General features: G+C 37.0%; 74 protein-coding genes, 1 tRNA gene and 5 pseudogenes (1 of these 80 running past the window's edge). 31 read left to right on the plus strand and 49 right to left on the minus strand.

Features of this window, described 5'->3' with window-relative positions:
- Positions 1-40 carry the end of a leucine-rich repeat domain-containing protein gene (locus EJF25_RS07495; protein ID WP_125040727.1) on the plus strand. 1,010 nt of this gene lie to the left of the window's left edge, so the window shows 40 of its 1,050 coding nt (coding positions 1,011-1,050); the start codon falls outside the window, past its left edge; its stop codon occupies positions 38-40.
- A 96-nt stretch (positions 41-136) separates the two neighbouring features.
- Here the strand turns inward: EJF25_RS07495 and EJF25_RS07500 are convergent, their stop codons facing one another.
- Positions 137-1,753, minus strand: coding sequence for an ABC-F family ATP-binding cassette domain-containing protein (locus EJF25_RS07500; RefSeq protein ID WP_125040728.1), 1,617 nt, complete (start codon positions 1,751-1,753; stop codon positions 137-139).
- 201 nt (positions 1,754-1,954) lie between these two features.
- Here EJF25_RS07500 and EJF25_RS07505 point away from each other — a divergent pair, with 201 nt between their 5' ends.
- From EJF25_RS07505 to EJF25_RS07520, 4 genes are all read left to right on the plus strand, one after another.
- Complete coding sequence (locus tag EJF25_RS07505; RefSeq protein ID WP_125040729.1) at positions 1,955-2,533, plus strand: nucleotide exchange factor GrpE; 579 nt, start codon at positions 1,955-1,957, stop codon at positions 2,531-2,533.
- 53 nt (positions 2,534-2,586) lie between these two features.
- Positions 2,587-3,774, plus strand: a complete 1,188-nt coding sequence (dnaJ, locus tag EJF25_RS07510; protein ID WP_125040730.1) for a molecular chaperone DnaJ — start codon at positions 2,587-2,589, stop codon at positions 3,772-3,774.
- 148 nt (positions 3,775-3,922) lie between these two features.
- Positions 3,923-5,857, plus strand: coding sequence for a hypothetical protein (locus EJF25_RS07515; protein WP_125040731.1), 1,935 nt, complete (start codon positions 3,923-3,925; stop codon positions 5,855-5,857).
- Between the two features lie 32 nt (positions 5,858-5,889).
- Positions 5,890-6,972, plus strand: a complete 1,083-nt coding sequence (locus EJF25_RS07520) for a glycoside hydrolase family 5 protein (protein ID WP_235016747.1) — start codon at positions 5,890-5,892, stop codon at positions 6,970-6,972.
- Between the two features lie 12 nt (positions 6,973-6,984).
- On the opposite strand, the gene EJF25_RS07525 is transcribed toward EJF25_RS07520, so the two are convergent.
- Positions 6,985-7,149: a hypothetical protein gene (locus EJF25_RS07525; protein ID WP_370685706.1), complete on the minus strand. Its 165-nt coding sequence runs from the start codon at positions 7,147-7,149 to the stop codon at positions 6,985-6,987.
- Between the two features lie 314 nt (positions 7,150-7,463).
- Here EJF25_RS07525 and EJF25_RS07530 point away from each other — a divergent pair, with 314 nt between their 5' ends.
- Positions 7,464-9,365: a GxGYxYP domain-containing protein gene (locus EJF25_RS07530; RefSeq protein ID WP_125040732.1), complete on the plus strand. Its 1,902-nt coding sequence runs from the start codon at positions 7,464-7,466 to the stop codon at positions 9,363-9,365.
- A gap of 135 nt (positions 9,366-9,500) precedes the next feature.
- On the opposite strand, the gene EJF25_RS07535 is transcribed toward EJF25_RS07530, so the two are convergent.
- From EJF25_RS07535 to EJF25_RS07640, 22 genes are all read right to left on the minus strand, one after another.
- Positions 9,501-10,304 (minus strand): tyrosine-type recombinase/integrase, encoded by an 804-nt coding sequence (locus EJF25_RS07535; protein ID WP_125040733.1) that lies wholly within the window; start codon positions 10,302-10,304, stop codon positions 9,501-9,503.
- A gap of 883 nt (positions 10,305-11,187) precedes the next feature.
- Positions 11,188-11,964, minus strand: a complete 777-nt coding sequence (locus EJF25_RS07540) for a S1/P1 nuclease (RefSeq protein WP_125040734.1) — start codon at positions 11,962-11,964, stop codon at positions 11,188-11,190.
- A gap of 589 nt (positions 11,965-12,553) precedes the next feature.
- The gene (gene rfbC / locus EJF25_RS07545; RefSeq protein ID WP_125040735.1) at positions 12,554-13,096 is read right to left on the minus strand and encodes a dTDP-4-dehydrorhamnose 3,5-epimerase; all 543 of its coding nucleotides are present in this window, start codon (positions 13,094-13,096) and stop codon (positions 12,554-12,556) included.
- Positions 13,097-13,100: 4 nt separating this feature from the next.
- Positions 13,101-14,195 (minus strand): MraY family glycosyltransferase, encoded by a 1,095-nt coding sequence (locus tag EJF25_RS07550; protein WP_125040736.1) that lies wholly within the window; start codon positions 14,193-14,195, stop codon positions 13,101-13,103.
- Between the two features lie 20 nt (positions 14,196-14,215).
- Positions 14,216-15,295: a DUF1972 domain-containing protein gene (locus EJF25_RS07555; protein WP_125040737.1), complete on the minus strand. Its 1,080-nt coding sequence runs from the start codon at positions 15,293-15,295 to the stop codon at positions 14,216-14,218.
- 132 nt (positions 15,296-15,427) lie between these two features.
- Positions 15,428-16,393 (minus strand): glycosyltransferase family 4 protein, encoded by a 966-nt coding sequence (locus tag EJF25_RS07560; RefSeq protein WP_200832884.1) that lies wholly within the window; start codon positions 16,391-16,393, stop codon positions 15,428-15,430.
- 2 nt (positions 16,394-16,395) lie between these two features.
- Positions 16,396-17,526 carry a polysaccharide pyruvyl transferase family protein gene (locus EJF25_RS07565; RefSeq protein ID WP_125040738.1) on the minus strand — a complete coding sequence of 377 codons (1,131 nt, stop codon included), beginning with the start codon at positions 17,524-17,526 and terminating at the stop codon, positions 16,396-16,398.
- A gap of 229 nt (positions 17,527-17,755) precedes the next feature.
- Complete coding sequence (locus EJF25_RS07570) at positions 17,756-19,210, minus strand: O-antigen ligase family protein (protein WP_125040739.1); 1,455 nt, start codon at positions 19,208-19,210, stop codon at positions 17,756-17,758.
- Between the two features lie 47 nt (positions 19,211-19,257).
- A complete protein-coding gene (locus tag EJF25_RS07575) occupies positions 19,258-20,091 on the minus strand; it encodes a glycosyltransferase (RefSeq protein ID WP_125040740.1) in 834 nt (277 codons plus the stop codon).
- Complete coding sequence (gene wecB, locus EJF25_RS07580) at positions 20,088-21,245, minus strand: non-hydrolyzing UDP-N-acetylglucosamine 2-epimerase (RefSeq protein WP_125040741.1); 1,158 nt, start codon at positions 21,243-21,245, stop codon at positions 20,088-20,090. The genes EJF25_RS07575 and wecB overlap by 4 nt, the downstream gene beginning before the upstream one ends.
- A gap of 73 nt (positions 21,246-21,318) precedes the next feature.
- A complete protein-coding gene (locus tag EJF25_RS07585) occupies positions 21,319-23,058 on the minus strand; it encodes a thiamine pyrophosphate-binding protein (RefSeq protein WP_125040742.1) in 1,740 nt (579 codons plus the stop codon).
- A gap of 68 nt (positions 23,059-23,126) precedes the next feature.
- Complete coding sequence (locus EJF25_RS07590; protein ID WP_125040743.1) at positions 23,127-24,167, minus strand: NAD-dependent epimerase/dehydratase family protein; 1,041 nt, start codon at positions 24,165-24,167, stop codon at positions 23,127-23,129.
- Between the two features lie 12 nt (positions 24,168-24,179).
- Positions 24,180-25,730 (minus strand): lipopolysaccharide biosynthesis protein, encoded by a 1,551-nt coding sequence (locus EJF25_RS07595; protein WP_125040744.1) that lies wholly within the window; start codon positions 25,728-25,730, stop codon positions 24,180-24,182.
- A gap of 32 nt (positions 25,731-25,762) precedes the next feature.
- Entirely contained in the window at positions 25,763-26,896 is a 1,134-nt protein-coding gene (locus tag EJF25_RS07600; protein ID WP_125040804.1) for a Wzz/FepE/Etk N-terminal domain-containing protein, read from the minus strand.
- Positions 26,897-26,907: 11 nt separating this feature from the next.
- Positions 26,908-29,322: an SLBB domain-containing protein gene (locus EJF25_RS07605; RefSeq protein WP_200832885.1), complete on the minus strand. Its 2,415-nt coding sequence runs from the start codon at positions 29,320-29,322 to the stop codon at positions 26,908-26,910.
- 122 nt (positions 29,323-29,444) lie between these two features.
- Positions 29,445-29,999, minus strand: coding sequence for a UpxY family transcription antiterminator (locus EJF25_RS07610; RefSeq protein WP_125040745.1), 555 nt, complete (start codon positions 29,997-29,999; stop codon positions 29,445-29,447).
- Positions 30,000-30,338: 339 nt separating this feature from the next.
- A complete protein-coding gene (galB, locus tag EJF25_RS07615; protein WP_125040746.1) occupies positions 30,339-32,858 on the minus strand; it encodes a beta-galactosidase GalB in 2,520 nt (839 codons plus the stop codon).
- A 181-nt stretch (positions 32,859-33,039) separates the two neighbouring features.
- Positions 33,040-35,367 carry a glycoside hydrolase family 20 protein gene (locus EJF25_RS07620; RefSeq protein ID WP_125040747.1) on the minus strand — a complete coding sequence of 776 codons (2,328 nt, stop codon included), beginning with the start codon at positions 35,365-35,367 and terminating at the stop codon, positions 33,040-33,042.
- Between the two features lie 52 nt (positions 35,368-35,419).
- Positions 35,420-38,011 (minus strand): beta-mannosidase, encoded by a 2,592-nt coding sequence (locus EJF25_RS07625; RefSeq protein WP_125040748.1) that lies wholly within the window; start codon positions 38,009-38,011, stop codon positions 35,420-35,422.
- Between the two features lie 77 nt (positions 38,012-38,088).
- Positions 38,089-40,161 carry a GDSL-type esterase/lipase family protein gene (locus EJF25_RS07630; RefSeq protein WP_125040749.1) on the minus strand — a complete coding sequence of 691 codons (2,073 nt, stop codon included), beginning with the start codon at positions 40,159-40,161 and terminating at the stop codon, positions 38,089-38,091.
- A gap of 53 nt (positions 40,162-40,214) precedes the next feature.
- Complete coding sequence (locus tag EJF25_RS07635) at positions 40,215-42,233, minus strand: family 20 glycosylhydrolase (RefSeq protein ID WP_125040750.1); 2,019 nt, start codon at positions 42,231-42,233, stop codon at positions 40,215-40,217.
- 45 nt (positions 42,234-42,278) lie between these two features.
- Complete coding sequence (locus tag EJF25_RS07640; RefSeq protein ID WP_125040751.1) at positions 42,279-43,910, minus strand: sialidase family protein; 1,632 nt, start codon at positions 43,908-43,910, stop codon at positions 42,279-42,281.
- An 83-nt stretch (positions 43,911-43,993) separates the two neighbouring features.
- Between EJF25_RS07640 and EJF25_RS07645 the strand changes: the two are divergent.
- The 13 genes and pseudogenes from EJF25_RS07645 to EJF25_RS07700 form a co-directional block, all read left to right on the plus strand.
- Positions 43,994-44,509: pseudogene (locus EJF25_RS07645) on the plus strand (MFS transporter); the annotation flags it as partial.
- 21 nt (positions 44,510-44,530) lie between these two features.
- Complete coding sequence (locus tag EJF25_RS07650) at positions 44,531-45,739, plus strand: n-acyl-d-glucosamine 2-epimerase (protein ID WP_125040752.1); 1,209 nt, start codon at positions 44,531-44,533, stop codon at positions 45,737-45,739.
- Positions 45,733-46,206 carry a glycoside hydrolase family protein gene (locus EJF25_RS07655; RefSeq protein WP_235016748.1) on the plus strand — a complete coding sequence of 158 codons (474 nt, stop codon included), beginning with the start codon at positions 45,733-45,735 and terminating at the stop codon, positions 46,204-46,206. Before EJF25_RS07650 ends, EJF25_RS07655 begins: the two co-directional genes overlap by 7 nt.
- Position 46,207: 1 nt before the next feature.
- Positions 46,208-46,495 (plus strand): peptidase associated/transthyretin-like domain-containing protein, encoded by a 288-nt coding sequence (locus EJF25_RS07660; RefSeq protein WP_125040753.1) that lies wholly within the window; start codon positions 46,208-46,210, stop codon positions 46,493-46,495.
- A gap of 533 nt (positions 46,496-47,028) precedes the next feature.
- On the plus strand, positions 47,029-50,145 hold the full coding sequence (locus EJF25_RS07665; protein ID WP_125040754.1) for a SusC/RagA family TonB-linked outer membrane protein: 3,117 nt from the start codon (positions 47,029-47,031) through the stop codon (positions 50,143-50,145).
- A gap of 11 nt (positions 50,146-50,156) precedes the next feature.
- A complete protein-coding gene (locus EJF25_RS07670) occupies positions 50,157-52,046 on the plus strand; it encodes a RagB/SusD family nutrient uptake outer membrane protein (protein WP_125040755.1) in 1,890 nt (629 codons plus the stop codon).
- 20 nt (positions 52,047-52,066) lie between these two features.
- Complete coding sequence (locus EJF25_RS07675) at positions 52,067-53,440, plus strand: BT_3987 domain-containing protein (RefSeq protein ID WP_160119386.1); 1,374 nt, start codon at positions 52,067-52,069, stop codon at positions 53,438-53,440.
- Between the two features lie 81 nt (positions 53,441-53,521).
- Positions 53,522-54,502, plus strand: a pseudogene (locus EJF25_RS26540) (DUF4855 domain-containing protein); the annotation flags it as partial.
- Positions 54,497-55,252 (plus strand): glycerophosphodiester phosphodiesterase family protein, encoded by a 756-nt coding sequence (locus EJF25_RS26545; protein ID WP_370685707.1) that lies wholly within the window; start codon positions 54,497-54,499, stop codon positions 55,250-55,252. The pseudogene EJF25_RS26540 and the gene EJF25_RS26545, both read left to right, overlap by 6 nt.
- A gap of 110 nt (positions 55,253-55,362) precedes the next feature.
- Positions 55,363-56,613, plus strand: coding sequence for a hypothetical protein (locus EJF25_RS07685; RefSeq protein ID WP_125040757.1), 1,251 nt, complete (start codon positions 55,363-55,365; stop codon positions 56,611-56,613).
- Positions 56,614-56,810: 197 nt separating this feature from the next.
- Positions 56,811-57,215, plus strand: a pseudogene (locus tag EJF25_RS07690) (DUF5009 domain-containing protein); the annotation flags it as partial.
- A gap of 20 nt (positions 57,216-57,235) precedes the next feature.
- Complete coding sequence (locus tag EJF25_RS07695; RefSeq protein WP_125040758.1) at positions 57,236-58,312, plus strand: SGNH/GDSL hydrolase family protein; 1,077 nt, start codon at positions 57,236-57,238, stop codon at positions 58,310-58,312.
- Positions 58,313-58,359: 47 nt separating this feature from the next.
- Positions 58,360-59,415 carry an SGNH/GDSL hydrolase family protein gene (locus EJF25_RS07700; protein ID WP_370685708.1) on the plus strand — a complete coding sequence of 352 codons (1,056 nt, stop codon included), beginning with the start codon at positions 58,360-58,362 and terminating at the stop codon, positions 59,413-59,415.
- 646 nt (positions 59,416-60,061) lie between these two features.
- On the opposite strand, the gene EJF25_RS07705 is transcribed toward EJF25_RS07700, so the two are convergent.
- From EJF25_RS07705 to EJF25_RS07740, 7 genes are all read right to left on the minus strand, one after another.
- Entirely contained in the window at positions 60,062-61,138 is a 1,077-nt protein-coding gene (locus EJF25_RS07705) for a DUF4855 domain-containing protein (RefSeq protein ID WP_125040760.1), read from the minus strand.
- Positions 61,138-62,613, minus strand: coding sequence for a 3-keto-alpha-glucoside-1,2-lyase-like domain-containing protein (locus EJF25_RS25540; RefSeq protein ID WP_235016751.1), 1,476 nt, complete (start codon positions 62,611-62,613; stop codon positions 61,138-61,140). The genes EJF25_RS07705 and EJF25_RS25540 overlap by 1 nt, the downstream gene beginning before the upstream one ends.
- A 143-nt stretch (positions 62,614-62,756) precedes the next feature.
- Positions 62,757-64,760 carry a retaining alpha-galactosidase gene (locus tag EJF25_RS07715; RefSeq protein ID WP_235016752.1) on the minus strand — a complete coding sequence of 668 codons (2,004 nt, stop codon included), beginning with the start codon at positions 64,758-64,760 and terminating at the stop codon, positions 62,757-62,759.
- Positions 64,761-65,378: 618 nt separating this feature from the next.
- Complete coding sequence (locus EJF25_RS07725) at positions 65,379-66,602, minus strand: DUF4998 domain-containing protein (protein ID WP_125040762.1); 1,224 nt, start codon at positions 66,600-66,602, stop codon at positions 65,379-65,381.
- Positions 66,603-66,622: 20 nt separating this feature from the next.
- On the minus strand, positions 66,623-67,849 hold the full coding sequence (locus EJF25_RS07730) for a DUF5126 domain-containing protein (protein WP_235016753.1): 1,227 nt from the start codon (positions 67,847-67,849) through the stop codon (positions 66,623-66,625).
- A 41-nt stretch (positions 67,850-67,890) separates the two neighbouring features.
- Positions 67,891-69,822, minus strand: coding sequence for a RagB/SusD family nutrient uptake outer membrane protein (locus EJF25_RS07735; RefSeq protein ID WP_125040764.1), 1,932 nt, complete (start codon positions 69,820-69,822; stop codon positions 67,891-67,893).
- Positions 69,823-69,840: 18 nt separating this feature from the next.
- Positions 69,841-70,674 carry a SusC/RagA family TonB-linked outer membrane protein gene (locus tag EJF25_RS07740; protein WP_125040765.1) on the minus strand — a complete coding sequence of 278 codons (834 nt, stop codon included), beginning with the start codon at positions 70,672-70,674 and terminating at the stop codon, positions 69,841-69,843.
- A 140-nt stretch (positions 70,675-70,814) separates the two neighbouring features.
- Here EJF25_RS07740 and EJF25_RS07745 point away from each other — a divergent pair, with 140 nt between their 5' ends.
- Together EJF25_RS07745 and EJF25_RS25545 are read left to right on the plus strand one after the other, a co-directional pair.
- Entirely contained in the window at positions 70,815-72,101 is a 1,287-nt protein-coding gene (locus EJF25_RS07745) for an IS1380-like element ISBf12 family transposase (protein WP_009040242.1), read from the plus strand.
- Between the two features lie 12 nt (positions 72,102-72,113).
- Positions 72,114-72,305 (plus strand): annotated as a pseudogene (locus tag EJF25_RS25545) (hypothetical protein).
- On the opposite strand, the gene EJF25_RS07755 reads toward EJF25_RS25545, so the two are convergent.
- Positions 72,255-72,530, minus strand: coding sequence for a TonB-dependent receptor (locus EJF25_RS07755; protein ID WP_160119388.1), 276 nt, complete (start codon positions 72,528-72,530; stop codon positions 72,255-72,257). The pseudogene EJF25_RS25545 and the gene EJF25_RS07755 sit on opposite strands and share 51 nt — an antisense overlap.
- A gap of 153 nt (positions 72,531-72,683) precedes the next feature.
- Here EJF25_RS07755 and EJF25_RS07760 point away from each other — a divergent pair, with 153 nt between their 5' ends.
- Positions 72,684-73,970, plus strand: a complete 1,287-nt coding sequence (locus EJF25_RS07760) for an IS1380-like element ISBf12 family transposase (RefSeq protein WP_009040242.1) — start codon at positions 72,684-72,686, stop codon at positions 73,968-73,970.
- 215 nt (positions 73,971-74,185) lie between these two features.
- Here the strand turns inward: EJF25_RS07760 and EJF25_RS07765 are convergent.
- The 5 genes and pseudogenes from EJF25_RS07765 to EJF25_RS07785 all read right to left on the minus strand — a co-directional run.
- Positions 74,186-76,186, minus strand: a pseudogene (locus EJF25_RS07765) (SusC/RagA family TonB-linked outer membrane protein); the annotation flags it as partial.
- Between the two features lie 31 nt (positions 76,187-76,217).
- The gene (locus tag EJF25_RS07770) at positions 76,218-77,390 is read right to left on the minus strand and encodes a n-acyl-d-glucosamine 2-epimerase (RefSeq protein ID WP_125040767.1); all 1,173 of its coding nucleotides are present in this window, start codon (positions 77,388-77,390) and stop codon (positions 76,218-76,220) included.
- 21 nt (positions 77,391-77,411) lie between these two features.
- Positions 77,412-78,830 (minus strand): sugar porter family MFS transporter, encoded by a 1,419-nt coding sequence (locus EJF25_RS07775; RefSeq protein WP_125040768.1) that lies wholly within the window; start codon positions 78,828-78,830, stop codon positions 77,412-77,414.
- A gap of 9 nt (positions 78,831-78,839) precedes the next feature.
- Positions 78,840-79,940 carry a DUF4434 domain-containing protein gene (locus tag EJF25_RS07780; RefSeq protein ID WP_125040769.1) on the minus strand — a complete coding sequence of 367 codons (1,101 nt, stop codon included), beginning with the start codon at positions 79,938-79,940 and terminating at the stop codon, positions 78,840-78,842.
- Positions 79,941-79,973: 33 nt separating this feature from the next.
- Positions 79,974-81,854 carry an FAD-dependent oxidoreductase gene (locus EJF25_RS07785; protein ID WP_125040770.1) on the minus strand — a complete coding sequence of 627 codons (1,881 nt, stop codon included), beginning with the start codon at positions 81,852-81,854 and terminating at the stop codon, positions 79,974-79,976.
- Between the two features lie 346 nt (positions 81,855-82,200).
- On the opposite strand from EJF25_RS07785, the gene EJF25_RS07790 reads away from it, so the two are divergent.
- Complete coding sequence (locus EJF25_RS07790; RefSeq protein ID WP_125040771.1) at positions 82,201-83,409, plus strand: ROK family transcriptional regulator; 1,209 nt, start codon at positions 82,201-82,203, stop codon at positions 83,407-83,409.
- A 224-nt stretch (positions 83,410-83,633) separates the two neighbouring features.
- A tRNA-Thr gene (locus tag EJF25_RS07795) sits at positions 83,634-83,706 on the plus strand.
- Between the two features lie 252 nt (positions 83,707-83,958).
- Here the strand turns inward: EJF25_RS07795 and EJF25_RS24850 are convergent.
- Positions 83,959-84,180 (minus strand): hypothetical protein, encoded by a 222-nt coding sequence (locus tag EJF25_RS24850; RefSeq protein WP_160119390.1) that lies wholly within the window; start codon positions 84,178-84,180, stop codon positions 83,959-83,961.
- 6 nt (positions 84,181-84,186) lie between these two features.
- Positions 84,187-84,414, minus strand: a complete 228-nt coding sequence (locus EJF25_RS07805; protein WP_125040772.1) for a hypothetical protein — start codon at positions 84,412-84,414, stop codon at positions 84,187-84,189.
- Positions 84,415-84,474: 60 nt separating this feature from the next.
- Between EJF25_RS07805 and EJF25_RS07810 the strand changes: the two genes are divergently transcribed.
- From EJF25_RS07810 to xpt, 7 genes are all read left to right on the plus strand, one after another.
- Positions 84,475-85,344 carry an IS982 family transposase gene (locus EJF25_RS07810; protein ID WP_125040773.1) on the plus strand — a complete coding sequence of 290 codons (870 nt, stop codon included), beginning with the start codon at positions 84,475-84,477 and terminating at the stop codon, positions 85,342-85,344.
- 333 nt (positions 85,345-85,677) lie between these two features.
- Positions 85,678-86,556, plus strand: coding sequence for a DNA/RNA non-specific endonuclease (locus EJF25_RS07815; protein WP_125040774.1), 879 nt, complete (start codon positions 85,678-85,680; stop codon positions 86,554-86,556).
- Positions 86,557-86,609: 53 nt separating this feature from the next.
- On the plus strand, positions 86,610-87,638 hold the full coding sequence (gene mltG / locus EJF25_RS07820) for an endolytic transglycosylase MltG (protein ID WP_125040775.1): 1,029 nt from the start codon (positions 86,610-86,612) through the stop codon (positions 87,636-87,638).
- An 83-nt stretch (positions 87,639-87,721) separates the two neighbouring features.
- Complete coding sequence (locus EJF25_RS07825) at positions 87,722-89,314, plus strand: thiamine pyrophosphate-dependent enzyme (protein WP_125040776.1); 1,593 nt, start codon at positions 87,722-87,724, stop codon at positions 89,312-89,314.
- 3 nt (positions 89,315-89,317) lie between these two features.
- Positions 89,318-89,902, plus strand: a complete 585-nt coding sequence (locus EJF25_RS07830; protein WP_125040777.1) for an indolepyruvate oxidoreductase subunit beta — start codon at positions 89,318-89,320, stop codon at positions 89,900-89,902.
- Between the two features lie 11 nt (positions 89,903-89,913).
- Positions 89,914-91,221, plus strand: coding sequence for a phenylacetate--CoA ligase (locus tag EJF25_RS07835; RefSeq protein ID WP_125040778.1), 1,308 nt, complete (start codon positions 89,914-89,916; stop codon positions 91,219-91,221).
- A gap of 85 nt (positions 91,222-91,306) precedes the next feature.
- Positions 91,307-91,876, plus strand: a complete 570-nt coding sequence (gene xpt, locus EJF25_RS07840; RefSeq protein ID WP_125040779.1) for a xanthine phosphoribosyltransferase — start codon at positions 91,307-91,309, stop codon at positions 91,874-91,876.
- Here the strand turns inward: xpt and EJF25_RS07845 are convergent.
- The 10 genes from EJF25_RS07845 to EJF25_RS07890 all read right to left on the minus strand — a co-directional run.
- On the minus strand, positions 91,873-92,640 hold the full coding sequence (locus EJF25_RS07845; protein WP_125040780.1) for an EFR1 family ferrodoxin: 768 nt from the start codon (positions 92,638-92,640) through the stop codon (positions 91,873-91,875). The genes xpt and EJF25_RS07845 overlap by 4 nt on opposite strands.
- Before the next feature lie 358 nt (positions 92,641-92,998).
- A complete protein-coding gene (gene rplT / locus EJF25_RS07850; protein ID WP_125040781.1) occupies positions 92,999-93,349 on the minus strand; it encodes a 50S ribosomal protein L20 in 351 nt (116 codons plus the stop codon).
- A gap of 99 nt (positions 93,350-93,448) precedes the next feature.
- On the minus strand, positions 93,449-93,646 hold the full coding sequence (gene rpmI, locus EJF25_RS07855) for a 50S ribosomal protein L35 (RefSeq protein ID WP_002561639.1): 198 nt from the start codon (positions 93,644-93,646) through the stop codon (positions 93,449-93,451).
- Positions 93,647-93,717: 71 nt separating this feature from the next.
- A complete protein-coding gene (gene infC, locus EJF25_RS07860; protein ID WP_125040782.1) occupies positions 93,718-94,317 on the minus strand; it encodes a translation initiation factor IF-3 in 600 nt (199 codons plus the stop codon).
- A 70-nt stretch (positions 94,318-94,387) separates the two neighbouring features.
- A complete protein-coding gene (gene thrS / locus EJF25_RS07865) occupies positions 94,388-96,328 on the minus strand; it encodes a threonine--tRNA ligase (protein ID WP_125040783.1) in 1,941 nt (646 codons plus the stop codon).
- Between the two features lie 82 nt (positions 96,329-96,410).
- The gene (locus EJF25_RS07870; RefSeq protein ID WP_125040784.1) at positions 96,411-98,435 is read right to left on the minus strand and encodes a tetratricopeptide repeat protein; all 2,025 of its coding nucleotides are present in this window, start codon (positions 98,433-98,435) and stop codon (positions 96,411-96,413) included.
- A 76-nt stretch (positions 98,436-98,511) separates the two neighbouring features.
- Entirely contained in the window at positions 98,512-99,066 is a 555-nt protein-coding gene (def, locus tag EJF25_RS07875; protein ID WP_125040785.1) for a peptide deformylase, read from the minus strand.
- Positions 99,067-99,104: 38 nt separating this feature from the next.
- Positions 99,105-99,521, minus strand: coding sequence for a Holliday junction resolvase RuvX (gene ruvX, locus EJF25_RS07880; RefSeq protein WP_125040786.1), 417 nt, complete (start codon positions 99,519-99,521; stop codon positions 99,105-99,107).
- Between the two features lie 125 nt (positions 99,522-99,646).
- Positions 99,647-100,786 carry an OmpA family protein gene (locus EJF25_RS07885; protein ID WP_025075622.1) on the minus strand — a complete coding sequence of 380 codons (1,140 nt, stop codon included), beginning with the start codon at positions 100,784-100,786 and terminating at the stop codon, positions 99,647-99,649.
- A 54-nt stretch (positions 100,787-100,840) separates the two neighbouring features.
- Positions 100,841-101,409: YjbH domain-containing protein (locus EJF25_RS07890; RefSeq protein ID WP_125040787.1), on the minus strand; the 569-nt coding region annotated here is incomplete at its 5' end.

Genomic DNA, 101,409 nt, shown 5'->3' on the forward strand with positions numbered 1-101,409 from the left:
TGGAGCAAATGCCCCCAGCAAACTGATTTACAAGAAATAACTCCAGAATACAACTCGGGCTGAAAGCCAAACTAAACAACCACTCGGATTGCAATTAGTTAAGCTTTCAGCCCGTTTTTATTTATAGGCAATTCTATCAATCACCGTACATCTTCGCTCTCAATTCTTTGATATGATCAGAAGTGATATATTCATCATATTCCATCATCTTATCAATAATACCATTCGGAGTCAATTCAATGATACGGTTCGCAACCGTTTGAATAAATTCGTGGTCATGAGATGAAAAAAGGATATTTCCCTTATATGATTTCAGGTTATTATTAAATGCCTGAATAGATTCCAAATCCAAGTGATTGGTCGGAGTATCCAGAATCAAACAATTCGCATTCCGAAGTTGCATACGTGCAATCATACAACGCATCTTCTCACCACCGGAAAGTACACTTGCCTTTTTCAATACTTCTTCACCTGAAAACAACATACGTCCCAAGAAACTCTTCATATATACCTCGTTACCTTCACCAAACTGGCTCAACCAGTCTACCAAATTCAGATCAGTATCAAAGAAACTAGTATTATCCACAGGCAAATAAGCCGTTGTAATAGTCACCCCCCAATTGAAGTGTCCGGCATCCTGCTTCATATTTCCATTAATGATTTCGAAAAATGCTGTCATCGCACGCGGATTACGTGAAAGGAATACAATCTTATCTCCCTTTTCCACGTTAAAGTTTACGTCATTGAACAATACAACACCTTCTTCTGTTTTTTTGCTCAGCCCCGATACTTCCAGAATTTGATTACCCGGTTCGCGTTCAGGTGTAAAAATGATACCCGGATACTTACGTGAAGAAGGTTTAATTTCTTCCACATTTAGTTTTTCCAACATCTTCTTACGACTTGTAGTCTGCTTACTCTTCGCTACATTAGCACTGAATCGACGAATAAACTCTTCCAACTCTTTCTTCTTCTCTTCCGCCTTTGCCTTCTGATTCTGTTGCTGACGAAGAGCCAACTGACTGGATTCATACCAGAAACTATAGTTACCTGCAAATAGATTAATCTTTCCATAATCAATATCCACAGTATGTGTACAAACAGAGTCAAGGAAGTGACGATCATGGCTCACAACCAGTACCGTATGCTCGAAATTTGAAAGATACTCTTCCAACCAGGTTACCGTTTCCATATCCAGATCATTGGTAGGCTCATCCAATAACAGGTTATCCGGGTTACCATACAATGCCTGTGCCAACATCACACGCACCTTTTCTTTACCACTCAGTTCACCCATCAATGCATAGTGTTTATCCTCCTTCACACCCAACCCACTCAACAACATGGCAGCGTCACTCTCCGCATTCCATCCATCAAGTTCAGCAAATCTTTCTTCCAGTTCAGATACCTTCAATCCATCCTCATCTGTAAAGTCTTCTTTGGCATACAACACTTCACGTTGTTTCATGATATCCCACAAAACAGTATGCCCCATCATTACGGTTTCCATTACTGTAAAAGCATCCCACTTAAAGTGGTCCTGACTCAAAACTGAGAGTCGTTCTCCCGGTCCCAATGCAATCGTACCGGTTGTAGGATCCAAATCTCCATAAATCGCACGAAGAAATGTAGACTTTCCTGCACCGTTAGCACCGATAATACCATAGCAGTTACCACTCGTAAACTTCAAGTTTACATCATTAAACAACACCCTTTTACCAAACTGTACCGAAACGTTTGAAACTGTAATCATCTTCTATTATTTACTATTTTACTAGTTACTATTGACTTTTTGAGTGTGCAAAGGTAGACATTTAAAATGAATAATGAACTATTAGAAATGTGTCAATCTGACATAAATGTATTACCTTTGCAGCGTTTTTTGGCAAAACCGCCATATTGGCAAAGTTTTTGCTCGGTATTTTGATATTATGAACAAAAAATAGATTAAGATATGGACCCTAAAGAAAAAAAAGTAAAAGAAGAAGAACTGAACGTTGAAGAAACTCAGAATACAGCGGATCAACCGCAGAATGAACAAGCGGAAGATACAACTCCTCTGACTCCGGAAGAAAAGTTAGAGAAAGAACTCGATGAAGCTAATGCTACCATCGAAGAACAGAAAGACAAATATCTGCGTCTCTCTGCTGAGTTCGATAACTATCGTAAACGTACAATAAAGGAAAAAGCAGAACTTATACTGAACGGTGGCGAAAAAAGTATCAGCAGTATTTTACCTGTAATTGACGACTTCGAACGTGCAATTAAGACTATGGAAACAGCTAAAGATGTCAATGCTGTTAAAGAGGGTGTCGAACTAATCTACAACAAATTCATGGCAGTTCTGGGACAAAACGGAGTAAAAGTAATCGAGACTATCAACCAACCATTGGATACCGATTATCATGAAGCAATCGCCGTTATCCCTGCACCTACTAAGGAACAAAAAGGAAAAATCCTGGATTGTGTACAAACCGGATATACATTAAATGACAAAGTAATCCGCCATGCAAAAGTGGTAGTCGGAGAATAGTTATTTAATGAACGATGGATAATGAATAATGATTGGCTGAAAACAAAATAAAGATGGCAGAAAAAAGAGATTATTATGAAGTGCTGGAAGTATCGAAGACAGCCACAGTAGAAGAAATAAAAAAAGCTTACCGCAAGAAAGCAATCCAATATCACCCGGATAAAAATCCGGGTGATAAAACGGCGGAAGAGAAATTTAAAGAGGCCGCCGAAGCATATGATGTATTAAGCAATCCGGATAAACGTTCGCGTTATGATCAGTTCGGACACGCGGGAGTAAGCGGCGCGGCAGGCAATGGTGGGCCATTCGGAGGTTTCGGTGGCGAAGGTATGTCTATGGATGACATCTTCTCCATGTTTGGTGATATCTTCGGAGGTCGTGGCAGTGGATTTGGCGGAGGCTTTGGTGGTTTCAGTGGATTTGGCGGTGGTGGTAGCACACAGCAAAGACGCTATCGCGGTAGCGATCTTCGTGTAAAGGTGAAACTGACTTTAAAAGAAATCTCAACAGGAGTAGAAAAGAAATTCAAACTCAAAAAATATGTCCCATGTAATCACTGTCATGGTACAGGTGCCGAAAATGACGGAGACACAGAAACTTGTCCGACTTGTAAAGGCAGTGGTACAGTAATCCGTAACCAGCAGACTATCTTAGGGACCATGCAAACTCGTGCTACTTGCCCAACTTGCAATGGTGAAGGTAAAATCATCAAGAACAAGTGTAACGAGTGTGGAGGAGACGGAGTTATTTATGGCGAAGAAGTAGTAACCGTACAGATTCCTGCCGGAGTAGCAGATGGTATGCAGCTTTCCATGAGTGGAAAAGGAAATGCCGGAAAGCACAACGGTGTACCGGGAGACTTACTAATTCTTGTGGAAGAAGAAGCACATCCGGACTTGATTCGTGACGATAATGATTTGATCTATAATCTATTATTAAGCTTTCCAACAGCCGCACTAGGTGGTGCAGTAGAAATTCCTACAATTGACGGAAAAGTAAAAGTAAAAATCGATTCAGGTACACAACCTGGAAAGGTTCTTCGCTTACGTGGCAAAGGGCTTCCAAATGTCAATGGTTACGGAACAGGAGATTTATTGGTAAACATCAGCATTTATGTACCGGAAGCTCTGAACAAAGAAGAAAAGAGTATGCTTGAAAAAATGGACGATTCCGATAATTTTAAGCCTAGTACTTCCGTAAAAGAGAAAATATTTAAGAAATTCAAGAGTTTCTTCGATTAAAGATTTTATACTAATTCTTTCAGACCGAAAGCTTTATATGAGATAGGCTGTCTTGCAATAAATTGTAAAACAGCCTATTTTTTTAAGTATAAAATAAAATAAAAACCTTACCTTTGTTTTTAGCTATCAAACTAAACTGCTATACATTATGAAATTACACATTATTTGTACTTTACTGTCATTCTGGGCAGTAACAACAGTAGCCAATCCGCCAAGTAACCACAGCATTCGCTTTTATTCCTCACGAGAGATGTCTGGTGGTAAAATCGCTATTCACGACATTAACCCCAAAATGCCTACAGATTGGAATGGCTATAATTATGTGATCATCGAAATGAAAGTATCAACCTCGCAACGCTTTTACATGGGATTTACCACTTCACATGGTTACGATGAAGTGCGTGTTCATTCTTATACTCCCGGACAATGGAATCGTCTAGCTATTCCCATACGTTTTTTTAGCGAACCCCCGGCTTCTGCGGTTGATATGGCTGCCACTTACAATCAGCCACGTTACACAGGTTGGATAAATATTGGCGGCAATGTAGGCCCTATGACAGGAGTTGATTCAATTGGAGCACGTATGCGAGCACCGATTGGCGATCAAACTTTCGAAATTCGTAACATTGAACTTGCTGTCAATGATCCGGGTGATACCTATTGGGGAGAAATACCTGCACTAGATGAATTCGGACAATCCAACTTAGTCGATTATCCGGATAAGATACACTCTTTGAATCAACTTCAAAAAGCATGGCGTGCTGAGAAACAAGAAAAAGTATCAGCAGAAAAACTTTACGGTTACTCTAAATACGGCGGTTATAAAGCTCATCGTATCAAAGGTACCGGATTTTTCCGTACCGAATGTATTGACGGACGTTGGTGGTTCATCGATCCTGAAGGATATCTGTTTCTTTCGGTAGGCGTCGACTGTGTATACAATTCAGGAGGAGGTTCGGTACGTAATGTTGAACATCGCGAAAAAATGCTAAAACAACTCCCACCTGAAAAATTCATTCACAAGACTGATTCACGCAATGGTACCATAGCATACTATGATGCTTGGAATCTCGAACGGCGTTATGGTGAAGATAATTTCACTAAAGCTGCCGAAACCACAATTAAACGCATGGACAAATGGGGGGTGAATACAATTGGTAACTGGTCCGACAAACGTTTAGAGCAACTGAATCGAAAAGCTTTTATGTGCACACTCTATCCTGCCGGCGCTGATGCTTCTCTTATGGGTTTAGGTAATATTTATGAAGAGAACTTTCGTGAAAAGTTAGAACATTCAATGCGCCATACCATTGACCCTAATCGCGATAATCCATGGCTGATAGGTTATTTTATGGGGAACGAACCTGTTTGGATAGGACAAGAGCAGCGTGTATGTAAACTGATCATCGATGGTCCTGAAAGAGGAATTAAAACTGCTTTAATAAAATACCTAACTCAAAATGGCGATACCCCTGAAACACGTAAAGCATTCGTATATGATACATTCCGCCGGTATATTGAAGAATTGAAAGCGATGCAAATGAAACTTGACCCCAATCATCTCAATCTCGGTTACCGCTTTGGAGATATACATGCTGTAAATGGTAAACTATTGGATATTTGTAGTAAGGTATTTGATGTCATCAGTTTCAACTGCTATGCACTTGCACCTGATAATAAAATGATGGACCGCGTATTAGCAGAGTCCGGCCGCCCAATGATCATTGGTGAATTTCATTTTGGTACGGTTGATCGTGGACAAGGACAATCTCTCTGGCAAGTTGATTCACAAAAAGAACGTGGAATGGCATATCGTTATTATGTAGAGAATGGATATGCCCACCCGGGACTTATTGGCACCGCCTATTTCACATGGTATGATCAGGATATATTAGGACGTATGGATGGTGAAAATTATAACTGTGGTTGCATAGACGTCACTGACCGTCCATATAAAGAGCAAACTAAAGCAATGATGGATTCAGCTAAAAGACTTTATGCGGTCCACTCAGGCAAAGAATTACCTTATTCAGAAAAGCCAGTTCGCCCACGTGGTCACGACCACGGTCCTGACGAGTGGTAAACAGCTAATCAACCATTAAACATACAAATACCATGAAAAAGATTTTTCTGCTATTTATTATGACAGTTACAACGATGCTATGTACTTGCAATGCCAAGTCATTCACTATTCATCGAGGTATAAATATCAGTCATTGGTTGTCACAGAGCGATAGCCGAGGTGAAGAACGTATAAAGTGGTTTACACGCGACGATGTAAAATTCTTGGCAGAGTCCGGGTTCGATCATCTGAGAATTCCCATCGATGAAGAGCAAATGTTCAACGAAGATTTAACTCCTGACACAGAAGCTTTCGGACTTTTACATAAAGCATTAGGATGGTGCAAAGAGTTTGACTTGCGTGCTGTAGTCGATCTGCATATCATTCGAACCCATCATTTTAACGCACAAGACAAACCACTATTCACAGAAAAGAAAGCACAAGAACGATTCTATGAATGTTGGCGCAAAATATCTGCTGAGTTAGCAAAATATCCTCGTTCGATGGTAGCATACGAACTTATGAATGAACCTGTGGCAGATGATCCGGAGGCATGGAATACTATAGTCAATCATTGTTTGGCTGTTGTAAGAGAATTAGAACCCAAACGCACCATCATCATCGGTTCAAACCGTTGGCAGTCATTTGACACAGTAAAACAACTACGTGTTCCTAAGGATGATAAAAATATTATTATTAGTTTTCATTTCTACAATCCGTTCATGTTTACCCACTATCGTGCATCATGGACAGACATGAAAGATCTTCCATGCACTATACATTATCCCGGTAATCTTATATCCGATAATGATTTTGCAGCAATGGAACAATCCATGAAAAACCGTTATGGCTATGCAGCCGGCAAAAATGGCTACAATGACATCAACACTTTGGAGAGTCAAATCAAACAAGCCTTTGATGCAGCAACCCAGCTTGGTAAGAAAGCCTATCTTGGAGAGTTTGGCGCTATCCATGGAGCACCCGAAAAAGATCGTATACAATGGTATAAAGACATCGTATCCATCTGCGAAAAATATGGTATCGGATACGCCAATTGGGACTACAAAGGAGGATTTGGAATTATCCGAAACAACGAGAAACAACAACAGATGATTGATGTGCTGACAGGAAAATGATTTTTCAAAACATCAATAGCCGGAATTATGTTTCATACTTGTCATCAACCGTATTTTCTCAGGAATAGGAAATACGGTTGTATAGCCGTTCTCTTCATCCGATATATCCAAAGTTACCTCCCATGACAGATATTCCAAAACTATACCATTATCCAGGCGAACTACATTTCCTTTCAAATCATAGACAATTCCTGCAAAATAACAAAAGTCAAAACGAGGATCCAGTTTTTCAGGTTTCCTATGGCATATCCTACAGTTACCAATGAGTCTATAGGAAGAATCTTTTTTTCTTGCGCATATATGTTTTCATTTAAAAGGAATCCTAAAAACAATCATAGTAGTAGCCTACTGCGTTTTGCCATAATAAACAGTTTTTAAGATGTTATATCAATATAACAAAAAATGTATCAGGTTGTCCTAATATGCGTTTTTTTAACAATCTGATTCACATAAATTCTTTATATTTGCAAAACACCCAATCTTTTTTAACTATGACACGAAAACTTCTACTTACAATTATCGCAATGACTTTCAATACGCTGCTATCTGCCGCAAATCAACATAAGACTACCGAACCAATAGCATATCTGGATTTATCATATATGTGGAATTACTCACCGGACAGCCAAACACAAGTAAACGAGATATGGGATATACTACACTGTGTTGCAACTTTACAGGGTGTTGTCAATCGCAATGCACCGCACATTTACATCAATTACGTGAAAAATGAATTCATGGAAGTTGATCGATATTGGTGGGACCTATATAGACAAAAAGGTAAATGGCTTAACAGACGTGATACAGTGTACTACAATGACATTGTTAAGCTTACCGAGGATTATAAAGAGAAAATTCGTGGTGCTGTAGTTTATGATACAAATGTTGCTTCCACATCGTGTGTAGCCTCGGCTGTAGCTGGAATAGAGGACCTCATAGCTATTCGCTATGATACTTCGGAAGGAAGTTTATACCACCGCCTAATTATGAATGGTCCCAAAATGGAAGTCAAGGTGTGGCTTATAAATCGTGACGGTACATCTATGTTCACAGGACGAGGGCAAATTCCTCAAACTGACCGTCCATCAACCGGATCCACAAAAAACGATCCATATATTTGGTTTATAAGCAATTATATGAAACGTAATCGTTGTAGCGGTGAATATGGAGCTTACTATCTGGATCAATACTGGAAACAAAGCCCCCAATCAGCGCCCATGAATGCTCACTGCCTTACCAATCATGACTTTTTTGTCAGCCACCGCGCATTCTTTTTCGATCTCTCCCCATGGTCTGATGAATCAGCAACAGATGAAAAAGCACAACCTGTCGGTAGTGACTTCTCCACTCTCACCGAAATGCTTAGTGAAGCCTACCGCATAAATCGTGGCAAGAAGATATGTCATATAGGTGGTTTTCCCGCTTGGGCATATAAATATACCCGTCATGCAGGAGGTTCACATGAGGATGTAGATACAGAATGGGAATTCAGCCGTATCATAAGTGCCTACAATACCTTTAAAGACGCTGACGCTATTGGTTATGGAGCTTTGGCAAACGCCTCATTCTGGCAACATTATCCTACGGCAAAACAATATCCACAAAAGTGGATCACAGATGAAGAATTACAACATCTTGGTTATCTGGATGATAAAGGTCATGTACGCATTGAAGGACGTAAATTCATTATCTTCTATGTCGGTGATTATGACTCTTCAGCATGGATTACAAGCGTACTGCCTCACCTATGGAAAGACCCCGAACGTGGGAAATTACCTCTAATGTGGTGCATAAGCCCTGTCCTCGAACGTCGTGTACCAATGGTAATGGATTATATACGTCGCACAGCTTCACCAAACGATTATTTTGCAGCGGCTGACAACGGCGCAGGTTATCTCATGCCGGGTATGTTGCAAGCACCACGGAAATTATCAGGTTTACCCGACGGTTTGAATGCTTGGGCAAAACACTGCCGTCCTTATTATAAGAAATGGGGACTGACAATAACCGGATTCGTCATCGACGGTCAAGCACCTGGTCTGACAGACAAAGGATTAGAATGTTATGCATCATTTAGCCCCAACGGAATAGTACCACAAAAAACTCCACGCACACGACTTTTCGGTAATATGCCCATACTACGTGCAGGTTCGGATTTAGTTCAGACACCTGAGCAAAATGCTGACTTCATCGTGCAGGATATGCAACACAGCCCTATTCCCTTCGGATGGTATCGTGATATACTCAAATCACCTTCTTGGCATAAACAAATGATGAATAAAATTGCAGAAATTGATCCTTCTATAGAGTTGCTTGATGCTCCCACATTTTTTGAATTATATCGCCGATGGTTACGCGAACATCCGGAAGCAGCTAATGGAAAGATTGAATAATCAAAACATCACATTATAAATTGCCAATCAGAACCCATTCATCTCAATCAATCAGAATATTCTTCTATTCTTGGTGAGATTGAAACATCTCTGAAAAATGTAGGTTTTATCCACACTTTCAAAGAATTATCAGATTTACCAGTTTACAATTTTATCTACAATTTGTTGCTGTTCACTTGCCGTACGACGGAGATAAATACGAGTTGTTTCTATACTTTCATGTCCCATTAAGTCGGCAAGTAAAGCTATATCATTAAAACGCTCCAAGAAGTTCTTTGCAAAACGGTGACGAAAAGAGTGTGGATAAACGACTTTAGGATTTAGATTATATTTCATAGCAAAATGTTTCAATTGTTGTGCAATTCCACGAGTTGTTAAACGTTCTCCGAAGCGATTCACAAACAAGTATCCAGATTGAACCTGCTTCTCTGCAATCCATTTAATAGCTTCTACTCGCAGACCTTTAGGAATATAGATTCTACGTATCTTACCACCTTTTGTGTACATATCCAAGTAACCAGCCAATACATGTTCTACTTTGATTTGTTGTAGTTCACTAACACGTGCCCCAGTTGCAGCCATAAACCACACAATGAAATACCATCCATCATACCCATCTGCCTTTAATTTTGATTTTAAGAATTTATAATCAGCATCGCTAATTACATTCTCCAGAAAATTTCTTTGCTGTACCTTTACAAATTTAAGTTTCAGCTTTTCTTGTTTAATAAATTCCAGGTACTTATTTATAGCTTGTAAGCGAAGATTAACTGTTTGCAACTTAAAATTTTCAATCAAGAAGCATTTATAGGCCAGAAGGTTCTCTTTATTTACATCTCCATAATTTTCCAAGAAATGATTTACTGTCCAAACATAAGAGCTGACAGTATTCTTTGCCAAGTCTGACTTAGCTAGAAATGATTCAAATTTTGTTACCACAATTTTTAATTTATTAATGAATATGGCAACAAGATAGTAAAAACGGTCTAATCCCGATTATAAAAAAAGACCTAAGAATGAAGTATTTTACAGATTATTATCAATCGGAAATCGGAAGTATAGCCCTACGCTAAATTGATCGTAAATAGATTATGATTATAGAACAATTCTCTGATTTAGAAACGCTTATTTAGTCAACAATCATCTAAATTTGAAAATACGGATTTCTTATTGTAATTTATCTTCTCTTCCTAAATCAATTGCTCTCTTTTAGAGAGTTTCCATGATAGAAAAATTGTCTTTTTATAGCTACTTTATTTCTATCCGTTCATACAACAAAATGGTGACGCTATCCAGATCATATAGTGACGTTATAATATAATTATACCGTTACTATACTTATAGAATAGCGTCACTATATTTTAAGTATCCTAAATCGGATTAGTATCAAATAAAGATTTTCAGTGTCTTAAGATATCCGATTAAAAGAAAATTAAGGAGCAATCGAGATAAGTCATTAATTTCCAGACACATATAATAAAATAGCACTTATAACTATGTTTTGGGGAGTATATAAAGAGGAAATAAATTAATTATAAAGATAAAAATAAATAATATTAATTATTTACCTATATACAAATAATATATCAGAGTAAAAAAACGTCATAAGTGTCATAACTTTGAATTTGAATATTAAAAAAAGACCATATATTCGAGTTCAATTGACCGTAAAATTGAACCAAATTAAGCGGTCTATTTGGTTCAAATTACCGTATCTTTATGGAGAAATGACCGCATCTTTATACCCAAAGAAGCGGTCATTTTTCTATATTTACTATTACTCAACTTAGTTCTTTAAAACTGAGCTAAAACGGATAGGTCATTACCCAAACAGTTCATTCAGAAGTGCCGCTAACCTGTATCCGGCTTTCAAGACCTGCTTTTCAGCAAGACCATGAGAGAAATTAATGAAATCGCGCGATTCTTCATACGAAAGTTTCTGACCGGGTTTGGTCCAGTCATAAATTACATTACAGTTACGGGCATTATCTGTCAGCCAATCACGTGGTGTACCTTTACCTATTTCACGCTTTTCTTTTTTCGAACAACGGTCGAGCTGGTGTTGATATTCCACATAATACCATTTGTTACTCAATGAAAGTGCCCACTCATCCCAATAATTATGCAAGCCATACTCTTTGTCATTAAGTGTAAATTTGAAATTCTTATACCATGGGAACTTCACATGTCCCGGGCAATGCATATCACCTACCAAATGTACAATAAATCGGATTGAAACTGTGATAGTCGAATCGTTTTGATTGCGGTAATCCTTCATCTTGGCAATGCATTCCTCCAAAAAAGACATGGCATCACCTTTGGGATTCGGGACATAATTGCCATCAGCATCAACACTGTTAGTATGCCATGATGTAGTGTGTTTATAAGCGGGCGTATGCCGAATCTGGTCCATCCAGGACGCATAATAGACGATTGAATGCCCTCCAAGATGTTTTTCGATGTTTTTCTTCGCTTTTGGCGTTAAGTTACACTCGGCAATGTATGCGATTGCGTCATGCCCTACTTTACCCCAACCAAACGCTGTACTGCACCAACAACAAAGTACAGCAATCAATAAACAAGTTGCTAATTTTTTCATTTCATAGTAGTTTTATTATTAATCATACTACAAATTAAAATAATATAATCGAAATTAGCAATAAAAAGAAAGAATAAAATACTTTTAGTTTATAATAACGATCCAAATTCTAATTAAAGATTCAGCCGCCTTAATTGTTTTCATTTATAAAAATATACTCCTCTCTTACTTCCAGTTCTATACCGACCTGACTATCGGTAAATATGTGAATTATCTCTATATACCAACTACCTCCACAAATACAAAATAGATTTTTTAAAAGACTTTAGAGTTTGAGTATATATATTTTTACCAGCCCCTTCTATGTAAAAAATAATCATTTATAAAAGCCAAATTTTGAGTATATATACAAATAAGGCGGTCAATTGACCGCCTTATTCCATTTGAAAATATATGATTAACTTATTCAATCATCATAAAAGAAATCACAACAACCTATTCTTTTATACACCAAATATAAATTATATAATTACTCTTTAAATACAGCATCTTATTATGCATTAAAATACTCCAACAATGAAGGAAATTACCTTTTTATCCCTACTATTTTTATTCTTTTCAAACAATAAATAATAATTATGATATGGATTCAAAGGTATAACTCCTTTAACCTCGGATGTATCTTATCTTTTTCTGAAAGTATCACTTTACTAGTAGGAATATGCCAATCTATATTCAAATCTGGATCATTCCAAGCAATCGCTCCTTCATTTTCTGGTGAATAAAAATTATCGCATTTATATTGAAAAATAACATCTTCACTTAATACGACAAATCCATGTGCAAACCCCTTTGATATAAAGAACTGACGATGATTCTCCCCAGTCAATTCTACTGAGACATATTGTCCAAAAGTTGGAGAACCTTTTCGAATATCTACAGCTACATCAAGTACTGCACCATTTATTACACGAACCAATTTACTTTGCGCAAAAGGGTGTTTCTGGAAATGGAGTCCTCTTAAAACTCCGTAACACGATCTACTTTCATTATCTTGAACAAATGTTGTTTTGCAAACTTTCTCTTCAAATTCTCTTTGAGAAAAAGACTCGAAAAAATAGCCACGTGCATCTTTAAAGATACGTGGCTCAAGAATTACTGCCCCTTCTATAGCAGTCTTAATAACTTCCATTTTCTTATTTGCTTTTTTTCTTTTTCACTTTACACCACCATAAATTAAGTCCAATCCATGCCAAAATATCCCCAACTAACATTAATGTATTATCTACATAAGGCATCAATAATATATTTACTCCACTAAATACACATGAGATTAGAAGAATCAAAAGCATTGCTTGTCGTACTGTAAATCCCATAGCCAAGAATTGATGATGGATGTGATTCTTATCTGGTTCAAACGGGCTTTTACTATTACAAATGCGAACTATAATAACACGAACGACATCGAAAGCAGGAACGATAAGGGTACTGAATGCTATCACAAAAGCCCCTTGAGTCACAGGAATGAACTCAGTATTCTGACTGTATTTAATAGCAAGAAAACTCAATATATATCCCAATGTCAAACTGCCAGTATCGCCCATAAAAATTTTTCGAGCATGTTCCGCACTACCAAATACATTATAATAAAAGAAAGGAACAAGTACACCGATAGTGCTGAAAGCAAGCATACTATAAATCCATAAACCTTTCTCCATAAACAAGAATCCAAAAACTAATAACGAAACACTACTTAATCCAGATGCAAGACCATCTATCCCATCTATTAAATTGATTGCATTCGTTATGAAAACAACAGTTAATATTGTAAAAGGAATTCCTACCCAATGAGGTAATGACCCAATACCAAATAAACCATATAAATCATTCACCCAAAGACCTGCAATTGGAAAAAAGCTAGCACATATAATTTGAATCACAAATTTCTGACGATATCGAACCCCTACCAAATCATCAGCAATGCCAGTTAAATACAATAAAACCATTCCGCACACTAATATCAGAAATTCTGGTAAGACATAGGATGCCGGTAAACTAGATATACCATAACCCGTCAAAGTACGAATTACGAGAACAGAACAACAAGATAATAATATCGTTGGAAAAAATGAAACTCCACCTAAGCGAGGAACAGCACGTTTGTGTACTTTCCGATCATCTGGAATATCAAATAGTTTTTTACGGAATGATATTAATAAGATACGTGGAATAATAAGCCAAGCAACATAGGCTGAAATAACAAAGGCTATTAAAATAAACAGAATATTCATTTTTTATTAGATATTTTTTGTCAATACAAACTCTCATATTGCGAAGCTATCGTTTTCCATTTATATCTTCTACACGCAATATCGTACATTATTCTTCCACATTCATGAACCTCATTTGTTGAACCAGTAATCATACTATTAAGCTCATCAGCATTTGCAAAATAATAAGCCTCATTTTCTGTTGTTTCACGATTATAAGAGCAATCAAACGCCAAAATAGGCTTTGCGAAAAACATAGCTTCAACCAAAGAGGGATTAGTACCACCAGCACTATGTCCATGTATGTACAATTCACAATTACTACGTAAAACATTCAATATTAGTAAGTCATAAATAGGTGACGCTAAAGTCATGTTATCATATTTACCATATTTTTCTAGTAACTCCTTACCGTAATTACTATTATTCCAGTTTCCAACAAATACTAATCTCTTATCGGTTCTAGAGTAAGCCTCAAGAATCAAATGGACATTATTCTCTGGTTCAATTCGACACAAAGCAAAGCTATACCTTGTAGAACTGAGATTAAACTTACTTAGTATTTTATCATCTTCATTCTGGGTATCGCATATCACATGATCTCCACCATAAGCAATCAATTCAGACTTCACCCCATATTCTGTCCAAACATAATCTTGAATCGCTTTATTATCAGCTATGATAACATCCGCATGACGTACAGCTATACTTTCTGAAAATTTCAAGAAACGTCGAATCCATTTGCTCCATTTATCACGTTTGTGCTCCAGACCATCGATATTTACTATGATTTTTTTACGACTTGCAATTCGAATAAGAGGTAATATCATGCAACCAGATACACCTAATATTAATAATACATCCGCTTTCCCTATTGCTTTAAAAATTGAGATGATATCGTATAATATACTTTGAGTACCATTAGCTTTGAGAGCTATATATTTCAGTTTTGCACCTTTATATTCACTCTGTTTATTTGAATAACTTTTTGCACTACAATATACTGTATACTCAACACTATCAGAACAATTTTCGCCTATTATATTCTCTACCAAAGTCTCAAATCCTCCGTAATTAGCAGGTACACCAACCGTTCCAATTACAGTTACTTTTTTATTCATTCAATATTATTTTATATCCTTTTAAAGTTGCTTCTGCTGTATTTTCCCACTTAAAATTTTCACAAATATGCTTCTCAAAAGAAATATCATAAGGAGTTTCAAAAGCTTGTATAATAGCATTCCTTATCGAATCTAGATTATCTGGTTCGCAATAAAAGGCATAATCTTTAAAGTAATCAAAGGTATCTCCTTTTTAGTTACAACTATATTAGTTTTCATCACTCCAGCCTCTAATGAAGAAAGTCCAGGCGTTTCCATCCAGGATGCCAATACATGAACTTTTGCTACTTTATAAAATTGAGGTAATTGTTCATGTTCTATTTGGCCTAAGAAAAAAACATTATCCCCCGATATTTTCTTACATTTTTCATAATACTTTTTAAAATTCGCTCCAGCCTGACCTATAAATACAAATTTATAAGGAAGACCTTTTATAGCTTTTATTACATTCAATTGATTTTTACGTCCTTCTATTCTAGATACGCACAAAACACAATCTTTAAAACGATTTATATCATTATTTACTGCAACCGAATTATAGTCAAATTTATCAATATCAACAGCATTAGGAACCGATATATAATTACATTTTTTTATATTAAAATCAAAAATAACTCTTTCCATTTCTGATTCAGAGTTTGGTAAAAACACATCTACCATTCGAATTATTTTTTGTTGCAATTTTTTATGACCATGTAGCAAATACAATAGAGTACCTTTACTAAACTCTTGATTCAATACAGCTCTAGCCAACACTTTCAAATATTCTATTTGAGTTATTGATAAGAATTTATTTATAAATTGTAAAAATCCACCACGAGCCTTCTTCTCATACTCAGTATAAGGACCATAAATTGTCGATAAAGCTACTTTTTTCCCGTATTTTTTTGCATTTTCAACCTGCAAATACAAATCTTGAGGCCTCATTAGGTTAAAAACATGTATAATATCATAACCAGATACATCAGGTTGCAGTTCAATACTAACATCTACAGATACCCCTAGTTTCTCTAAAAATTCTCTTGTTTTTAAAACTTGTGTTGTATCTCCTCCAGGAGCAGTAAATAGAGTTTTACGTGATTGAAATAATACTTTCATAATTATATATTAATATGAGAATTTAATAAATCCAACATTTCTTTTCTACGCTCTGACAAGATACTATTTACTGACTCCCAATTAATATTCATCTGCAATTGATTATAGAAATCTTCTGTAGTTGAATAAATCCGATCTTCCAATCGAAATATCTTTAACAAAGTAAAAATTCGATCATTCATGCTTTGAAATTCTCCGCATAAAGGAATTACTAAAAACGAGACATTAAATATTATAGAAAAGACTGTACCATGAAAAGAATTTGTGATAACAAATTTGGCCGAACTAACCAATGATAGAAATTCTTCGATAGATGGAGTAATAGCATCATATGTAGCCTTTTGTCCTTGACTAGCTATATATTTTATATTCCAATCATATTTTAATGAAAAATTATATATTTCATCAAAAGAAATAGCACACTGATTACCTAGCAAATAGCATAGTAACATATTACTAGGATATGATATATCTAATGCCAAACTTTTCCATTGATTAGTAGTTAATAATAAAGTAGGATCAAGAGCCAGTAAAGGAGACTTAACCAAACATTTCTCACAAATTGGAATTCCAGATGTTTCCCTCACTGTAACCAACGAAAAGCGTTTCAGTAACGGAGTAATAAATTTACAAAAATCAGTTGAAATATCATTTAAAGAAAAAGAAGCAGCATATGACATCCGTTTTATACTTTCTGAACCAAAATTAAGAAAATAAACATTTGCCCAATTTTTTAATTTATAAAACGATTTTGATGGAAAATGCCATACCTGATCACTACCAACTATATATACATCAGCTAAAGGAGGATCCGTTTTTAGTTCTTCATATGTGGTATATAATTTAGAAAAGTTTAAATATCGATCACGAAACATTGAAAAGTTGCGTAAATCATTTTCTGCAAATTCATTTTTTCGATTAATAATTTTCTTTATACTACATCGCAATAGTAATATATCTTTTAAAATATGTATTCTCGCTTTCAATGAATGGTCTACATCACTTCTTCTATCATACTTTATTATAAAAGGCTCATGTCCCATTTCTCTCAACACCATCTGCAAGCCATATGCTTGTAACAACTGCCCATAATTATCATCAGTCCACCAAAATGTAACGACTCCAATCCTCATTTACAATATTTATTAATGTATTATTATTAAGAAAATGTTTATCTATCCCCAATTACCGTTACTATAAAATGTAAAGACATGACTGCTAACAACCTTAATTTGACACTAATTAAGGATAGAATAATAGTTATACTAACGACTATTTCATATACAAAGCACCTGTTATGAAAAATGATATACTATCATAAAATTTGATATAAAATTTATTATAGAATAGAATGGATATTTTTTAGCACAATCCTTTTAATCTATCTGTTTTAGGAAGAACAGGAAGAGTCGGTTTTATAGTATGTAGCACATACATCAAAAAAGGAAATATAATAGCATAAGCTCCTCTAAAAAATAAATCAAAAACTAAAGGAATTGCTATATATATACTAAAATAAACAAGATAAATATATTTAAAATCTAAGTTACACTTACGATATTTTAAACCTTTTCTGAATAAACTCCAAATTGCCCCAAGATAACAAAATAGACCAACTAAACCATATTTCAGAATTAAGTGGTTCACAAAAACATGAGGATGATAATATTTACCACTCGATAACTCAAATTCTTGATATGATTTTAAATCCAAATCATAACTAAATGGTAACGGATACGAATCAAAAGTAAAATACCCACATAATCCTCTTCCCATAACAAGTTCCCATGGATTTTCTTTCAATTGATCAAATATATTCAAAAACTCAAAAAATCTTACTAATCCAGAATCTGACACACCGACATCATCTCCCCCAAATGTAAAATCCTCTAATTTCCACAAAAAAAAGTCATATAGTCTTTCATTTAATAATGCCATTATAAAGAATAAAAATAATACTGCAATAACGCTTTTTATAATGTTAAAGAATAAATTTTTAGTAACTCCAGCAAGGATAACATACAAAACAAAACAACAAATAAACATAGCTATATGTGTTCGGCTAGGAGTAAGTATAGACATAAAAAAGATAGGGACTAAAAACACATTAAAAACAAATCGATTTCTAAGTGAAATTAAAGAAAAAATAATTGCAAAACAAAGCGTAGCTAATATCCCCAAATCCAATGAAGGTGTTTTTTCATATAAACTCATAATTAAAAAAAACGGGATACGACAACACATTATTAATCCTGATATTAAAAAAATATCTTTTAAAAAATCACATAAAAAATCTCGACCCTTAACCCCTATAATATATGCTAAAGAAAAACATCCTAATAATATATATAGAGGGAAACGCATGGTGGTAATTACCTCTCTAAAAAGAAAAGAAGCAGGATTTAATAGTGTATAAACTAGTGTTGTTATAAAAGGATAAAGAAAAAGTAAAAAGGATATATTGAATAATCTCGTAGATATTAATATTCTCTTTTTTATTATTAAAATGAAAAAGGATAAAAGAAAAAACATAGTTAGCCACTGTATCATACTTATTCCCAAAAAAGGCATCGATGATATAGTATTATAAACTGTTAGCTGATTTGCTAGAGCATCATAAGCATCTAATATATTTCTAGGAAGAGTTGGTATGGTAAAAAAAATAATTATAAACCATTTAAAAGAGAATATTATATCTTTTAAAATCCCAATAGATAACGCAAAAAAAATAAAATAAGAAAACAGTACACCGATATAATTTAAAGAAAAAAAATCTATATACAGTGCAGTAAATAAAGAGAGTAATAATAGTTTCAAAAATTTATATTTCCCGAAACTGTGCAGTATATCTATTTTAATCACAATTATCTTTTACATGAATATAATAATCCAGCCAAATAACCTCGTACTTGATAAAAATAAAATTTATAGCACAAAGCTAATCCTTGTGAATGTATCAATGGATAAATAGGAATAACCAAACTAAATAGTCTAAATAGATAACGCAATTTATACAAATGTAACATTCCCTCTCCATAACCATATGCATATATTTTCTTTCTAAGATCATTTTCGTCTTTTGCTATTTTCCAATAAACAATAGCTTTAGGCGCTCTAAGCATTTTATATTTCTTATCAATCAATTTCAAATCAAAAAAAGTATCTTCAGCTGTATACGTTTCTTCTGGATATCCCCCAACTGCTTCCCAACATTCTTTTTTAAAGGCAAAGCTTCTAGACGATGGCAAAAAGTTATCATTTTTAGGAAGAAATATTTTTGAATATTTCCGATCAAAATCATTCTCGACTAATATAGAATAATAGCCACAAACTAATTCAGCTCCTTTATAAAACGGTTTTATTATTTCTTCAAACCATCTTTTTTCCAACAAACACCCAGCATCTGTAACAACTATATAATCACTTGATTTAGATGTATTTGATATCGCAATATTCCTTCCTTTAGCAATAGCTCCTTTAGATACTTTTTTAGAACATCTCTCATCTACAATAATATTTATATTTAGAAATGGATATGCCTTGGAAAATTCCTTTAGTATAAATACAGTATTGTCAGTGGATCCTCCATCTAATATTACAAATTCGTCAGCATAAACTGTCTGATTCAAATATGAAGATAAAAAATTTCTAATATTTGATTCTTCATTATAAACTGTTGTTACTAAAGCAAATTTCATTTACTATTAAGAAAAGAGATTATACGTTCACAAGATTTTCCATCACCATAAGGATTTATAGCTCTACTCATCTTCTCATAAGATGATTGATTCTCTATCAATTCTGACAATTCACAAACTATTTTATCATAATCAGTTCCTACAAGTTTAACTGTACCAGCTTCAAGTGCCTCTGGACGTTCTGTTGTATCACGCATTACCAAAACCGGTTTACCCAATCCCGGAGCTTCTTCCTGTACCCCTCCACTATCCGTCAAAATAATAGTAGATTTTTCCATTAAATAAACAAAAGAAAGATATTCTAAAGGTTCAATAAAAAACATATTTCCCAAATTAGACAAATCTTCTCCAAATACATCATGAATAGGACGACGAACATTAGGATTTAAATGCATTGGATAAACGTAATCAATATTTGGATATTTTTTAGTTAATGTCTTTATTGCCTTACATATAGAAATAAAACCATCTCCAAAGTTTTCCCGACGATGCCCCGTAATTAAAATCAGCTTCCTACCATTATCCAATCGACTGGCATCATATCCTGATTCAGTCAGCCTTTTTTGAAGTTTAGTATCCAACTCTTTATCTTTCTTGATTTTATCAACTATCATATAAAGAGCATCAATCACAGTATTTCCTGTAACAGTAATAAAATTATCTTTTATCCCCTCATCCAATAAATTTTGTTTACTCAACAAAGTTGGAGCAAAATGATAAGTTGTAATACGTCCAGTTAGTTGTCGATTCATTTCTTCAGGCCAAGGACTATAAATATTATGAGTTCGTAATCCAGCTTCTATATGCCCTACTGGAATTTGTTGATAATAGGCAGCTAAAGCCGCAGTTACTGAAGTAGTTGTATCACCATGTACCAATACAATATCAGGACAACAATCTTTTAAGACATCACGCATACCAACCAAAACACGTGCCGTTACATCATACAAATCTTGCCCTTGCTTCATTATATTCAAATCATAATCTGGTTTTATGTCAAATAATAGAAGTACCTGGTCGAGCATTTCACGATGCTGCCCTGTTACACATACAAGCACTTCAAAATCATTTGATTGTTTTTGAAATTCTTTTACCAAAGGTGCCATTTTTATTGCTTCAGGACGAGTGCCAAAAACCAAAAGAATTTTCTTCATTTTTCCAATATTTTTAACTAATAGAAACTTAAATATTTAAACTACATTTTGCATATATAATGTTTACGTTACATTATTTGTACATTATATTTTTTACTATTTTCCTACAACTATCGTTCAAGATTGTTTTTGCTGCATTTCTCAGTATTCCTACTGCTGATACTGTGAGATTATTAATTATCTTAATTGCATCACTTTCATCTTCACTATTTGTAAAAACTTCAAAAATCATTGGTCGTTCTGTAATCTCAGGAACTAGAAAACGTTCTACCTCTTTCAGATATTCTTCTTTATTATTAGCACTCAGATACTCATAGCCTAAATCTTCTGCATAGTGTTTAATTAATACACGCGACTTATTACCATAGTGACCACCAGCTGCAATAAAATTGTCCGCATCATCTCCAAAAGCTGCGCCTGGATGTGTATAATTACGAAACTCTGTACCTTTACCATTATTCACAAGTAAAATACGAATATTATTACCAACATGCCGATTACCCACAGCATTCATATCATAGAAGAAAGCTAAATCACCTAACACACCAAAATACAAATGATTTGGATGGACTAACGACGCTCCGATAAGCGACGAAACATTTCCATCTATACCAAATCCACCAGTATTAGAATACCCATAAACGTTACTAGGAGTAATAAAAAAATTCCATGTACGCAGACTGTTTAGAATTCCTAAATGAATTACACTTCCTTCAGGAAGACGATGAGCTGTTTGTTGAGCAATCCAGACATTAGAAAATGGAAGTTCGGGGATCTCCATATGTATTGCTCCCAATTCTTTCAAACAATTATCAAGAAAAGTTGTACGAGGTGCAACAGAGTCATCAGAATAATACTCAAAGAACTGTTGCTCTCTCATTTCGAACACGTGTGTTAATCGTTGATATATATCTCTCAATTCTCCATCTGGGCATACGCGCCATACAGCTTTAGGACGCATGGTAATATATCCTCCAGAAACCTCACCAATATGTATCAATAAATCAGTATTTACAAGATGGCACATATCTTTTTCTTGTGAGGTAAGAATAGATACTGGAACACCATATTTTCCTTTATACCCACTCGTATGGTCACAAAAGACAACCGCATCATGTGTTGCACAAAATCTATCAATAGCTGCATTTTCCGATGCCGTAAATTTTAAATGTGAACCAATGAAAACAGCAATACGTCCTTGGGGAAAAGAAGGAAATTCCTCTCCCAAACAAGTGCGCCGAATAAGACGTGCTTGAGGAAGTTCTTTCACAGAAAAGTCACGACTATAAGTAGTCGTCAAATTTAGATGTACCGGCCCCCCCCCCCGATGACGAAGTTCAAGCAAAGCTCGATTTATTTTAATTGTATTACTCCATTCATCTGTATCATTATGGGTAACAGAAATATGCTCACTTAACATAGCAATATCATTCTGAATAACTCGACGATCAATAACCTGAGGAATTAAATGTCCAATGCGTATTATATCTTGCGTACTTGTTACTGCTAATATTGGTAACTTACGATAATAAGCTTCTGTCAATCCAGACACATAATTTCGTGATGCAGTCGCTCCAGTACAACTTAACACGACAACCTCACCAGATTCTGCTGCCATACCACAAGCTATATAAGCAGCACTACGTTCATCCACACTAGAATACATTTCAAACCATGGGTCCTGCATTATACTCGCCACAAACGTTATATTTGTAGTACCCGGAGAAGCAACAATTTTTCTTATATTGTGTTGCTTAAGTAACGAAATAAGTATCTGAACACTTCGCTCTGAGCTATAATATTTTTTTTCCATAAATAATCTTTCTATTTTTACAACTTACTATTTAAAGCGATATTTAATTACTTGAAACGGAGCACGCCTTAAAAAAAATATTTTATCCATTGCCTAATAGTTGAAAATTCTTTTTTATCAGCATATTCTTTAGTGATTTTATCCCTTAAAGCTTCCATTGATATTTCATAATAAAGAAATCTAGGATCACAGAGAAACACTTCCAAACAACTACGCAATCTCTGCAATGAGTTACTAAACTGAATATCAGGCACAACAGATAGTATCTTTTTATTATCAAAGCGACGATCGAAAAGACGACAATATTTTACTTGATATTTCATGCGTTGAAACTGTAAATTCAAAGATTCTTCTGTATATTTTACATTTGGACGATATCCGAAGTAGTTTTCCAATACACCAAGATAAACTTCCAGTATTTCTTGCCATGTATGTGATTCATCAGTAGCAATATTGAAGTCTTCACCAATAGCTTTTGAATTACCAACTAATCCTGCGATACCATATGCTACATCAAATCCATAGGTCAATGTAGTATAATGAAGGGCAATATCATTTGAAAATACAATTGTACGTCCATGCAAAGCTCTATACAGCCACGCTTCTTTTTCATAAACTCCAAGCTGCAAACGTTCTTCACTAAAAGTTATATAAGGACGTACAATAGTATAATTAGTTTTACCAGACTCTCGTAACATATTTTCCTGTCGTGCTTTCGACAAAGCATATTCATCAGTCGCTAAATATTCCATATCTATTGAAACATCCAATAATCGAGGCGAACATTCAGTGATATAAGTATCCGTATTGGCAAATACTCTTGCAGAACTTAAATATATATATTGTTTACATGAACTCAATAATAAATGAACACGTTCTTGGAACTCTACTGTAGTATATACCATAAAGTCAATAATAGTATCCCATTCCATATACAGTAAACTATTTAAGAAACTTACATCATGTGCATTACCTTGTAGATAATGCACCAATTCTTTACTCTCACATTTCTGTCTTGTTGTCACAAATATCTCATTTCCTTGCTCAGAAAGAATTTTTGTTAGATGCAATCCCATTGCACCAGTCCCTCCCAATAGAAGAATTTTCATTTAATTACAATTTTATTGTCTTAAAATTATTGTAAACTTAGATAGTTTACTACTCAATGTAGAAAGGATAAGAAATCTTTCATATTTACTCAATGCTATAATCCATATTACTATTACTGTAACCAGTACAATTAATAAAGATGTAATAGCAAAGTTCCAAAAAGCATTTTCTAATGGTAAGCTAATCCAATAAGTAATTCCTCCTGCTATCGCAGCAGTAGCGATAGATTTACCACAAACTTCCATACAATAAGTTCTAACTGAAAGTCCATATGCCTTGCTTGATAAATATATCCTTACCCACATAATGCCAACTTCAATAAGTATAGAAACAACATATACACTTCCTGGTGCAAAACCTTGTTTCAGTGCAAAATAAGAAAGAATGACATTACCCACATTTAAAACGACTAATGCAATTTCATACGTCCGTATATTACCTTCCGCAAGTAAACCTGTCATTAATGGTTGTACTAAGCAATCCATAAGACAAAATACAAGGAGCAACTGAATAAATAGACATGCATATTCTGGCACTGACACAAGCCACAAACTAAGAATGTAATTTGTATTCTTCATTAATGGTAATCCCAGTAACAACAACAAAAAAAATGAAAAGCGAGAGCTATTAAAAATGAGGCGACGCATATTTTCTAAATTACCGGAAGAATATGATTTTGTTATTTGAGGATTGACTGCTTGCATAAAATTGGATACAAACATAGTAACAGCAGTAGTCACCTGCGTCGTTATAGCTCGAGCAGCATTGACAGCTGGACCACAAAACATATTAAGCAATATATTTACACCTTGTTCTTTCATGACAAAAGAGCCATTACCCAAAAATGCCCAACCAGAAAACGCAAACATTCGAGATAATAACTTTTTATCAAATTCCAAGATAAAACGACATTCCCCAAAATGACGTTTACAGTAAAAAACATAAGACAAACAAATAATACAAGAAACGACTACCATGCAAAAGCCATACAATACAAGTTTGTCCATAGGTAACACTATAAGCAAAAAAGCTACAAGTAATTTTAGCACAGCTTCTACAATACTAATATACGCAAATGCCCTCATCTGTTCATGTGCTATAATCAATGCATTATAGGGCACACTTAATAAATTAACAAAAAAGCTTACAGTAGAAAATAATAATACATAAACTGCGGCATCAAGCCGATTTTGAGGAATCACCAATTGTTCTCTTACAAACCAAACGCCAAATGTAACAAGCAACAACACAATGAAAATCCCCATACCAATTTGTATAATAACAGATGAGGAATATATTTTTTGTAAGAATCGTTTGCTTTTCCCCTGCCCCATTTCGAAAGTCATAAATCGACTAATAGCTACTGAAAGAGCTCCAGATAATATACTAAACATAGCAACAAACCCACCCACAACATTATAAATACCATAATCTTCTACTCCCAAAGCAACAAGCACAACACGTACAGTATATAAGCTTACTACAATAACCAATATCTGGCGAAAGTATAAGAACAAGGTATTTTTGGCAATACGACGATTATCTGAAACGGGGATTGACATATGTTATATTTCCCAATATCATTAAAAAAACATTAGAACTTCCCTTTTTTTAAATTCTTCATTAGATCTCTTCCTAGCAACATCCATCCCATTGTGCCAAATATCGTTAAGAAAGCAAATAATAGCATATACATCATTTTTCCCATACCCGATGAAATCAATGGTACTACTGCTGGTTCTACTATAGCAAAAACAGGTTTCTCTTCTTGAACTTTAGCCCTAGCTACCTGTAGCTGATTGGCTACTTGGCTATACACCTGATATGCTAAACTCATATCATTTTGGAGACGTTCTTGTTCTGCACGTACACTTTGAAGAATCAAATTATCATGAGTATCTACATAATTAGCATACTTTTGTTGAGCTGCATAATACTCTTGTTGCCGCTCTTTAAATAGTTTCTCGAGATAAGCACAATCTTCTATCGCTTTTGAGATACGGTAATTAATTATGTATTCCTGTAATTTATGAATGACAGAATCTGCCACAGTAGCAGCTACCTTAGGATTGTGTAATGTAACAGATATACTAGTAATTGCTGTTTTTTTATCCATAGCAGCAAATATATTCTTCCTTAAGAATTGTATTTTCTCGCTTTCTTTTTTAGATAATTCAATAACACCTTTTTGTTGATTCTTGTAATTGATAAGAGTATTATTTTCCTCTGTAAACAAGTTTTTAATTCCTCCAATAACCATACTAGGAAAACCAATGAGATAACTCCACCAAGGAGAAGATTGCTCATCTAAATAAGTTTCAAAAGTTAAGGTATCTTTCTCTGATACTGGAACTTTCATATTAAATAGTTCCAGCAAAAACGGAGTAGAAGAAACGATATCCGTAGATAAAGAAGCATTCAAGGCATCCGCACCTTCACTCATGGTTGCATTACTCCCCAAAAAAGAGGCCGCAAGTCCGGCTAAACCATTATTACTCTTCGCACTACCCATTTCAGGAGAAAGAGTTACATTAACTGTATATTTTTTAGGAATACTAAAAGCTACAATAATCCCAATAACCAACCCTATGATTGCAGCTTTATACAAGGTCTTGCGAATAGATATTATCCTATAAAAAATTTCTCTCAAATCGATTTCCATCCCTTCAACGCTATTTTGAGTTGTCATTGTAGAAATCTCACTATTCATTTGCTGTGGTTCTGACATCATGATATAAGTTATTTCTTAATCAAGTTAGCAACAGAGGCAATCATCATTCCTAATGAACTGAAAGAGGTAGCATAACCTAATATTTCACCTACATTCACATTCTTCTTCACTTTACTAGGTACAATAATCTCACAACCTGGTTCTATCTGTTTCTTGCCATTGCCTTTCACTTTAGTAACTTGACCGTTCATATAAACAATAAACTTCTTACTCTTTTTCGCATTATCAGAATAACCACCTGACTGGTTTATATAATAATCAATGTCTTGACCAGCAAGATAAGACACAGTATTCGGAACCATTACAGCCCCGTCAATCGATACAGTATTTGTATTCTTTGGTATAGAAATGATATCGCCTTCACGCAAAACAAGATCGGCATTACTCTTTGGGTTCTTTAATGCTTTCTCCAAATCGATCCCTACAGTAAAAGTATTCTCCACTGCAATACCCAAAGAATCAATCATCGCTTCTCCTAATTGACGACGCATCAACCGAATGACATCACTCATACGCTTCTTCTCGCTAGCATTGGCAACACGAGTCAGTTTAGCTCCACGCAGATAAGCATAATTAGTAGCCCCTCCTGCTTTGTTAATCAAATCTGACAAACGTTCTTCACGACTAGTCAAGGCATAAGTACCATCAAATAAAATTTCTCCTTCAATGCTGACATTTTGCTGTGCTTGATAACCTGGACTACGACGTACATAAACTTCATCATAAGGCTGAAGGACAAAACCAGGCTGGCCATCTATTACAAAGCCATCTTTTAAAGCAAAAGAAAACATTTGACCAATAGTATCATTATCTACTGTACTACGGGGATTCTTTATTCTACGTGAAACATCTACACGAACTGTAGAAGCAGCTTCACGTAAGCCACCTGCTTGAATAATCAAATCCTCCAAAGTCATGTTATCTGCATAAGGATATGAATCAGGTTTAGCAATTTCCCCATGCACTCTTACATTGCCTCTATCTTCAAGATCATGAATACTTGGAATATAAAGAATATCATTTTTCAATAAAGCAATATTGGGAGCAGTTCCTTCCATAATAGGCTTGATATCCACTGAAAGAACTTCTGTTGTCAAGTCCTCACGTTGCCGATAAAGTACGGCACGATTCAGAAAAGCATCTCCTGTCAAGCCTTGAGCTTCATTGACCAGTTCGCGAACAGTGTTCAATTTGCCACTTAATTGATAGATACCCGGACGATAAACAGCTCCGCGAATCTCCAACTTGTTAGTAAAACGATTAAGGATAGCCTCAGCAGTTACAACATCACCATTACGCATCTGGTAAACACTATAGTCTATGTCTTTCACCGTATTTACTTCGTATTCCTGACCATTCTGACGTACTACACGTAAAGAACGGGTAAAAGCATCAGCCTCAAAACCTCCGGCATACTTTATCAAAGTAGAAAGTGGTTCATCCTTTTTCATTTCAAAACGCATCGGACGTTTCACTTTACCGCTAATCTTTACCAGAACGTCATAAGCAGGAACTATGACAACATCTCCTTCCTGTAAACGGATATCATCTTGGGCATTGCCCTTCATGATAAATTCATATACATCAATCGTTGCTAACTTCTTACCGTTCCTTACTAGTTGAACATTACGCAAACTTCCGATATCACTCACTCCACCTGCACGATAAAGAGCATGAAAGACGGTTGAGAAAGAAGAAAGTGCATATGTACCGGGCTGGACAACCTCACCCATGACATTAATCTGAATAGTACGAATATTACCTAAAGTAAGACGAATGTCCGAACTGGGGTCAGTCGCATTGTTCAGACCGTTATATATCTTGTTCAGAGATTTTTTTAGATAATCATTAGCCTCAGAAACAGTCAGTCCACTCAGATACACAGGACCAATCTTTTGAATATTAATGGTTCCATCAGGAGAGATCTGCTGACGAATAGTATTCTGGCTGGCACCCCAGATATCAATGATTACTTCATCGCCAGGACCTAAACGATAATTAGGAGGAGTAGCAAGATTAGAACTAGGTTCGAACGTCAGGTTCTTTGTATTGAAAATATTTCTGCCAAATACTTGATCTTCACGAACCAGATCTTGCGTAGTAGGCTGATCTTCCAACATATCGGAAGTGTTTTCCTTCATTTCTTCACGCAAACGGGATTCATTAGCATCCGTACCAGTGGATTTAGCTGTATCCACATTGTTCTGTTTTTCATACAGCTCTTTTACACGCATCGCCTGTTCTTTTGTCACCCCTTTGCGTGCCAGTTCAGCAGCCATTTGCTTCTGTTCTTTGCCTTGCTTGATACCTTCCTTCACATACTCAAGCACTTGCTGATCACTCATGGTTTGAGCCATAAGTAAAGAAGTACTTCCTAGCATCAAAGCAAATAGAAATACACTAAAAAGTTTCTGTATTTTCATCGATAACTAAAATTTTCAATAAATATGAAAAATACTTTTTGTATGGATGTAAAAAAGCAGGACTATTGGGAAATAGTCTTCAAATATATCACATGCCGTACAGAAAAATTAAAAAGATATGATTAGTTGATTTTCTCGCAATACCATTTGGGAATGTGCAGCATAACACCAATAGTAGCCAAAGTAACGACTACATAGTAGCTTTTTTTGTATTGCGTAAGTTTACCTTCGAGTCCGGCAAACGGGCCACGGATTACCCGGACTGCTTGTCCTGGGCGGGCTTCAGCTGTTGTTGTATCAACATAGAGAGTTCCTTTGTAATTCGGATCACAAATAGCACGCAATTCCAACATTTCTCTATCTGGAATTTCATAACTCTGGCGTGTACTACGATCTCGTATAATTAGAAAAGGGATAGGACACCCTTCAATTTTCTCTAAGAACTCTTTCTCCGTAAATGTTTTCTCAACAAACAATAAATTATGAACAGCAGGAGTGAGTCTACGATGCTTTTTGCCATCCAAAGTCTCTTGCTCTGTATAGCGCATCGGAATAAAATAGCTTATTCCCCTTTCTTCAAAATATTTCCCCAAATGTTCTTCTTTACAATAGAAAGTTTGTATGGCGTACCATACGCGCCGTTTTTCTATTTGCTGGTCGTTGCCCCGCTCATTCATTATCTACACCATCCCCTAGTTTTTTATTAGATTTTATAGCATCTTAAAAGACAAAAGCGCCCTGACTTCCATAAACGAAATTCATTTATGAATCAGTAGCGCATCTCTTAAGGATTTAGCCTTTTTATCTTACCTCCATATAAGAACTAAGGTTCATAGAGGAACGGATACAGTACTAAAACGCTGCAAAAGTAATACAATTTAATCAAAGAACATACTTTTATCACTTTAATTTTATTGACTAGGATGTTAATCTACTTTCAAGCGTCAAAGAAAATCCCTCTAAGTACATCTCAATGAAACACTTAGAGGGAATCTTAATTCATAAAAATATTTTTCTTATTTTACATTTATCGAAGAACTTTCAAGGGTTAGGACACCTTTTTTCAAACCTTTACCTGTAGCTTCAAGTATTATCTTACCCGGTTGTTCTGTTGAAGAAACGATAGCAGTCATCATACCATTAAAGACTTTCATCTTCGGAGATTGGAAAGATTCCAAAGAGGCTGCATTTCCATTGGCTCCAGCACGATATGTTCCCGCTCCTTTCACTTTAAAGCTAATCTCATGAGATGATGTCGGACAAAGATTTCCTTCTTTGTCTACCACTTTCACTGTAACAAATGAAAGATCTTTTCCATCAGCTTCTATCCTATCGCGATCGGGTACCAACTCAATATGATCCGGTTTTCCTGCTGTATGAATTTCTTTTTCAGCCACAGCTTTTCCATCTGTATCATAGGCAACCACTTTGACAGTTCCCGGCTCATACTTTGTATCCATCCACATCAATCGATAACGAGTTTGACGTTTTAAATTCATAATAGAAACGGAATCGGAACTATTATCTATTGTCACTGAAAGGTCTTTCGTACGTTTTCCCTGACTCTTGCCGTTAATGAATAATTCCGCCGAAGGATAGTTGGTATAAACAAAAACCGGAGTTACTTCGCCTTCACGACCTTCCCAATTCCAATGTGGAAGGATATGCAAGGTTTCTTTTCCTTTGTTCCAATGACTGCGATAAAGGTAATAACGGTCTTTAGGTAAACCGGCCAGATCGATTATACCAAACAATGAAGAATGACTGGGCCAATCTGTATAATAAGGTGTTGGTTCACCCAGATAGTCGAAACCTGTCCACACAAATTCTCCAATACAATAAGGTAAGTCTTCGTGCTGAATAAAATCATCTTCAGGAAGATTGGACCAAGAACATGATTCTACATCGTAGGAAGAGGATTGATGATCGTCGTATTTCTTCATCCATTGACGGGTAACAGGAAATTTGTATACACCACGGGCACTGACTGTAGAGGCCGTTTCGCTACCCAATACAATCCGTTGAGGTAGTTTCTTATAATTCTCCTGATATTTATGAGGACGATAGTTGAATCCGGGAACATCCATCACAGCTGCCATATTATTATTGACCACAGCATCCGGTGCATCCATACCTTGTGTAACAGGGCGATTCGGATCTTCACGATGACAAATATCTTGTAAGAAAAGAGACATTTTAGCTCCTGTTCCACTTTGCCATTGTTCGGGGACTTCATTTCCGACACACCACATTACTACACTCGGGTTATTACGATAGTGACGTATCAAGTTAGTCAGGTCTTTTTCCACCCATTCATCAAACACATGATGATAACCATTCGCTACTTTGGTTGCTTTCCATTCGTCAAAAGTTTCAGCCATTACCATAATTCCCATTTCGTCACAGGCTTTAATCAATTCCGGTGCCGGCATATTATGAGAGGTACGAATAGCATTACAACCCATATCTTTCAGAATACGGATTTGACGACGAATAGCCGCATCATTAACGGCAGTTCCCAAAGGACCAAGATCATGATGATTACAAACTCCTTTAAAAACCGTTCTTTTCCCATTCAGATAGAAGCCTTTATCAGGAATAATTTCAATAGTGCGTATACCGAAAGTTGTGGTATATTCATCTTTCAGCACGTCTCCTTCGTAAACTTTAGAGTTTGCCTGATAAAGATTTGGAGTTTCCGGACTCCACAAAGCCGGAGAGGTAACTATTAGTTCTTGACTAAATGTATTGTCATCAAAGCGAGTACCTTGTTTCTCATTAGTAGCTACTACTTTGCCATTCTTATCCAACAGAGCAGTGACTATACGGTACTTATCAAAGTTCTTATCAGTAGGTACTACAAGTGTTGTCTTTAAATTTACTTTTGCATAGTCGTCCTTTACCACCGGAGTAGTCAGTTGTGTACCCCATGTCGGAATATAAGCATCCTCTGTAACTACCAGATGAACATTTCTATAAAGCCCGGCACCGGGATACCAACGGGAAGATTCCGGTTTATTCTCTAAACGGACAGCTAATGTATTGGAGACTCCTTGCTTTAAATAAGGAGTGACATCCAAATAGAAAGTATTATAACCATAGGGCCAATAACCGGCTTCTTGTCCATTCACGTAAACACGAGCATAACTCATGGCACCGTCGAAAATAAGCGTGGCTTTTTTTCCTTTCGTAAAAGAAGGAGCTTCAAACTGTAACCGATACCAACCAACTCCTACAAAAGGAAGACCTCCGGTACGTCCGGCATGTTCCATTGCTTCTTTTTGTCCATCTTGTGAGATAGCTGTTATTTGCTTATCATTATCTATGCCAAATGGCCCGTAAATAGCCCAATCATGAGGTACTACCACTGATTGCCATTTAGCGTCATTATAGTCAGGCTGAAAAGCATCTGTATTGTCCTCACGTGTAAACTTCCATCCTTTTTCAAAAGTGTATGAAGTACGTATTTGCGCATTCAACACTGAAAAGAAAGAGAGAACAACCAATCCCAATAGTACTTTAGTTTTTATTATCATAAATATCTGTTTTCAATTTTATTTCACGATTATTTCATCTGTAAAATCTATTAATCAAATTCCTTACTGACAGGTGCCTGATCTTATATCTTGACTATTCTTGTATACAAAGGGGTATGTCTCCAGACATACCCCCACACAGGAAAAAACAAGCCTTAATGTGTCTTTTCCATCTGGTTCATTAATCAATTGTGATTTCATCTACAAACAAGAAACCCGGATTTCCTTTTCCACCGTGCCATTCAGGAATCTGTCTTTCAGACAGAGCAATAACTTTTACGTATTTAGCTCTTACCGGAGTGAATGTCAGTTTATGTTCATAGATACCATTTTTGTCTGTTTCCTTCATAGCCGGATACTCTTCGGAAGCTACTTTTGTGAAGTTTAAACCGTCTTCTGATACTTCTACAGAGAATCCTCTTGCATCAAATACCCAATCCCCCTTTTCTACACAAGTAGATATAGCAACACTTGAAATCTCTGTCAGTTGCTGCAGGTCAATAGTCACATCCATATCATTTTTGTAGAATGCAATCCAACGTCCGGTCTTGTAGTTGCCATTTCCTTTCAAGCCATCGACTAAAGTAGTTACACCTTTGAATTCGTATTGCTTATTAACAGGTTGATTAGCAACGATCGGCTTCATGCTGGATTTACTAAAATTAATTTTTTCTGAAACAGTACGGCTGTTTCCGTTTCTACGAACTGCAATCGCTGTTAATGTTCCATTCTCTTTTATTTTTAATATACCTTCATATAATGGAGATGTTGCAGTAGGTTCTGTACCATCCAAAGTATAATGAATAGGGGCATCATCAATAGTAGTCAGCGTAACATCCAATGTACCGTCTGTAGGATTCGGAGTAAATTCAGCTGTTACATCAAATACAAATTTTGCATAATTGTATCCTTCGGCATCATACCATTTAATCAATCGGGGAAGACGAGATAAGAAATCTGCATAATTCTTTTTATCAGACATGGTCCATTGAACTTCACTCAATGCAGCCCAACGTGGTAATACCATGTACTGAGCATGAGAGAAAGTAGGAATATACTCGGTCCAAAGATTAGCCTGTACACCTATAATATGTTTCTGTTCTTCCGGAGTAAGTGAAGAAGGCGTAGGTTCATACCCATATACCTTTTCGATAGGCACATAACCACCAATACCCAGAGGTTCATTTTCTACATCTTTGGTCTGGTAATAATCAAAATAAAGATAAGTATTAGGGGTCATGATTACATCGTGTTTTTGCTTGGCTGCTTCAATACCGCCAGCTTCACCACGCCATGACATCACTGTTGCATTAGGAGCAAGTCCACCTTCCAAAATTTCATCCCAGCCGATGATCTGACGACCATGGTCATTCAAGAATTTCTCTGCATGATTGATTACAAAGCTTTGTAAACGTTCTTCTTTACTATGTTTTTCATCAGAGTGTATACCTAACGCTTTGATACGTGCCTGACATTTCGGACATTTTTCCCATTGTGTCTTCGGACATTCGTCACCACCGACATGGATATACTCTGAAGGGAAGATTTCCATTACTTCAGTCAGCACATCATCAATAAATTGCAAAGTCTTATCATTTCCGGCACAAAGCACATTGTCTGATACTCCCCATATTTTCCATACTTCATAAGGACCACCTGTACATCCCAATTCCGGATAAGCAGCCAGAGCAGCCTGCATATGTCCTGGAAGGTCGATTTCCGGAATAACTGTAATATAACGGTCGGCAGCATAAGCTACAATTTCTTTAGCCTGTTCTTGAGTAAAGAATCCACCATAAGGTTTACCATCATACTCACCGGAATTACGTCCGATTACAGTTTCTGCACGTTTAGAACCTATTTCTGTCAATTTCGGATATTTCTTAATTTCCAAACGCCATCCCTGATCTTCAGTAAGGTGCCAATGCAGACGGTTCATGTTATGTAATGTCATCATATCGATATAGGTTTTCACCTCATCTACTGTAAAGAAGTGACGTCCTACATCAAAATGAGCACCACGATAGCTAAAGCGCGGATAATCTTTGATATCCACAGCCGGTAATACAATATCTCCCTCTATTACGATAGGCAATGACTTACGCAAGGATTGAATTCCATAAAAAACGCCAGCTTCTGTAGGACCTGTAATCGCTATTCCATTACTTTCAACCTTTAATTGATAAGCTTCCGGATTTTCTGATTCTAGTCCTAATGATAATACAATTGCATTCTTCCCTTCCGTACCTGTTTCAATAGCAAAATCTTTTCCGGTAGAGGCTTTCAGATACTCAGCCAGAAACTCTGCATTGCGCTGCATCTTCTCATTTCCTTCCGGATAGAGAATCTTAACACCACTCTTTAAGACAAAAGGATATCCATGAGTCTCAACTACTTCCTGTGGCAATGGAATAATCTGGTAATTGGCTTCTTGCTGCACCGATGACTTACAGGAGACAACAAGTCCAGCAATTGCGAGCCAACCGGTTAATTTTAAAAACTGTTTCATAAAATAAAAATTAGGGGTTAGTTAATAAATTTGTTAGTTAATAAATTTGTCTTTAATTATATGTTTCACGAATATGCTTAATGGTCAAGGGCAGCTTCTCCCCTTTCTTTATTGAAGTAGAAGTGATGACAACCGTCTTATGTTCTCCCGGCAAAAGATCAAAGAAATTATCACTGAAACGAGCACCCTGCAAAGGAACTTCAATGAAAACATCTTTTGCCAATTTAGAGGAAGTAATGGTTAATTCACACTTTCCATCCGTCTGTTTCATCTTATAGCTGACTGTTGTTTGAGGCAGGAGTAATTCTTTCGTCTTTTTGAAATAATGAACCGATTCTGCCAGAGTATGACCTGATATATCTTTAAGTGTCAATTGCAAGAAACAACGTTGAAGTTCTTCCTGAGTTAATTTCGTACTGAAATCTTCTTTGTAAACACATAAAGATGTATTGGCCGGAATAGTCAATGAGTTTATCTGATTTTTCTTTCCTATCGGCTTTCCATCAAAATCGATCACCTTCATTTCCAACTTCACTTGTTCCATGTTGTCTAACCGATCAGAAAGCACATAGATACACAGGCTGTCATTCTGCTGTATAGGATCAATCAAAAGTGGTTCAAAAGCACGTTTTGCCTCATAATGCAAAGCTTTCCAATTACCGTAATAGTCAATGCTTGACCAAGATACAACCGGCCAACTGTCATTCAATTGCCAATACATAGTACCCATACAGTAAGGACGATTACGACGATGAGCTTCCAGTCCATGGCGTATCCCCTTTCCCTGCAGGACTAATCCGACATAGACAAAATCTTCAAATCTATCGGGAACAATATAGTCGCGTTCCATATAAGTACGAATCAATGCATTACCGATACTGCTTTTTTGATGAGCATTCATTACTTTTGATTCAATCTGATAATCTTCAGGAGCTGCAAAAGTTGCTATGGTCTTCATTTCCGGGAAGGACTGGAACCCAAATTCGCTCATGAAACGAGGAATATCCGTATCGGACGATTCAAACGGTTTCTTACCATACCAGACTCCCCAATTATGGCTATCTCCTACTCCCCAAGATTCAGGTCTCCCCCAATTCGCAAAATATGGAGAAGTATGCACGTAAAAGCGTTCGCCATCATGTTCTTTCACTTTAGCAGGAAGAAGTTCACGAAATAGTTTATCATAACCTTGCAACATTCCCTGATAGATTTCCGGGGTAAAATTCTTCTGGTATCCCCAATACTTCAAAGCTTCCAATATTTCATTATTGCCACACCACATTGCCAGAGAGGCATGATTACGTAGACGACGAATATTAAAATCAGCTTCCGCTTCTACTCTTTTCATAAAAGTAGGGTCCGAAGGATAAGGAGTGCAAGCAAACATAAAGTCCTGCCACACCAAAATACCATTCTCATCTGCCAAATTATAAAAATAGTCGTCTTCATAAACTCCTCCTCCCCATACACGCACAATATTCATATTTGCTTCGCGAATATCACGAAACAGAGTCTGATAACGCTCCGGAGTAACAAAGGGTAACATAGCATCCTGAGGAATATAATTGGCTCCTTTGGCAAACATGGGAATGCCATTCACTTCAAAATAAAAGGATTCACCATCTTTATCTTTTTCATTTACTACACGAATAGTACGCAAACCTATTCGATGGGACTGTGCGGCAACCACATTCCCATTAACAAGAATCTGAGCGGAGAAATTATATAACGTAGGTTTACCCCAGCCATTGGGCATCCAACGAACAGGTTGGAATATTTCTACAGGAATAGCAATATGATTGATTCCGGGCTGTAGTATTACTGATTGCTTCTCTTCTGTAACATCGGTTCCTTCCAGAGAAACTTTAATTTCAATTTCTGCTGTTGTTTCCTTAGAAATATTATCGATAATCAATTTATTGGATAAACTTGCAACATCATCCGTCAATGAAATCTGTTTTACATGATAATCAGATATAGTTGCAACATCGTAAAAACGAAGTGTCACCGGACGCCAGACACCACTGGTCACCATCCGTATTCCCCAATCCCAACCATAACTATATGGAGCTTTGCGAGTGAAAACACTTAGGTGTTTTTCATGATGGTCGTTGTCTGCAGGATAGTTGAACCCATTGGAATCATATTGGGGTAAAGTCTGGCAAATAGGGGAATGAAAATAAATCTGTAGGTGATTTTCCCCTTTTCGTAAAACAGATTTTACCGGAAGGGTGTAGCCTACGAACATATTATCTGCTTTTAATAACAAAGCTCCATTAAGATATACATCGGCATAAGTATCGAGTCCTTCAAAAATAAGTTGAGCCCCATCCCGCTTTAATTGATCTTCAGATACTATAAAAGAAGTTTTATATTCCCAGTCTTCATTTTCTACCCATTGAATTTTTTCCTCATTAGTCCCATAAAAAGGGTTAGGCAGTAAATTATGATGAAGTAAATCCTGATGGACCGTACCAGGTACAGTAGCCGACATCCATTTATCTGTTCCTGCTTGAGAAAATTCCCAGCCAGCATCCAAAATAACAACATCCGAAGCATCGTTATTCTGAGCATAAGCCATAGTGCAACAACATAGTAGTCCGCATGCTATTTGGGTCACTTTTCCTGTTAAATTTAAAATCATAGTGGGGGCTTTAGATATTTAACGGAGTAAAGATACTGTTTTCTTGTCAAATCTTTACTATAAAACATACAAAATTCTTATTTCACCAGAATTTCAACCATAAAGGTCGAAGCTGGAAGAGATGCTTGATTAACTAAATTAGCCCGAGTAAAAGGCTGCCATCCATAGCGTACGTATCGTGGTTTCGATACATTCTTGCTATAGACTTTCACTTGTTCCCCAATGATTTCTGCTGTTGCCGGGTAATAAAGACCATCTATTTCCGCTACTTCAAACGTACGTAATGATTTTCCATCCGAACTCTTCATTCCCTGTCCATAATCAAAAGATAAGAACACAGCATTGCCTCGACTGCTGACACTGCGAACTAAAGGTCCGGAAGGAATTATCTTTTTCGAATATGTTTTATTCAAAGCCCAACGTGCCAAACGTTCGCCAATAGGTTTCTTACAATTGGGATGAACATCTAATGAGTCACCGTAATCAATGGATACAGCCATACCGGTATATGGAATTTCTTTCATCAATTTTCGTTGGCTATCACGAAACCATGGCCAAGAAGGACGATCTATACTGGGTAATTGTACAAAATAAAAAGGCAAACGATCCTCATTCCAGTTCTTTCGCCAACTCTGAACCAATAATTTGAAGAGTTTCTCATGAGCGTCTTTATTATGTGCATTTGATTCTCCCTGATACCAAATGACTCCTTTGATAGGATATTGTTCTAAAGGAGCGATACCTGCTTCATACAAGTAACAAGGTTCATAAGGGTGACGCTGAAACGAATCTGTTGATTTCTTAATATTTAGAGCAGCTCGTTCCCTTGCCCATCCTTGAATAAAATCATTATTTAACCAATCTTTCAGAATAGCAGGGAATTCATATTCCAGTGATGATCTATCAACCCAAGACTCCGTAGGCGAACCGCCAATTGCATTACAAATCAGTCCTATCGGTACTTGCAAACTATCCCGTAATGCTTTTCCAAAATAATAAGCTACTGCAGAAAAGTCAGATGCAGTTTCAGTAGTACAAGTGGTCCATTCAGTATCCCGATAATATTGAAGATGATTTAGAGAACCTAGTACCGTTGAATCCCACTCTACCGCACTAGTATTCCAACGTGCTTTCATATCAAACAGACGAATCTGTTGGTCAGTAGCTTGCGGTATATCATTCTTTGCAGTTGAACTATGTTTCAACATAAATGCCATATTCGACTGTCCTGAGCAAAGCCATACTTCTCCGGCTAATACATTATTATATTGCAATTTTCGATTAGCTGTCGCAATTTTCAAAGTATAGGGTCCACCGGTTTTCAGAGGAAGAAGTTTAATAGACCACTTTCCATCCAGTCCTGTTTTAGTCTTCAAGTGTTGATTAGAAATACTAATTGTCACTTGTTCTCCGGCATTAGCTTTGCCTTGAATTGTCAATGGAATATCTCGTTGTAACACCATATTATCAGTATAAAGCATCGACATTTTCAATCCTCCATAGTTACCTGTAATAGCAGAATAAACAGTCTGAGCCATGATAGATGCGCCCTCCTGATTAGGATGGACAGCATCAGGCAACATAAAAGGATACGAATGTAAAGGAGTATAAAAGTCTATCAGTTGTACTCCGGTATAGCGGGCTACATTCTCAATAGCTAGCTGAATGTCTCCATGCCAATCGCGGGTTCCTGACAAAAAACGAGGATGTCTGTCGTTAATCGGAGTCATCAAAGCAATCAGAATCCGAGCTTTCGGATTTGCGTTTTGGAAAGAATTAATTAACGTAACATAGTCTTTTACAAAATCATCGCGATAATCAGGCCAATTACGCGGATCTGTATCATTAATCCCCAAATGAATAATGACTATATCTCCTGCGAAATCGATAGCTTCCCGATATTCTTCCTGTCTGGTATATGGGAGATGTCCCTTATTTAATAAAGTAGCACCGGGTTTTCCAAAATTCCTAACCTCATAAGATTCACCAAGCATTTTCTGCAACTGTGCTGGATAAGACTGTGTGTTCCGATCGGTTAAACCATAACCATACGTTATACTATTTCCTATACATGCTATCTTTTTATGCTGCTGAGCATTGACTATAGCACTTAGAATCAAACATATATAAATAACTACAAACTTTTTCATCTTCTACTATTATAACTTTTATTACTCCTATCTATTTTATGTCTATCAACACATTATAACTTTCTCTCCGGAGAATAAATCAACCCTTCCACAGCTTTCTCACCATCAAGAGTCACAAATACAGTAGTAAACATCCATTTCACCAGACGAACTTCATCAATTGTAAATTTACCCACCGGAAGTTTGAGAAATACTTTATTCCAACCTTTATTCAAATGAACCTGTAAAGGGGGACGAACTACACAGTTCTCATTTCCTAATGCTATTTCCGAACTTTTCTTACGATGAATAGCGGTCCATACTGGCGGTACTATTTCCTGATCATTTATCCAGATACGGCTTTCTTTATAATCCCATTTCCCTTGCAACGGAGGCAGATCATTTTCTGAGCGCCCATAATTCTGGAATTCTGCCCACAATCCGACAATCTGTTTTGCAGGAGAATAGACATAAGTATAGGCATAGGCCGTATGATCTTCTTGCGGATCTTTATAAAAAGCCGGTACAAGATTTCCCCAAACATGTCGAAGATAAATACCGGCTCCTATTGCCGGACGTACCTTATATTGTTTACCTTCATAAATATACGAATCGTTGAGTTCTTCTTCCGGAGGAAACACTTTTCTCAAATCACCTTCGTTCGGAAAAGCGTCTGTAATATTCCACTTCACATTTGTCTGTTTGACATAAGCAAATGGATAACCACCAAAGAGGTGTTCTTTATACCATAACATGCGATGTTCAAAATCTGCAAAGTCACGAAACACATCAGAATTTTCATCTGTAGGAAGAATAGTACCTTGTTTGTCAAAATATTCAGTCCCTCCTCCTTTCCATGCACGTTCTGCAATAGCCAGCATATTCGGATAGAAATTATTCTCTAGAATTATGTTTTGTTCCTTACTCAACATGCGATCATTCCAAACTCCTAAAATGACTCCGGCAAGATCTTCACTTCCCATTTCTTCATTATAAATCCGACTATTATATAGTGCTACGATATCACCAAACGTATCATAATGATTTAAATAATGAAATCGGGAATCAATAGCCGGAATGCCTTTCTGAGCTTTACCACGATAACTCCAAAGCTGCATCATATCGATCTCGCCCGGATTATATTTCCATCCCGGATTCCATGAAATCACCTTTTTTCCTTTAGAACGTACATATGCTACCATTTGAGGTACAAATTGTGGATTGGTGAATCCTACTTCATCTGTTCCAATATGAATATAAGGGACATCGAAAGTATCACAAATTTCATCCAATAATAATTTCAAAATTTTCATGCCTTCCGGTGTCTGCATATCGTGACGGAAAGTACGTACAAAAGCTGCACTATGTCCCGGCATATCTATCTCCGGAATTAACAAGACTTGATGAGCTTTACAGAAAGCGACCAATTCTTTAGCTTCCTCTAATGTATAATAGCTACCAGGAAAACGAGTCATGTTCGTACTATCATTCAGCATTGGAAATATTTTACTCTGTAAGCGCCATGCCTGATTTTCTGTTAAATGCCAATGAAACACATTGATTTTAAATTTGGAAAGAATAGCAATCTCACGTTTTAATTCCTCCAAAGGCAAATAGCTTCGTCCAACATCCTGCATAAATCCTCGAATTCGAAAAGCAGGCCAATCTAAAATTTCACAACCTTGAAAGCTAGTTATTTTCTTTGATTTATCAGCCAATTGAGCTAAAGTTTGCATAGCCCAATATACTCCACGTTCTGTTACGGCTTCAATCTCTATTTTTTGTTTATTCACTGTCATATGATAAGCCTCTTCTTGATTGATGAGTACACCATTTAAAAAAGGAACCATTATGACCTCTATTACAGAACTTGCATGAGTATCCACATATCCTCCATGTTCTATCACAAAATCAGTCCATCCCTGTTGAAGGACCGGAGTTATCAGATTAATTCTATTCAGTACAAAGTCAGAACTTTTAGAAATAAACTGTTGCGGTTTGGGCAATAGAAGATTATCAGCTTCTGTAACAGTTGAAATTAGACAAAAAATAGACCAAAGGAAAATTGTAAATAAACTATAATAGTTCTTCATTCTTTCTATCTCTATTAATTAAAAGAAATTATTTGAAAGACAAACCTACTTTATAATATCAGCTAATTTCACAGACTGAAACGTCATATGTGCCACACTACTTTCATACAAAATTCCAATTGTTTCTTTATCCACCATAGTCAAACAGGTGTATCCCCACCCTTCAGCTTCGTCTAATAATAATTGATGTTCCGGAAGCCAGGTAAGTCCTCTATCCAAACTTGCTTTAATCGTTATATGATTCCTGCCTTTTGTGGTATTGGGGTTAGAAAAAAGAAGGATATCTCTATTTAGTATATTATCTTTAGCACTGACGTGAATGATACTTGCCATACACACTGGTTCTTGCAATGCTTTACGCGAAGAGGGGTGTTCTTTCCAAGTTTTACCTAAATCTTTGGTTATAGCAACGGCTCTGCTTCCTCCACGATTATCACGCATATTCAGCATCAGCACTCCCGGTTCTACTTCAACAACTTGTGCCTCAGTTGTATTCGTTCGTGCAAGATTGTGCATTTTCCATGTTTTTCCCCGATCTTTACTATACATAATGCCAGCATTTGGAATACGAGTAGAATCTATAAATTGAGTTGGAAACACTAATGTACCGTCACTCATTGTTATTCCACGTCCGGGACCTTGAAGTAAAAAATACCAGGATGGATCTTTCACCTGTTCTGTTATGTTCATAGGTTTCGACCAAGTTTTACCATCATCCGTACTTTTTACCATCACTAGTTGCGCTGTATGGTTCAAATCCATACCCGGATGAGAGCTCCACCATGCGCGTTGATTTCCCATCCCATGAGTCCATGCAGCAACAATCCATACGGTATTTGTTTTTGTATCTACCAAAATAGAGGGGTCCCCTACTCCATTTTGTGCAGCCGGTAGTCCACCAAATTCGCCAAACGACAGAGGAAGACGCATTTTTTCCCATGTCTTTCCTCCATCCGTACTACGACTCAAACCTATATCTACATATTCCTGCAAATCTACACTACTATTGTACCGGACATCATATACGCCTAATAACGTTCCCTTGTTTGTGGTAACTAGTCCCGGAATACGGAAAGATGCAGAATTGTCATCACCTGCGTGACGCACTCCGACTCCCATACGATGAATAATATTTATAGACGAAACAAATTGACAAACAGCAGTCTTATCATCTATCTTTATTGACTGTAGTGAAGACTCTATTTTTGTTTGCAAAGAAGTACCAGGTTTCATCTGTAAACTAATCCAAAAGAAATTTACACCGGGAAACAGTTGATAGTCACTCTTCAGTATCACCTTTCCCGAAGGTTGCGATACTTCCGCACATTTTATCGAATAAGAAGGAATAGCTGCTAAGGTATTCCCCGGACGATGACTGGATATATATTCAACAGGAGCAAATCTTTTCTTATCTCTATCCTGCAAAGCCTCAGTTCCTCCATAATAAAGTTTGATTGCCTGAATATCTGATACATTGATACTTTTACTTAAGTCTAAGACTACTTCATTCAATATCTTACTCTCTTTAGCATCCAAACGAAGATAAAACAACACATTATCTTGACGTTCAATCAAAATAGGGATCTGTGTCTCACGTACATAAACCGTATCCGAAGCCCTTAAAGAAAAGGCAAATCCTAATAAAATCAGGAAAAGTAAACAACGACTTGTTTTCATAAATTGGGGGTATTAGTTAGTTTTTAACGGCGTAAAGATATAACTTTTTGAACATTTTTTAAACAAAAAGCAACAACTCTTTCATTTTTTACCAAGTTCTCGTAGGACTAGTCAATACCCTTACCACCGTCCTGGCCGTCATCATCATCGACAAAGTGGGTCGTAAAAACCTTGTTTACTACGGCGTTTCCGGCATGATCATCAGCCTGCTCCTGATCGGCCTCTACTTCCTCTATGGCGAATCCCTGGGAATCTCCAGCCTGTTGCTGCTGTCCTTCTTCTTGTCCTACGTATTCTGCTGCGCCGTCTCCATCTGCGCCGTAGTCTTCGTGCTCCTCTCTGAGATGTACCCCACCAAAGTGCGCGGGCTGGCCATGTCCATAGCCGGTTTCGCCCTGTGGATCGGAACGTACCTGATCGGACAACTCACCCCCTGGATGCTCCAAAACCTCACCCCCGCCGGAACATTCTTCCTGTTCGCCATCATGTGCGTACCCTATATGCTCATCGTCTGGAGACTCGTGCCGGAAACCACCGGCAAGTCCCTGGAAGAAATAGAAAGATACTGGACCCGTTCGGGACAGTCATACAGACCTTAATCATTTAACAATAAAAGAAATATGGATTTTAAGAAACTAGCAAATCAATACAGGGACGAACTGCTCGAGAATGTTCTTCCCTTCTGGCTCGACCACTCCCAAGACCGGGAACATGGCGGATACTTCACCTGCCTGGATCGTGAAGGAAACGTATTCGACACCGACAAGTTCATCTGGCTTCAAGGGCGTGAAGTCTGGATGTTCTCAATGCTCTACAATAAAGTGGAAAAACGGCAGGAATGGCTCGACTGCGCCATCCAAGGCGGTGAATTCTTAAAGAAATACGGACATGACGGGAATTATAACTGGTACTTCTCTCTCGAGCGTTCGGGTAGCCCATTGGTAGAACCATACAACATCTTCTCCTACACCTTCGCCACCATGGCCTTCGGACAACTGAGTCTGGCCACAGGCAACCAAGAGTATGCGGAAATAGCGAAGAAGACATTTGAAATCGTCCTTTCCAAAGTCGATAATCCGAAAGGGAAATGGAACAAGCTCCATCCGGGCACCCGTAATCTGAAGAACTTCGCCTTACCGATGATTCTCTGTAATCTGGCTTTGGAAATCGAACATTTATTGGATGAAGAGTACCTCCGACAAACCATGGAAACATGTATCCATGAAGTAATGGAAGTATTCTACCGTCCGGAACTGGGAGGCATCATTGTTGAGAATGTAAACGCGGACGGTAGTCTTGCCGACTGTTTCGAAGGTCGCCAGATCACCCCCGGGCATGCTATTGAAGCCATGTGGTTCATCATGGATCTGGGCAAACGCCTGAACCGTCCCGAATTGATCGAAAAGGCGAAGAATGTGACTCTTACCATGCTCGATTACGGTTGGGATAAGGAATACGGTGGTATATACTACTTCATGGACCGTAATGGCTGTCCTCCCCAACAGTTGGAATGGGACCAGAAACTTTGGTGGGTGCATATCGAAACACTAATCTCGCTATTGAAAGGATACCAGCTGACTGGGGATAAAAACTGTCTGGAATGGTTTGAGAAGGTACACGATTATACATGGAACCATTTTAAGGATACTCAATATCCCGAATGGTTTGGGTATCTGGATCGCAGAGGGGAAGTGCTACTACCACTCAAAGGGGGAAAGTGGAAGGGATGTTTTCATGTGCCGAGGGGATTATATCAGTGCTGGAAAACATTAGAAAATTTGAATAAAGAAGAAGTCATAAAAAACTATGTAACTCTTGAACAATGTTGAACAGATCCATTATAGCATTTTTTATATTATTATTTACTGCAACTTATTCATCTGCAATAACTTCCAGTAAAGAAAAGCCAAAATATCTTTGGTTTGACGCAGAAGCCAATTTTAAACGTTTTGCTTCCAAAGACTCCATTTCTTATTATTTAGAGAAAGCAAAGTCTGTAGGATTCAATCAGGTAGTAGTAGATGTTAAACCAATATATGGAGAAGTGTTATACAAAAGCAAAATTCTTCCTCCACTTACCACCGTCAATGGTAAAGTCATTCACAGAGATTGGGATTATCTGCAATATTTTATAGATGAGGCTCATCGTCTTGAATTGAAAGTAACTGTTTCTACAGCCATGTTTCCTGCAGGACATCCCGGAACAAGTGAGGGGGTGGTTTACGAAGATAAATACTGGGATGGAAAAACACACAATGAAATAATTAATTTTTATTTTATTAATACTAATATTTAATATGAAAAAACAAGTCAAATGGAGTAGAAGGTTTATAGCCTTATTGATCTGTCCATTTTCAGTTTTAGGCATTCATGATCAGAAAGCCATAAATATGAAAGGAACAGTGTATGACTCTAACAATGGACCGTTGATGGATGCCAATGTTAGCCTAAAGGGGAACTTGTCCAATGGTACTATTATCAATATGGGCAGACAGTTTAATTTTAATGTGTCAAGATTGAATTCAACGTTGATAGTTACTTTCATTAAATATCATACACAGGTAAAACAGATATTGATGGAATGACTCAATATACAAATAAAATAAACACTCTATTATTAGGTATAGATCGTGCCAGTTCGCAGATCAAACTTTTCAATTGCAAAATGACTGATATACGTGCTGTCAAAGAAACCAAAATGACTATTATGAGGAAAATGCACGTTACATTCTTACTATATGGGAACCAAAAAGCTACTAAATTAAATTACTGTGCTAACAGAGATTGGAAATGATTAACTAGTAATTACTATCGCAAAAGATAGAAGTGCTTTACAAACAGTGGGATCTCAACTTTATTGGCTGGTAAGAAATATGACAAAAAGAATTTCGATCAATCTATTACTAATATTTCGGGTGAAAATCCAGTTCCTTTGATAAGATAATTGATTACTAAATGGAGTAAATATTTAATAATTTATTATTTCCTACGAGTTAAATAAAAGAACAACATTAAAAACCCAAAAGCTTATGGGGTAATCTGAATATATTCAAAGAGTGGAAAAGGATTAAAAAAGAAAATAAAAATTCGGAATTACTTAACTTTAAATTATATATTTATGATGTCTAACTTACGAAAAAACATTTCTTTACTTAAGATCTGGACTATTATTACGGTATTTATTTTATTGCCGGTATTGAGCATAAATGCCGTTAATTTTCCAGCAAATTATTTACATAGTAATAATATCAAAGAGGTAAAGGATAACAAAAAAGTCACAGGAAAAGTGTTAGATGAATTTGGAGAACCAATTCCAAGTGCATCTATATTGGTAGAAGGACGTTCTAAAGGTGTCATCACAGATTTGGATGGAACTTTTGAGATTGAAGTAACTCCTACGGATAAACTGGTTGTTTCTTTCCTGGGAATGGAAACACAAACCATTCTGGTTGGTAATCAAACGAATATCGTTGTGAAAATGAAACCTAAGACAGCAGAGCTGGATGAAGTAACGATTGTTGCCTATGGTAAACAACGAAAAGTAAGTGTTATCGGTGCTATCAACACTATTTCCACAGATGAATTAAAATCTCCGGTAGGAAAATTGAGTAACAGTCTGGCAGGCCAATTGGCTGGTATTGTCGTTATGCAACGCTCAGGTGAGCCAGGTGCTGGAGCCGATTTCTGGATTCGTGGTATTAATACTTTTGGTGCAAATAACAAACCTTTAGTATTAGTCGATGGTGTTGAACGTGAATTGGACTTAGTTGATGCAGAAGATATCGCTTCTTTTTCTATTTTGAAGGATGCTACGGCGACAGCTTTATATGGAGTACGTGGTGCTAATGGCATTGTGTTGATTACAACTAAGAGAGGAGTGGAATCAGTACCAAGAATTAGTGCCAAAGTAGAATACGGTTTAGCTAATCCTGTACGTTTATCAAAATTGGCTAATGCGAGTCAATGGATTGACTATTACAACGATATTTCTCTGGAATCCTCTGGTCGTCTGGCAATAGAATCAGCAGAGAGAGCAATGTACCTGAATGGTACTGACCCCGATTTATATCCGAATGTAGATTGGATAAAGACTATTTTTAAAGATCATTCCAATATGACACGTGCGAATATAAACGTAACTGGCGGATCACCTAAAGTACGTTATTATGTTGGCGGTTCTTTCTATACAGAAGGAAGTATTATGAATGTAGTGGACACGAAACGATATGATGCGTCTATGAGATATGATAAATTTAATTTTCGTTCTAACATTGATATTAATATTACTTCTTCAACGGAACTGGGGTTATCTTTGTCTAATCAGTATGAAATAAAAAATCGTCCTGCAGCCTCATTGTCTAATTTATATGCTTTTACAATTCTTACTCCACCGATTTCAACTCCTACTATTTATTCGGATGGTACTATTGCTCTGCCGACAGTAGGTTACAATCCATACAATTATTTGAATACGAGTGGTTATTCCCAAGATTTCTCCAATAATGCGCAATCATTAATTTCGGTGACACAAGACTTTTCAAAATTTGTTACTCCCGGATTAAAAGCTAATATTAAGTTCTCTTGGGACGCTTTTAATGGTTCTACTTTGAATCGTGTCATTAACCCTACTACGTATCACGCCATTGGAAGAGATGAGAATGGAGATCTTATCTTCATTAACAATAATAATGGAAGTAATTATATGACTCTAAATAGAACTAACTCTGGTTCTAGAACTATTAATTTTGAGGCTTCTGCCAACTACGACCGTTTGTTTCTTAAAAAGCATAGAGTTGGAGCCATGTTTTTGTTTAATATGAGAAACTATACAGATAATTTTCCCGGTAACTATATTGCAGCCTTCGCTCATAAGAATATAGGTATTGCAGGACGTATCACTTATTCATATGAAGATAAATACTTTACAGAATTTAATTTTGGTTATAATGGATCAGAGAACTTTTCTCCTCAAAAACGCTTTGGTTTCTTCCCTTCCGTTGCAGCCGGATATATGATTAGCAATGAGTCATTTTGGGATAATCTAAGATCTATTATTCATATATTGAAGATTAAAGGATCATATGGAGAAATCGGAAATGATCAAATTGGAGGTAATCGTCGTTTTGCTTTTAATTCAGAAATGAATGGTTATACCGATGGTTATACATTTGGTACTAACCCCGGTAATGGTTATATCTCAGGTATTGCAACCGGAGTTCCCGGTAATGAAAATGTGTCATGGGAAAAAGCTAAAAAAGCGAATATTGGTGTTGAAATAGGCTTTATTGATAAATTAAAATTCCAACTCGATTATTTTTATGAAAAACGCTCAGGCATTTATATTCAACAAGAGAGCGTACCTTCTATTGTTGGATTGAATGTCACTCAATATGTTAATCTTGGAGAAATGAGAAATCAGGGATTTGACGGTTCTATGGAATATGAACAACGTTTTAATGATTGGTATGTATCAGCTCGTGCAAATCTGACATATAACAGGAATAAAAAATTGTATGATGATAAACCGACTCCTATATGGCCGTATCAGAGTGAAGCAGGTTTTGCTTACAGGCAACAAAGAGGACTGGTTGCATTAGGACTGTTTGAATCAGAAGAAGATATCGCCAATAACCCCAAACAAACCTTTGGCAATGTACGTCCGGGAGATATCAAGTATAAAGATATTAATGGTGATAATGTCATTGATGCTTATGATAAAGTAGCTATTGGATATACAGATGTTCCGGAAATTAGCTACGGTTTCGGACTTAGTGTCGGTTGGAAAGGGTTCGATGCTTCGGTATTTTTCCAGGGAGTAGGTCATGTGACACGCATTATCGGCGGAGCTGCTTTTTACGGTTCATCTGATAATATTAAAAATACGGGACAGATTTACAGTGAGGTAGCAGATCAACGTTGGAGTGAAAGAAATCCGAATCCAAATGCAAAATATCCAAGATTGTCGATGAGTAAAGTAGAAAACAATTTGCAACCTTCTACTTTTTGGCAAAGAGACATGAGTTTTATAAGACTGAAAAATGCGGAATTAGGATATACAGTACCTAAACACCTTTATAAACAATTGGGAATATCTACTATACGACTATATGCGCAAGGAGTTAACCTACTTACGTTTAGCAAGTTCAAATTATGGGATCCAGAGTTAGCTTCTGACTATGGGAATGTTTACCCACAAATGCGAACCATTAATTTTGGATTGAATATTAACTTCTAAAAAGAATAACTATGAATAAAATAAAATTATTAGGAACATTATTATTGTTATCCATCATATTGTTCTTCTCTTCATGTAACGATTATCTGGAAGTAACTTTGCTTGATCAGATGACGCGTGAAGAAGTATTTAGCAAACGCCCTTCAACGGAAGCCTATTTGTCTCATATATATAGTTACTTACCTCGTGAATTTGAATATTTGGATGAGGGAAGTGCCGTTCCGCGTAGCGACGAAGCTTTATTTTCCTGGTATCAATGGGTAGATTATCTTGTATTTAATACAGGTTCTTGGGGACCTACTACTAGCGCTTTTAATATTTGGAAGAGGAAGTACGAAGGTATTAACCAAGCTACCATTTTCATGAATCATGTCGATGAATGTAAAGAAATCGATGCTCAAACACGAGCAGCAATGAAAGCGGAAGCCCGTTTCTTGAGAGCTTATTTTTACTTTGAGTTATTCCGTCAATATGGTCCTGTATATATTTGGGGAGATCAAGATCCTGATGAATTGATTAAAGCTGAAACCATTGATAGACACACGGTGGATGAAAATGTCACATTTATGGTTGAAGAGTTCAATAAAGTTATAGCCGATCCTGATCTTCCTTCAACTATTGGTGATATGACAAAATGGGCAGGTAGAATCACGAAGGGAGCAGCAATGGCAGCTAAAGCTCGTTTACTTCTTTATGCAGCTAGTCCATTATATAATGGATGTGATTTATATAAAGGACAGATGAAAAATATGTATGGGAATTATTTATTTCCTCAACAGCAGGATTTGAATAAATGGAGTGAAGCGGCCAAAGCAGCAAAAGATGTAATAGACTTGAACCTTTATGAGTTATATGAAAACAAAACGGAGACTGATCCGTTTCAAAAAGCTATAAAATCTTATCAGGGAATTCTTTTTGATGAATGGAATGAGGAAATTATCTGGGGAGCCTGGGCACGTAATCCTGCAAAAACAGAATTTGGAAGTGCCGGTCAATATTTATACTCCAGGTGTTTACCTCCTATTGTATGTAAAACCGCATACGGTGGTTTTTGCCCTTCTTTGAAATTAGTCGATACTTATCCAATGGCTGAATCCGGTAGATATCCGGTAGACGGATATGATGCTAATGGAAATCCTATTGTAGATCCAAAGTCCGGCTATACTAATGTAGGGTTTACCGAAGGATATGCTCATCCTATTGAGAAAAAGTTCGGAACAGTGAAGGCGCATAATAGCTGTGTTGGACGTGATGCCCGTTTCTACGCTTCGGTATTGGCAAATGGTTTTTACTGGATCAATGAATATAGCGGACGTAAGATTGTTACTTTCTACACAGGTGGTACTTCTCCTTTTGTAGGTAATGGTGGCGACTGCGTTAAAGTGGGATATTTATGGCGGCGAGCGTTGAATCCGGCATTGAATACGGATGCTAAGAGTTGGGGAAATGTATTCTGGCCTTACTACCGTTTGGCAGAAATCTATCTGGATTATGCGGAAGCCTGCAATGAAAAACCGGAAAGAGATGAAGTGGAATCCCTAAAGTATATCAATAAAGTACGGAATAGAGCTGGCTTAAATAATTTAGAAAAAGCTTATCCGGAAGTGGTTGGAGATAAGGTCTTGTTGCGTAAGCTTATTCAAAAAGAACGAATGGTGGAACTTGCTTTTGAAGGACATCGCTACTATGACGTAAGGCGTTGGATGATTGGTGAAGATGAATTTAATAGCCCCAATTATACTTTGAATTTATTGGCAACTAAATATGATGACTCATGGAGTCGGACGAAAGAAGTATGGATTGGCGGAGATCGGGTATTTGAACCAAAGCATTATTTCTTCCCAATCAATCAGGTTCAGTTAAGTGAAATGAAGAATATTACACAAAATTATGGATGGTAACCTTGAAAAATAATATGATTATGAGAAAAAATATATATTGGTTGTTATTGGCAACATTAACTCTATTCATATCTGCCTGTGATAATGATCGTGATAATTACATGGTAGATGATAGTATCGGATTGTTGAATCCCAACTATGTGAATGCAGACGTTTATACTGGAATGTCTGATCCCTTTCAACTATTTGCTATAAAAAGTGGGAAAGGTAATAAAAGTGCTCAAGTTTCGATATCAGTAGACGAAGCTGTTTTGGAAAATTACAATGCAACGAACGGTACTTCTTATATTTTATTACCTAGCAACTGCTATTCAATTACAGTAAACAGTTTGAATTTTGATGATTCTGATTATCGTAAAGCATTCGAGATAACTTGGAACCAGACAGAATTGTCATCTGTTTTGGGTTTATCAAGTGAATATGTGATTCCCTTACAAATGGAAGTAGATAACGCTTCAATCAAACCAGACGAAACTCGTCTGGTTACTGTGGTAAAACCACAAATAAAGCAACCGTACATTGCAATGGAAAACAAAGGCTTATATACAGGTATCATGCCTACTACCACTGATCTCGATGAAAGAGATATCTACATGAAAGTAGAGACTAATTATTTCAATCGTTCGGAGCTGACATATGAAATAGAAGTTGATCAGAAATTACTGACGGATTACAATACTGCAAATGGAACCAATTATAAATTGTTACCTGAAACGGCCTACCAGTTATCGCAAACCACTTGGACAATACCTGCTAATATGAACAGTGCTTATTTTAAACTCTTATTTAAGAAAAAGGCATTGATGCTGGATGAAACCAGCATTCTATTCGGTGATTATGTACTTCCGATTCGTATTGCATCTGTTTCCAGTCATGAAATAGATCCGGTCGCTTCATCCATTCTTTATATGATTTCTTTCCAACCGGATAAGATTGACAAAACAGGCTGGAGTGTAATTGACTACAATACATCTTCCAAAGAAGATGAAATTGCTTATATTGCAGCCCTTGATTGGGGACCGGAGAAACTGATAGATAATAATAATGCTACTTTCTGGGGATCGAAATGGACTACCCCTAAACCGCTTCCTTATTATTTTGTATTTGATATGGGAAAAGAACATAAACTCTTTAAGATGGGATTTGAAAATCCTATAGGTGCTGATGCTTGGCGAGGGGATGCAAAAGCCGGTTATATTGAATATAGTTCGGATAATCAGACTTGGACTCATCTAGTCGATTGGACTACTCCAAATAGAACTACCCGCTCAATATCTTTTGGGGTGAATATAGTAACAGCCCGTTATATTAAATTTGTAATAGATGAAGTTTACACTCCGTATTTAGGCGGTTCCCAGATGAATATTGCAGAATTCAATGTATGGGGTGAATAATAATTCTAACTTATATTATACAATATCATGTTTGCATATTATAGAAATGTATTAAAAGTAATCAGTTGTATTTGTTTAAGCATGGTCTCCTTCAGTGTATATGCACAGTTCATAGATCAGGGATACAGACAAGATAAAATTAAAGACCTCGCTCTTATCTATCAAGGAGGGGTACATCGTATTGACTGGACTTCCGATCAGTTTGTTCCTTACGTTGTACATCAGTTTGCAAACGGGCATAAAGATTGGTTGTTTGACGGTTTTCTATTTTTGGAGTTTACGGATGGAAAAGGATTAAGTTTCGCTACTCGTTATTCCGATAAGAATGCTAAAAAAAACGACTGGATCTGGTTACTGGATCGTCTTTTCGAGCAAGGGAAAGCTTTATCTGCTCTCGATCAATGCATTGATACCCAAAAACAAGAAATAGGAAAACCCAAGTTCACTCATCAGATTGTACTTGGGCTTCCAGAAATGCTCCCCGGTCAGAAAGACTGGGGAGACCTGAACGGTGAACAGATGGATTTTTCTAAGCAAAAACATCAGATAAAGGCTACTTGCTGGTATATTGATGAATTGATGAGACGTTTTGAAGGTGCTGATTATAAGCATCTCAAACTTTCCGGTTTTTATTGGACGGCAGAGGATATTGACTTTTGCAAAGACTTGTCAGTTCCGTTAAGTAAATATATCCATTCAAAGAAAAAAACATTTTGCTGGATTCCATACTGGCAAGCGGTAGGTTTCAATAAATGGAGAGAATTGGGGTTTGATATTGCTTATCAGCAGCCGAATCATTTCTTTAAGGCATCGATCCCAGATAAAAGACTGGAAGAAGCATGTCAATCTGCTGCTGAACTGAATATGGGAATGGAGTTGGAGTTTGACGAGAATGCTCTGTTTGATGCTAAAGATTCTTTTTATAATCGATTAGTGGCATATATTGATCATTTTGAACGGCAACAAGCATTTCGCAGATCTTCTATAGCTTATTATAGTGGTAATCATGGATTTCTTGATATGTACCGATCCACTAATCCCAAAGATCATGAAATAATGGATCGGTTAGCAAAGCTAATAATCGACAGACGTACACATCTGAAGGCAAAACCTGAAGCTAAGCATACAAAAGTAATCGCCCACCGGGGATTTTGGAATACAGCGGGTTCGGCTCAAAATTCGATAGCAGGATTAGTTAAAGCAGATTCTATAGGCTGTTATGGTACGGAATTCGATGTATGGTTGACTGCCGATAACCAACTCATGCTTAATCACGACGGATGGCACGAAGGCCATTCTTTAGAGAAAACGTCTTCATCCATTTTACGTTCTTTGAAGTTGAATAATGGAGAAAATATGCCGACATTGGAGGAATTCCTTGATAGGGCTAAAAAGCTAAAGATTCGTTTGATATTGGAGATGAAACCTCACAGTACTCCGGAGCGAGAAACTAAGGCAGTGGAGTTAGTCTTGAAAATGGTAAAAGAAAAGAAATTGACCCGGAGAGTGGAATATATCACTTTTTCCCGTCATGCTTTATGTGAATTTATACGTTTGGCTCCTTCCAAAACTCCTATTTTATATTTGGGGCAGGATATTTCTCCTAAAGAATTAAAACAGTTGGGAGCTACCGGAGCTGACTATAATTATTGGGCTTTTCATAAGAATCCGGGATGGCTTCAGAACCTCAAGGATTTAAAAATGATTTCCAATGTATGGACCGTGAATAGTCCTGACGAAATGCAGTGGTGTATTGATAATGGCATTGATTTATTGACAACAGATTCTCCGACCATGTTTATAGGGTTATAAATCTGTCCTGATCTTTTAGAATATAATGTGTCGAAAGCTATAGTCACCATAGTATGATTACGTGGAAAATATAGCTTTTGACACATTTCAACTTATAAAATATAGAAATAATGACTTTACGTACTCTATTTGTGATTTTAACGATGTCTTGGAGTTTAACTGCCTGTGCTAATGATGACAGCCCGGCAGGAAGACAACCGGAAAATGCTCCTTCGGAAGAGGAAACACCTGACCCGAAAATGATTTCCGGGAAAATGAGGGTAAAAATTGCCGGAGAAGATTTATATATATCGGCTAAACTTAATGCAAAGAATGATATTCTTTATTGGTTTAAAAAATGTATGTTCAATCAGTTGTATACGTTCTATCGGGTAGGAACGATTGCAAATAATATGCCCCAACCGACCAATATACCCGACGCAACACCTTCTTATGTATTAAATTTATCTTATAGTGATAATATAGGACCTTTTAATATTACCGGTCATGGATGGTGTGGCGGCAATCACCCCTACATTGATGAGGAAACTCAAACTGCTCATAATGTAAATTATCAGATCTCGTTGGATGGAAAGATTACAACGGAGAATACATTGACGCTGGTGGATAATATACAAATACGGGCTATTAATCATATCATGAACCCGGCAGAGCCTGAAACAATAAATGAAAAAACGGTTTTGAACAATGTACTGTGTATTGAAACCGTTGATTATAACATTCAAAGAAATAATATACAGGTAACTGTCAGTCATGAATTTCAGAATGAAAAGCCTGTAATAGTACAAATGTATTACGGAATGCAATCTATGTTTGAAAAGGAAACACATACTCTGACAGTCAATGGAAAATATGCAGATTGGACATTACAGGAAGGTGTTTCGACATTCAATAAAAAAGAATTCCCATTGATGCGTTGTTTTATTGAGAAAAATGCAGATGCATATCAATCGTCCTATCTGTTTGATGAAGGATTAGGAAAACATACAGATATTACAGATGACGATATCATCTTTATTGGAAACTCGAATGGAAAAACTTATCACAAGATTATTGCAAACAAGAGTTATAAAAAAGGAGACATTATTCATTGGAGCGGAGTTTATACATGGTTTAAATCTCCCATTATAGATGATGTTGACCTTTTATGTTACGAAGGCATGATTAACAATCAGAGAGTTTTATTTATTGATTGTAAAAAGAAAATTGATAAGCAAGTGATTTTATCTGATTATGTTAATCTCACTTTTAAGATTAAAGAGAAAAGTGCATCGATCACAATTCCTAATAGTAAAATAATGCCTTCAGGCATTAAAGTTATTGCAGAAGGACCAGGAAGCTGTATTCTTATTTTGGATTAATCGGTGGTTGGGGAATTTTTAATAAACTATATTTCTATTGAATAGGTATAAAAAACGAATTAATTATTATTTTTGTAATTCTTTAATATATATACCATAAATGGCATATTCCTTTAATGGATGGAGAAGTTAGGTTTCCGAAACTCTAGCTGACAAGTGGGATCTTTATACTACGAAAAGAAACCGGTTTTATAGAACTATGGAGGAGACTCTTTATAGCCGGAGCTTTCTTAATCATACTCGGCCTGTGTTTTGAACCGTTTCAGGGGGGTATAAAAAAAGATCCGGCTACATTCAGTTATTTGTTCCTTACTTCGGGTTTAGCTTTCATGGGATTGTTGTTACTGAATATAGTATGTGACTACTTTCGTTGTGTAAAAAGTACCCGATTTCTGGTGATGCCCGGACAGAATCCGATGATGGCATACGTGGTAGTTGATCTATTGGTGATACCCGTAGCTAATCTGACAGGAATAGCTTCGCTATTGGTTTATTTTAACTCCAACGCTTGGATGGGATTCTTGCGGGGAGTGATTCTGACAACGTTAGCAGTAGTAATAACCATATTCTTTACCAGAATCAAATGTTTTTGGAGAACTTAAATTTATAATACCATATCAAAATGAAAAGAAGAATCTGCATTTTTGCAATGTTATTGATGATGTGCCATGCATATACTCAGATCGTATATCATGATGCTGCCCGTTTCCCTCTATTAGGTAAAGCAACCGAAGCAACCGGAACCCGGTACGAACGGTTCCCGGATTCTTTAAAGAATATTTCCCGTGCTCCTTTGTGGAACTTAAGCCGTAATTCTGCGGGAATGGCGATCCGTTTTCGTAGTAACTCAACCAAAATTGCTGCTAAATGGGAAACTCTTGGCAATAACCACATGAATCACATGACGGATGTGGGTGTAAAAGGACTCGATCTGTACTGCCTGCAAAAAGATGGCAAGTGGCGTTTTGTCAATAGCGGTCGCCCTACCGGAAAAACAACCCAAGCTACAATTATAGCCAATATGCAACCCGAAGAAAGAGAGTATATGCTCTATCTGCCACTTTATGACGGACTTGTTTCGTTATCTATAGGAGTGGATTCGCTTTCAACTATTACGCAACCCGCTGTAGAATCTCCGGTCCGTACAAAACCTGTTGTTTTTTACGGAACCAGTATCTTACAAGGTGGCTGTGCCAATCGACCCGGCATGGCACATACTAATATCATTTCACGAAGACTGAATCGCGAATGTATCAATCTCGGCTTTAGTGGAAATGCTTTGCTTGATCTGGAAGTTGCCAGGATCATGGCAGAAGTGGACGCCGGTGTTTTTGTGCTGGATTTTGTACCCAATGCTTCTGTTAAACAAATGCAAGAACGAATGGAGACATTCTATAACATTATCCGTAAGAAGCATCCTGATACGCCTATTGTTTTTATAGAAGATCCTATTTTTACTCATTCGCTGTTCGACCAGAATATTGCGCGTGAAGTGCAAAGGAAAAATCAGACTTTGAATGAGATTTTTACCCTTCTGAAGAAGAAAGGAGAGAAGAATATATATCTGATACATTCCGACAAGATGTTGGGTGACGACGGGGAAGCGACAGTCGATGGCATTCATTTCACAGATTTGGGAATGATGCGATATGCAGATTTAGTATGTCCTTTCATTCAGAAACTTATAAAAAAGAAGTAAGTTCAATGAAGAAAGTAATTCTGACTGTTTTATCAGTTGCTTTTTGTATGCTTCAGGAAACGAATGCACAAGGTAAAGTTTGTCTAAAGGGGAATGACTCAAACATCTCATACGTCGGTCGTACGGAAATACAAGGAGACGGGGCAGTATCATTCGATTGGACCGGAACTTATCTTCGTACCAAGCTTTCGGGAGGAGAATTGTCTATCCGGCTTTCAGATACAGGGATCAATTACTATAATGTATTTGTGGATGGTCTTTTGCATAAGGTGGTAAAAGTATTCGGCAAAGATACATTGATTAATTTTGTATCTGGTATTGATAAAGGATTTCACCGTATTCTCATTCAGAAACGTACGGAAGGTGAATGGGGGCAAACGACTATTCACCAGTTTGTATTGCCTCAGGGAGGTCAATTGAAGAGAGAAATGAATATTCCGCTCAGACATATCGAGTTTATAGGTAATTCCCTGACTTGTGGCTTCGGAACGGAAGGTAAGGATCGCAGTGAACCTTATAAAGCGGAAACTGAAAATTGTAATTTGTCATACGCTGCTATTATATCCCGCTATTTTAATGCGGATTATACTTTCATTGCACATTCAGGAAGAGGAGTCGTACGAAATTATGGCGATTCAGTGAGAGTATCGGCGGTGACAATGAAAGATCGAATGCTGAATACTTTTGATATTAACTTAGAGAAGAAGTGGAATTTTAAAGCATATAAGCCGGACTTAGTTGTTATTAATTTAGGAAGCAACGACTTTTCTACGGATCTGTATCCGTTGGAGGAAGAGTTTATCCATGCTTATAAGCTATTGATTAGTAGATTACGCACTTATTACGGCAATGTCCCCATTCTTTGTATCAGTCCGTCTATAGCGCAAAGACAAATTATAGGATATATGGAACTCTTGCGTCAAGACTTGAATGATCCGCAAGTATATTTGTTTGTTTTCCCGGAAGGACTCTATAATAATACGACGGATTTAGGTGCTGTGTGGCATCCTAATTACAAGGGGCAAATGAAAATGGCAATGTCACTCGTACCGTATATTTCTACGATTATGAATTGGCCGTTAAAAGACTTATTCACCAAATAAGGCTAAAAAGATGTACTAGAGTTACTCGAAGGAAGTACTAGAGTGATCCGAATAATGTATTAGAGTTACTCGGAAGATGTACAAGGATTGGGCAAGTCATGTACATGAATTGGATAGGTCTAGTACAAGAAGCACTTGAAAGATGTATTTGAAAAACAGCGGATGCTTGGATAAAATCATACGGTAAAGTTGTAGCAATTGTACGGTTGTTTTTTATAAAATGACCGCACAGTTTCAGTAAAAGATGCGGTTCGTTTACCTAAAATCTATGGGAAGTTTGTTTTTGTTTATTCCAATGTTTTTTTCAATCATTGGGATAGTTGAAAACAAACATTAGTATCTTTTTTCGTATTAACACCGGTCTGTTTGATAAATGAAAACCCTTTTGAGTCATCGTCATATTTCTCTCTATCTCGCTATCATTCAGGATGATAAAATGCGTCATCTTTTTTAAGACTATTTTCCTTTGTAAAGTTGCGTATGCAAATAAAAAATCATATCCGCAAGTCTTATAAAAAAGATGACGCAATACAATATGCTGTATTTTAGAGGTTTATGCAAAAATATGACGATGACTCAAAATGGTTTTCAATTACTAAAGACTCACCCAAAACACTCTAAATATAAAAAATATAGCCCAAACAATTTATCGACGTGCTTTTTGCCTTTTAATGATAATATTTGCCAATCGATAATAGAGCGCTATATCTTTTTCCGAACCATTTTTTAATGCATAAAAAGCACTTCCTCCTTGATAATAGGCAACATCCGTATTTTCGAAAACATGATTGCGTTCAAATCCATCTATATATGCATGCATACGGGGAGCTTTATCATTCAACGCCCTTTCATCGAATTCACACTCCATCGACATTCCATATTGACGTGCTAACTTGCATGCATCATCTATGCGAGAATCCGGAATGTTTGAATTGAAAAAATGATTCGGTTGCAAATATGCCTTGTCGAAGCCTAACTCTTTCCATGTAGTATATCCATCAGATTTGAAGTAAGGAATCCAATAAAAAGACTGTTTGTCTTCATGAATATAGTCGGCGATATGTTTCACAAACGTCCGCGTATGAGTCGCTTCCTCTGCTAACCAATAAAATCCTGCCAATTCAACATTTTTAAGATGAGCCTTTTTAAATCGTTCTGTAATAAAATCAATATACCATTTACAGGCAGATATGCGGTCTTCATCTTTTGAAAAATCAAGCTTTTTCCCATCTAGTTCACCCCAATTCTTTTGATTTGGAATAGGTTCCGGTAGCGATAAAACTATTTTTCTCTTTTTAGGAAGCTTGCCGCAGACTGACTTTGCCTTCTCTATGCAATCATTTAATGCACAAATACTTCTTCCAGGAGTAAAATATTTGTCGATTAACATGATCCAATCCTCTTTTGTAGCAGGGGTTGGACGATAACCGGAAGCAAATCCGCAACGATTGCCATCATAGATTTCCAAAAAAAGAAAACCATCAAACAGCCAATCACCTCCTTTAGCATTTTGACGGGAAGCATAAACATATGGCTGAAATAGTTCCTCATTCCATACTTCTCTTCGGTGAGTTCCCCCATCATAAATCAACACCATATCCCGGATACTTCCTTTGGGAGCATAGCCTTCAGTTACTGCCTGTCCCGTCGTTGCCTTTTGAGATGACGAACAGGATGACAGGCAGAACAAGATTATTGTAAATACAAAAATACGATTCATCATTAATCCAGTACTTTTATTTTGATATTACGCAGCCATACATCGTTGCCATGATCTTGGAATCCAATGTAACCTTCACGCTTGATGCCACCGAAATTACTCATCAGGTAATAAGCATCTGTCCATCCGGTCACACTAAATTTGCTATTATCCAGCATTTTAATCCATTCCGGAGTTCCCACTGTATATTCCACGACTTTCTCACCGTTTTGATAGTGAGTGACTTGTCCGTTGTTCACTACTATTCTAGTCTTATTCCATTCACCAAAAGGTTTGGCATTTTGAGGATTGGCGGGAATCATGTCATACAAAGAGCCGGCTTTCCGATTACCATCTTTACCTGCTTTGGCATCGGGGTGATTCTCGTTATCCAGCAACTGATATTCGGGAGAAGAAGCTACCGCAAATTGACCGGGGATTTCCTGAATCATATACATAATACCGGAATTTCCTCCCTCAGATATTTTCCATTCCAACTCCAGTTCAAAATTTTTAAATCGATGGGCAAAGATGATTTCTCCACCTTTTCCTTGTTTCTTGCTGTCGAATTTCATCGCGCCATCATCCAACACCCATTTGTCTGCCAAAGTTTCGGAAGCATAACTTCTCCATCCATTAAAGGAAGTACCGTCGAATATCGTAATGTATCCTTTCTTGTCTTTTTTGAAAGTGGACAAATCTACTTGAGGATAGTCTATAGGAGTATATTTATCCGCATACTCTTTAATCATTTGCTTTAGCAGTAAAGGCTTGTCTGTTGTGATATAATCCACTCCCATACCAATCAAGCGTTTCATCATTACAGGGTCATCCACTGTCCATACATTTACCTGAAGTCCCTGGTTGTGCATATCATTAACTAAATTCAGATTATTGGTAAATCCGGTGAAGTAATAGTCAGCTCCTGTCATTCCCCATTCTTTTAATTGAGCAGGAGAAGCATCTCCATTCAAGTAATACACCTTTGCACTTGGACGTATTCTCACCAATTCCTGACATACTTCTTTACTGAAAGCAATATAATCCGTTCGATTGGCCAACTTATGTTTTTCTACAGTTTTAACTATTTCATCAACCAACACTTTTATCCATTCGGGGGCAGATTTTTTCGTTTTTATTTCAAGAATTAATTGCAGTTCCGGACAATTCTTAGCATGAACCAAATATTGTTCAAGAGTAGGCAATACTTCTCCATTAGATAATTTACAATTCTTAATCTTTTCATAAGGAGACTGTTCGATAGTTGTAGAATTTATCTCACTATCGTGATGGACTACCAAAACACCATCCTGTGTTCTCCAAACATCAAATTCAGAACCATAACATCCTATTTCATTAGCTTTATACAATGAACTTAGGGAATTCTGAGCAGAATTTTCCGTTTCCCAAAAACCTCGGTGTGCAATAATCTTTGTTTGCGCTGTTGCTGACAAAGAAAGAATGGTACATAAAATACTCAATAATACTTTTCTTTTCATAATATAAATGTTTTAAATATTGTATTGATGCAGCTTTGTTTAATACTGTCATCAAAGAATTACAAAAATAATAATAAATCTGTTTTTAGTATATCCAACCCTAACTTTATTGAATGCTAGTCTTTAATAAATTCAATATAGTATCACTTTCTATACTGTTTCTTTTCAATTCGCATAACACAACCTCCTCCCGGCATAAGCGTTACCTTCATTTTTTTCTCGACAGACACATCTTTTACCACCCTGACATAATCGGATGCAACACGATCTGCATTGATACCATCACAAAAGACTTCTGCTGTATACATACCATCTCCTAAGAAAGAAAGATCGAGTTCAAGATCTCTTTTATTCCAATTAGTCATTACACCTAAATACCATACATTATCTTTCCTGCGAGCCATGGCTATATATTGGGCTATTTTCCCTTCTAATGCAATAGTTTCATCCCACACTGTTGGTATACGGGATATAAATTGAGTACATTCCTGTTCTTTTTGATAATTAGAAGGTGAATCCGCAAGCATACATAAAGGCGAATCAAAAATAATATATTGCGCTAATTGCCTACATCTTGTTCCCTGACTCATAGGTTGAGAATGTACCGGACGATAGTTTTCTTTGTTTGCATTACACATAGCCCCCGGAGTATAGTCAGCTGGTCCCGCTAGAAGACGAATAAATGGAAGGGTTACATCATAAGTAACCATATCATGCTCGATGCCACTCCATTTCATATTTTCCAAACCAAATACTCCCTCAAAATTTAACACATTCGGAAAGGTTCGTTGTAATCCTGTAGGTTTGTAAGTACCATGGAAATCAACTAGTAAATGATATTTTGCTGCAATTTTAGCAGCTTGGTAATGAAAGTATACCATTGGCTGATCATCGCGATTCATGAAATCAATCTTAAAGCCTTTTATTCCCATTTCAGAATAATACTTGCATATATTTTCCATATCTTTTGCAAAACCATAATATGGCAGCCAAAGTATTATTCCAACATTTTTAGTTGCAGAATAAGCAATCAAATTTTTCAGATCTATTTCTGGTACTACCTGATAAAGATTATTCAGATCTGACCAGCCTTCATCCATGATAATGTATTCCAATCCATTTTGGGAAGCAAAGTCTATATAATATTTGTATGTGTCAGTGTTGATACCTGTCTTAAAATCGACCCCAAATAAATTTAATGCGTTCCACCAGTCCCATGTTACTTTTCCAGGTTTTACCCAAGAAAAGTCACCTTTTGCCGGTGTTGATAATTTATATACCATATCATTTCCAAGTAATTCCACATCCGATTTAGCTACTATAATAATGCGCCAAGGGAAACAGGTGTTTGGGGAGCATTTAGCAATATAGTTTTTTCTGGATAAAATGATTTCTTCGCGAATATCCTTACTGTTTTGTTGTACAACATCTGGATAAGGTGCAAAGAATCCATATAATGTTTTTCCCTTGTTTTTATTGTGCAAATACATTCCAGGATAATTGATCAGATCGGCCTCAGTAATAACTACTTTTCGTCCTTTGTCACATTCTACCATAATAGGTGCAAAAGCTAATCGTTTATCATCCCATTCGGATAAATGGATATATTCATATAGGCTTTCGAATGAGGTCATCAACTGTCCTTGTAAGTTCTCATATCCTGCTGAAGATTTTACGTAAGGTATATAAGCCTTAAAGTTTCTTGGAAAATTGAAGGTTGCTTGTTCTTCATTCACAATGAAATCTGTCTTCATCTCAGATTCAAAACGCCAGGCCATTCCTTCATTATACGCCCGAAATATAAGGTTATAGTTGTCATGGAATTTCAGTATTAACTCATTATATTCATTTTGTATCTCTGATTTCTTATAAATGCATGTGGATATTTTCTCATTTTTATAAAACATCTTTTTACTCCGTAATCGCGGTTTTATTCCCCAATGTTTTCCATTGGCCAGTTTCATAGAAATTTGAGAATTCTCTACAATAATATCGTCATCAAAAGAAAGTGCGTAATTTACGACATCGCTTATTTGTACACTAATGGATAGTTTTTCATTAGGAGATTTTAATTTGATGTTTTCTTGTGAAAACAAACTCCCGGAGAAAAATAAAATCGAAATCCATGTACTTATTTTCTTTGTCATATTCATAACAGTGCAATTATTAGATGGTTGTACCAAAATATTCTTTATGGGAATATTATTGAGCACAACTATGTTGGTAGTTTATATAAATTATGCAAATCAGCAGTTAAAATCATGAACTGATTCAGTTAATTATCTTATTTCTTAAAATCCTCCTGAAAAATCAGTATATTAGAAGAATAAAGCCATTCATTAGTATAATTATGATTTCCAAGGAGAAAGAATTAAAACTTATAAAAAAATATATATGCGATGTTTATGAGTTTTCACTCAAATTCTACTGCCAGCGGTTCAGGAATAAGAATAATAATCCGGCCTTTACCGATCAGGAATTTCTGACTATATTTCTGTGAAGCTACCTTTTCCTGAAATATTCATACTTTCTACGATTGATGAAAATGCTACAGGAGACTTGTTTTCAACTGCAGTCTCAGAAGTCAGACAATCTATTGAATCATTATTCAATTGGCTGAATGAAAAAACAAATATTTAAAGAGCAATGAAAGTCAGATCTAAGTTTGAACGTTTAGTACATGCGATGGAAAAAATTACCATCGCATGCATTTGTCTAATTCCCTAACCAAGAATTGGAATTCAACTACTGATTCGCATAAATTATTAATTTGTATATCGCCAGAATGTTACTTCGGAAATACTGAAACAACTTGCACCAGGTTTCCACGTTTCCAGAACCTTAACTCTATAGTATTGAGCAGAAGGAACAGAATTGTAATCAGGATAAATATTATCTCCCAAAGAATATGCACTTACCATTTCTTCCAGAGTAAGTGCTGAATTATCTGCCGATCCGATTTTTACCCAATTATTCCATCCTTCTTCTGCTGTTGGAACTCCCTCTCCAGTGTATGCCCATAGTTCCGTTTTTTTAGGACATCCATTCATGTAAGGCCAATAAAATCCACTACGATACCTTGCTATTTTTACGGATTTAGATAAATCTATTGTAAACCAGGCAGGTATCGTTTTAGGTTCAAATACGCCCCAACCAGCTTCGTTTCCCCAAGGATTTCCACTGCCGTCTTGATTGAAAGTTTTTCCCCATTTTCCGTCCCATAATTTATCAGGATTACCTCCGTACGCACTATCAAAACCACCAACATGATTTAATGCATAAGGTTTCTTCAACTCTAATATAAGTTTTGTCGGATCAAGTCGCATAATCTTTTTTGACTCAAAAATATCTATAGCATTGGGCTCAGGAGCAAATAAAGTGGAAATTTCAATTTCTTTGTTTATATCTACTTGTTCTAAAATCGTCTCATTGACTATATTGGGAATCTCTACAACTTTTTTATTTTGTTCAATATCCGTATATTCCATCCTTACTCCTGCTGAGTAAATGATAGAATCACCCCATATTATTTTCACGCCTCCATTATCAACAGCCTCATAGGTTGCTATTGGACGATTGTTAAGGATGCTTAAATAACGATTTCCATAGGTACGTCCCACCAAATAAGTTGGGATTGATTTGTTTTCAAATTTATCATAAGTATATATTTCAAAGTTATATATATTTTCCGGTAAATTCTCAATCAGTACATCTACAGTATTGTCTTTTAAAGAACTTCGATCAATATCCACAATTAAATGTTCTTTCGATAGATTCCAGTAGATAATTACTTTATTCACATTAGGATCCGGACCTAATGTGAGTTGAATTTGCAACCGTTCTTTTCCAGCCAAATATGTAGCACTACTTACTTTCCCCGGATAACGTAATTCTCCACCTTGTGCAAATTGTAATGGATCAATTTCGCCCTCACATGCAATGTTTAAGAATAAGGGTATAAAACAAAATAGTAAAATTATCTTTTTCATAAAATAGTCGTGTTAAAAAATTATTGAATTTCTTGTCCATATACAGTCACTTCTGCAAAATCAAGATTGCGTTTACCATTCCAACTTTCTATTGCTTTAATACGAATGTAGCGTACACCGGCGACCGGTGGAGAAAATGTCACAATATTTCCAGCTTCCCAACTTTCAGCATCTTCATTACTATTTCCTCCTATACTTGAAGGCTTCACATTTTCTACTGTAGCCAGCAATTCCCAATTATGCCAAGCTCCGTCAGTATATTGTATATAGTCTCCGCCATAATCCATAAATCCATATACTTCATACTTTTTGGGCGAATCATTTTCGAATCTCCAGTAATGGTTAAAACGTATTCTACTAATACAACACAACTGACCAAGGTCAATAGTAAAGGCTGCTGGTTTGCCCAATTCACTATCTTCTAGAAATTTACCGTGAGACCAGTTCGTACCACCATCGGTATATGGATTATTGTAATCTTCCGACCATCTTCCATCCCACATGTTTTGTGGAAGGTCATATTTGCCGGTCAAAAATTTTGAGTCGTTCTCTAAACGGATGGCTTTAAAATTACTTTTATCAAACATAATTTCCAATGTAGGAGTTATATTTGCGTAAAGCGTATCCGAATAATGATCCCAGCGATCACGAATATATACCCCAAATTGTTGAGGTATAGGTTCATATCCCCAGAATAAATAACGTCCATCTTTTTTATTCGAATAGTAGGTATCATCTTCTATAAATTCTCCATCAATAATGCGACCGATAGAAACTGCTAAAATATCACCAGTCTCATTTTTATATTTTACGTCGACTCCTCCTAAACCATTTTCAAGAGTCAGTGTCTGAAAAACTTTCATATATGGAGGTGTAAGTGGATTTATATCTACTAATAGTGGCTGAGATTTAAGTCCGCTCTTACTTACACTATAAAGTAAAACCTCTTGTACGTTTTCCGTAGCTAATCCTGTTATGGAAATAGTATCTCTATAAGTTGATGATTTAAAATTCAAAGTATTACCTTCCGGTGTATTAACAATTGCCTCAATATAAGAAAGATCTTTACTATTGGGGAGCGTATAAACTAAATCAGCTCCTCCAGGCGTAGAGATTACTTTTACATTCGTGACTTGTTCCGGCAAATCTCCTCCTTTGTTGATAGGACTGTGCTGTTCTTCTTCACAACTAAAAATAGTCGAAGCTATAAAAATACTCAATATGTAAAATAGATTAAGTCTACTCATTATATATGAATTAACAGTTATTCTTTTCATGATTATAAAATTTAATTCCATCCTGGATTTTGTACTAAATTTGTATTCCTTAATATTGCTCTCAAGGAAATAGGAAATAAATAATCTCTGGGTGCAACAAACTCCTGTTCAAACACTTTATTTACCTGATAATACTCTGTAGACGTTTTTCCGAAAATATTCCATCCTTTCACGTCTTTATTGAGAAATTCTGCAGATTTTTTCCACCTTTTCAGATCCCACAGACGATGTCCTTCAAATGCTAATTCTATTTCTCTTTCTTGATGTATGATTTCTCTTAATCCGTCTTTTGTATTTGGCTTATCGGGATTTATAGAATATTCGCTCCACGATTCTTTCACCCCTTTCAAACCTACTCTTGCCCTGATATCATCCAGTTGAGCAATGGCTTCATTGCCACGTCCAACCTCATTTAACGCTTCTGCATAAAGTAGCTTTAAATCAGCCAATCGCATTTCCGGCCAAGAATAGAAGCGGGTGGCGGCACCATTTGCACTATGAGTGTATTCCCAATTTATAATTTTTCTGATCCAGTAACCAGTTTGGTTTGCTCTATTCCAGTCTGCAGTTATTCCATTCCTATCACTATATAGTGCTCTTATTTGATGTGCATTTTCTTCATTTGGTGTATTTTTCATGTAAACGACACTGCCATCAAACATAAGACTTGCATAAAAACGATTCTCTCTATCTTGATTTAATAACGCAGTAGGATATCCCACAATGAGGTTATATTTTTGATCTTCCTTTGTAGTAGACACTTGATATCTTTCATTATAAGGCCAAGTCTTATCTTCTTCAATAGGTACTCCGTTCTTTGTATAAAAACGTTCGACCATATTGAATGTAACTGAAAAACATGAAGCTTGAAAACTGTTTTTAACCCCTTCTATCATTTGAGGCACAGAAGCTTCTGCTTGCATGACAATGTTTTGATAATCATCCATAAATCGTCCCCAAATCAATTCATTGTTAAAACGGTCTGTTATCGCACCACGGAAATTCATTTGGTATTGTGTAGGTTCGTGCAGAGTAGCTACTTCTCGGAAATGGTACAATTCTAATCCCGGAATGTTATCCATCGCACTTTCACACGCTTCGACTGCTTTATCCCATTTCGTAGCATCATATTCCTGAGGAAATAAAATGACCCCATCTTTGTCAGCATATCCTTCGTAATCTATGTTACCGTTAAATAACGGACTTGCAGCAGTTATCCAAAGTTTAGCCTTTAACATATAAGCAGCACTTTTAGTAACACGTCCGGCTTCTTCTGCAGTATTTTCGATAATCAACGGCAGATCTTCTGCTGATTTATCTAGTAAATCGGAAATGTAATTCACAACATCGTCTACAGGAGCTCGTTTAACGGATACTGCATCACCATCCATTCCTATGGATAGATTTTTATCGGTAATAGGTATAGGACCATACATTCTAAACAAAATGAAATGATAATACGCTTTGAGAAAATTGGCTTCTGCTATCCAACGCACTCTCGTCACAGTACTTAATTCGGGGACTCTTTCCGGTTTACTTATCTCTTCTAAGAATGTATTACAATCTCTAATTGCTTGAAACATTCCTCCATCCCAATAGTTTTCATATGGATTATTTACGTTTTGTTCGCCTCTAGAGATTCTGATTCCCGGACAATGGTCATAATGGTCGTTTGTTTCATATGTCCAAATGTCATCACCACCGAAAAATGTTAGAGTTGCTTTTGAATCTCTGTGAATCTCAGGAGCATAGGAGTATAAAGTCGCGAGATACCTTTCTGCTTCTTTTTGGTTGGCAAAAACGTTATCCATATTTGCAATATTATCTGGTGCGACATCCAGAAAATTATTACAGCCACATAATTGTGTTGCCAATAAATATATAATTGCGACTTTAGAACTATTCTTTAAGCTCTTTTTGATACTTGATATATTGATTTTCATTTCTGTATATTTTTTATGTTAGAAACTTAACTGAAGACCAAGATTAAAAACTCTTTGGAGCGGATATCCCATACCTTCTCCTTTCATTTCAGCATCCCACATTTTAAACTTACTTATTTTAAACAAGTTGGAACCACTTGCATAAAGTCTGAAACCTTCTATAAGAAGTTTTTGTTTCACCCATTTTCCTTTTGGTTCATATCCTATTTCAAGGCTGCTGAGTTTAAAGAAGGAACCATTACGGAGCCACCAAGTTGAATTTCTATTGTTGTTGCTTATTTGGCTTGTTGAAAGACGAGGGAAAAATGCGTAAGGATTACGATTCTCTTCCGACCAGTGATCCTTCGCAACAACATCCAACAGACCAGATACTTTATTTCCATTTGTTATAAAAGGGGTAATATTGGCGGGATTAATCATGAAAGAAGTCCGTGCAATACCAGAGAAAAAAGCACTTATGTCAAAGTCTTTATAGCCAACGGTAAATCCAAAGCCATAATTGACTTCTGGTTCTGTAGGGTATCCCATGGGCACTAAATCATTGTCATTAATTACACCGTCATTATTGATATCACGATATTTGATATCTCCAGCCATATAATCTCCGAATTGTTTGGGAGAATTGAGTACATCATCCTCATCAATAAATAAACGCTCTGCCAACAATCCCCACATTGTATTCCATGGATAACCTATCCTTGATCTGTAATAAGTGTCTTTCGGATAATTTGGCTCTTCATATACTGTTGCCTTGTTCTTTGCAAAAGTAAATGTTCCTCTGATGGTTGCCCAAAAATCTTTATTGAAATACTTATTATAGTCAGCAGCAAGTTCAAATCCATGAGATTTCATTTCTCCCTTAATTCCGCAACACTATTATAAATTAAACTTTTTAAGTACCTGAGCAACAAAAAGTTGCTCAGGATTTTGCCATGTCAGAATTTTCACTTATCTTAGTGTTGCAAAAAAAACAAGAGAATCCGACGATAGACATGGCGAAGATACAAATTAAATCTGAGAGACTCACTCCTTTTGGGGGATTATTTTCAATCATGGAGCAATTTGACTCCACATTATCATCTGTAATCGACTCAACCCTCGGTCTAAGGTGTAGATCGTTCGGTTATCAGTACAGCGAAATCATCCGTTCTCTCATGAGTATCTACTTCTGTAGCGGTTCATGTATTGAGGATGTCACTACTCATTTGATGAACCACCTCTCGCTTCATCCGACACTTCGCACTTGTAGCTCTGATACTATCCTCAGGGCGATAAAGGAGTTGACGCAAGAAAACATTTCATACACATCAGATATGGGCAAGACCTACGATTTCAATACGGCTGACACTCTCAATACTTTATTGCTCAATTGTATATTTGCATCTGGCCAACTGAAAGAGGGTGAGATGTATGATGTTGATTTCGACCATCAGTTCATAGAGACAGAGAAGTATGATGCAAAGCCTACATACAAGAAGTTCCTTGGTTATCGCCCTGGCGTGGCGGTTATTGGCGATTTGATAGTCGGTATAGAGAATAGCGATGGTAACACAAATGTTCGTTTCCATCAGAAGGACACGCTGAAGAGGTTCTTTGCGAGATTTGAACAGAATGGGCTCACTATCAATCGCTTCAGAGCTGATTGTGGATCATGTTCCGAGGAAATCGTGGAGGAAATAGAAAAACACTGCAAGTCCTTCTATATCCGTGCTAACCGCTGCAGTTCGATCTACAATGACACCTTTGCTCTCAAAGGCTGGAAAACTGAGGAAATCAATGGCATTGAGTTTGAATTGAACTCTATCCTTGTTGAGAAGTGGAAAGGTAAGGCATATCGACTTGTGATTCAAAGACAGAAACGGATGGATGGTGTGCAGGATTTTTGGGAAGGAGAATACACATACCGTTGTATCCTGACTAACGACTATGATTCTTCCGTAAGAGAAATTGTCGAGTTCTATAACCTTCGTGGAGGAAAGGAACGTATCTTCGATGATATGAACAATGGTTTCGGGTGGGACAGATTGCCCAAATCCTTCATGGCAGAGAACACAGTGTTCCTTCTTCTTACAGCACTTATCCGTAACTTTTACAAGGCCATTATTCAAAGACTTGACGTAAAGAAGTTCGGGCTCAATGCAACAAGTCGCATAAAAGCGTTTGTCTTCAGGTTTATCTCTGTACCAGCCAAGTGGATCAGGACATCAAGGCGGTATGTGCTGAACATCTATACCTGTAATAATGCTTACGCAGATGTTTTCCAGACTGATTTTGGATAATGCCTACAACTTATGGGAATGATATTGTGTATTGCCTCAAGTCACATTGTGGGGTAAGGGGATATTGTAGGCAGAAGTGGGTGCTTCAAGTTCAAATTATCTGCAAATTCAGTAATGAGAGGACGTGTAAACGCAATAAGGACGTTCAAGGGCTTAGTTGCGGATTTGAGGTTCTCCAATATTAGCGCGTACTGTTGTGCGTAATCCCATTGTTGAGGGAATATCGCCTCTTGACATCAAAATGTTAGTGCGATGGTCTTTGAACATATCCAGCTCAACACTCAACGAGTTAAACAGAGCTATTTCCCATGCAAGATTGGATTTATAGGCTTTCTCCCAAGTTATGTCGGAATTAGCATAGCGTGATACTGCAACAGTTTGGAATTTTTTTCCGTAATCGGTACCGAATTTAATGGTACCGGCATTCATATTCATCATATTCAAATACCTTAATTCCGCAACACTATTATAAATTAAACTTTTTAAGTACCTGAGCAACAAAAAGTTGCTCAGGATTTTGCCATGTCAGAATTTTCACTTATCTTAGTGTTGCAAAAAAAACAAGAGAATCCGACGATAGACATGGCGAAGATACAAATTAAATCTGAGAGACTCACTCCTTTTGGGGGATTATTTTCAATCATGGAGCAATTTGACTCCACATTATCATCTGTAATCGACTCAACCCTCGGTCTAAGGTGTAGATCGTTCGGTTATCAGTACAGCGAAATCATCCGTTCTCTCATGAGTATCTACTTCTGTAGCGGTTCATGTATTGAGGATGTCACTACTCATTTGATGAACCACCTCTCGCTTCATCCGACACTTCGCACTTGTAGCTCTGATACTATCCTCAGGGCGATAAAGGAGTTGACGCAAGAAAACATTTCATACACATCAGATATGGGCAAGACCTACGATTTCAATACGGCTGACACTCTCAATACTTTATTGCTCAATTGTATATTTGCATCTGGCCAACTGAAAGAGGGTGAGATGTATGATGTTGATTTCGACCATCAGTTCATAGAGACAGAGAAGTATGATGCAAAGCCTACATACAAGAAGTTCCTTGGTTATCGCCCTGGCGTGGCGGTTATTGGCGATTTGATAGTCGGTATAGAGAATAGCGATGGTAACACAAATGTTCGTTTCCATCAGAAGGACACGCTGAAGAGGTTCTTTGCGAGATTTGAACAGAATGGGCTCACTATCAATCGCTTCAGAGCTGATTGTGGATCATGTTCCGAGGAAATCGTGGAGGAAATAGAAAAACACTGCAAGTCCTTCTATATCCGTGCTAACCGCTGCAGTTCGATCTACAATGACACCTTTGCTCTCAAAGGCTGGAAAACTGAGGAAATCAATGGCATTGAGTTTGAATTGAACTCTATCCTTGTTGAGAAGTGGAAAGGTAAGGCATATCGACTTGTGATTCAAAGACAGAAACGGATGGATGGTGTGCAGGATTTTTGGGAAGGAGAATACACATACCGTTGTATCCTGACTAACGACTATGATTCTTCCGTAAGAGAAATTGTCGAGTTCTATAACCTTCGTGGAGGAAAGGAACGTATCTTCGATGATATGAACAATGGTTTCGGGTGGGACAGATTGCCCAAATCCTTCATGGCAGAGAACACAGTGTTCCTTCTTCTTACAGCACTTATCCGTAACTTTTACAAGGCCATTATTCAAAGACTTGACGTAAAGAAGTTCGGGCTCAATGCAACAAGTCGCATAAAAGCGTTTGTCTTCAGGTTTATCTCTGTACCAGCCAAGTGGATCAGGACATCAAGGCGGTATGTGCTGAACATCTATACCTGTAATAATGCTTACGCAGATGTTTTCCAGACTGATTTTGGATAATGCCTACAACTTATGGGAATGATATTGTGTATTGCCTCAAGTCACATTGTGGGGTAAGGGGATATTGTAGGCAGAAGTGGGTGCTTCAAGTTCAAATTATCTGCAAATTCAGTAATGAGAGGACGTGTAAACGCAATAAGGACGTTCAAGGGCTTAGTTGCGGATTTGAGGAAATAGAAGAAACGTTCTTCTCCATTATTAAACCAATTCGTAAGTTCATCGTTACCAACAATTCCGAATGAGTAACGAACTTTTAACTTATCAAGGAAAGAAACATTCTTTAAAAATGCTTCATTTTTAATGTTCCAAGCAGCTCCAATAGAAGGAAAAAATCCCCATCTGTGTTTTTCGTCAAATCTTTCTGAAGCATTATAACCGAAATTAAATTCTGCCATATAACGATTGTCATATCCATAAGTTACACGACCGGACAAACTGATATTCCGTTGAGGAAGGGAACGTTCTAGATTACCCGCGTTAGAAAGTTTTTTCTCACGTACATAATATAGTAATGTTCCTCCTACATTATGAAGTTCATTAAAAGTATGATCATACATCAATGAACCTTCTATCCAGTTTTCATTCCATACTTCTTTTCCTTTTTCGCTATAATTCAGATAATCACGTCCTGTTGTTTCATTTAGGAGTATTACATCTTTCATTTCATTTTTATTTTCATTATCTTTAACACCCATGTAATAAAAAGGAACAATTGATCTGGAAAGGGCACTTTGAGCACTTCGTTTGGTATATGCCATCAAGCGTCCTTTCAATCCGGGAATAATAAAACTGAAATCCTGATTCAATTCAAATTGTGCAGTGAAATTAGCTCTATTATCTTCACTATATCCTGATAAAGCAGAAGCATAGGGATTGTAAAAAAGATCTGATTCGGATTGGGAGTTTTCAGACATAGGAGCATTTCCAAATAGAGGATGCTTGACCCACGAACGATATGATTGAGGATATACAGCAGGAAACATAACTGGATTGGCTTTCAGCAGACTTTTGAATACATCACCTCCCGTACCGACAGAAGGACCATGCAGGTAATCGAAAAGTGCATTAATTCTAACAGAAGCTTTTGTGCTATTCGTCAAATTCAGGTCTATGTTGGAACGAACTTCCATACTGGAATTCGACACGTTCGAATTAAAATCGTTTGACTTATGTGTTTTCAACATACCATCATCGTAGCGGTAAGATGCAGATAAATAATATTTGGCAATATCTGCACCTCCGGAAACATTCATGTTTATTCTGTGATTCAATGTATACTTCTTGATCATGATGTCACGCCAGTTATTGTTCGGATACAATAGAGGGTTCACTCCCCTTTTTGTATTCTCTATTTTATCAAAATCATATATTCTTTCTCCTCCTCGGGTAAGAGATGCATCATTAGCTAATTTCATATAACTAATATTGTCCGCAAGGTTATAATCTTTTGCATTGGTCGATAAAGAAGACTCATAACGAATATTAAATTTTGTTTTTCCTACAAAACCACCTTTGGTAGAAACCAATATGACTCCATTTGCCCCACGACTTCCATACATAGATGTAGCTGTTGCATCTTTCAAGATAGAAAATCCTTCAATATCATCAGGTTGTATCCTTGCCAATTCTGTTGTTGTAGATTCGATCCCATTAATCAGAATTAACGGATTGACTCTTCCTGTACCAAAAGAACCAACTCCTCGAATAAAAAATTGTGCATTATCGCGTCCCGGTTCTCCTGAAGTCTGGTAACTGATAAGGCCAGCTACTCGACCGGAAAGCATAGACGTTAAATTACTGCTTGGTCCTCTTAGTTCCGAAGGTCTAAGTGTTGCAACAGAACCTACTACTGTTTTTTTCTTTTCTTTACCCCATGCTGTAACAACTACTTCTTCCAATAATTCCTCATCTGCTTTTAAAACTATTTTTAGCTGAGTATTATTCTTTATTGGTACTTCCTGCGATCTATACCCAATATAGGATATTATTAATACATCAGTGGGTTTAGCGTTTAATTTAAATATTCCATTTGTGTTGGTAACAGTACCTACCGTAGTTCCCTTAATTTTGATATTGGCACCTACCACGGTAGTGACCTGATCTTCTTCATACACAACGCCTGTAATCTCCTTAATGTTTTGTGCCGTTAAGCTGCAAGGGATAAGCATTAATAAGCAGATACTTCGTACCCTTTTTAGTAGTTCTTTTGTTTTCATGTTTTTATACTTAAAGTTATATATTAGGATTTTATTCTCCGTTAATGGTATCTAATGTTTTCCAGCACTGATATAATCCCCTCGGCACATGAAAACATCCCTTCCACTTTCCCCCTTTGAGTGGTAGTAGCACTTCCCCTCTGCGATCCAGATACCCAAACCATTCGGGATATTGAGTATCCTTAAAATGGTTCCATGTATAATCGTGTACCTTCTCAAACCATTCCAGACAGTTTTTATCCCCAGTCAGCTGGTATCCTTTCAATAGCGAGATTAGTGTTTCGATATGCACCCACCAAAGTTTCTGGTCCCATTCCAACTGTTGGGGAGGACAGCCATTACGGTCCATGAAGTAGTATATACCACCGTATTCCTTATCCCAACCGTAATCGAGCATGGTAAGAGTCACATTCTTCGCCTTTTCGATCAATTCGGGACGGTTCAGGCGTTTGCCCAGATCCATGATGAACCACATGGCTTCAATAGCATGCCCGGGGGTGATCTGGCGACCTTCGAAACAGTCGGCAAGACTACCGTCCGCGTTTACATTCTCAACAATGATGCCTCCCAGTTCCGGACGGTAGAATACTTCCATTACTTCATGGATACATGTTTCCATGGTTTGTCGGAGGTACTCTTCATCCAATAAATGTTCGATTTCCAAAGCCAGATTACAGAGAATCATCGGTAAGGCGAAGTTCTTCAGATTACGGGTGCCCGGATGGAGCTTGTTCCATTTCCCTTTCGGATTATCGACTTTGGAAAGGACGATTTCAAATGTCTTCTTCGCTATTTCCGCATACTCTTGGTTGCCTGTGGCCAGACTCAGTTGTCCGAAGGCCATGGTGGCGAAGGTGTAGGAGAAGATGTTGTATGGTTCTACCAATGGGCTACCCGAACGCTCGAGAGAGAAGTACCAGTTATAATTCCCGTCATGTCCGTATTTCTTTAAGAATTCACCGCCTTGGATGGCGCAGTCGAGCCATTCCTGCCGTTTTTCCACTTTATTGTAGAGCATTGAGAACATCCAGACTTCACGCCCTTGAAGCCAGATGAACTTGTCGGTGTCGAATACGTTTCCTTCACGATCCAGGCAGGTGAAGTATCCGCCATGTTCCCGGTCTTGGGAGTGGTCGAGCCAGAAGGGAAGAACATTCTCGAGCAGTTCGTCCCTGTATTGATTTGCTAGTTTCTTAAAATCCATATTTCTTTTATTGTTAAATGATTAAGGTCTGTATGACTGTCCCGAACGGGTCCAGTATCTTTCTATTTCTTCCAGGGACTTGCCGGTGGTTTCCGGCACGAGTCTCCAGACGATGAGCATATAGGGTACGCACATGATGGCGAACAGGAAGAATGTTCCGGCGGGGGTGAGGTTTTGGAGCATCCAGGGGGTGAGTTGTCCGATCAGGTACGTTCCGATCCACAGGGCGAAACCGGCTATGGACATGGCCAGCCCGCGCACTTTGGTGGGGTACATCTCAGAGAGGAGCACGAAGACTACGGCGCAGATGGAGACGGCGCAGCAGAATACGTAGGACAAGAAGAAGGACAGCAGCAACAGGCTGGAGATTCCCAGGGATTCGCCATAGAGGAAGTAGAGGCCGATCAGGAGCAGGCTGATGATCATGCCGGAAACGCCGTAGTAAACAAGGTTTTTACGACCCACTTTGTCGATGATGATGACGGCCAGGACGGTGGTAAGGGTATTGACTAGTCCTACGAGAACTTGGTAAAACAGGGAATCTCCTCCTGAAAGCCCTGCATCTTCGAAGATGGAAGGACCATAATATAGTACGGCGTTCACTCCCATAAACTGCCCTAAAATGGCTATACACACACCAATGATAACCGCCTTAAGAATTCCCGGCTTCATCAGTAATGCCCATTCTGACTTTGTCTCAGAAGTTAGGACTGATTTTGTTTCACTTAATTGACATTTAGCTTCTGAAATCGAGTTATATATTCTCTCTAAAATATTGATAGCTTTTTCCTCTTTTCCTCTGACGATCAACCATCGCGGACTTTCTGGAATAAAGAATATAATAATGAAGAATAGTATAGCTGGTAATGTTTCCATTCCTAACATTCCCCTCCACACTTCAGAAACAAATATTTTATTGAGCCAGGAGATATTCAGTTGAGCACCACCTTCTACCCACGATAATAACTGATAATTGACTAAATAAGCTCCAAGGAAACCAACCGTAACAGCCAATTGATAAAGAGAGACTAAACGACCTCTGTATTGTGCAACCGAAACTTCTGAGATATAAAGAGGAGAAACAATAGAAACAACACCAATACCGACTCCACCTATAATGCGATAAACAACTAACTGTGTAAAGTCAGCAGAAATGGCACATCCCAAAGCTGATGTAGAAAATAATACTGCGGAAATAACCATCGTCATTTTTCGTCCGAGTTTATCACTCAAAATTCCAGCGAAAAGAACACCTATAATAGATCCTACTAAAGCGCATCCTACATACCAGCCTTGTTGCAATGCATCCAATTGGAAAAGTTGAGTCACCTGAGCTATTGTCCCGGATATGACAGCAGTATCATATCCGAACAAAAATCCTCCTAGTGCAGCTACAACCGAAAGGAATATAAGATAACTAAAATTAATGGTAGACTTCATAGCGTGTACTTATTTAATTTCAAAATACTCTCTATATCTATCATACAAATGCCCTGCCTGCAAATAAGCAGATTGAGGACTCATAAAATGAGAGAATTCAAAAGTAATAGCCTTATCGTATCCGGCTCGTTTAGCAGCTTCAAGTTTCATTCGAAGTTTATCAAATTTAATGGGTAGAAAACGAATAAGCATATCACGATCAAGCGTCTCTGCGTTTGTCCAACATTTCATACCATACTTATCTGCTAACTTTTTATTTACAGTAAAGAACTCATCTAATTCATCGTAGTCTATATGACCATCCTGAAAAGCACACGCATCTACCACATCATGAATACCATCAAAAATTTCATTCCATTCCTTTTCGTGTTGTTGCACAGAAACTGCATCTTCCTTGGTCAGTTTATCCGTACCCATAATAGCTTTCTTACCATCAATCCATGGAGAGATGAAAGTCGGGAGACCATTAGAAACATCCTTGCACTGTTTACCCATTGAATGAAAAGCATCAATTGCCCCTTTTGTCGCCCGACTAATTTCTCCACTGATGTACCAGCCACCGAAACTTTTATATTTCTCACCGTACATCTTCCATACTTCATCAATTACATATTTGTTATCCTCAATCTCCCAACTTAAATCTCCAGTATCCCAATAGCGTCCGGAATCATATAGACCAAAATAGAATTTCATTTTATACTTTTCAGCTAAACGCAAATACATATCCACTAAATCTACCGACGGCATATAACATCCTTTCTTCAAAAGATAAGGAGAAGGATAAGTCATAAACTTACGATAACCGGAACGAATCATGATTACTGTATCAATGCCAATTCTCTTCATATACTGAAAATCTCGGTCCCATTCTTTTTCTCCCCAGTTTTGATGAGGAATATCATGAGAAATCTCATCCAAAAATGTTCCGGTTATCTTTAAACCATTATTTTTAGGAACAATTAGTCTACTTTCTAAATTTCCAGCCATATCTGCCGGAGAGGACTCTCTCCTCCCCTCATCATTAGCTGCAAATAATGAAGGGGCAACTAAAGCAGAAGCCCCAGTTAAAGCAGCCTTTTTTAAAAAATCTCTACGATTATTCGTTTCCATAGTTTCAATTTTGTTTTATTTTATATATGTACCCTATTGAATAAACTCTCCAGTAATGTTCACTTGTTTTTGATTGAAAGGGTCTAACATCTGATCTATTAAAATAGCCATTTCTCCTCTCAATATATTTCGTGTCATATTCAAATCCTGTAATTTGAAACTTCTCCAAATAGTCTCCGGATCTGTTGTGATATCCAAGTTTTCTTCATTCGCTATTTCCTGAATAAGTTGAATAGCTTCCTGAATCGTCAGAGTCTCTGCTCCTAACTTTTTCAGTTTTTCTTTTGCAGTAGGATATATATCGGATAAGCCTTCTAATCCTGTTGCTAATAATACAGTATCAGCTTTCAACCAAGTTTGATTGGACCAATCAACATTTTTTCCTACTCCCTTCAATATGCCTGTAACACCAATACGTTGATATGAAGCAAATTTAACATCTGTCACAGGAACATCTAAATAAGGAAGTAAATATCCTTTTGCATTTAAGATAGCATTCTGAACATCACGAACCGGTACTTCACTGATTTTCTGATTATGATTTAACGCCAGTGCCCCCAAAGCACCGGCTGCCTGTCCGATTTGTAAAACGACTGGTTGTAAACGCGTTGCTCCATTAACAATATTAGATACGGAAATTGACTTTTCCGCTACAATCAGTCCTTCCACATTTTGAGGTATTAATGTACCTAAAGGTAGACCAAATGAAGGCACTGGATGAAAATAGAGATTGGGCAATTCTTCATATCCATGATAACGGGCATGATGATGGTCTACCGGATAATCTCCCACCGCGATACAGGTACGATATAATTTCTCTTTCTGCGTATATGGATTTATTATTTGATTCAAATCAAAACGAACCAGTCCATGAATTCTTCTGGATTCTCTATGGTAAGGAATAAAAGGGAGTTTATCTGCTGTAGGAAATTCGTCATCTGCCAAACCTAATGTATTATACCCTAATTCATGTTGTATAAAATAGATAAAACACATTGTATAATGTTTGGCATTCTCCAAAGCATGTGTACGCTCTTCAGGAGTCATTTCAATCAAGTTGATATAATAATCATTTCCTTCTATCGGCCAGTTAATCATATACTTCTGATTCGGAAGTTTTCCGTATGTTATCATCATCTCTTTTGACCAGACACGATCCGGCTCCTTAGGAGTCGTGCATATCGGATTTGCACAGGAACAAGCAAACTCGTTAGGATTGTATCCATCCGGTTTTGGAATAGTAACATCTTTCCCATAATCTTTTAATATTGCAACATAAGTGATATCCTGCACAATATTATTCTTTTCCTCAGGAGCAATATCTTCATGTGTATCTTCGCGGCTTTCCATACCAATATCGTATTTCACTCCACACATTTTAGCCACATCTCCTAGCTCTGTAGCGTCAATCAATATTTTGGCCTGAACGATTTTAATTCCTTCTCCTTCAACACTCACTTTAGCAATCCACTTATCTCCTTCTCTTTTTATCTCTTTAAGATGAGCATGCTTCCATACTTTAAGATTTTTCTCGGCTTCCACCATTTCGTGAAAAATATTATTTCCAACCGAAGGTTCAAAAAGGACTTTACTTACCCAACCTGTATTTAGTGAATCTAATCCACCATAGTATTCAATCAATCTATTCTTAAATTCTCCCCAAATTCCTGCCGGTAAATTATAATTTCCATCTATAGCACTTACACCTGCTGAAGTCAGCATTCCTCCCAGCCAAGCACTTTCTTCTATAACTAAAGTATTTGTACCCATACGCGCAGCCTGTATACCTGAAGTTACGCCACTAGCACCACCACCTATAACAAGTATATCTACATTATTTTCTCCTGAACATGTACACGAGATGGAGGATACCATCAAAAGCATACCATAGAAGATTTGGAAGAGGTTTTTCATTGCAGAATCATTTGGTTACAACGTATCTTAATTAATATCACGCCACAAATATAGACATATTTATTAAATAAACAATAGATAATAAATTATTTTATTATTAAAGTTTATATTAAAAACATATTTCATTAATATAACGAGAATATTTCTCAATCATTAGAGGAAAAACGTCTTTATACCTTAATTATATATATAATATAATCAAGTCACCATTAGTATGTAAACTTTCCTCAACCCTAATATATTAAGATCTACTTCTCCTTCCGATTATAACTTTTCTATTATAAATCCCTGTATTTAATAAAAAAATTAATTATCTTTGTAGACATTACAAAAATGAATAAGACATATGAACCAACAATTCTTGAAAGAAATCGAAATGGGCTCCAAAAGCGCCCTCGTCAAAAAGCGGATTATTACACATTATATATATAATGGTAGTTCTACTATCCCTGATCTTTCAAAAGAGCTGGATTTAAGCGTACCCACCGTCACTAAATTTATTGGTGAAATGTGCGAAGACGGATATATTAACGATTACGGAAAACTAGAAACTAGTGGCGGACGCCATCCGAATCTCTACGGGCTAAACCCTGAATCCGGTTATTTTATAGGGGTGGACATAAAACGGTTTGCAATCAACATAGGGTTGATCAATTTTAAAGGAGATATGATGGAGTTGAAAATGAATATACCTTATAATTTCGAGAATTCGATAGAAGGAATGAATGAATTATGTCGGCACATTCTCAATTTTATAAATAAACTCACAATTAATAAGGAGAAGATTCTAAATATTAATGTAAATTTATCAGGTCGGGTCAATCCTGAATCAGGATATAGTTTCAGCCAGTTTAACTTTGAAGAACGCCCACTAGCAGATGTTTTATCAGAGAAACTTGGTTATAAGGTTACTGTCGATAACGATACGCGTGCTATGACTTATGGAGAATATATGCAAGGCTGTGTCAAAGGAGAAAAAGATATCATTTTTGTAAATGTCAGTTGGGGAATAGGTATCGGAATTATTATTGATGGCAAGGTTTACACTGGAAAGTCAGGGTTTTCCGGAGAATTCGGACATATCAGTGCTTACGATAATGAGATTATTTGCCATTGCGGGAAAAAGGGATGTCTGGAAACAGAAGCTTCCGGTTCTGCTCTCCATCGTATTTTATTGGAACGTATCAAAAATGGAGAAAGTTCTATTCTATCAACCCGAATTTCCTCAGAAGAAGATCCCATTACTCTTGACGAAATTATCGCTTCAGTAAACAAGGAGGATTTATTATGCATTGAGATCGTTGAAGAAATAGGGCAAAAGTTAGGAAAACAAATAGCCGGATTAATCAATATTTTTAACCCGGAATTAGTCATTATAGGTGGCACAGTATCATTGACCGGTGATTATATCACACAACCAATAAAAACTGCGGTACGCAAATATTCCTTGAATTTAGTCAATAAGGATTCCGCCATTGTCACATCCAAATTAAAAGACAAAGCTGGGATTGTCGGAGCTTGTATGTTGGCACGTAGCAGGATGTTTGAAAGCTAAAATAATGTCATCAATCCTTAATACAATTATAGTGACGCTATGAGATAAGTATAGTGTCGGTATATTCTATAAATACTGTCACTATAGTGACTCTATAGTGACAGCATCATAGAACAGTGCTCAAAAAGGCCACTACATTTTAATTAAAGCAAGAAAAAAGACTCCATTTCTTTTTGTTTTTTCAAATAAAGCTGTAATTTTGCACGCCATAAACGAGAGACAATGCCGCTATAGCTCAGTTGGTAGAGCAACGCATTCGTAACGCGTAGGTCGCCAGTTCAAGTCTGGCTAGCGGCTCTCAAACGGAAACCTTTTAATTCTCTTATATTTAGGAGTTTAGGTTCCCGCTATTTATTTACGAGATCTTCAATTTATAGATTAAAAAAAAGGAAATATTGTCCACCAGTGGACAAAACGACTTATCCAAAACTTATCCTTTAAATTTTAATCTATTATGGCAACTCTTAAACTAACTATTTTCAAAGCAAAAGTTTTAAAGGACGGGAGGCATAAAATAAGAATAGCCGTATGTCATAAGAAAGAGACATGTTATATTGTAACGCGTTTCATTATTGACAACTTGTCGCAGTTTAAAAATGGGCAAGTAACAAAGCGTCCTGACGCTTCAATTATTTGCTCTAAAGTAAAAATCACTTTAGGATATTCTGCTTCTTCCAAACCTGTACGGATGTCAACAAACCAGCTTTCTTTATTCTCACTAATGATCGCATTCTCAAAACCTTCTACTGTTTTTCCTATAATTGTTTTCATGATTGTTCATTTATTTAAATTATATTCATTCACTATACTCCAGTCGAAATGAGGATATTCCGCAATTGTTACATAGACTGGATGTCCTTGCGCGGATATAGCTGCGTAATGCTCAACATCGCTCAGATCATTAGCTGTCACACCGATTACACTACCTATACCTTTCAAAGGTATATCAAAACAAATTTCTGCCGAGAACTTGTGCTTAGGACTTCTTAGACTGTTAGTATTCATAATCTATTTTTTAGTTGTTAATACTTTGTTTCTTATTTTGATGTTACAAAGATTTATTGTATGGCCGATGATTTTTGCAAGGAATTTGCATTGCAACAGGAAAAATATATGATTGAAGACAAGAAGCGGAAGCATCGCAACAAGCCCAACTGCATGAATGACGCTGAGGTTATGGTTATTCTTATTGTGTTCCACTCCAGTGGTTTCCGCTGCTTCAAGCATTATTACAAGGAGTATATCTGCAAACATCTGAAGCACCTGTTTCCGCGCCAGGTATCCTATAGCCGTTTTGTGGAACTGGAGAAGGAAGTACTGCTTCCTCTGGTCATTTTCATCAAGAAAATCCTGCTGGACACCTGTACCGGCATCAGTTTTGTTGACTCCACCCCTTTACGTGTCTGTCGTAACCAAAGGATTCTGATTCATAAGACATTTGAAGGGATTGCCGAGCGTGGAAAATGTTCTATGGGCTGGTTCTTCGGGTTCAAACTGGATCTGATAATCAATGATAAGGGTGAGATTCTTAATTTCACGTTTACACTTGGAAATGTAGATGATCGGGAACCATTGAAACGGGGCAAATTCCTGGAGAACATCAAAGGAAAACTATGCGCAGACAAGGGATATATTGGCCAGGCTCTGTTCGAAAATCTCTTTCTTAACGGTATCCGGCTTGTTACCAAAGTTAAAAACAACATGAGAAACTCCCTGATGAGTATAGCTGACAAGATTCTGCTCAGAGAAAGAGCCTTGATTGAGACGGTCAATGACGAATTGAAGAACATTGCACAGATAGGACACTTCAGACATCGTTCGTTCTGTAATTTCATTGCCAATGCATTGTCAGCTATCGCAGCATACTGCTTTTTTGAGAAGAAACCCGCCATTGATGTAAAATTCATCAATAACAGGCAACTCGCTATTTTCTGATTTTATTTTGAACTCACATTATTTTAAGCTAAACTCCTACATTACAGCTTTTATCAATCCATTTACACTTTTTGTTCCCATGAATATTTGTATATCAGCACATCTTATTTTATCTTTGTGCACATCTTAACAAAAGAAGTTAATCACGACAGAATAGCCTATGTAGTTAAGAGATCAATTCACAATAACTGATGTAGAACAAAAAATCAAGATTTATGATAGCTCGTATTTTCGCAATGGTTGTAGCAGGTATTATCATAGTATACCTAGTTCGTTTTATAGACAATTTTATGTCAAGAAGACGTTTTAAATAAGTGGTGTTTTAAACAAATAATGAAACGAAGTAAAAAAAGAAAAACATCTACAAAAAGTCCACATTCCAATTATAAATTAGGATGTATACTTACAATCATAGTTCTTATTCCCGTCTTGTATGGAATATATCTATATTGTCAGCAACAACCTAAAGTTATCCAACAGGAAAGTAAGCAACAAATTATCAATAACTCTTATCAAGATCTTGATAAAGAAGGCTTAGAATTACCTATTTCATTAACACCCCGGCAAGAACAAATAATCCATCACACAGGCTACACTGTTTCTTATAACAAAGACTTAAGACTTCCCAACTGGGTTTCTTATGAATTAACTCGTAAAGAATCACAAGGGAAAGAAAAAAGGAACGATCGTTTTATTGTTGATCCATTAGTGAATGGCCCGATTGCAACTAATGCTGACTACACTCGATCTGGCTTCGACAAGGGGCATATGGCGCCTGCTGCAGATATGAAATGGAGTCCTATAGTTATGAAAGAATCTTTTTATTTTAGCAATGTGTGCCCACAACATCCTCAATTAAACAGAAGAGGATGGAAAAATTTGGAAGAAAAAATACGAGACTGGGCTATAGCAGACAGTGCAATTATCATCATCTGTGGTCCTATCGTAGAAAAAAATGCTAAAACAATTGGAAAAAATAAGATAGCAATACCAAAGCAATTTTTTAAAGTTGTTCTCTCTCCTTTTGCAAAACCTATGCGTGCCATTGGTTTTATCTTCAACAATGCACAAGCATTAAATCCTCTTTCTACATATGTTGTAACAGTAGATAGCGTTGAACAACTTACCGGTATGGATTTCTTTGCACCCTTGCCTGATGAAGTAGAGAATAAAATAGAGGCATATGCTAATTATCGCGAATGGCCAGAATAATCTATTTAAAATCCTTCTATCTTTGTCGCATAAAAAAAATAACGTCTTACAAGATGAAGAAAATAATTCTATTTACGGTACTGTTAGGGACAATCCTTCTTTGCACAATTACAGGAGGGGCAATCTATTATTATTTATTTGCCCCACAGTTTCATCCTCCAAAAAACGCTTATATATATATAGATCGTGATGACACCACTGACTCAATATATACTAAGATAAAACAAGTAGGTCATGTCAATAGCCTCAAAGGCTTCGATTGGATGGTGAAATATAAAAAACTCAATCAAAACATTCATACAGGACGCTATGTTATCCGTCCGAATGACAATGTATACCATGTTTTTAGCCGTATTTCCAGAGGATATCAAGAACCTATAAATCTCACAATTGGAAGCGTTCGTACCATGGACCGACTTGCTCGAAGTGTAGGTAAACAATTGATGATCGACTCTAGCGAAATAGCTAAACTATTGTTTGATTCTACCTTTCAACAAAAGATGGGTTACAACGCTGAAACTATGCCATGTCTTTTCATACCCGAAACTTATCAAGTCTACTGGGATATGAGTGTTGATGAATTCTTTCAACGTATGCAAAAAGAACATGAGCGCTTCTGGAACAAAAATCGCCTATCCCAAGCCACAGCCATTGGGATGACACCATCAGAGGTCAGCACACTGGCATCTATTGTCGAAGAAGAAACCAATAACAATCAAGAAAAACCAATGGTGGCCGGTTTATATATCAACCGCCTACAAGCTGATATGCCTCTGCAGGCAGACCCTACCATTAAATTTGCTTTGCAAGATTTTGGTTTGAGACGCATTTCTAATGAAAACCTGAAAATAAATTCACCATATAATACTTACATAAATACCGGACTTCCTCCTGGACCTATCCGTATCCCCTCTAAAAAAGGGATAGACAGTGTATTAAATTACACAAAACACAACTACATATACATGTGTGCAAAAGAGGATTTTTCGGGTACTCACAATTTTGCTTCTAATTATGCTGATCATATGGCAAATGCTAGAAAATATTGGAAAGCACTGAATGAAAGAAAGATTTTCAAGTAAATTTGTGATAAAACGAGATGAAAAGGCTATCTTTGTCCAATAGAATAACAAACTGTGATCAACACTAATAAAAGAAATTATATATGAGCAAGCAACTCTTACTTGGCGACGAAGCCATTGCACAAGCAGCATTGGATGCCGGACTTTCAGGTGTGTATGCCTATCCGGGAACTCCTTCAACTGAAATTACTGAGTATATTCAAATGGCTCCTATTACAAGCGAGCAGAACATACATAGCCGCTGGTGTACCAATGAAAAAACAGCAATGGAAGCTGCATTAGGTATGTCTTTCGTTGGAAAACGGGCATTAGTTTGTATGAAACATGTAGGAATGAATGTGGCAGCCGATTGTTTCGTTAATTCAGCAATGACAGGAGTAAAAGGGGGATTAATAGTAGTAGCAGCCGATGATCCTAGTATGCACTCTTCCCAAAACGAACAAGACAGCCGTTTTTACGGAGATTTTTCACTTATACCGATGTACGAACCTAGCAACCAACAGGAAGCATACGACATGGTGTATGATGGTTTTGAATTCTCTGAGAAATTAGGTGAACCGGTTTTAATGCGAATGGTAACTCGTCTTGCCCACTCTCGTTCCGGAGTAATACGTAAAGATCAGAAGTCTCAAAATAGTATTGCTTTCAGTGATGATCCCCGCCAATTCATTTTATTACCAGGAATTGCACGTAAACGCTATAAAGTATTACTTGCACGCCAAGATGAATTCATCAAAGCATCTGAAGAATCACCATACAACAAGTATATGGATGGACCAAACAAAAAGTTGGGAATTATAGCTTGTGGAATTGGTTATAACTATTTAATGGAGAACTATCCCGAAGGATGCGAATATCCGGTGTTAAAAATCGGACAATATCCTTTGCCCAAAAAGCAACTTCTCCAATTAGTTGAATCTTGTGATGAGATTCTGGTATTGGAAGATGGCCAGCCATTTGTTGAAAAGCAATTAAAAGGTTATTTAGGTATCGGTGTTAAAGTCAAAGGACGTTTGGATGGTACTCTTTCTCAAGATGGAGAATTAAATCCGGACTCTGTAGCACGAGCAGTTGGCAAAGAAAATAAATCAGAATTTAGTATACCTTCAGTAGTGGAAATGCGTCCTCCTGCACTTTGTGAAGGTTGTGGGCACCGTGATATGTATATTACACTTACCGAAGTTCTTAAAGAAGAGTATCCTTCTCACAAAGTATTCAGTGATATTGGATGTTATACTTTAGGAGCCAATGCACCTTTCAATGCCATCAATTCATGTGTAGACATGGGCGCTTCTATTACTATGGCAAAAGGTGCTGCTGATGGAGGTCTTCATCCATCTGTAGCCGTAATAGGTGACTCTACGTTCACTCATTCAGGCATGACAGGATTATTGGACTGTGTTAATGAGAACGCAAATGTCACTATCGTTATATCCGACAATGAGACTACTGCAATGACCGGTGGTCAGGACTCTGCCGGTACTGGACGTATCGAAGCTATATGTACAGGTTTGGGAGTAGATCCTGCCCATATCCGTGTAGTTGTTCCATTAAAGAAAAACTACGAAGAGATGAAACAAATTATACGCGAAGAAATTGAATATCGCGGAGTATCCGTTATCATCCCACGAAGAGAATGTATCCAAACATTAGCACGCAAAAAAAGAAGTAAATAAGCCATGAAAAAAGATATTATATTATCGGGAGTAGGTGGACAAGGTATCTTGTCTATCGCTACAGTTATCGGAAAAGCAGCCTTAAAAGAAGGACTTTACATGAAACAGGCAGAAGTACATGGAATGAGCCAACGTGGTGGAGATGTTCAATCTAACCTTCGTATCAGTGACCAACCTATTGCTTCAGATTTAATTCCTTCCGGGAAATGTGATCTCATCATTTCATTGGAACCAATGGAAGGTTTGCGTTATCTCCCCTACCTCCATTCAGAGGGATGGTTGGTTACTAACGAAACTCCGTTTGTTAATATACCGAATTATCCGGAAGAAGATAAAGTGATGGCAGAAATCAATAAATTACCAAAAAAGATTGTATTGAATGTAGACAAGGTTGCCAAAGAAGTAGGCTCTATCCGGGTTGCTAATATGGTATTACTCGGAGCAACCATTCCTTTCCTTGACATCGCTTATGGGAAAATACAGGATAGCATCCATGAGATCTTCATACGAAAAGGAGAGGCAATTGTTGAAATGAATTTAAAAGCATTAGCTGCCGGCAAAGATATTGCAGAAAAACTAATGCAATAACTATCATTGTTATGAATACACAATACTGGGAAGAAGAAGTAGAAACCATGAGTCGTGAGAAGTTGAATGAACTACAACTTCAACGTCTCAGGAAAACAATCAGTATAGCTGCAAATGCTCCATATTATAAAAAAGTTTTCAACAAACATGGCATCACTGCAGATAGCATACAAACATTGGACGACATTCGTAAATTACCTTTTACGACGAAGGCTGATATGCGTGCTCACTACCCTTTTGGATTGGTGGCAGGCGACATGAAAAACGATGGGGTACGTATCCACTCTTCCAGCGGTACAACCGGAAATCCTACAGTCATCGTACATTCACAGCATGACCTTGATTCTTGGGCAAATCTGATAGCTCGTTGTCTCTATATGGTTGGCATTCGAAAAACTGATGTATTCCAAAACAGTTCCGGATATGGTATGTTTACAGGAGGATTGGGCTTCCAATATGGTGCCGAACGTCTCGGTTGCTTAACAGTACCTGCCGCAGCCGGAAACAGTAAACGTCAGATTAAGTTTATCAATGATTTCAAAACAACAGCCTTACACGCAATCCCAAGTTATGCGATTCGCCTTGCTGAAGTTATCCAGGAAGAAGGACTTGATGCTGCAGGTACAACATTAAAAACATTGGTTATTGGTGCTGAGCCTCACACGGATGAACAACGCCGGAAGATAGAAAAGATGTTAGGAGTAAAAGCATACAATAGCTTTGGCATGACGGAAATGAATGGTCCCGGTGTCGCTTTCGAATGCCAGGAACAAAACGGAATGCATTTTTGGGAAGATTGTTATCTTGTGGAAATCATTGATCCTGAAACTGGTGAACCTGTACCAGATGGAGAAATTGGAGAATTAGTACTCACCACATTAGATCGTGAAATGATGCCTCTAATTCGTTATCGTACCCGAGATTTAACCCGCATTCTTCCAGGTAAATGTCCCTGTGGTCGTACTCATTTACGTATTGATCGTATCAAAGGTCGTAGTGATGATATGTTCATCATAAAAGGAGTCAATATCTTCCCAATGCAGGTTGAAAAAATCTTAGTACAGTTCCCTGAACTTGGTAGTAACTACCTCATTACATTAGAGACTGTTAATAATCAGGATGAAATGATTGTTGAAGTTGAATTAAGTGATCTGTCTACAGATAACTATATTGAACTGGAAAAAATTCGTAAAGAAATAACTCGACAATTAAAAGATGAAATACTTGTTACTCCTAAAGTAAAACTAGTAAAAAAAGGCTCTCTTCCGCAAAGTGAAGGGAAAGCTGTACGAGTGAAAGATTTAAGAAATAACCAATAGTATTTAATTTATCGGTGTGCTAATATGCCAATTTATACTGCTTCAACAGTCATAGGCATATTAGCACATTATTAATTCATATATCATGCAATTATTAAAGAAAAGAATCCTACAAGATGGAAAATGCTACGAAGGAGGTATCCTGAAAGTAGATGGTTTTATTAATCACCAAATGGATCCTGTACTGATGAAGTCAATCGGAGTTGAGTTTGTCCGCCGTTTCGCAGCGACCAACGTCAATAAGATTATGACTATTGAAGCAAGTGGCATTGCTCCTGCTATCATGACAGGTTATTTAATGGATCTCCCTGTTGTGTTTGCCAAAAAGAAATCACCTAAAACCATCCAAAATGCTTTGAGTACTACCGTACACTCTTTCACCAAAGATCGTGACTACGAAGTAGTAATAAGTGCCGATTTCCTTACTCCTAATGACAATGTGCTCTTTGTCGATGATTTCCTCGCGTATGGAAATGCAGCGTTAGGCATTCTTGATCTTATTAAACAATCTGGAGCCAATTTAGTCGGAATGGGATTCATTATTGAGAAAGCCTTTCAAAATGGTCGAAAAATGCTAGAAGAAAAAGGAGTACGTGTAGAAAGTCTAGCAATCATAGAGGATTTATCCAATTGTAGCATAAAAATTAAGGATTAATACTGATTGGGATTGAAATAATGCCCTTTTCCTTTGGTCCTTTTTCCATATTGCACCGCTTGTTGGGGACAAACGTGGTAGCATGCCAGACAAGAGGTGCAATTTCTTCCCCAAACAGGTCTTCCATCTTGCATTAAAATATTATCCACCGGACAAGATTTTTCACAACGTTTACACCCAATACACTTATCTGTCGTCCAAAAGTTCTTAGGGGACATTTGAAAGCGATTAAATAATGGATTAATAATTCTAGTCTTAATATAAGGAATACTCCCCTCTTTACAAAAGAATACAGCCTCTTTTCTATTTATCAATTCATTAATTCTATTGAGTTCTCCAATAGCATTCTCCAGCTTTTTCTCTTCCAGTTCCTTACTATCGACATCAAATCCGGGAAACAATACATAATTATTAGGCATAATCACAGAAAAACCGGCATGACATTTCCATCCCTTCAGTGACAAAGCTTTCATAAAAACTTGTTGAGTAAGCCCAATATCATCACCACAAGAACATACAAAAAAAAGATATTGCCCCTGATAGTTCTCTAATGACATTTGCTTGATAAAATGCAATACAATTTCGGGAGGAGCCCAAGAATAAATAGGAAAGACAAAACCAATCTTCTCATCCTTTTCCAAACAGAATTCCATATTCCCGTCTTTCAAAACTTCAGGAATAAAAATTAAATCTTCTTGTTGATTACTGGATAATTGATCAGCAATCCATTTAGAGTTGCCTGTACCAGAGAAATAAAATATCATAGGAAAGTATATAAAAAAGCCGCATCGACGATGTGATGAAACTCTGATAAAACAAGATTTGAGTGCCCGTCCCCTTTGTAATCCACCGGCTTAAAGCTGTCCCGAAGGATGTGGCCCGCCATTGAAGATCGAAGCTTTCTCGGTATATCAGATTAATTTGAAGAGTTTCCCGATCCAGTCGATACGGCTAATATTTTAGTATCACAAATGTAATAACATTCTATGAGAATAACAAGAAAAAAAGCATTTTTGTTGCCTATCTAATATTTTTTAAAATCTTTTTTCTCTCTCCCATAAAAGGAAAGTGTCAGTAATCTAATAGAAAACTGACACTTTGTAAATCATAAACTGCTGAAACTTAAGCAGCTTTCGCCTTTGCAACTACAGCTTTGAAAGCTTCCGGATGGTTCATAGCTAAATCAGCTAAAACTTTACGGTTTATTTCAATACCGGCCTTATGCAAACCACCCATCAATTTAGAATAAGACATCCCTTCTAGACGTGCAGCAGCATTGATACGTTGTATCCAAAGAGCGCGGAAGTTTCTTTTCTTGTTTCTACGGTCACGGAACGCGTAAGTCAAACCCTTTTCCCAAGTGTTTTTAGCTACGGTCCATACATTTTTTCTTGCACCAAAGTAACCTTTGGTCAATTTCAAAATTTTCTTTCTTCTTGCTTTTGAAGCAACATGATTTACTGATCTTGGCATAGTTTTACTTTTTTAGAATGTTAGCGCCGTTACTTCACGCAACGAACTTTAGGCTAATGCATTCGGTTAATACTTTAATAATACTTTGTACGCTTTTGATTACTTCATTGCTAAGAGTTCCTTAACCTGGCTTACATTTGTTGCATCAACAGTTGTAGAGTAGCACAGATTTCTTTTTCTCTTCTTAGTTTTCTTAGTCAAAATGTGACTGTGAAAAGCGTGCTTTCTTTTGATTTTACCTGTTCCGGTAAGGGTAAACCTTTTTTTAGAACCGGAGTTAGTCTTCATCTTTGGCATCTTACTTATTTTTAAATTATTAAATATATAATGGCAACGCACTATACCTGCGCGTTACGCATTCTTTCTTATTATTCGTCTTCTTCAGACTGCTCTGCTTTCTGTGCAGGAGCAACAGACTTCGGAGACATAGACTTTTTAGGAGCCTCTCTCTTTTTGGGAGAAAGCTGAATAGTCATACGCTTACCTTCCAAAATAGGCATCTGATCTACTTTTGCAAAATCTTCAAGGTCATTGGCAAAACGAAGTAATAATACTTCTCCCTGTTCCTTGAAAAGGATTGAACGGCCTTTGAAAAACACATATGCTTTCACTTTATCTCCGTCTTCCAAAAAACCTTTTGCATGCTTCAACTTAAAGTTGTAATCATGATCATCAGTCTGAGGACCGAAACGGATTTCCTTTACATTCACCTTCACCTGTTTAGCCTTCTGTTCTTTCTGACGCTTCTTTAACTGATAAAGAAATTTAGAGTAATCAATAATACGACAAACAGGGGGTTGAGCATTGGGTGAAATTTCCACTAAATCCAATTCTTTCTCTTCAGCCATTTTCAAAGCCTGGAAAATAGGATATACTTTCGGTTCGCTATCATCGCCCACAATGCGGACTTCCTTGGCACGAATCTGTTCATTGATTCTATATTGCCCTTTTAAAGTGTCATTCTTCATTAAAAACGTTTACTTCCTAGTTTGATCTTTTTATTGTTTACTTATTATTTATCATGAAACGGCTGCAAAGTTACCATTTATTTATCATATTTTGAACTTCTTCATTCAGAATTTTAGCAAATTCTTCATATTTCATGGTTCCTTTGTCTCCTTCGCCTTGTCTACGAACAGCAACTTCACCATTTTCTGCTTCTTTTTCGCCGACAATCAGCATATAAGGAATACGTTTCATTTCATTATCACGAATCTTACGACCTATCTTTTCATTTCTATCATCAACAATTGCACGAATCTCATGTATTTTCAGATACATTTTTACTTGCTCTGCATATTCATTGAACTTCTCGCTAATCGGTAGAATAGCAACTTGTTCAGGAGTCAACCATAACGGAAACTTACCGGCAGTATGTTCAATCAACACAGCTACAAAACGTTCCATAGACCCGAATGGTGCACGATGGATCATTACCGGACGATGTTTCAGATTATCAGAACCCATATATTCCAATTCAAAACGTTCCGGCAAATTGTAGTCCACCTGAATAGTACCTAACTGCCAACGACGACCGATAGCATCCTTCACCATAAAATCAAGTTTAGGACCATAGAAAGCTGCTTCACCATATTCAATCTTAGCAGGTAAGCCTTTTTCCTCACAAGCCTCAATAATAGCTTGTTCTGCTCTTTCCCAATTTTCATCACTCCCGATATACTTTTCACGATTCACTTTATCACGTAAAGAAATCTGAGCTTCAAAATTAGCAAAGTTCATTGAACGGAAAACAATTGAAATGATATCCATTACGCGAAGGAATTCATCCTTTACCTGGTCCGGACGACAGAAAATATGTGCATCATCCTGTGTAAAGCTACGTACACGAGTTAATCCATGTAACTCACCACTTTGCTCATAACGGCAAACTGTACCAAATTCTGCGATACGCAATGGAAGATCTTTATAAGAACGCGGAAAATTCTTATAAATCTCGCAATGATGCGGACAGTTCATCGGTTTCAAGAAATACTCTTCCCCTTCTTCCGGAGTATGGATAGGCTGAAAAGCATCTTTACCATATTTTGCATAGTGACCAGAGGTTACATAAAGCAATTTATTGCCAATGGGCGGAGTTATTACTTCTTGATAGTCATAACGTGTCTGAATACGACGTAAGAAATCCTGCAAACGCAAACGCAAAGCAGTGCCTTTTGGCAACCACATCGGAAGCCCCTTACCCACTGTTTCAGAGAACATAAACAACTGCATTTCTTTACCAATCTTACGATGGTCACGTTTCTTAGCCTCTTCCAATAAAGTCAGATATTCATCCAACATTTTCTTCTTAGGGAAGGTGATACCGTAGATACGAGTTAGCATTTTACGGTCTTCATGACCACGCCAATATGCTCCGGCCACAGTTGTCAGTTTTATAGCTTTAATCGGCGCAGTTGTCATCAAGTGAGGACCACGACAAAGATCAGTGAATGTACCCTGAGTATAAGTAGAAATACGTCCATCTTCCAATTCGGAAATCAATTCACATTTGTATGTTTCACCACGATCACCAAACATTTTCAATGCATCCTCTTTAGAAATGCTTTTTCTTACTACTGCTTCTTTTTTAGCAGCCAATTCCATCATTTTAGCTTCGATGGCAGGAAGATCATTTTCCTTAATAACAGTCTCCCCCGGATCTACATCGTAGTAAAAACCATTTTCAATGGCAGGTCCGATACCAAATTGAATACCCGGATAAAGTTCTTGTAAAGCTTCTGCCAACAAGTGAGCACTCGTATGCCAAAATGCATGTTTTCCTTCTTCATCATCCCATTTATAAAGAACAAAGTTAGCATCTTCATTAATAGGACGTCCTAAATCATAAATTTCGCCATTTACTCCACAGGCCAAAACATCCTGTGCCAAACGCGAACTGATACTTTCTGCAATCTGCAAACCGTTCACTCCTTCGTTATATTCACGAACAGAGCCATCGGGAAACGTTATCTTTATCATAATATGATGATGTTATATTTTCATAATTTGAACGCAAAAGTAACTAAATCTTTTGAGTTTTCTCTTTTTTATCAAAAAAATGTTATTCCGATTGTTCTGTAAAACGCTTGATTACATTATATGCAGACACAATACCAAGTTCACCAGCTTTACTCAAATCGGAAATACCCAGTTTATTATTACCTAAGAAAATATGAGTTAATCCACGGTTAAAGTAAGCATCTGCAAAGTCCGGATTCAGTTCGATCGCTTTATCGTAATCAGCCATTGCAGCACGATAGTCTTTCAACATTGCCGAAATATTGGCACGATTATAATAAGCATATACAAAATCCGGAGCTAAAGAAATAACCTTATCTAAATCTTTTTTCACTATCTCATAATCCACTGCACCAATTTCTTTAGTTGTATTACCACCAGGCAAATCTGAATCATTAGCTTGTTCTGCCTTCAGATATTCCAATTGTTTACAGCGAATCAAAGCACGCATAAAATAAGCCGGGAAGAACTTCTCATCCAATAGGATCGATTGTGTCAAATCAGAAACAGCACTTGAGAAATCCTGCACTAAATAGAAATCAATTGCACGAGCAAAACGTTTTGCTGCACTTTTATCATCTTCTACAATAGCTGAAGTATGCGTATCAATCAAAGCGAAATGAAATTTGACTTGTTCCTCAGACAATGGAGACTCCATATTTGTTATGAGAAGACGTTTGGGAAGTATTCCCGAACGATTCATATCATCAATAAACTTATGGAAATTCACAGAACGTTTTACATCACTCATTTTTTCATAATAAGTCAAAGCAAACAACGGTTCCAATTTAATATTCACATTCTTATCCTGCACACGTCCACGATAATCGCTTGTATAACGTTGATCTGTCTCCGAATCATCAGCAATTACTATCTTACGATAGTTATTCATATTTTTATCAGACTTCTTACGAGTTTTATCTTCTGTATCCTTATCCTCTTCTCCTTTATTTTGAGCAACGTCTTTACTTACCACACCGTTATGTTTATCTAATTGAGCTTTTATGACCTTAAACTCATCCTGTTCAGCTCCTTTACGATCTCCAATTTTTTTACGTGCCTCCGAACGTTGGTAATACCCTGCCAAAAAATTAGGATATTGATCGATAACTGTTGTATAATCCTGGATGGCTCCATGATAATCCCCTATTTGAGCACGTAGCAGGCCACGATTGAAAACAGCCATCATATTATCCGGTTCCATCTGAACTACAAAATCAAAATCCTCAATAGCCCGATTATCATCCCCGACTCGTGCACGCAACAAACCACGATTATAATGACCAATAAAGTTGTTAGGATCAATATCCAACGCCAAATCATAGTCGCTCATCGCACCTCTCAGATTATTCTGATGGAAACGCGCCAAGGCACGATTTATATAATTTCCTGCATTTTTTGCACTCAAATGAATCGCACGATCAAAATCAGATTCTGCTTCAGCATATTTTTCTTGTTGTAATTGAACAATTGCTCTGGCAGCCCAAGCATCGGGATCATACTTATCTAACTCTAAAGCCTTATTAAAGTCACTCAAAGCAGCAATTGTATCTTTTTGTTGCAAAAAGACCTCTCCTCTCATAAGATATGCTCTGGTATAACGTGGTGCAACCTTCATCAAACTTTCCAAATCATCTCTAGCTGCATCATAGTCCTTCTTTTGCATATGGGATAATGTCAGATTGTGCCACAAAGAAATATTCTCTGGATCGTAATGTAAAGCCTGCTTATAATCTTCGATTGCCCCATCAAACTTACTCTGACGAATACGTGCCAAACCACGAATTTGGTATGCTCCTACAACGAAGGGATTACGTTGGATAGCAGCATCGCAGTCCGCTTCAGCCCCTTGAAAGTCCTCCAGATTAATCTTTGCTAAAGCTCTGAAAAAATACGGTTCATACAGATAAGGTCTAGCATTAATTACCTGATTGAAATACTGAATAGAAAGCACATAATCCTCAAAATAAAGTGCATTCCGTGCGATAGTCATCACCCGTTCTGTATTAATCTGAGCATATACTAATGTGGGAAACAGTAATAAGACTGTTAGTATTCTTTTAATCATCGGCATTTTATACTTGTAAACGTAGCAAAAATAATGCTTTTAGTTTACTTAACAGGGATATAAACGTTTTTTATCTTTATTTCACCTGTTTCATCTTATAAGAGCTACGTGCTTTTCCTTTCAGCATCGTATTCAATTTTCCCTTTATCATTTGCTTACGAAGCGGAGAAAGATGATCAATGAACATTTTACCATCTAAATGGTCAAATTCATGTTGCATCACACGAGCCAAATACCCCTCTATCTCTTCATCATGTTCTACAAAATTCTCATCCATATATTTTACGCGAATTTTATTACCGCGCTTTACACTTTCATGAATACCGGGAAGGCTTAAACAACCTTCTTCCATACTCACTTCTTCACCTCCTACCTCTAAAATATGAGGATTAATATACGCCTTATTAAAATCTTTAAATTCCGGGTAATCCTCAGAAAGTGGATCTAATGTAATTGTAACGACCCGAATCGGAAGACCAATCTGTGGTGCAGCCAATCCTACACCGTCAGCGTTTACCATCGTTTCAAACATATTTGCTATAAGCTCTTTCAAATTCGGATAATCCGGTGTTATGTCCTCTGCCACCTTTCTCAATACAGGCTGACCATATACATAAATAGGTAAAATCATATTTTATAATCTACTAAAAATTAAGTTACTCTTTTTAATTAAAAACGTTTACTCTCCAAATATGTTTGCAAAATAATAGTTGCACTAATCTCATCAACCAATGCTTTGTTCTGCCGATCTTTCTTCTTCAGTCCGGCTTCCAGTATTGTACGATGAGCCATAACAGAAGTAAAACGCTCGTCTACATATTCAACAGGCATATCAGGCAATTTTTTCTTGAGGGCATGCACAAATGGCTCAATATTCTTCATGTTCTCCGAAGCTTCATTGTTCATTTGCTTGGGAAGCCCTACGATGATACGCTCAACTGGCTCCTTCGATACATAATCTAGGATAAACGTCAATAACTGATGCGTAGGTACTGTCGTTAAACCATTAGCAATCATCTGTAAAGTATCGCTAACTGCTATCCCTGTACGCTTTCTACCGTAATCAATGGCTATTATTCTACTCATAATGGGTTACAAAAATACGATTTATATTCGAATTCCATCCTTATTCAAATCAAATAATAACAAAAAAGGGTGTCCGACATTGTCAAACACCCTTTCATTATAGAGTTTATTACTTTTAATAACCCTTATTCAAGAATTACTACGCGATTCAAGAAGTTCTTACCGAACATATTGTCAGTACCACCGTAACCGATAACTTCAAGTTGATCTTTGTTTACGCCTTCTTTAACCAAAGCATCATAAACTGCCTGAGCACGCTTATCAGCTAATTTCTTATTCAAAGCAACGCTTCCGGTAGCCTTATCAGCATAACCAGCAATCTTGTACTTCTTATTCGGATTTTCCTTCATAACCTTAGCAGCTAATTTAAGATTAACCAATCCGTAATCATCAATAGTAGCCTTACCAATTTTGAAGAAGACAGCACGAGGACCTGGAACCTGAACAGTCTTAACAACTTCTCTCACTTCTGGTTTTACATTAGCCAAAGCTCTCTTAGCAGCATCTAAATCAGCTTTTGCTTTTTCCAACTGGCTTCTATAGCGATTAACCTCATCATTGATCGCATCCTGATCAACTCCGTTGCAAGAAATAAACTTCTTGCCACCGAAAGTATAAGTTACACCAGCAGTCAAAGAAACAGCACCATCAGTATAAGCATTGCTATATTTACCAAAGATAGAAGGAGAAACCTCACCTCTAGCTTCAATATTAATATCCCAATAGTCATTTATATTGAACTGTCCCATCAAACCAACAGAACCATTAATCAATGCATTCAACTTATCTTGGTCACCATAAGTCTTAGCAAATGTCAAACCAGGACCTGCAAATACAGATAATGTAAACAAACGATCTGGGTTATAGCCACAAATAGAATTAGAAAGGTTATACAAAGCGTCTGCACGCAATGTAAAATACTTCTTATTCTTAATCTTGTACCATGTAGTCTGATTACCAACAACGGTTTCTACACCATTCAAGTGTTTAGAGTTTAATGTACTCCACAAGCCTGCAACTTGTCCGCGGAATCCCCATGTAGGATTGACCCATTTACCCAGTGAAACATGGATCAGCGGTGTAATAGCCTTACCCAAGCCATAGTCACTGTTATCCGGATTTACACAAACCTGAGCTCCTCCACCAACACTGATAAAGATATTATCTTTGAATCTCTCGCTGGTGAATTTCTCTTTAGTCTGTGCGTTTGCTGTAACAGCAGCACCCGCCAACAGTAAAGATAATATTACTAACTTACTTTTCATTGTTTTCTTAGTTTTAAATCGTTTAACTCTTTTATCTTATTTGTCCCAACCCACTTACTTCAAATAAATCTTATAAGCAAGTCCACCGGTAAAATACTTCATTCTTTGCATTTCTACCTGCAGATGCAAGTGGTTGAAAAGCAAATAGGTAGCACCTAACGCAAAATCTTTTGAATCATATTCTGCAATCAATCTCAAATCCGGTGCAAATGTTGGATTATAACTAATACCTGCTGCGATTCCATTCAGCTTATACTCCAATCTTTTATTATATAAATAAGAAAGGTGTATTCCAATCTCTTCCTTTCCGATAGAAACATGCTTTGTTGCTGCAACATAAAAGCGGCAAAAATACCCATTTCCCGAAGTGGAATTAATCACATCGCCGGAGGAAGTAAAAGGATCCGAAGTTCCAAATACCACAGCTGGCATATATTTCCAAAATTGTCCTTCTTTCAAAGCTCGCAATCGAACAGAAAAATATCTATCCTGATTCGTAAAACCTGTGTAACCATAAGGTTTTAACCCTAATGCTTCCGCTTTAAAAAGTGTACACGTATATGCCACTTCTAACCAAGGGAAGAAAGTTACTGTTGTTGAGAGAGATAGTATCATGTGTATCT

Origin of the sequence: Bacteroides faecalis, from assembly GCF_003865075.1 — a bacterium.
Classification (GTDB): Bacteria; Bacteroidota; Bacteroidia; order Bacteroidales; family Bacteroidaceae; genus Bacteroides; species Bacteroides faecalis.

What these genes read in the sequence shown, in the direction of transcription:
- EJF25_RS07500 (WP_125040728.1), bottom strand. Translation starts at nt 1,753, where the DNA reads ATGATTACAGTTTCAAACGTTTCGGTACAGTTTGGTAAAAGGGTGTTG.
- EJF25_RS07505 (WP_125040729.1), top strand. Translation starts at nt 1,955, where the DNA reads ATGGACCCTAAAGAAAAAAAAGTAAAAGAAGAAGAACTGAACGTTGAA.
- dnaJ (WP_125040730.1), top strand. Translation starts at nt 2,587, where the DNA reads ATGGCAGAAAAAAGAGATTATTATGAAGTGCTGGAAGTATCGAAGACA.
- EJF25_RS07515 (WP_125040731.1), top strand. Translation starts at nt 3,923, where the DNA reads ATGAAATTACACATTATTTGTACTTTACTGTCATTCTGGGCAGTAACA.
- EJF25_RS07520 (WP_235016747.1), top strand. Translation starts at nt 5,890, where the DNA reads ATGAAAAAGATTTTTCTGCTATTTATTATGACAGTTACAACGATGCTA.
- EJF25_RS07530 (WP_125040732.1), top strand. Translation starts at nt 7,464, where the DNA reads ATGACACGAAAACTTCTACTTACAATTATCGCAATGACTTTCAATACG.
- EJF25_RS07540 (WP_125040734.1), bottom strand. Translation starts at nt 11,964, where the DNA reads ATGAAAAAATTAGCAACTTGTTTATTGATTGCTGTACTTTGTTGTTGG.
- rfbC (WP_125040735.1), bottom strand. Translation starts at nt 13,096, where the DNA reads ATGGAAGTTATTAAGACTGCTATAGAAGGGGCAGTAATTCTTGAGCCA.
- EJF25_RS07550 (WP_125040736.1), bottom strand. Translation starts at nt 14,195, where the DNA reads ATGAATATTCTGTTTATTTTAATAGCCTTTGTTATTTCAGCCTATGTT.
- EJF25_RS07555 (WP_125040737.1), bottom strand. Translation starts at nt 15,295, where the DNA reads ATGAATAAAAAAGTAACTGTAATTGGAACGGTTGGTGTACCTGCTAAT.
- EJF25_RS07560 (WP_200832884.1), bottom strand. Translation starts at nt 16,393, where the DNA reads ATGAAAGTATTATTTCAATCACGTAAAACTCTATTTACTGCTCCTGGA.
- EJF25_RS07565 (WP_125040738.1), bottom strand. Translation starts at nt 17,526, where the DNA reads ATGAGGATTGGAGTCGTTACATTTTGGTGGACTGATGATAATTATGGG.
- EJF25_RS07575 (WP_125040740.1), bottom strand. Translation starts at nt 20,091, where the DNA reads ATGAAATTTGCTTTAGTAACAACAGTTTATAATGAAGAATCAAATATT.
- wecB (WP_125040741.1), bottom strand. Translation starts at nt 21,245, where the DNA reads ATGAAGAAAATTCTTTTGGTTTTTGGCACTCGTCCTGAAGCAATAAAA.
- EJF25_RS07585 (WP_125040742.1), bottom strand. Translation starts at nt 23,058, where the DNA reads ATGGAAAAAAAATATTATAGCTCAGAGCGAAGTGTTCAGATACTTATT.
- EJF25_RS07590 (WP_125040743.1), bottom strand. Translation starts at nt 24,167, where the DNA reads ATGAAAATTCTTCTATTGGGAGGGACTGGTGCAATGGGATTGCATCTA.
- EJF25_RS07595 (WP_125040744.1), bottom strand. Translation starts at nt 25,730, where the DNA reads ATGTCAATCCCCGTTTCAGATAATCGTCGTATTGCCAAAAATACCTTG.
- EJF25_RS07600 (WP_125040804.1), bottom strand. Translation starts at nt 26,896, where the DNA reads ATGTCAGAACCACAGCAAATGAATAGTGAGATTTCTACAATGACAACT.
- EJF25_RS07605 (WP_200832885.1), bottom strand. Translation starts at nt 29,322, where the DNA reads ATGAAAATACAGAAACTTTTTAGTGTATTTCTATTTGCTTTGATGCTA.
- EJF25_RS07610 (WP_125040745.1), bottom strand. Translation starts at nt 29,999, where the DNA reads ATGAATGAGCGGGGCAACGACCAGCAAATAGAAAAACGGCGCGTATGG.
- galB (WP_125040746.1), bottom strand. Translation starts at nt 32,858, where the DNA reads ATGATAATAAAAACTAAAGTACTATTGGGATTGGTTGTTCTCTCTTTC.
- EJF25_RS07620 (WP_125040747.1), bottom strand. Translation starts at nt 35,367, where the DNA reads ATGAAACAGTTTTTAAAATTAACCGGTTGGCTCGCAATTGCTGGACTT.
- EJF25_RS07625 (WP_125040748.1), bottom strand. Translation starts at nt 38,011, where the DNA reads ATGATTTTAAATTTAACAGGAAAAGTGACCCAAATAGCATGCGGACTA.
- EJF25_RS07630 (WP_125040749.1), bottom strand. Translation starts at nt 40,161, where the DNA reads ATGAAAAAGTTTGTAGTTATTTATATATGTTTGATTCTAAGTGCTATA.
- EJF25_RS07635 (WP_125040750.1), bottom strand. Translation starts at nt 42,233, where the DNA reads ATGAAGAACTATTATAGTTTATTTACAATTTTCCTTTGGTCTATTTTT.
- EJF25_RS07640 (WP_125040751.1), bottom strand. Translation starts at nt 43,910, where the DNA reads ATGAAAACAAGTCGTTGTTTACTTTTCCTGATTTTATTAGGATTTGCC.
- EJF25_RS07650 (WP_125040752.1), top strand. Translation starts at nt 44,531, where the DNA reads ATGGATTTTAAGAAACTAGCAAATCAATACAGGGACGAACTGCTCGAG.
- EJF25_RS07655 (WP_235016748.1), top strand. Translation starts at nt 45,733, where the DNA reads ATGTTGAACAGATCCATTATAGCATTTTTTATATTATTATTTACTGCA.
- EJF25_RS07660 (WP_125040753.1), top strand. Translation starts at nt 46,208, where the DNA reads ATGAAAAAACAAGTCAAATGGAGTAGAAGGTTTATAGCCTTATTGATC.
- EJF25_RS07665 (WP_125040754.1), top strand. Translation starts at nt 47,029, where the DNA reads ATGATGTCTAACTTACGAAAAAACATTTCTTTACTTAAGATCTGGACT.
- EJF25_RS07670 (WP_125040755.1), top strand. Translation starts at nt 50,157, where the DNA reads ATGAATAAAATAAAATTATTAGGAACATTATTATTGTTATCCATCATA.
- EJF25_RS07675 (WP_160119386.1), top strand. Translation starts at nt 52,067, where the DNA reads ATGAGAAAAAATATATATTGGTTGTTATTGGCAACATTAACTCTATTC.
- EJF25_RS26545 (WP_370685707.1), top strand. Translation starts at nt 54,497, where the DNA reads ATGGATCGGTTAGCAAAGCTAATAATCGACAGACGTACACATCTGAAG.
- EJF25_RS07685 (WP_125040757.1), top strand. Translation starts at nt 55,363, where the DNA reads ATGACTTTACGTACTCTATTTGTGATTTTAACGATGTCTTGGAGTTTA.
- EJF25_RS07695 (WP_125040758.1), top strand. Translation starts at nt 57,236, where the DNA reads ATGAAAAGAAGAATCTGCATTTTTGCAATGTTATTGATGATGTGCCAT.
- EJF25_RS07700 (WP_370685708.1), top strand. Translation starts at nt 58,360, where the DNA reads ATGCTTCAGGAAACGAATGCACAAGGTAAAGTTTGTCTAAAGGGGAAT.
- EJF25_RS07705 (WP_125040760.1), bottom strand. Translation starts at nt 61,138, where the DNA reads ATGATGAATCGTATTTTTGTATTTACAATAATCTTGTTCTGCCTGTCA.
- EJF25_RS25540 (WP_235016751.1), bottom strand. Translation starts at nt 62,613, where the DNA reads ATGAAAAGAAAAGTATTATTGAGTATTTTATGTACCATTCTTTCTTTG.
- EJF25_RS07715 (WP_235016752.1), bottom strand. Translation starts at nt 64,760, where the DNA reads ATGACAAAGAAAATAAGTACATGGATTTCGATTTTATTTTTCTCCGGG.
- EJF25_RS07725 (WP_125040762.1), bottom strand. Translation starts at nt 66,602, where the DNA reads ATGAAAAAGATAATTTTACTATTTTGTTTTATACCCTTATTCTTAAAC.
- EJF25_RS07730 (WP_235016753.1), bottom strand. Translation starts at nt 67,849, where the DNA reads ATGAGTAGACTTAATCTATTTTACATATTGAGTATTTTTATAGCTTCG.
- EJF25_RS07735 (WP_125040764.1), bottom strand. Translation starts at nt 69,822, where the DNA reads ATGAAAATCAATATATCAAGTATCAAAAAGAGCTTAAAGAATAGTTCT.
- EJF25_RS07740 (WP_125040765.1), bottom strand. Translation starts at nt 70,674, where the DNA reads ATGAAATCTCATGGATTTGAACTTGCTGCTGACTATAATAAGTATTTC.
- EJF25_RS07745 (WP_009040242.1), top strand. Translation starts at nt 70,815, where the DNA reads ATGGCGAAGATACAAATTAAATCTGAGAGACTCACTCCTTTTGGGGGA.
- EJF25_RS07755 (WP_160119388.1), bottom strand. Translation starts at nt 72,530, where the DNA reads ATGAATGCCGGTACCATTAAATTCGGTACCGATTACGGAAAAAAATTC.
- EJF25_RS07760 (WP_009040242.1), top strand. Translation starts at nt 72,684, where the DNA reads ATGGCGAAGATACAAATTAAATCTGAGAGACTCACTCCTTTTGGGGGA.
- EJF25_RS07770 (WP_125040767.1), bottom strand. Translation starts at nt 77,390, where the DNA reads ATGGATTTTAAGAAACTAGCAAATCAATACAGGGACGAACTGCTCGAG.
- EJF25_RS07775 (WP_125040768.1), bottom strand. Translation starts at nt 78,830, where the DNA reads ATGAAGTCTACCATTAATTTTAGTTATCTTATATTCCTTTCGGTTGTA.
- EJF25_RS07780 (WP_125040769.1), bottom strand. Translation starts at nt 79,940, where the DNA reads ATGGAAACGAATAATCGTAGAGATTTTTTAAAAAAGGCTGCTTTAACT.
- EJF25_RS07785 (WP_125040770.1), bottom strand. Translation starts at nt 81,854, where the DNA reads ATGAAAAACCTCTTCCAAATCTTCTATGGTATGCTTTTGATGGTATCC.
- EJF25_RS07790 (WP_125040771.1), top strand. Translation starts at nt 82,201, where the DNA reads ATGAACCAACAATTCTTGAAAGAAATCGAAATGGGCTCCAAAAGCGCC.
- EJF25_RS24850 (WP_160119390.1), bottom strand. Translation starts at nt 84,180, where the DNA reads ATGAAAACAATTATAGGAAAAACAGTAGAAGGTTTTGAGAATGCGATC.
- EJF25_RS07805 (WP_125040772.1), bottom strand. Translation starts at nt 84,414, where the DNA reads ATGAATACTAACAGTCTAAGAAGTCCTAAGCACAAGTTCTCGGCAGAA.
- EJF25_RS07810 (WP_125040773.1), top strand. Translation starts at nt 84,475, where the DNA reads ATGGCCGATGATTTTTGCAAGGAATTTGCATTGCAACAGGAAAAATAT.
- EJF25_RS07815 (WP_125040774.1), top strand. Translation starts at nt 85,678, where the DNA reads ATGAAACGAAGTAAAAAAAGAAAAACATCTACAAAAAGTCCACATTCC.
- mltG (WP_125040775.1), top strand. Translation starts at nt 86,610, where the DNA reads ATGAAGAAAATAATTCTATTTACGGTACTGTTAGGGACAATCCTTCTT.
- EJF25_RS07825 (WP_125040776.1), top strand. Translation starts at nt 87,722, where the DNA reads ATGAGCAAGCAACTCTTACTTGGCGACGAAGCCATTGCACAAGCAGCA.
- EJF25_RS07830 (WP_125040777.1), top strand. Translation starts at nt 89,318, where the DNA reads ATGAAAAAAGATATTATATTATCGGGAGTAGGTGGACAAGGTATCTTG.
- EJF25_RS07835 (WP_125040778.1), top strand. Translation starts at nt 89,914, where the DNA reads ATGAATACACAATACTGGGAAGAAGAAGTAGAAACCATGAGTCGTGAG.
- xpt (WP_125040779.1), top strand. Translation starts at nt 91,307, where the DNA reads ATGCAATTATTAAAGAAAAGAATCCTACAAGATGGAAAATGCTACGAA.
- EJF25_RS07845 (WP_125040780.1), bottom strand. Translation starts at nt 92,640, where the DNA reads ATGATATTTTATTTCTCTGGTACAGGCAACTCTAAATGGATTGCTGAT.
- rplT (WP_125040781.1), bottom strand. Translation starts at nt 93,349, where the DNA reads ATGCCAAGATCAGTAAATCATGTTGCTTCAAAAGCAAGAAGAAAGAAA.
- rpmI (WP_002561639.1), bottom strand. Translation starts at nt 93,646, where the DNA reads ATGCCAAAGATGAAGACTAACTCCGGTTCTAAAAAAAGGTTTACCCTT.
- infC (WP_125040782.1), bottom strand. Translation starts at nt 94,317, where the DNA reads ATGAAGAATGACACTTTAAAAGGGCAATATAGAATCAATGAACAGATT.
- thrS (WP_125040783.1), bottom strand. Translation starts at nt 96,328, where the DNA reads ATGATAAAGATAACGTTTCCCGATGGCTCTGTTCGTGAATATAACGAA.
- EJF25_RS07870 (WP_125040784.1), bottom strand. Translation starts at nt 98,435, where the DNA reads ATGATTAAAAGAATACTAACAGTCTTATTACTGTTTCCCACATTAGTA.
- def (WP_125040785.1), bottom strand. Translation starts at nt 99,066, where the DNA reads ATGATTTTACCTATTTATGTATATGGTCAGCCTGTATTGAGAAAGGTG.
- ruvX (WP_125040786.1), bottom strand. Translation starts at nt 99,521, where the DNA reads ATGAGTAGAATAATAGCCATTGATTACGGTAGAAAGCGTACAGGGATA.
- EJF25_RS07885 (WP_025075622.1), bottom strand. Translation starts at nt 100,786, where the DNA reads ATGAAAAGTAAGTTAGTAATATTATCTTTACTGTTGGCGGGTGCTGCT.